Origin of the sequence: Streptomyces silvisoli, from assembly GCF_029269905.1 — a bacterium.
GTDB lineage: Bacteria > Actinomycetota > Actinomycetes > Streptomycetales > Streptomycetaceae > Streptantibioticus_A > Streptantibioticus_A silvisoli_A.
Genome location: NZ_JARJBC010000011.1, coordinates 57,672 through 173,014, shown reverse-complemented (window position 1 = coordinate 173,014; position 115,343 = coordinate 57,672). Strand labels below are relative to the sequence as shown.

Here is a 115,343-nt window from a genome sequence, read left to right as displayed (position 1 = left end):
CGGGTTGGGTGGCATGGTCTCGGTTGCCCTGCCGGTGGGGGATGTTCGGGAGCGGTTGGCGGTTTGGGGTGAGGACCGGGTTTCGGTGGCGGCGGTCAACGGTCCGTCCTCGGTCGTGGTCTCTGGTGAGCCGGTCGCGTTGGATGAGTTGTTGGCTTCGTGTGAGGCCGATGGGGTGCGGGCGCGTCGCATTCCGGTGGATTACGCCTCGCATTCGGCGCAGGTGGAGCTTTTGCGGGACGAGCTGCTGGAGATTTTGGCTCCGATCGTCCCGGGGTCTGCGCGGGTGCCGTTCCTTTCCACGGTCACGGGTGAGTGGGTGCGGGGTCCGGAGCTGACGGCGGAGTACTGGTTCCGTAATCTGCGGCAGACGGTGGAGTTGGAGAGGGCGGTCCGTGCGCTGCTGGAGCAGGGCTTCGGGGTCTTTATCGAGTCCAGTGCGCATCCGGTGCTCACTGTTGGTGTTCAGGAGACGATCGAGGACTGCGGCCGTCAGGCGGCGGCCCTGGGGTCGTTGCGGCGTGATGAGGGTGGGCTGGAGCGTTTCTACGCTTCGCTGGGCGAGGCCTACGTACATGGTGTGACCGTTGACTGGGACGCGGTCTTCGCGGGAACCGGCGCCCACCGGGTCGACCTGCCCACCTACGCCTTCCAGCGCCAGCACTACTGGCTGGAGTCCGGCGCTGCCAACCCCGCTGAAGACAGTGGCACGGACTCCGTGGAGGCCCGCTTCTGGGAGGCCGTCGAGCGCGAGGACTTCGAGGCGCTGTCCGCCGAGTTGGCGGTGGACGGCGACCAGCCGTGGAGTGAGGCGCTGTCCGCGCTGTCCGCCTGGCGCAGGCAGGGGCGTGAGAACTCGACGGTGGACGGCTGGCGTTACCGGGTCACCTGGAAGCCGGTGACCGAGGAGACGGCGGCACGGCTCTCCGGCACCTGGCTGCTCGTGGCGTCCGACCAGGAGAGCCCATGGGCGGTTGAGGCGGTCCGCGTACTCACTGAACGAGGGGCGTCCGTACGGCTGTTGACTGCGGCCGATACCGGCCGGAAGTCGCTGGCCGATGCGCTCGCCGCCGAGGACGGGCCGTTCAGCGGTGTGCTGTCGCTGCTGGCGTTGGACGGCCAGCCGCAGCCGCTGCACGCGTCCATGGCGTTGGTGCAGGCGCTCGGCGATGCCGGGATCGACGCGCCGCTGTGGCTGGCCACCCGTGGTGCGGTTGCCGTCAACCGCGCGGAGCCGCTGGACGACCCCGCGCAGGCGCTGGTGTGGGGCCTTGGCCGGGTCGTGGCGCTGGAGCACGGTGAGCGCTGGGGCGGTCTGGTCGACCTGCCCGAAGCCGTCGACGACCGCGCGCTGGCCCGGGTCGTGGCGGCCCTCGCCGGGACCGAAAGCGAGGACCAGGTCGCGGTGCGGCCCTCCGGGCTGTACGTCCGCAGGCTGGTACGCGCCCCCCTGGCGCAGACGCCCGCCGTGCGTGACTGGCGGCCGGACGGCACCGTCCTGGTCACCGGTGGCACCGGGGCGCTCGGCGCGCACGTCGCCCGCTACCTCGCCCGCACCGGCGCCCGGCACCTCGTGCTGACCAGCCGCCGCGGCCTCGACGCACCCGGCGCCACCGAACTACGTGCCGAACTGTCCGAGTTGGGCGCCGAGGCCACGATCGCGGCCTGTGATGTGGCCGACCGGGACGCGCTGGCCGCACTGCTCGCCGAGATACCCGCCGACCGGCCGCTCACGGCCGTCGTGCACACCGCCGCCGTACTGGACGACGCGGTCATCGAGGCGCTGACCCCGGAGCAGCTCGACCGGGTGCTGCGGGTCAAGGTCGACGCCACGCGCAACCTGCACGAGCTGACCCGTGACCTCGACCTGTCCGCGTTCGTGCTGTTCTCGTCCTTCGCCGCCACCTTCGGCGCCCCGGGGCAGGGCAACTACGCGCCGGGGAACGCGTTCCTGGACGCCTTCGCCGAGTACCGGCGCGCCGCCGGGCTGCCCGCGACCTCGGTGGCGTGGGGGCCATGGGGTGACGGTGGTATGGCGGAGGGCGCGGTCGGTGACCGGATGCGCCGCCACGGTGTGCTGGAGATGGCACCGGAACTCGCGGTCACCGCGCTCCAGCACGCCCTGGACCGGGACGAGACCACGCTGACCGTGGCCGACATGGAATGGAAGCGCTTCGTCCTGGCCTTCACCTCCGGCCGCCCGCGCCCGCTGCTGCACGACCTGCCCGAGGCCAGGGCGGTCATGGAGTCGCTACGCGCCGACGCCGAAGAGGAGGCGGCAGGCGGCGCGGCCCTCGTACAGCGGATGTCGGGCCTTTCCGAGGCCGAACAGGAGCGGCTGCTACTGGAGTTGGTGCGCGGCGCCGTCGCTTCCGTGCTGGGTTACCAGGGCGCGGACGCGGTGGAGGCGAACCGGGCGTTCAAGGAGTTGGGCTTCGACTCGCTGACCGCCGTGGAGCTGCGGAACAGGTTGAACGGGGCGACGGCGCTGCGGCTGCCGCCGACCCTGATCTTCGACTACCCGACGCCGACCGCCCTCTCCAGGTATCTGCGCACCGAACTCTCCGGTGAGCAGGGCGCGCTGGCGGCTCCGCTGCCGACCGCTGCCGCCACCGCCAGTGACGAGCCGATCGCGATCGTGGCGATGAGCTGCCGCTTCCCCGGGGACGTGCGATCGCCGGAGGAACTGTGGGGGCTGCTGAACTCCGGCGGTGACGCGCTGAGCGGGTTCCCGCTGGACCGCGGCTGGGACGTCGAGGCGCTGTACAACCCGGATCCGGACGCGCAGGGCACCTCGTACACCCGTGAGGGCGGGTTCCTCAGCGATGCGGCGCGGTTCGACTCCGGGTTCTTCGGGATCAGCCCGCGTGAGGCGCTGGCGATGGACCCGCAGCAGCGGCTGCTGCTGGAAGCCTCCTGGGAGGCGTTCGAGCGGGCCGGGATCGATCCGGCGACGCTGCGCGGCAGCCAGTCCGGTGTCTTCGTGGGCACCAACGGTTCCGACTACTCGATGCTGATGCAGGGCAGCGGCGAGGGCTTCGAAGGCCACCTGGCGACCGGCACCGCCGGAAGCGTTGTCTCCGGCCGGTTGTCGTACACGTTCGGGCTTGAGGGGCCGGCCGTCACGGTGGACACCGCGTGCTCGGCGTCGCTGGTCGCGCTGCACCTGGCCGTTCAGGCGCTGCGCAACGGCGAGTGCTCGCTGGCGCTCGCGGGCGGTGTGACGGTGATGTCGACCCCGGGCACCTTCATCGAGTTCAGCCGTCAGCGTGGGCTTTCCACGGACGGCCGCTGCAAGGCGTTCTCGTCGGACGCCGACGGGTTCTCCCCGGCCGAGGGCGTGGGCATGCTGCTCGTCGAGCGGCTGTCGGACGCCCAGCGCAACGGCCACCCGGTGCTGGCCGTGGTGCGGGGCACCGCGGTCAACCAGGACGGTGCCAGCAACGGCCTCACCGCGCCCAACGGCCCCTCGCAGCAGCGGGTGATCCGCCAGGCGCTGGCGAACGCCCGACTCACCGCCGCCGAGGTGGACGTCGTCGAGGCGCACGGCACCGGCACCTCGCTCGGTGACCCCATCGAGGCGCAGGCGCTGCTGGCCACCTACGGCCAGGGGCGGCCGGAGGACCAACCCCTGCTGCTGGGGTCGATCAAGTCCAACATCGGCCACGCACAGGCCGCGGCCGGTGTCGCCGGTGTGATGAAGATGGTGCTGGCGATGCGACACGGTGTGCTGCCGAAGTCACTGCACATCGCCGAGCCGACGCCGCACGTGGACTGGTCGGCGGGCGCGGTCTCACTGCTGACCGAGGCGCGCGAGTGGCCCGAAACCGGTCATCCGCGCCGTGCGGGCGTGTCCTCGTTCGGCTTCAGCGGTACGAACGCGCACGCCGTACTCGAACAGGCCCCTACCGTTGAGGAGGAGACCCCGGTACAGTCCGCCGACACCTCGCCCGTCGTGCCGTGGGTGCTCTCCGGCAAGAGCGAGGCGGCGCTGCGCGGACAGGCCGAGCGGTTGCTTGCCCACCTCGGCACCCACGGTGACCTGCGGCCCGCTGACGTCGGCTACTCGCTGGCCACCACCCGGGCCGGACTGGACCACCGCGCGGTGGTGGTCGGCCGTGACCGGGAAGACTTCGTGCGCGGACTGGACGCACTGGCCCAGGGGCTCAGCCTGCCGAACCTCGTTGAGGGGGCAGGAGTCGGGGGCCAAGGGGTCTTCCTGTTCCCCGGACAGGGGTCGCAATGGGTAGGCATGGCTGTCGGGTTGTTGGACGCTTCACCCGTGTTCGCTGCCCGGATCGATGAGTGTGCGGCGGCTTTGGAACCGTTCACTGATTGGTCGTTGGTCGATGTGCTGCGGGGGAATGAGGGTGCGCCGTCGTTGGACCGGGTTGATGTGGTTCAGCCGGTGTTGTTCGCGGTGATGGTGTCGTTGGCCGAGCTGTGGCGGTCGGTGGGTGTTGTGCCCGCTGCCGTGGTGGGGCATTCGCAGGGTGAGATCGCTGCCGCGTGTGTGGCGGGGATCCTCAGCCTTGGCGATGCGGCGCGGGTGGTTGCGTTGCGTAGTCAGGCGATTGGGCGGGTGCTGGCCGGGTTGGGTGGCATGGTCTCGGTTGCCCTGCCGGTGGGGGATGTCCGGGAGCGGTTGGCGGTTTGGGGTGAGGATCGGGTTTCGGTGGCGGCGGTCAACGGTCCGTCCTCGGTCGTGGTCTCTGGTGAGCCGGTCGCGTTGGATGAGTTGTTGGCTTCGTGTGAGGCCGATGGGGTGCGGGCGCGTCGCATTCCGGTGGATTACGCCTCGCATTCGGCGCAGGTGGAGCTTTTGCGGGACGAGCTGTTGGAGATTTTGGCTCCGATCGTCCCGGGGCCTGCGCGGGTGCCGTTCCTTTCCACGGTCACGGGTGAGTGGGTGCAGGGTCCGGAGCTGACGGCGGAGTACTGGTTCCGTAATCTGCGGCAGACGGTGGAGTTGGAGAGGGCGGTCCGTGCGCTGCTGGAGCAGGGCTTCGGGGTCTTCATCGAGTCCAGTGCGCATCCGGTGCTCACTGTTGGTGTTCAGGAGACGATCGAGGACTGCGGCCGTCAGGCGGCGGCCCTGGGGTCGTTGCGGCGTGATGAGGGTGGGCTGGAGCGTTTCTACGCTTCGCTGGGCGAGGCCTACGTACATGGTGTGACCGTTGACTGGGACGCGGTCTTCGCGGGAACCGGCGCCCACCGGGTCGACCTGCCCACCTACGCCTTCCAGCGCCAACGCTACTGGCCGGAGGCCTCCGCGTTGGAGACGGTCGAGTCTTCGCCGTCCGACCCGACCGACGCCCTGTTCTGGGAGGCCGTCGAGCGTGAGGACCTGGAATCCCTCGCCGACACCCTGGAGATAGACGGCGAGCCGCTGGGCGCCGTACTGCCCACACTGTCCTCGTGGCGCCGCCAGAGCCGTGAGAAGTCGACGGTGGACGGCTGGCGTTACCGTGTGACGTGGCAGCCGCTGGCCGAGGAGCGGACGGCCCGGCTCTCCGGAACATGGCTGCTGGTAGTGCCCGAGACCGGGGCCGCCCAGACGGCGGACGTCGCCCGAGTGCTCGCCGAACGCGGAGCTTCCGTAAGGCAGTTGCCGCTGGCGGCCGCCGACACCGACCGGAAGGTGCTGGCCGACCGGCTGCGCGACGAGCTGCCGGTCGGCGAACGGATCGGCGGAGTGCTCTCGCTGCTCGCGTTCGACGCCCATCCGCAGGCGCTGCACGGCTCGCTCGCCCTCGTCCAGGCGTTGGGCGATGCCGGGATCGACGCCCCGCTGTGGTGCGCCACGCGGGGAGCGGTGTCGGTGGCGGCGACGGACCCGGTACGTGATCCGGCGCAGGCGCTGCTGTGGGGCTTCGGCCGGACGGTGGCGTTGGAGTACCCGCAGCGTTGGGGTGGTCTGGTCGATCTGCCGGAGGCCGCCGATGAGCGTGCGCTGTCCCGGCTGGTCGCGGTACTGGCCGGGCTGGACGGCGAGGACCAGGTGGCGGTGCGCCCCGCGGGGCTGTTCGCCCGCAGGCTGACCCGTGCCTCGCTCGCCGACGCGGTCGCGGTGCGCGGCTGGCGACCGGACGGCACGGTGCTGGTCACCGGCGGTACGGGGGCGCTTGGCGGGCACGTCGCCCGCTGGCTGGCGGACAACGGTGCCCAGCACCTCGTGCTGACCAGCCGCCGCGGCCTCGAAGCACCCGGCGCCGCCGAACTGCGTGACGAGCTGGCCGAGTCGGGTGCCGACGTCACCATCGCGGCCTGCGACGCCGCAGACCGGGACGCGCTGGCCGCACTGCTCGCCGACATTCCCGCCGACCGGCCGCTCACCGCGGTCGTGCACACCGCGGGAGTGCTGGACGACGGTGTGCTGGACGCGCTCACCCCGGAACGGTTCGCCACCGTACTGGGGCCGAAGGCGGATGCCGCGCGCAACCTGCACGAGCTGACCGCGGAGTTGGACCTGTCGGCGTTCGTGCTGTTCTCGGGTGTCGCGGGCACGCTCGGTGACGCCGGTCAGGCCAACTACGCCGCCGCCAACGCCTACCTGGACGCACTCGCGGAGCACCGCCGGGCCAACGGCCTGACGGCCACCTCCGTGGCCTGGGGGCGCTGGGGCGACAGCGGCCTGGCCGCGGGCGGCGCCATCGGCGACCGCCTCGATCGGGGCGGTGTCCCGGCGATGGCACCGCGGTTGGCGATCAGCGCGCTACAGCAGGCGCTGGACCACGACGAGACGACGGTGGCCATCGCGGACATCCGCTGGGAGCGGTTCGCCCCCGGGTTCACCGCGGTGCGCCGCAGCCCGTTCATCGGCGAACTGCCGGAGGTGCGGCGGCTGGCGCAGACCGGTGCCGCGGGCGACGAGTCCGCTGCGGCCGGGTCGTCGGCGGAGGCGCTGCGGCAGCGGCTGGCCGGGATGTCGCAGGCCGAACAGTCGCTGGTGGTGGTGGAGTTGGTCCGCTCGCACGCGGCCAGCGCGCTCGGCCACCCGTCGACCGCGGAGGTCGGAGCGGGCCGAGCGTTCAAGGAGCTCGGCTTCGACTCCCTGATCGCCCTGGAACTGCGCAACCGGCTGACCGCGGCCACCGGGCTGCGGTTGCCCGCGACGCTGGTCTTCGACTACCCGACGCCCGCCGCGCTGGCCGACTTCCTGCGTGCCGAGATCACCCAGGACGGCGGGGCCACGGCGGCCCCGGGCATCGCGGAGCTGGAGAAGCTGGAGTCGGCGCTGTCCGTGCTCGACCCGGACAGCGAGACCCGGGCGGACATAGCGCTGCGCCTCCAGGCCCTGCTGGCGAAGTGGGGCGAACCAGAGCCCACTTCGAACGGCGCGACCGTGACGGAACAACTGCAAGAGGCAACACCCGATGAGGTATTCGCCTTCATCGAAAACGAGCTCGGGTTCGGGGACGGCCCCCGGCCATAGCGGTAGCACGACAGAGCGCGGGCATTCCCGGCGCAAGCGTTTGTGACGAGAAGCATGGGTGAGGTTCCAATGGCGGATGCGGATCAGGACAAGATCCTCGACTACCTCAAGCGGGTAACGGCCGATCTGCACCAGACGCGGCAACGCCTTCGCGAGGTCGAGTCGGCGGAACCGGAGCCGATCGCTATCGTCGGTATGAGCTGCAGGTTCCCCGGAGGCGTGGAGTCTCCGGAGGACCTGTGGGAGCTTGTCGCCGGGGGCCGCGACGCGATATCCGAATTCCCCACGGACCGCGGTTGGGACATCGAGTCGCTGTATGACGACGACCCCGACCAGGAGGGCACGAGTTACACCCGCGAGGGTGGATTCCTCAAGGACGCGGGGAAGTTCGACGCGGCGTTCTTCGGAATCAGCCCGCGGGAAACCCTCGGCATGGACCCGCAGCAGCGTTTGCTGCTGGAAACCGCGTGGGAGGTGTTCGAGCGGGCCGGAATCGACCCGGCCACGCTGCGCGGCAGCCAGGCCGGGGTGTTCATCGGTACCAACGGCCAGACGTATCCGGAAATCCTCCAGCAGGTACCCAAGGGCGTTGAGGGATACCTGATGACCGGCAACGCGGCAAGCGTTGTCTCCGGCCGGCTGTCGTACACCTTCGGGCTTGAGGGTCCGGCCGTCACGGTGGACACCGCGTGCTCGGCGTCGCTGGTCGCGCTGCACCTGGCCGTTCAGGCGCTGCGCAACGACGAGTGCTCGCTGGCGCTCACCGGTGGTGTGACGGTGATGGCCAGCCCGCGCTCGTTCGTCCAGTTCAGCCGGCAGCGCGGGCTGGCCCCCGACGGCCGGTGCAAGCCGTTCGCCGAGGCCGCCGACGGCACCGGCTGGGGCGAGGGCGTCGGCATGCTGCTCGTCGAGCGGCTGTCCGACGCGCGCAGGAACGGCCACCCGGTGCTGGCGATCGTCCGTGGCTCCGCCGTCAACCAGGACGGTGCGAGCAACGGCCTCACGGCGCCCAACGGCCCGTCGCAGCAGCGGGTGATCCGGCAGGCGCTGACGAACGCAGGGCTGACCCCCGCCCAGGTCGACGTGGTCGAGGCGCACGGCACCGGCACCACGCTCGGCGACCCCATCGAGGCCCAGGCGCTGCTCGCGACCTACGGGCAGAACCGGCCCGAGGGACGCCCGCTGTTCCTGGGCTCGATCAAGTCCAACTTCGGCCACACCCAGGCCGCCGCCGGTGTCGCCGGTGTCATCAAGATGGTCAAGGCCATCGAGCACGGCGTACTGCCGAAGTCCCTGCACGTCGACCAGCCGTCCGGCAACGTGGACTGGTCGGCCGGCGCCGTCGAACTGCTCACCGAAGCACGTGAGTGGCCGCGGACCGGCCAGCCGCGGCGCGCGGGCGTCTCCTCGTTCGGTGTCAGCGGCACCAACGCGCACACCGTGATCGAGCAGGCCCCCGCACAGGACGAGGCGGCCAGCCCCGAGCCCGCCCCCGGCACCGACCAACAGCCGCTGCCCGTACTGGTGTCCGCGCAGAGCGAGCAGGCGCTGCGCGCGCAGGCCCAGCGGCTGCTCGACCGGGTGACCGGCGACCCCGCGCTCGGCCTGCTGGACCTCGGCCACTCGCTGGCCACCACCCGCTCCGCCCTGGAGCACCGCGCCGTACTCTTCCCCGCTGACCGCGACGAACTGCTGCGGGACCTGGGGGCGTTGGCCCGTGGCGAGGAGACCGCCGACACCGTGCGGGGCGCGGTCGGCGAGGGCAAGACCGCGTTCCTGTTCACCGGCCAGGGCAGTCAGCGGCTGGGCATGGGCAAGGAGCTGTACTCGACGTATCCGGTGTTCGCCGAGGCGCTGGACGTCGTCTGCGCGGAGCTGGACCAGCACCTGGAACGGCCGTTGAAGGACGTGCTGTTCGGGGCCGACACGACACTGCTCGACCAGACCGCCTACACCCAGCCGGCCCTGTTCGCGGTCGAGGTCGCGCTCTACCGGCACCTCGAACGCTGGGGCATCACGCCCGACTTCCTCGTCGGCCACTCGATCGGTGAGCTGACCGCCGCACATGTGGCCGGGGTGCTCTCGCTCGCGGACGCCTGCGCGCTGGTGGCGGCTCGTGGCCGCCTGATGCAGGAACTGCCCGGCGGTGGCGCCATGGTGGCGATCCAGGCGTCCGAGGACGAGGTCGCCCCCCTGCTGACCGAGCGCGTCAACCTCGCCACGGTCAACGGCCCGACATCGGTCGTGATCGCCGGAGACGAGGACGCGGCGCTGGAGATCGCCGCGCGCTTCGAGGAGCAGGGCCGCAAGACCAAGCGGCTCACCGTCAGCCACGCGTTCCACTCCGCGCACATGGACGGCATGCTGGACGCGTTCCGCACCGTCGCCCAGGGCGTCACCTACCACCCGCCGGTCATCCCGATCGTCTCCAACCTCACCGGCGCATCGGTCACCGCCGCCGAGATCCAGAGCCCCGACTACTGGGTGCGGCACGTCCGTGAAGCCGTCCGCTTCCTGGACGGCATCCGCTACCTGGAATCCCAGAACGTCACCACGTACCTCGAACTCGGCCCGGACGGCACCCTCACCGCCCTCGCCCAGGAGTGCGTCAGCGACCCGGACGCCGTCTTCGTCCCCGTACTGCGCGCGGGCCGCGCCGAGCCCCACACACTTGCCACCGCCGTCGCCCGGGCGCACGCCCACGGCGTGCCCGTGGACTGGGCGGCGGTGTTCGCGGGCCGCGGCGGGCGGCGCGTGGAGCTGCCGACGTACGCGTTCCAGCGCGAGCTGTACTGGCCGGAGCAGCCCACCCCGTGGGTGGGGGACGTCACCTCGGCCGGGCTGGGCTCCGCCGACCATCCGCTGCTGGGCGCCACCGTCGCCCTCGCCGACGCCGACGGCTACCTGTTCACCGGCCGCCTGTCGCTGGCCACCCACCCGTGGCTCGCCGACCACGCGGTGATGGACACCGTCCTGCTGCCCGGCACCGCCTTCGTGGAGCTGGCGATCCGTGCCGGTGACCACGTCGGCTGCGAGCTGCTGGACGAACTCACCCTCCAGGCACCGCTGGTGATCCCCCCGCACGGCGGCGTGCAACTGCAACTCGCCGTCGGCGCGCCGGACGACACCGGCCGCCGGGCACTGACCCTGCACTCCAGGCTGGAGGACGAGGCCTGGCCCGACGGCACCTGGACCCGGCACGCCACCGGTGTGCTCGCCCCCGCCGCCCCGGCCGCACCGTTCGACCTGTCCGAGTGGCCGCCGCGCGGCGCCACCGAGGTCGAGGTCGACGGACTCTACGACTACCTCACCACCACCGGCTTCGCCTACGGCCCGGTGTTCCAGGGACTGAAGGCCGCCTGGCAACGCGGCGACGAGGTGTTCGCCGAAGTCCGGCTGCCCGAACAGGCCCGCTCGGACGCCGACTTGTTCGGGCTGCACCCGGCGCTGCTGGACGCCGCCCTGCACGCCGTCGGCATCGGCTCGCTGCTTGAGGAGACCGAACACGGCCGCCTGCCGTTCTCCTGGAGCGGCGTCGCCCTGCGCGCCGTGGGCGCCGCGGCGCTGCGGGTGCGCCTGTCGCCCGCCGGGCGGGACACCGTGGCCGTGGCGCTCGCCGACGAGTCCGGCGCGCCGGTCGCCTCGGTGGACGCGCTGCTGCTGCGGCCGGTCTCACCGGACCAGGTGCGCTCGCACGCCGTACGCGGCGCGTTCTACGACTCGCTGTTCCGCGTCGAGTGGACCGGCACCCCGCTGCCCGCCGCGACCACCGTGGCCGCCGGACAGTGGGCGCTGCTGGGCGACGCCGACAGCGCCGCCATCGCCGACCTCGCCGCCGCCCTGCCCACCGCCGCCGCCTACGCCGACCTGACCGCACTGGGCGACGCCCTGGCCGCCGGGGCACCCACCCCGCAGGCTGTCGTGGTGCCGTTCGCGGCGGCCGACGGCGACGAGACACTGCCGGACACCGTGCGCGCCGCACTGCACCGCGCGCTGGAGCTGGCCCAGAACTGGCTGGCCGACGACCGGTTCGCCGACTCCCGGCTGGTGTTCGCCACCCGGGGCGCGCTCGCCACCCAACCCGACGCCGACGTCCACGACCTGACCCACGCCCCGCTGTGGGGCCTGGTGCGCTCCGCCCAGTCGGAGAACCCCGACCGGTTCGTCCTGGTCGACCTCGACGGACAGCAGGCCTCGCACCGCGCCCTGCCCGCCGCCCTGGCCACCGGCGAGCCCCAACTCGCCCTGCGCGACGGCGCGCTGGCCGTGCCCCGGCTGGCCCGGATCCTCACCGACGACGCCCACCAGGCCCCGGCGCTCGACCCGGACGGCACCGCACTGGTCACCGGCGCCACCGGCACCCTCGGCGGCCTGGTCGCCCGCCACCTGGTGGCCGAGCACGGCATACGGCACCTGCTGCTGACCAGCCGCCGTGGCGCCCACGCCGCAGGCGCCGCGGAACTCGCCGCGGAACTGGAGGAGTTGGGCGCCCAGGTCACCCTGGCCGCCTGCGACGCGGCCGACCGGGACGCGCTCGCCGCGCTGCTGGCGGACATCCCGGCCGAGCACCCGCTGACCGCCGTGGTGCACACCGCGGGCGTGCTGGACGACGGGGTCATCGACTCGCTCACCCCGCAGCGCATCGACCGCGTACTGCCCGCCAAGGTCGACGCGGCGCTCAACCTGCACGAGCTCACCCAGGACAACGAGCTTGCGGCGTTCGTGATGTTCTCCGCCGCCGCGGGCACCCTCGGCGGCCCCGGTCAGGCCAACTACGCCGCCGCCAACGCCTTCCTCGACGCCCTCGCCCAGCGCCGCCGGGTGAACGGCCTGCCCGCCACCGCGCTCGCATGGGGCCTGTGGGCCGAACGCAGCGGCATGACCGGCGAGTTGGCCGACGCCGACCTCCAGCGCATCAACCGCGCGGGCGTGGCCGCCCTCTCCTCCGACGAGGGCCTGGCCCTGCTGGACACCGCACGCGCGGTCGGCGACGCCGCCCTCGTGCCCATGCACCTGGACCTGGCCTCGCTACGGCACGCCGACCCGGCCGCGGTGCCCGCACTGCTGCGCGGACTGGTGCGCACCCCGGCCCGCCGCGTCGTGGAATCCGGCGGCGCCGCACCCGTCGGCGCGCTCGCCGAACGGCTCCTTCGGGTCGACGCCGCCGAACGCGACCGGATCCTCGTGGAGTTGGTGTGCGCCCAGGTGGCCGTGGTACTCGGCTACCCGGGCCCCGAGGCCGTCGACTCGGGCCGGGCCTTCAAGGAGCTGGGCTTCGACTCGCTCACCGCGGTCGAGCTGCGCAACCGGCTCGGCTCGGCCACCGGCGTACGGCTGCCCGCCACCCTGGTCTTCGACTACCCGACCCCCGTCGCGCTCGCCGCCTTCCTGCGCACCGAGGTCCTCGGCAGCGACGCGGACGCCGCCGCCCCGGTCGTCACCGCGACCGCCGCGGATGACGAGCCGATCGCGATCGTGGGCATGAGCTGCCGCTACCCGGGTGGCGTCACCAGCCCCGAGGAACTGTGGCGGCTGGTCGCCGGATCCGTCGACGCGATCTCCGAGTTCCCCACCGACCGCGGCTGGAACCTGGACGCCCTCTACGACTCGGACCCGGAGCGGGCCGGTACCAGCTACACCCAGCAGGGCGGCTTCCTGCACGACGCCGCCCAGTTCGACCCGGCGTTCTTCGGCATCAACCCGCGCGAAGCCCTCGCCATGGACCCCCACCAGCGACTGCTGCTGGAAACCTCCTGGGAGGCCTTCGAACGCGCGGGCATCGACCCGACCTCGGTACGCGGCAGCCGTACCGGTGTGTTCGCGGGCGTCATGTACCACGACTACCTGACCCGGCTGCCCGCCGTCCCCGAAGGACTGGAGGGCTACCTGGGCACCGGCAGCGCGGGCAGCGTCGCCTCCGGCCGCGTCTCCTACGTCTTCGGCCTGGAGGGCCCCGCGGTCACCATCGACACCGCGTGCTCCTCGTCGCTGGTCGCCCTGCACCTCGCCGCGCAGGCACTGCGCAACGGCGAGTGCGAAATGGCGCTGGCCGGCGGCGTCACCGTGATGTCCACCCCGGACACCTTCATCGACTTCAGCCGCCAGCGCGGCCTCTCCACCGACGGCCGCTGCAAGTCGTTCTCCGCCGACGCCGACGGCACCGGCTGGTCGGAGGGCGCGGGCATGCTGCTCGTCGAGCGACTGTCCGACGCGCGCAGGAACGGCCACCCGGTGCTGGCGATCGTGCGCGGTACGGCGGTCAACCAGGACGGTGCGAGCAACGGCCTGACCGCGCCGAACGGTCCTTCGCAGCAGCGGGTGATCCGGCAGGCACTGGCCAACGCCAGGCTGACCACGGCCGACGTCGATGTGGTCGAGGCGCACGGTACGGGCACCACGCTCGGCGACCCGATCGAGGCGCAGGCGCTGCTGGCCACCTACGGCAGGGAGCGGCCGGAGGACCAGCCGCTGTGGCTGGGCTCCATCAAGTCCAACATCGGCCACTCCCAGGCCGCCGCCGGTGTCGCCGGGATCATCAAGATGGTGATGGCGATGCGGCACGGTGTGCTGCCGCAGACCCTGCACGTCGGTCAGCCCTCGCCGCACATCGACTGGTCGGCGGGCGCGGTCGAGCTGCTGACCGAGGCGCGGGAGTGGCCGCAGACCGGCCGGGTGCGCAGGGCCGGTGTGTCCTCGTTCGGCGTGAGCGGCACCAACGCCCACACCATCATCGAACAGGCCCCGGAACCCGAACCCGCCGCGGCCGGAACCGTTGACCTGCCGGTACTGCCGCTGGTGCTCTCCGGCCGTACCGATGACGCGCTTCGGCAGCAGGCCGGGCGACTGCTGGCCCGTGTCGAGTCCGACCCGGACCTTGAACTCACCGACCTCGCCTACTCGTTGGCCCTGACCCGCTCCGCCCTGGAGCACCGGGCCGCGGTGGTCGCGGGCGACCGGGACGGCTTCCTGCGGGAGCTGGCGGAGCTTGCCGAGGGACGCGGCGCGGTACGAGGTGCCGTGGCCGAGGGCAAGGTGGCGTTCCTGTTCACCGGTCAGGGCAGCCAGCGGATCGGGATGGGCCGGGAGCTGTACGAGTCCTATCCCGTTTTCGCGGCAGCGCTGGACGAGGTGTTTGAGCGGTTCGAACTGCCGCTCAAGGACGTGGTGTTCGGCGCTGACGGCGGTCTGCTGGATCAGACCGCTTACACGCAGCCCGCGTTGTTCGCCATCGAGGTGGCGCTGTTCCGGCTCGTCGAGTCGTGGGGTCTGAAGCCTGACTTCCTGGCCGGGCACTCGATCGGCGAGCTGGCCGCCGCGCATGTCGCTGGTGTGCTGTCGCTGGAGGACGCCTGCACATTGGTGGCGGCCCGTGGTCGTCTGATGCAGCAACTCCCGGGCGGCGGCGTGATGGTGGCGGTCCAGGCGGCGGAGGACGAGGTCGTCCCGCTGCTGGTCGAGGGCGTGAGCATCGCCGCGATCAACGGGCCGACGTCGGTCGTCATCGCCGGTGACGAGGCTGCGGCCCTGGAGATCGCCGCTGGTTTCGAGGCGCGGGGCCGTAAGACCAAGCGCCTGACCGTCAGCCACGCGTTCCACTCGCCACACATGGACGGCATGTTGGAGGCCTTCCGCGAGGTGGCGTCGGGCCTGACCTACGAGGCCCCCCGTATCCCCATCGTCTCCACCCTCACCGGCACGTTGGCCACCGCCGAGGAGATCGCCGACCCCGACTACTGGGTTCGCCACGTGCGCCAGGCCGTCCGCTTCCTCGACGGCGTCCAGGCACTGGAAGCCCAGAACGTCAGCACGTTCGTCGAACTCGGCCCGGACGGTACCCTCACCGCCCTCGCCCAGGACTGCGTCGCCGACCTCGACGGCAAGGCGTTCTTCGCCGTACTGCGCGACGGCCGACCGGAGGCCGAGACCCTCACCGCCGCAATCGCCCGCGCCCACACGCGTGGTGTGACCGTCGACTGGCAGGCCTACTTCGCCGGAACCGGCGCCCGTCGGGTCGATCTGCCGACGTACGCCTTCCAGCGGGAGCGCTACTGGCTTGAGGCGCCCGCCGGTTGGGTGGGCGACGTTGAGTCGGCGGGACTCGGTGAGGCGCGGCACCCGCTGCTCGGCGCCGCCGTCGCGCTGGCCGACTCCGACGGTGTGCTGTTCACCGGCCGCCTGTCGCTCGACACGCACCCGTGGCTGGCCGACCACGCCGTCATGGGCACGGTCCTGCTGCCCGGCACCGCCTTCGTGGAGTTGGCGATCCGCGCCGGCGACCAGGTCGACTGCGACCACCTGGAGGAACTCACCCTGGAGGCGCCGCTGGTGCTCACCGAGCACCAGGCGATCCAGCTGCAGATCGTGGTGGGCTCGCCGGACGAAGCCGGCCGCCGCCCGCTCGACCTGTACTCGCGCGCCCAGGACGCCCCCGCCGACGAGCCGTGGACCCGGCACGCCAGCGGCCTGCTCGCCCCCGGGGCGCAGCGGCCGTCCTTCGCCCTGACCGAGTGGCCGCCGTCCGGCGCCGAAGCCGTCGAGACCGAGGGCCTGTACGAGCACCTGGCCTCCGGCGGCTTCGCCTACGGCCCGGTCTTCCAGGGGCTGAAGGCCGCCTGGCGGCGAGGCGACGAGGTGTACGCCGAGGTCCGGCTCCCCGACGACCGGCAGTCCGAGGCCGGTCTTTACGGACTGCACCCGGCGCTGCTGGACTCCGCGCTGCACGGCACGTTCGTCCAGGACGGCGCGGACGAACAGGGCCGACTGCCGTTCTCCTGGCGGGGCGTGACCCTGCACGCCGTGGGTGCCGGTGCGCTTCGGGTTCGGCTCGCCCCGGCCGGTACCGACGGCGTGTCGCTGCAACTGGCCGACGGCAACGGCGAGCCCGTGGCGTCGGTGCAGAACCTGATGCTGCGTCCGGTCTCCGCCGACCAACTCGCCACCGCCCGTACCGCGTACCACGAGTCGCTGTTCCGGCTGGACTGGGCCACCGTGCCGGTGACGCCCGCCCCCGCCGACGGCTGGGCGGTGCTGGACGGCGCCGAACCCGCCCTGCCCGGCGTCCGGTTCGCCGACCTCGCCGCGCTGCGGGACGCCGTCGACGCGGGCACGCCCGCCCCCGAGTACGTCTTCGCGCCGCGCGCCGCGTCCACCGTCGAGGACCTGGCCGAGGCGGCCCGTACCGCCACCCATGAGGCGCTGGACCTGGTCAAGGCGTGGCTGGGGGACGAGCGGTTCGCCGGTTCCCGGCTGGTGTTCGTCACCCAGGGTGCGGTCGCCACGCACACCGACGCCGACGTCCAGGACGCGGCGCACGCGCCCTTGTGGGGTCTGGTGCGCTCGGCGCAGTCCGAGAACCCGGACCGCTTCGTGCTCGCCGACCTCGACGGTGACGACAGCTCGTACCGGGCCCTGCCCGGCGCACTGGCCTGCGGCGAACCGCAGTTCGCGGTGCGCCGCGGCACCGTGCACGCCCCCCGGCTGGCCCGGGTCGCCGCGACCGGCGCCCTGGTCCCCCCGGTCGGGGAGCGGGCGTGGCGGATGGACATCCAGGACAAGGGCACGCTGGAGAACCTGACGTTCATCCCCTGCCCGCAGGCGGCCGAGCCGCTGGCGCCGGGCGAGGTCCGCGTCGCGGTCCGGGCGGCGGGCCTGAACTTCCGCGATGTGCTCAACGCGCTGGGCATGTACCCGGGCGACGCGGGCCTGATGGGCAGCGAGGGCGCCGGTGTCGTCGTGGAGACCGGTCCCGGCGTGACCGACCTGGCCCCCGGCGACCGCGTCATGGGCATGCTGCCCGGCGGATTCGGACCACTGGTGGTGGCCGACCGGCGGATGATCGCGCCGATGCCGGACGGGTGGACGTTCGCCCAGGCCGCGTCCGTGCCGATCGTCTTCATGACCGCCTACTACGCCCTGCGCGACCTCGCCGGCCTCAAGTCCGGTGAGTCGCTGCTGGTGCACGCCGCCGCGGGCGGTGTGGGCATGGCCGCCGTGCAGCTGGCCCGGCACTGGGGCGTGGAGGTGTTCGCCACCGCCAGCCCCGGTAAGTGGGACACCCTGCGCGGCCTCGGGCTGACCGACGACCGGATCGCCTCGTCCCGCACCCTCGACTTCGAGGAGACGTTCCGGGCGGCCAGCGACGGCCGCGGTGTGGACGTCGTACTGGACTCGCTGGCACGGGAGTTCGTCGACGCCTCCCTGCGACTGCTGCCGCGCGGCGGCCGGTTCGTGGAGATGGGCAAGACCGACGTCCGCGACCCCGAGCAGGTCGCCGCCGAGCACCCGGGCGTGTCGTACCAGGCGTTCGACCTGGTCGAGGCGGGACTGGACCGCATCCAGGAAATGCTCACCGAGCTGCTGGAACTCTTCCGGCGCGGCGCGCTGCGCCCGCTGCCGATCAGTGCCTGGGACCTGCGCAGGGCCCCCGACGCGTTCCGCTACCTCAGCCAGGCGCGGCACGTCGGCAAGGTGGTGCTCACCGTCCCCGCCGACTGGAACCCGGACGGCACCGTACTGATCACCGGTGGCACCGGCACCCTGGGCGGCCTGATCGCCCGGCACGCCGTCACCGAGCGCGGCGCCCGTCACCTGCTGCTGACCAGCCGCCGCGGCGCCCAGGCCGACGGCGCCGCGGAACTCGCCGCGGAACTGGAGGAGTTGGGCGCCAAGGTCACCGTCGCCGCGTGTGACGCGGCCGACCGGGACGCGCTCGCCGCGCTGCTGGCGGACATCCCGGCCGAGCACCCGCTGACCGCCGTGGTGCACACCGCGGGCGTACTGGACGACGGTGTCGTCGGCTCGCTGACCCCCGAGCGGGTCGACCGCGTGCTGCGCCCCAAGGTGGACGCGGCCTGGAACCTGCACCAGCTCACCCGCGACCTCGATCTGGCCGCGTTCGTGCTGTACTCCTCGGCCGCCGGTACGTTCGGCGGCGCGGGCCAGGCCAACTACGCGGCCGCCAACACCTTCCTGGACACCCTCGCCCAGCACCGGCAGGCCCAGGGCCTGCCCGGTACCTCGCTCGCCTGGGGCCTGTGGGCCGAAGCCAGCGGCATGACCGGCGAGTTGGACGAGACCGACAAGTCCCGGATGACCCGTTCCGGAGTGCTCGGCCTGTCCTCGGCCGAAGCACTGGAGCTGTTCGACGCCGCCCACCAGGTGGGCGACGCGCACCTGGTGCCCATGCGGCTCGACCTGGCGCCGCTGCGGCACGCCGACGCCAGCATGGTCCCCGCGCTGCTGCGCGGCCTGGTGCGCGCACCGGCCCGCCGTGCCGTTGAGGCCGGTACCGGCACATCGGGGTCGTCGCTGGTGGACCAGCTGGTCCGGCTGCCCGAGGCGGAACGCGACCAGGTCCTGCTCGACCTGGTACGTACCCAGGTGGCCGCCGTGCTCGGCCACGCCTCGCCCGACGCGGTCGAGGCCACCCGGGCCTTCAAGGACCTGGGCTTCGACTCGCTGACCGGCGTCGAGTTCCGCAACCGCCTTGGCGCGGCGGCGGGCCTGCGCCTGCCCGCGACCCTGGTCTTCGACTACCCGACGCCCACCGCGCTCGCCGCCTACCTGCGTGCCGAACTCCTCGGCGCCGATGCCGCGGCGGCGGTGACCCAGCAGACGGCCACCGCGGTGGACGACGACCCGATCGCGATCGTCGCCATGAGCTGCCGCTTCCCCGGTGACGTACGCACCCCGGAAGACCTGTGGGAGCTGCTGCGCGAAGGCCGGGACGGCATCTCGCACCTGCCGTCCGATCGCGGCTGGGACATCGAGGCGCTCTACGACCCGGACCCGGACAGCCCGGGCACCTCGTACGCACGCGAGGGAGGCTTCTTCTACGACGCCAACCACTTCGACCCGGCGTTCTTCGGCATCAACCCGCGCGAGGCGCTGGCCATGGACCCGCAGCAGCGGCTGCTGCTGGAAACCTCCTGGGAGGCGTTCGAGCGGGCCGGAGTCGACCCGACCGCCCTGCACGGAAAGCAGGTCGGCGTCTTCGTCGGCCAGATGCACAACGACTACGTCTCGCGCCTCAACGTGGTACCCGAGGGCGTCGAGGGCTACCTGGGCACAGGCGGCTCCAGCAGCATCGCCTCCGGCCGCGTCTCGTACACCTTCGGCTTCGAGGGACCCGCGGTCACCGTCGACACCGCGTGTTCCTCGTCGCTGGTCGCCCTGCACCTGGCCGCGCAGGCACTGCGCAACGGCGAGTGCACGCTGGCCCTGGCGGGCGGCGTCACCATCATCACCACGCCCGAGGTGTTCACCGAGTTCAGCCGCCAGCGCGGGCTGGCCGCCGACGGCCGCTGCAAGCCGTTCGCGGCTGCCGCGGACGGCACGGCATGGGGCGAGGGTGTCGGCATGCTGCTTGTCGAGCGGCTGTCCGACGCCCAGCGCAACGGCCACCCGGTGCTGGCGATCGTGCGCGGTACGGCGGTCAACCAGGACGGTGCGAGCAACGGCCTGACCGCGCCGAACGGTCCGTCGCAGCAGCGGGTGATCCGCCAGGCGCTGGCCAACGCCGGGCTGACCACGGCCGACGTGGACGCGGTCGAGGCGCACGGTACGGGCACCACGCTCGGCGACCCGATCGAGGCGCAGGCGCTGCTGGCCACGTACGGGCAGGGGCGGCCGGAGGACCAGCCGCTGTGGCTGGGCTCCATCAAGTCCAACTTCGGTCACACCCAGGCCGCCGCCGGTGTCGCCGGGATCATCAAGATGGTGATGGCGATGCGGCACGGTGTGCTGCCGCAGACCCTGCATGTTGACCAGCCGTCGCCGCACGTTGACTGGACGGCCGGAGCGGTCGAGCTGCTGACCGAGGCGCGGCCGTGGCCGCAGACCGGCCGGGCGCGCAGGGCCGGTGTGTCCTCGTTCGGCATGAGCGGCACCAACGCCCACGCCATCATCGAACAGGCACCGCTGGCACAGGACGAACGCCCGGAAGCGACCCGGCCGGGCACGGTCGTGCCGTGGACCCTGTCGGCGAAGACCGCCGACGCGCTGAGCGGCCAGGCCGAACTCCTGCGGTCCCGTCTCACGGCCGAGCCCGACCTCCAACTCGCCGACGTCGGATACTCGTTGGCCACCGGCCGCGCGCTCTTCGAGCACCGCGCGGTAGTCGTCGCGGGCGACCGGGACGGCTTCCTGCGGGAGCTGGCCGAGCTTGCCGAGGGACGCGGCGCGGTACGGGGTGCCGTCGGGGACGGCAAGGTGGCGTTCCTGTTCACCGGTCAGGGCAGCCAGCGGATCGGTATGGGTCGGGAGCTGTACGCGACCTACCCGGTCTTCGCCGAGGCCTTGGACGCGGTGTGTGAACGGTTCGAAGTACCGCTGCGGGATGTGATCTTCGGAGCCGACGGCGGCCTGCTGGACCAGACGGCTTACACGCAGCCCGCGTTGTTCGCCGTCGAGGTGGCGCTGTTCCGGCTCGTTGAGTCGTGGGGGCTGCGGCCTGACTTCGTGGCCGGGCACTCGATTGGTGAGTTGGCTGCGGCGCATGTGGCTGGTGTGTTGTCGCTGGAGGACGCCTGCACGTTGGTGGCGGCTCGTGGCCGTCTGATGCAGGAGTTGCCTGGCGGTGGGGCGATGGTGGCGGTCCAGGCGGCGGAGGACGAGGTTGTTCCGCTGTTGGTCGAGGGCGTGAGTATCGCCGCGATCAACGGGCCGACGTCGGTGGTGATCGCCGGTGATGAGGCTGCGGTCGTGGAGGTCGCGGCTGGGTTTGAGGCGCGGGGTCGTAAGACGAAGCGGCTGTCGGTCAGCCATGCGTTCCACTCGTCGCATATGGACGGGATGTTGGAGGCGTTCCGTGAGGTGGCGGCGGGCCTGACCTATGAGGCTCCGCGTATCCCGATCGTCTCCAATCTGACCGGTGCGGTGGTGTCGGCCGAGGAGATCGGGGCTGCGGACTTCTGGGTTCGGCACGTGCGCGTGGCCGTCCGCTTCTGCGACGGGATCCGGGCCCTGGAAGCGCAGGGTGTGGCGACGTTCGTGGAGCTGGGTCCGGACGGTGTGCTGTCTGCGATGGCGCAGGAGTGCGTCGAGCGACCCGAGGACGCGGTGTTCGTCCCCGCTCTCCGCAACGGCCGTCCCGAGGCCGAGACGCTGGTCCTCGCCCTGGGCCAGGCCCACGTACGCGGCGCGGCTGTGGACTGGGCCGCCTACTTCGCCGGCACCGGCGCCCGCCGCGTGGACCTGCCGACGTACGCGTTCCAGCGCCAACTGTTCTGGCTGGACGCAGGATCGGCGGGCGGCGACGTGTCCTCCGCCGGACTTGGCGCGGCGGACCACCCGCTGCTCGGCGCGGCGGTCGAACTGCCGGACTCCGACGGCCTGGTGCTCACGGGTCGGCTGTCCCTGCAATCGCACCCGTGGCTGGCCGACCACGCGGTTATGGACACCGTTCTGCTGCCCGGCACCGCCTTCGTGGAACTGGCCCTGCGGGCGGGCGACCAGGTTGGCTGTGACCACCTGGACGAGCTGACCCTGGAGGCGCCGCTGGCGCTTCCGGAGCGCGGCGGTGTGCAGTTGCGGCTGACGCTCGGCGCGGCCGACCAGGCGGGGCGCCGTGCGCTGACCCTGCACTCCCGGCCGGAGCACGCCCAGGCCGACGAGCCGTGGCAGCGGCACGCCACCGGTGTACTCGCCGAGGGAGCGCCGCAGGCCGCCTTCGAACTGGCCGAGTGGCCGCCGCAGGGCGCCCAGCCCATCGAGGTCGACGGGCTGTACGACGGCCTTGCCGCGTCCGGCTTCGGTTACGGGCCGGTGTTCCAGGGCCTGAAGGCCGCTTGGCGGCGCGGTGACGAGGTGTTCGCCGAGGTGTCCCTGGCGGACGAGGCCGAGGCGGAGGCCGCACGGTTCGTGCTGCACCCCGCACTGCTGGACTCCGCGCTGCACGCCTTGGGGCTGCGTGCCGGAGAAGCTTCCGAGCAGGGCCGGTTGCCGTTCTCCTGGAGCGGTGTGACGGTGCACGCGGTGGGCGCCACCGCGCTGCGGGTCCAACTCCGGCCCGCCGCGACCGGCGACGTCTCGCTGGCGCTCGCCGACACGACCGGCGCCGCCGTCGCCTCCGTGGAGAGCCTTGCGCTGCGCTCGGTCTCGCCGGAGCAACTGGGCGGCGCACCCGGCGCCGGGCACGGGGACTCGCTGTTCCACGTGGACTGGACGGCGCTGACTGTCGGTGCCGAGCCGGTGCCGTATGACGACCGTTGGGCGCTGCTCGGCGATGCGGGTGCTGGTCTGCCCGTCACCGGGTACCCGGATCTGTCCGCGTTGGTCGCGGCGTTGGAGCCGGGCGCGGCGGTGCCGCAGACGGTCTTCGCCAGCCTGCCGAGCGGCGGTCCGACCGGTGCCGCTGCCGTGCACGAGGCCGCCAACGCGGCGCTGGAGTTGCTGCGGACCTGGCTGGACGACGAGCGGTTCGCCGACTCCCGGCTGGTGTTCGTCACCCGGGGCGCGGTGGCCACCCGGGCCGACGCGGATGTGTCGGACCTGACGCACGCCCCGGTGTGGGGTCTGGTGCGCTCGGCGCAGTCGGAGAACCCGGACCGCTTCGTCCTGGTCGACCTCGATGGCACCGAGGAGTCGCGCCGGGTCCTGCCCGCCGCGCTGTCCACCGGCGAACCGCAACTCGCGCTGCGTGAAGGCGAGGTACGGGTGCCGAGGCTGGCTCGCGCCACCGCCGAGGCCACCGGGACCGAGTGGGATCCGCAGGGCACGGTATTGATCACCGGCGCCAGCGGTACCCTCGGCGGCCTGTTCGCCCGCCACCTCGTCAGCGAGCGCGGCGTACGCCACCTGCTGCTGGTCAGCCGCGGTGGCGCCCAGGCCGAACTCGTCGCGCGGCTGGAAGAACTGGGGGCCCAGGTCACCAGTGCCGCGTGTGATGTGGCCGACCGGGACGCGCTGGCCGAGGTGTTGGCCGCCGTTCCGGCCGAGCACCCGCTGGCCGCCGTGATCCACACCGCCGGTGTGCTGGACGATGGCGTGATCGGTTCGCTCACCGAGGAGCGGGTCTCCAACGTCCTGCGCCCGAAGGTGGACGCCGCCTGGAACCTGCACGAACTCACCCAGGACCTGGACCTGTCGGCGTTCGTGCTGTTCTCCTCGGCCGCCGGTACGTTCGGCGGCGCGGGCCAGGGCAACTACGCGGCGGCCAACACCTTCCTGGACGCGCTCGCCCAGCACCGCAGGGCGAACGGAGTTCCGGCGCTGTCGCTGGCCTGGGGCCTGTGGGGCGAAGCGGGCGGCATGGCGGGCGAGTTGGCCGAGGCCGACCGTGGCCGCATCAGCAGGGGTGGTATCAACGCCATCTCCGCCGAGCAGGGCCTCGCCCTGTTCGACCTGGCGGAGTCGGCGGGCCACGCCCAACTGGTGTCGCTGCCACTGGACATGACCGCGCTGCGGGCGCAGGCGGGCAGCGGCATGCTGCCCTCGCTGCTGCGCGGCCTGGTCCGCACCCGGCGCACCGCGTCGGCCGCCGCGGCCGCACCGTCCGGTGCGCTGGCGCGGCGGCTGGCCGGGTTGGCGGACGCCGAACGGGACGCGGCGCTCCTGGAGTTGGTGCGCGAGCAGGTCGCCTCGGTGCTGGGTCACGACTCGACGGACGCGGTGCAGGCCGGCCGGGCGTTCAAGGAACTGGGCTTCGACTCGCTCACCTCCGTCGAACTCCGCAACCGGCTGGGCGCCGCCACCGGCGTCCGGCTCCCGGCCACCCTGGTCTTCGACTACCCGACCGCAGCGGCGGTCGCCGAATACCTGCGCACCGAGGTGCTGGGCATCGAGGCCGCCGTGGCCGAGGCCACGCCGAAGGTCACGGTCTCGGCCGACGACCCGATCGCGATCATCGGGATGAGCTGCCGCTACCCCGGTGGTGTGGAGACCCCCGAGGACCTGTGGCGGCTGGTGCTCTCCGGCGGAGACGCCATCTCCGAGTTCCCGCAGGGCCGCGGATGGGACCTGGACGCGCTGTACGACCCGGACCCGGACGGCAAGGGCACCAGCTACACCCGCGAAGGTGGATTCCTGCACGACGCGGGCCAGTTCGACCCGGCGTTCTTCGGGATCAGCCCGCGCGAGGCCGTGGCGATGGACCCGCAGCAGCGACTGCTGCTGGAGACCACCTGGGAGGCGTTCGAGCGGGCCGGTATCGATCCGACCACCATGCGCGGCAGCCGTACCGGTGTCTTCGCGGGCATCATGTACCACGACTACGCGACCCGTATCACCTCCGTGCCCGACGGTGTGGAGGGCTACCTGGGCACCGGAAACTCCGGAAGCATCGCGTCCGGGCGCGTCTCCTACGCGTTCGGTCTGGAAGGCCCGGCGGTCACCGTGGACACCGCTTGCTCGTCGTCGCTGGTCGCGCTGCACTGGGCGATCCAGGCGCTGCGCAACGGCGAGTGCTCCATGGCACTGGCCGGTGGTGTGACGGTGATGTCGACTCCGGGCACCTTCACCGAGTTCAGCCGCCAGCGCGGGCTGGCCGCGGACGGCCGCATCAAGTCGTTCGCCGCCGCCGCCGACGGCACGAGCTGGTCGGAGGGCGCGGGCATGCTGCTCGTCGAGCGGCTGTCGGACGCGCGGAAGAACGGCCACCCCGTACTGGCCGTGGTCCGTGGCAGCGCCATCAACCAGGACGGCGCCAGCAACGGCCTCACCGCGCCGAACGGCCCGTCTCAGCAGCGGGTGATCCGGCAGGCGCTGGCCAGCGCCGGTCTGGCCAGCAGCCAGATCGACGTGGTCGAGGCGCACGGCACCGGTACCACGCTGGGCGACCCGATCGAGGCGCAGGCACTGCTTGCCACCTATGGGCGGGAGCGTGACGAGGACCAGCCGTTGTGGCTGGGTTCCATCAAGTCGAACATGGGCCACACCCAGGCCGCCGCCGGTGTCGCCGGGATCATCAAGATGGTCATGGCGATGCGGCACGGTGTGCTGCCGAAGACGCTGCACGTGGACGAGCCCACGCCGCATGTCGACTGGGCGGCGGGCGCGGTCGAGCTGTTGACCGAGGCACGGGAGTGGCCGCAGACCGGCCAGCCCCGGCGGGCCGCGGTCTCCTCCTTCGGCATCAGCGGCACCAACGCGCACACCATCCTTGAGCAGCCTCCCGTCGACGAGCGCCGACGCACCCCCACGGTGACGCCGCCGGTGCACGCCTGGCCGCTGTCGGCGAAGACGCCCGAGGCGCTGCGCGCCCAGGCCGAGCGCCTGCGGGACCGCCTCCAGGCCGAGCCCGGCCTCGAACTGGCCGACGTCGGCTACTCGTTGGCGACCAGCCGGGCGGTCTTCGACCACCGCGCGGTGGTCACCGCCACTGACCGCGACGGCCTGCTACGGGCTCTGGCGGCACTCGCCGAGGACGGCGTCACCGCGGGCCTGACCCAGGGCACGGTGACCGACGGCAAGGTCGCGTTCCTGTTCACCGGGCAGGGCAGCCAGCGGCTCGGCATGGGACGGGAGCTGTACGAGGCGTATGCCGTCTTCGCCCAAGCGCTGGACGAGGTGTGTGAACGGTTCGAACTACCGCTGAAGGACGCGCTGTTCGGTGCCGAAGGCGATGTGCTGGACCAGACCGCCTACACGCAGCCCGCGTTGTTCGCGGTCGAGGTGGCGCTGTTCCGGCTGGTGGAGTCGTGGGGCCTCAAGCCCGACTTCCTGGCCGGGCACTCGATCGGTGAGCTGGTCGCCGCGCACGTGGCTGGTGTCCTGTCGCTGGACGACGCGTGCACGCTGGTGGCGGCTCGTGGCCGTCTGATGCAGGAACTACCTGGCGGCGGTGCGATGGTGGCGATCCATGCCTCGGAGGACGAGGTCTCGCCGCTGCTGGGCGAACGGGTCGACATAGCCGCGATCAACGGTCCCACGTCAGTGGTGATCGCCGGTGACGAGGACGCGGTACTGGAGATCGCCTCCGGCTTCGAGGCGCAGGGCCGTAAGACCAAGCGCCTGACCGTCAGCCACGCCTTCCACTCCGTCCACATGGACGGCATGCTGGCGGACTTCCGCAAGGTCGCCGAGGGCCTGACGTACGAGGCACCGCGCATCCCGATCGTCTCCAACCTCACCGGTGCGCTGGTGTCGGACGAGGTGCGCACGGCGGACTTCTGGGTGCGGCACGTCCGCGAGGGCGTCCGCTTCCTCGACGGGGTACGCGCGCTCGAAGCCGCGGGTGTGCGGACGTACGTGGAGCTGGGGCCGGACGGAGTGCTGTCGGCGATGGCGCAGGAGTGCGTCACGTCCGAGGGCGCCGCGTTCCTACCGGTGCTGCGCGGTGCCCGTCCCGAGGCGGAGACGCTGGCCGCGGCGGTGGCCGGAGCGTACGTGCGCGGCGTACCGCTGGACTGGCAGGCGCACTTCGCCGGAACAGGCGCGCGCCGGGTGGAGCTGCCCACGTATCCGTTCCAGCGCGAGTGGTACTGGCTCAACTCCGGTACCGCGCCGACGGGTCCGGGCGACGCGGCCGGGTTCGGCCTCGGCGCCACCGACCACCCGCTGCTCGGCGCCGCGGTCGAACTACCGGACGGCGACGGCTTCCTGTTCACCGGCCGTCTCTCCCTCGACACCCACCCGTGGCTTGCCGACCACGCCGTGATGGACGCGGTACTGCTGCCCGGCACGGCGTTCGTGGAGATGGCCCTGCGCGCCGCGGAGCAGGCCGGCTGCGAGCGGATCGAGGAACTGACCCTGGAGGCGCCGCTGATCCTGCCCGAACAGGGCGGGGTCCAACTGCGGCTCTCCCTCGGGGCGGCCGACGAGTCCGGGCGGCGTTCGCTGACCCTGCACTCCCGGCCCGAGCAGGGCACCGAGTGGCTGCGGCATGCGACCGGTGTGCTGGCCGAGGGTGCCTCGAAGGCGTCGTTCGACTTCGGCGCGTGGCCTCCGGCCGATGCGCAGTCGGTGACCGTCGACGGGTTGTACGAGGGCCTGGCGGCTGCCGGGTTCGCCTACGGGCCGGTGTTCCAGGGCCTGCGGGCCGCCTGGCGGCGTGGCGATGAGGTCTTCGCCGAGGTCGGGCTTCCGGAGGATGTCGAGGACGACGGCTTCGGCCTGCATCCGGCACTGCTGGACGCGGTGTTGCACGGCATCGGGCTCGGCGAACTGGTCGAGGAGACCGGGCAGGGACGGCTGCCGTTCTCCTGGTCGGGCGTCTCGCTGTACGCGGTGGGCGCGTCCACGGTCCGGGTTCGGCTGGCTTCGGCCGGGCGGGACGCGGTGTCGCTGGAGATCGCCGATGCGGCGGGTGCGCCGGTGGCGTCGGTGGACGCGCTGGCCCTGCGGTCGGTCTCGCCGGAGCAACTGGGCGGCGGCCGTGATGGCGTGGCGGAGTCGCTGTTCCGGGTGGAGTGGTCGCCGGTCAACGTGACCGACGGCGCGCAGCCGGACGGCGGTTGGACGGCGCTCGACGCCGCGGAACTGGCGTCGACGGACTCCGTACCCGGCACCGTGGTGATCGACGGCCTGACCTCCGCCGCCACGGCCTCCCCGGAGGACGTGCACGGCGCCGTGCACAGGGCACTGGAGCTGGTGCGGTCGTGGCTGACCGACGAGCGGTTCGCGGACGCACGGCTGGTGTTCGTCACGCGCGGTCCGGAGGACCTTGCGGGTGCGGCGGTACGGGGTCTGGTGCGTTCGGCGCAGTCGGAGAACCCGGGCCGGTTCGGACTGGTCGACGGCCTGGAGGTCTCCCGGGAACTGCTCGTGGCCGCGCTGGCGTCCGGTGAGCCGGAGGTCGCGGTACGCGACGGCCGGATCGAGGCGCCCAGGCTGGTGCGGGCCACGGCTGAGGGCGATGAGGTTGGGTTCGCTGCCGGTGGCACGGTGTTGATCACGGGTGCCAGTGGTGAGTTGGGTGGTGTGTTCGCTCGGCATCTGGTGGGCGAGCGTGGGGTGCGGCATCTGTTGTTGGTGTCGCGTCGGGGGGCTGAGGCTCCGGGCGCTGCCGAACTTGCTGCTGAGTTGTCGGAGTTGGGTGCCGAGGTTTCCTGGGCGGCGTGTGATGTGGCCGATCGGGAGGCGTTGGCGGGGGTGCTGGCGGCGGTTCCGGTCGAGCATCCGTTGACGGCCGTTGTGCATACCGCTGGTGTGCTGGATGACGGTGTGATCGGTTCGCTTACCGGGGAGCGTGTCTCCAAGGTGCTGCGTCCGAAGGTGGATGCGGCGTGGAACCTGCATGAGTTGACGCAGGGCTTGGATCTGTCGGCGTTTGTGTTGTTCTCGTCGGCTGCTGGTGTGTTCGGTGGTGCGGGTCAGGGCAACTACGCGGCGGCGAACAGCTTCCTGGACGCGTTGGCGGAGCACCGCAGGTCCCTGGGTCTGGTGGGGAGTTCGTTGGCGTGGGGGCTGTGGTCCATGGGCATGGCGGACTCGGCTGATGTCGAGCGGTTGAACCGTGGGGGTGTCGCCTCGCTGTCGGTGGCTGACGGCACCGCGTTGTTCGATGTGGCCGGGCGTGCCGGGGACGCGTTGCTGGTGCCGATGCGGTTGGACCTGGCCGGGCTGCGGGCTCAGGCGGCTGGTGGCATGCTGCCCCCGTTGCTGCGCGCTCTGGTGCGTACTCCCGCCCGCCGCGCCACCGCCAACACGGCGGCGGCCGGAGGCGAGTCCGCGCTACTGGCACGGCTGGCCGGGCTGTCGGCCGCCGAACAGGAGACCGTACTCCTGGAGCTGGTCTGCACGCACGTCGCGGCCGTGCTCGGCTACGCGGGACCCGAAGTCGTGGACCCGGCACGGTCGTTCAGCGAGGTCGGCTTCGACTCGCTGACCGCCGTTGAACTCCGCAACCGACTGAACGCGGCAACCGGGGTCCGGCTACCGGCCACGCTGATCTTCGACTACCCGACACCCACGGCACTGGTTCAGTTCCTGCGGGAAGAGATTCTCCAGGACGGTCTGGCAGCGGTGACACCGCTGCTCGCAGAGTTGGACAAGTTGGAAGCCTCTCTCGCGGTGGCGCTGCCCGACGATGACGGTCGGACCCGGATCACCGCCCGCCTACAGGCCATGCTGGCCAAGTTGAGCGAGGCCCGGGGGCCGGAGGCCGACGAGGTCGATGTCGCCGAGGAACTGGAGACGGCGACGGACGACGACCTCTTCGACTTCATCGGCAAAGAGTTCGGGATTTCCTGACGTGAACGGCTCTGCCTTTCTGGCTTCCGCGAGAGGGATGCACGTATGAACGAGGAAAAGCTCCGTTACTTTCTCAAGCGGGTGACGGCCGATCTCCATGAGACGCGGCGCCGCTTGCAGGAAGTCGAGTCGGGCGAGCAGGAGCCGATCGCGATCGTCGGGATGAGCTGCCGCTACCCGGGCGGAGTCCAGTCGCCCGAGGATCTGTGGCGGCTGGTCGCCGAAGGTGGGGACGCCGTTTCCGGCTTCCCCACCGACCGCGGCTGGGACATCGAGCGGCTCTTTGACGACGACCCCGACCAGCAGGGCACCAGCTACGTCAGCGAGGGCGGATTCCTCCACGAGGCCAACCAGTTCGACCCGGCCTTCTTCGGCATCAGCCCGCGCGAGGCACTGGCGATGGACCCGCAGCAGCGGCTGCTGCTGGAGACCACCTGGGAGGTGTTCGAGCGGGCCGGGATCGACCCGGCCTCGGTGCGCGGCAGCCGTACCGGTGTCTTCGCGGGCGTGATGTACCACGACTACACCTCGCGGCTGCGCGCCGTCCCCGAGGGCGTCGAGGGCTACCTGGGCACCGGAGGATCCAGCAGCATCGCCTCCGGCCGGGTGTCGTACACGTTCGGCCTTGAGGGTCCGGCGGTGACGGTCGACACCGCGTGCTCGTCGTCGCTGGTCACCCTGCATCTCGCGGTACAGGCGCTGCGCAACGGGGAGTGCTCGCTGGCGTTGGCGGGTGGTGTCACCGTGATGCCCACTCCCGGTACGTTCACCGAGTTCAGCCGCCAGCGTGGCTTGTCGTTCGACGGCCGCTGCAAGTCCTTTGCCGCCGCGGCCGACGGTACGGGCTGGGGCGAGGGCGTTGGCATGCTGCTCGTTGAGCGGTTGTCGGACGCGCGGAAGCACGGGCATCCGGTGCTTGCGGTCGTGCGCGGTAGTGCGGTCAACCAGGATGGTGCGAGCAACGGTCTTACGGCGCCGAACGGTCCGTCGCAGCAGCGGGTGATCCGGCAGGCGTTGGCGAATGCCCGGTTGACGGCTGCCGATGTGGATGTGGTGGAGGCGCACGGTACGGGTACCACGCTGGGTGATCCGATCGAGGCGCAGGCGCTGCTTGCCACCTATGGGCGGGAGCGTGACGAGGACCAGCCGTTGTGGTTGGGTTCCATCAAGTCGAACATGGGTCATACGCAGGCCGCCGCCGGTGTCGCCGGGATCATCAAGATGGTGATGGCGATGCGGCATGGTGTGCTGCCGAAGACGTTGCACGTGGACGAGCCGACGCCGCATGTGGACTGGGCGGCGGGTGCGGTCGAGCTGTTGACGGAGGCGCGGGAGTGGCCGCGGACCGATCGTCCGCGGCGGGCCGCGGTCTCCTCGTTCGGCATCAGCGGCACCAACGCACACCTGATCATCGAACAGGCACCGCAGCTGGAAGCGGAGGAAGCGGCCGAGCAGCCGCGTCCGCTTCCGGTACTGCCATGGGTGCTGTCGGCGAAGTCAGTTGAGGCACTGAGCTCACAGGCCGAGCGCCTGCTGGCCCACCTGACCGCACGGCCGGAACTCGGCGCGGCAGACATCGCTTACTCGCTGGCGGTCACCCGATCCGCGCTGGAACACCGGGCGGCAGTCATCGCGGCCGACCGCCAATCCCTCCTCGACCGGCTCACCAAGCTGGCGGCCGGTGAGTCTCCCGCCGGAGTGGTCCGGGGTACGGCGGACGGCCGAGGCAAGCTCGCGTTCCTGCTCACCGGGCAGGGCAGCCAGCGGATCGGGATGGGCCGGGAGCTGTACGAGGCCTATCCCGTCTTCGCGGCGGCGCTGGACGAGGTGTTTGAGCGGTTCGAACTGCCGCTCAAGGACGTGGTGTTCGGCGCTGACGGCGGTCTGCTGGATCAGACCGCTTACACGCAGCCCGCGTTGTTCGCCGTTGAGGTGGCGCTGTTCCGGTTGGTGGAGTCGTGGGGTCTGAAGCCTGACTTCCTGGCCGGGCACTCGATCGGCGAGCTGGCCGCCGCGCATGTTGCCGGTGTGCTGTCGCTGGAGGACGCCTGCACGTTGGTGGCGGCCCGTGGTCGTCTGATGCAGGAACTCCCCGGCGGCGGCGTGATGGTGGCGGTCCAGGCGGCGGAGGACGAGGTCGTTCCGCTGCTGGTCGAGGGCGTGAGCATCGCCGCGATCAACGGGCCGACGTCGGTCGTCATCGCCGGTGACGAGGCTGCGGCCCTGGAGATCGCCACTGGTTTCGAGGCGCGGGGCCGTAAGACCAAGCGCCTCACCGTCAGCCACGCGTTCCACTCGTCGCACATGGACGGCATGCTGGCCGCGTTCCGCAAGGTCGCCGAGGGCCTGACGTACGAGGCCCCCCGTATCCCCATCGTCTCCACCCTCACCGGCACGTTGGCCACCGCCGAGGACATCTGCCTGCCCGACTACTGGGTCCGGCACGTCCGCGAGGCCGTCCGCTTCCTCGACGGCATCCAGGCGCTGGAAGCCCAGAACGTCAGCACGTTCATCGAGCTGGGCCCGAACGGCGTGTTGTCCGCCATGGCACAGGACTGCGTCGCGGACATCGACGGCAAGGCGTTCCTCGCCGTACTGCGCGACGGCCGCCCGGAGCCGGAATCGCTGACCGTTGCCCTGACCGAAGCCCATGTGCGTGGGGTGGCCGTTGACTGGGCCGGGTACTTCGACGGCTCGGGCGCGGTCCGGGTGGATCTCCCCACCTATGCCTTCCAGCACCAGCACTACTGGCTGGACGCGGGTACCGCCGTTGGCGATGTGACCTCGGCCGGTCTGCGTTCGGCGGAGCATCCGTTGCTGGGCGCCGCGGTGTCGCTGGCGGACGCTGAAGGGTTCCTGTTCACCGGCCGTCTGTCGCTTGACACACATCCGTGGCTTGCCGATCACGCCGTGATGGGCGCGGTACTGCTGCCCGGCACCGCGTTCGTCGAACTCGCCGTGCGCGCCGGGGACCAGGTGGGCTGTGACCTGGTGGAGGAACTCACCCTGGAGTCACCGCTGGTGCTGCCCGAGCGGGGTGGGGTGCAACTCCAGATCGTGATGGGTTCCCCGGACAACGCCGGTCGCCGGTCCATCACCTTCCACTCCCGTGCCGACCACGCCTCGGAAGAGGAACCGTGGCTGCGGCATGCGACGGGTGTGCTGGCCGAGGGCGCGTCGAAGGCGTCGTTCGACTTCGGCGCGTGGCCTCCGGCCGATGCGCAGTCGGTGACCGTCGACGGGTTGTACGAGGGCCTGGCGGCTTCCGGTTTCGCCTACGGGCCGGTGTTCCAGGGCCTGCGGGCCGCCTGGCGGCGCGGCGATGAGGTCTTCGCCGAGGTCGCCCTGCCGGAGGGCGCCGGGGACGCGGGCTTCGGCCTGCATCCGGCGCTACTGGATGCGGCGTTGCACGGCATCGGACTCGGTGGACTGGTCGAGGAGACCGGGCAGGGGCGGTTGCCGTTCTCCTGGTCGGGGGTGGCCCTGCACGCGGTCGGCGCGTCGGCGCTGCGGGTGCGGTTGGCTTCGGCCGGGCGGGACGCGGTGTCGCTGGAGATCGCCGACGCGGCGGGTGCGCCGGTGGCGTCGGTGGACGCGCTGGCCCTGCGGTCGGTCTCGCCGGAGCAACTGGGCGGCGGTCGTGGTGGCGTGGCGGAGTCGCTGTTCCGGGTGGAGTGGGCCGAGCTGACGGTGCCGGAGGCGGCCGAGCGGCCGGCGTGTGTGTCGCTTGGGGCCGAGGGGCTGGCTGCGCTGGCGACTCCGGTGCCGGCCAACGTGGTTGTCGACGGTCTGACGTCGGCCGCGGCGGCTTCGGTCGCGGATGTGCATGCGGCGACGCGGCTGGCTTTGGTGTTGCTGCAGGAGTGGCTGGCGGACGAGCGGTTCGCGGACGCACGGCTGGTGTTCGTCACGCGCGGTCCGGAGGATCTGGCGGGTGCGGCGGTACGGGGTCTGGTGCGTTCGGCGCAGTCGGAGAACCCGGGCCGGTTCGTCCTGGTGGACCTCGACCCGTCCGTGTCGAAGCTGGATCCCGCGCTGCTGGGCCTGCCGGAGCAGGAGTTGGCCGTTCGCGACGGTCGCGTACTGACCCCGAGGCTGGTGCGGGCCACGGCTGAGGGCGATGAGGTTGGGTTCGGTGCCGGTGGCACGGTGTTGATCACGGGTGCCAGTGGTGAGTTGGGTGGTGTGTTCGCTCGGCATCTGGTGGGCGAGCGTGGGGTGCGGCATCTGTTGTTGGTGTCGCGTCGGGGGGCTGATGCTCCGGGCGCTGCCGAACTCGCCGCTGAGTTGTCGGAGTTGGGTGCCGAGGTTTCCTGGGCGGCGTGTGATGTGGCGGATCGGGAGGCGTTGGCGGGGGTGCTGGCGGCGGTTCCGGTCGAGCATCCGTTGACGGCCGTTGTGCATACGGCTGGTGTGCTGGATGACGGTGTGATCGGTTCGCTTACCGGGGAGCGTGTCTCCAAGGTGCTGCGGCCGAAGGTGGATGCGGCGTGGAACCTGCATGAGTTGACGCAGGGCTTGGATCTGTCGGCGTTTGTGTTGTTCTCGTCGGCTGCTGGTGTGTTCGGTGGTGCGGGTCAGGGCAACTACGCGGCGGCGAACAGCTTCCTGGACGCGTTGGCGGAGCACCGCAGGTCCCTGGGCCTGGCGGGGAGTTCGTTGGCGTGGGGTCTGTGGTCCACGGGCATGGCGGACTCGGCTGATGTCGAGCGGTTGAACCGTGGTGGTGTCGCCTCGCTGTCGGTGGCTGACGGCACCGCGTTGTTCGATGCGGCCGGGCGTGCCGGGGACGCGTTGCTGGTGCCGATGCGGTTGGACCTGGCCGGGCTGCAGGCTCAGGCGGCTGGTGGCATGCTGCCCCCGCTGCTGCGCGCTCTGGTGCGTACCCCTGCCCGCCGCGCCACCGCCAACACGGCGGCCCCCACCGGAGCGCTGGCACAGCGTCTCGCCGGGCTCCCGGAGGCGGAACGCGGCCGTGCGGTACTGGAGTTGGTCTGCACCCAGGTGGCCGCGGTCCTCGGTCTGACCGGGCCGGAGGAGGTCGAACCGCTGCGTGCCTTCAACGAGGTCGGCTTCGACTCCCTGACCGCCCTCGAACTGCGCAACCGCATGAACGCGGCCACCGGGGTCCGGCTCCCGGCCACCTTGATCTTCGACTACCCGACCCCGACCGCTCTGGCCGACTACCTGGCCGCGGAGTTCCTCGGTGCCCACGCCGACGCCGCCACACCGGTCGTCGCGGCGGCTGTGGCGGCGGATGACGAGCCCATCGCGATCGTGGCGATGAGCTGCCGATTCCCCGGTGGGGTCAAGTCACCGGAAGACCTGTGGCAACTGGTCACCGAGGGCAGGGACGCGATATCCGGCCTGCCGACCGACCGGGGCTGGGACGTGGAGGGGCTGTTCGATCCGGATCCCGACCAGCCGGGGACCAGCTACACCCGCGACGGTGGATTCCTGCACGACGCACACCACTTCGACCCGGTCTTCTTCGGCATCAGCCCCCGCGAGGCGCTGGCCACCGACCCGCAGCAGCGGCTGCTGCTGGAGACCACCTGGGAGGTGTTCGAGCGGGCCGGGATCGACCCGTCGTCGGTGCGCGGCAGTCGTACCGGTGTCTTCGCGGGCGTGATGTACAACGACTACGGCACCCTGCTGCACCGCGCGCCCGACGGGCTTGAGGGCTACATGGGCACCGCCAGTTCCGGCAGCGTGGTGTCGGGCCGGGTGTCGTACACGTTCGGTCTTGAGGGTCCGGCGGTCACGGTCGACACCGCGTGCTCGTCGTCGCTGGTCACCCTGCATCTCGCGGTACAGGCGCTGCGCAACGGCGAGTGCGAACTGGCGCTGGCGGGTGGTGTCACGGTGATGGCCACCCCGGGTACGTTCGTCGCGTTCAGCCGCCAGCGCGGTCTTGCGGCGGACGGCCGCTGCAAGCCGTTCGCCGCTGGTGCGGACGGTACGGCGTGGGGCGAGGGCGTTGGCATGCTGCTCGTTGAGCGGCTGTCGGACGCCCAGCGCAACGGTCACCCCGTGCTGGCCGTGGTCCGTGGCAGTGCGGTCAACCAGGATGGTGCGAGCAACGGTCTTACGGCGCCGAACGGTCCGTCGCAGCAGCGGGTGATCCGGCAGGCGTTGGCGAATGCCCGGTTGACGGCTGCCGATGTGGATGTGGTGGAGGCGCACGGTACGGGTACCACGCTGGGTGATCCGATCGAGGCGCAGGCGCTGCTTGCCACCTATGGGCGGGAGCGTGACGAGGACCAGCCGTTGTGGTTGGGTTCCATCAAGTCGAACATGGGTCATACGCAGGCCGCCGCCGGTGTCGCCGGGATCATCAAGATGGTGATGGCGATGCGGCATGGTGTGCTGCCGAAGACGTTGCACGTGGACGAGCCGACGCCGCATGTGGACTGGGCGGCGGGTGCGGTCGAGCTGTTGACGGAGGCGCGGGAGTGGCCGCGGACCGATCGTCCGCGGCGGGCCGCGGTCTCCTCGTTCGGCATCAGCGGCACCAACGCACACACGATCATCGAACAGGCACCGTCCGTTGCCGATGACCACCAGCCTCCGGTCACGCCGAAGGCGTTGCCCTGGGTGCTTTCGGCCAGGACCGCCGATGCGCTGCGCGCGCAGGCCGACCGGCTACGTGCGCATGTGGCCGCCGATCCGGACCTTGGCCTGGCGGACGTGGGCCTTTCGCTGGCCACCGGGCGCGCGGCGTTCGAGCACCGCGCGGCCGTGGTGGCGGGGGAGCGGGACGGCTTCCTCACCGGTCTGACGGCGCTTGCCGAGGGGCACGGCACGGCGGGCGTCCTCGAAGGCGCGCCCGACTCCGGGAAGTTGGCGTTCCTGTTCACCGGGCAGGGCAGTCAGCGGATCGGGATGGGCCGGGAGCTGTATGAGGCCTATCCCGTCTTCGCCGGGGCGTTGGACGAGGTGTGTGGCCGGTTCGAACTGCCTCTCAAGGAGGTGCTGTTCGGCACCGATGCCGATGCGCTGGACCAGACCGTCCACACGCAGCCCGCGTTGTTCGCGGTCGAGGTGGCGTTGTTCCGGCTCGTTGAGTCGTGGGGTCTGAAGCCTGACTTCCTGGCCGGGCACTCGATCGGTGAGCTGGCCGCCGCGCATGTTGCCGGTGTGTTGTCGCTGGAGGACGCCTGCACGTTGGTGGCCGCTCGCGGCCGTCTGATGCAGGAACTGCCGGGCGGCGGCGTGATGGTGGCGGTTCAGGCGGCGGAGGACGAGGTTGTCCCGCTGCTGGTCGAGGGCGTGAGCATCGCCGCGATCAACGGGCCGACGTCGGTCGTCATCGCCGGTGACGAGGACGCGGCCCTGGAGATCGCCGCGGGCTTCGAGGCGCGGGGCCGTAAGACCAAGCGCCTCACCGTCAGCCACGCCTTCCACTCATCGCACATGGACGGCATGCTGGAGGCGTTCCGCGAGGTAGCTGCGGGCCTGGCGTTCAACGCCCCCCGTATCCCCATCGTCTCCACCCTCACCGGAAAGCTGGTCGCCGCCGACGAGATCGCCGACCCCGACTACTGGACCCGCCACGCCCGCGAGGCGGTCCGCTTCCTCGACGCCGTCCAGGCGCTGGAAGCCCAGAACGTCACGACCTACCTCGAACTCGGGCCGGACGGCGTCCTGTCGGCGATGGCCCAGGACTGCGTGACGCACCCGGAGAAGGCGGCCTTCACACCCACCATCCGCAACGCCCGCCCCGAGCCGGAAGCGATCGCCACCGCCGTCGCCCAGGCCCACATCAAGGGCACCCCAGTCGACTGGCAAGCGTACTTCGCGGGAGCCCGTCGCGTGGACCTTCCCACGTACGCGTTCCAGCACCAGCGCTACTGGATCGACGTCCCTCCCGTAGTGGTGGGCGACGTCACCTCCATCGGCCTGGGGGACGCCGATCACCCGCTGTTGGGCGCGGCTGTGGAGTTGCCGGAGTCCGACGGCATCGTCTTCACCGGCCGACTGGGGCTGCGCACCCACCCATGGCTGGCCGATCACGCGGTGGCCGGAACGGTGTTGCTGCCCGGGACGGCGTTCGTGGAGATGGCGATCCGGGCCGGGGACCAGGTCGGTTGCGACGTACTGGAGGAACTCACCCTCCAAACTCCGCTGATCCTGCCTGAGGACGGCGCGGTGCAACTGCGGCTGTCCGTCGCGGAGCCCGACGGCACCGGCAGGCGCCAGCTGGCCCTGCACTCGCGCCAGCAGGACGCCCCGGCCGACGCGCCGTGGCTCCGGCACGCCAGCGGTGTGCTGGCTGCCGGCTCGGCCCGTCCGGCGCACGACCTCACGGTGTGGCCCCCGGCCGACGCACGGCCGTTGGGCGTCGAGGGCCTCTACGAGCGGTTCGCCGAGGGCGGCTTCGGGTACGGCCCGGCGTTCCAGGGGCTGCGGGCGGCGTGGCGGCGCGGCGACGAGGTCTTCGCCGAACTGCGGCTGCCGCAGGAGCAGCACGCCGACGCCGCCCGGTTCGGGCTGCACCCGGCGCTGCTCGACTCGGCGCTGCACGGCCTGGCCCTGGGTACCTTCACCGGCGAAGCCGAGGGCGCACCGGCGATCCGGCTGCCGTTCTCCTGGACCGGTGTCACCCTGCACGCCAGCGGTGCCGACACGCTGCGGGTGCGGATCGCGCCGGACGCTGACGGTTCGGTGTCGCTGACGGCGGCGGACGAGACGGGCGACCTGGTCGCATCGGTCGAGTCGTTGGCGCTGCGGCAGGTCGATCCGGCCCAACTCGGCGCATCGCAGCCGCAGTTCCATGACTCGCTGTTCCGGGTCGAGTGGACGGCCGTCCAGGCCCAGGAGACGGCCGCGGCCCGGCGTTGGGCCGTGGTCGGCGTCGATCACCTCAAGCTGGCGGCCGTGCTGGAGACCGCAGGCGCCGTGGTCGACGGCTACGCCGATCTGGCCGCCCTGGCCGGTGTCGTACGGGCGGGCAAGCCGATGCCGGACGTGGTCCTGGCGCCCTGCGCTCCGGCCGAGTCCGCCCGGCAGGCGACTCACGGCGCCCTGGCCCTCGTTCAGGGCTGGCTGGCGGAGGAGTCCTTCGAGGGCTCCCGGCTGGTGTTCGTCACCTGTGGCGCGGTTGCCGCGCACGGCGACGCGGGTGTGCCGGATCTGGCGCACGCACCGGTGTGGGGTCTGCTGCGCTCGGCCCAGACGGAGAACCCGGGCGCCTTCACCCTGCTGGATGTCGACGGTCAGGGCGTCTCGTACGCCCTGCTGTCGGCCGCGGTGGCGAACGGCGAGAGCCAACTGGCCGCACGTGAAGGCGGTTTGTACGCGCCGCGCCTGGCCAGGGTTCCCGTCGCCGCCGAGCCGCAGGACCGGCCGTCGTTCGGCCCGGACGGCACCGTGCTGATCACCGGTGCCAGCGGCGCGCTCGGTGGACTGGTCGCCCGGCACCTGGTGGTCGAGCACGGCGTACGGCACCTGCTGCTCACCAGCCGTCGCGGCGCGGCGGCCGAGGGCGCCGCCCAACTGGGCGACGAGCTGGCCGGGTTGGGCGCGGACGTCACCTGGGCGGCCTGTGACGCGGCCGACCGCGAGGCGCTGGCCGAGCTGCTCGCCGACGTGCCCGGGGAACATCCGCTCACCGCGGTCGTGCACACCGCCGGTGTGCTGGACGACGGGCTGATCCCGTCGCTCACCGGGGACCGGATCGACACGGTGTTCCGGCCGAAGGTCGATGCGGCGGTGAACCTGCACGAGCTGACCCGGGACCTGGACCTGACCGCGTTCGTGCTGTTCTCGTCCGCGGCCGGCACCTTCGGCACCCCCGGTCAGGGCAACTACGCGGCGGCCAACGCCTTCCTGGACGCCCTCGCACAGCGGCGTCGCGCCGACGGGCTGCCCGCGGTCTCGCTGGCCTGGGGCCTGTGGGCACAACGCAGCGCGATGACGGGCGAGTTGGCCGACACGGATGTGCGGCGGATGGCCAGGGGCGGTCTGCTGCCGCTGTCCACCGAGCGAGGACTGGCGCTGTTCGACACCGCCTGCGGGCACGCCGACGACGCCGCACTTATCCCGGTGGACCTGGACACCGCGCCGCTGCGCGCCCAGGCGGCGGCCGGTGCGCTGCCCGGTCTCTTCCGCGGGCTGGTACGGGGCGTCGCACGCCGCACCGCACACGCCGGTGGGGCCGTTCAGCCGGAGGCGGGCACGCTGCTGCGGGGTCTGGCCGGGCTGGACGAGGCCGAGCAGGAGGCTGTGCTGCTGGAACTGGTGCGTGAGCAGGTCGCCGTCGTCCTCGGCTACGCGTCGCCGGACGAGGTGAGCGCGGGCCGGGAGTTCCTGGAACTGGGCGTGGACTCGCTGACCGCCGTCGAACTGCGCAACCGGCTGAACGCGGCCACCGGGCTGCGGCTGCCACCGACGCTGCTGTTCGATCAGCCGACGCCGATGCTGACCGCCCAGCGGCTGCGCGCCGAACTGGCCGGTGCCACTCCCGAGGCAGCGGTGGACGGCCCGGCCGAGACCCCTGACGGAGTGTTCGGGGCGATGCTGCGGCAGGCCGGGGAACTGGGTAAGTCCGGTGAGTTCATGGGGCTGTTGATGGAGGCCTCGCGGTTCCGTCCGTCGTTCGGGTCCGCGGCCGAGCTGCGCAAGGCGCCGAGCCTGGTGCGGCTGTCCTCCGGTGAGCGGCAGCCGGGACTGGTCTGCTTCTCCTCGATCCTGTCGATCTCCGGACCGCACCAGTACGCCCGGTTCGCCGCGGGCTTCCGGGGTCGCCGGGACGTGTGGGCGCTGGGCGCGCCCGGCTTCCTCGCCGGGGAGCAGTTGCCGGCCAGCAAGGAGGCGGTGATCGAGGCGCAGGCGCAGGCGGTGGTACGGCACGCTGACGGCAGGCCGTTCGTGCTGCTCGGCCACTCCTCGGGCGGAATGCTGGCGCACGCGGTGGCCGCACGGCTGGAGTCCGAGGGGTCGGCGCCGGAGGCGGTGGTGCTGATCGACATCTACTCGCACGACGATGACGCGATCGTGGGCATCCAGCCGGGCCTGGCGGAGGGGATGAACGAGCGGCAGGAGAGCTACGTGCCGGTCGACGACACCCGGCTGCTGGCGATGGGCGGCTACTTCCGGTTGTTCGGCGACTGGAAGCCGCGGCCGATCAGCACTCCGACGCTGCTGGTGCGGGCGGGGGAGCGGCTGTTCGACTGGTCGAAGGACGGTGACTGGAGGTCCTACTGGGACCTGGAGCACACCGCCGTGGACGTACCGGGCAACCACTTCACGATGATGGAGCGGCACGCCGACACCACCGCGCGGGCGGTGGACGACTGGCTCGGTCGCTGACCGCGGACACCGAAAGGGCCGGGCTCCTCGGAGCCCGGCCCTTTCGGCGTTGGTTGGACGCGTTACCTGGTGCGACCGCGGTCGCGCTCCCGCTCGCGGGAGCGCTTGGTCAGGCCGACCGCCACCACCTCGAAGTTGTCCTTGGTGCAGTCCAGCCGGTGGAAGAGGTTGTCCGGGCCGGTGACGCACACCTTGGTCACCCCGGCGCCCTTCAACGTGGCGACGACAGCACGCCAGTTGATCGGCCGGTCGAAGGTGTCCAGCATCATCGTCCGCATCGCGGCGGCCGAGTTGATGACGGTGCCGTCCTGGTCGGTGACCACCGGCAGCTTCGGGTCGGCCAGTTCGTACGAGGCGAACACCTGCTGCTCGGCCTCACGGCGCAGTGCGGAGAACGCCGGGGCGTGCACCGGGGGCCGCATGGAGTACATGGAGTACCCGCCGGCCTTGCTGATGGCCTGCTTGAGGCCGTCGAGTTCCTTCTCCCGCACCGAGAGCATGTAGAAGCCGTCGTCGAGGTAGCCGGAGAAGTCGTACCACTCGTCGCGCTCGTCGAAGTCGGCCAGGATCTCCTTCAGCCGCTCCTCGGGGGTACGGACGAAGGAGTGGGTGACCACGTCGGTGTACTCGCGACGGAAGAAGTCCTCCTCCAGCCGGGCCAGTTCGACGGTGAGCCGGACCACCTCGGCGAAGGACAGGCTGCCGACGTAGGCCGCCGCCGCCTTCTGCCCGAAGCTCGGGCCGACACAGAAGTCGGGCCTGATGCCCAGGGTCTCCTCGGCCTTGTCGGCCAGGGCCATCGAGTTGACCAGAAAGGCGACCTGGCTGAATTCCGAGTAGTCCTCGGTGGCTTCCCGGAAGTTGTCGAAGACGGAGGTGCCCAGCGCCTCGTCGGCCTCCGCCAGACGGCGCCGGGCGTACGGGTCCAGCATCAGGAACTTGCCCACCTCGGAGAAGCGGGAGGGCCCCATGCCGGGGAACACTATGGCGGTACGCGCCTGCTCGGATGCGGTCATTTCGTGGTGCACGCCCTTACTGTTCTCGGTTGCTCTCCACCACGGCAGGGGCCTTGGGACAAGCCCCAAGGCCCCTGCCAGGGTTCTGCCCGACGGGCATCAGTCCTGCGCCCTCTTGTGGAAGCCGCGGATGCCGATGAAGCCGTAGATCAGCGTGGTCGCCGCGATCGCGCCGACGCAGATCCCCAGCGGAATCGAGTGGGGTCCGCCCTTCGGCAGCAGCAGCCCGCGCATCGCCTCACTGACGTACGTCAGCGGGTTGAAGGCGCACAGGATCTGGAACCACCGGATGTGGGACAGGCTGGCCCACGGGAACTGGGTGGCGCCGGTGAACATGATGGGGGTCAGCGTCATCGCGAAGACGATGCTGATGTGGCGTGCGGGCGCCAGGGTGCCCAGCGTCAGGCCGACCGCGCCGCCCACGATGCCGCCGAGCGTGATGATGCCCAGGGTCGCCGGCATGGTGTGCAGCGGCCAGGAGACATGGTCGAGCAGCCCCAGACCGATCGGGATCATCACCAGCGAGCCGATCACTCCGCGCATCGCGCCGAAGATGATCTTCTCGACGGCCACCAGCGTCACCGGGATCGGCGCCAGCAGCCGGTCCTCGATCTCCTTGGTGTACGAGAAGTCGATGGCCAGCGGAAGCGCGGTGTTCTGCAGCGAGACCAGGAAGCTGTTGAGCGCCACCACACCGGGCAGCAGCACCTGTTGGAACCCCGGGTTGGTGTATCCGAGGTTGCTCAGCACCTTGCCGAAGACGAACAGGATGAAGAACGGCTCGACCAGCACCTGGCCGAGGAACGGCGCCAGCTCCCGGCCGGTGACGAAGACATCCCGCCACAGGATGAAGTAGAACGTCCGCCAGCGGGTCGCCCGGCGCCGGTGCCGTCCGGCACGGGACTGCTGGACGGCGACGACGGTGGCCTCCGACTCCTCGGCGGGCAGCGTCGGCGCGGCCGTGGAATCGGACGTGGAGGTGGGTGCGGTGGTCATCGCATCTCCCTACCGGTCAACTCGACGAAAACGTCTTCCAGGGTCGAATTGCCGACGCTCATGTCCTTGATTTCACAGTTCGCTTCGGCCAGTGCCTTGATGACGGTGGGCAGGATCACCGAGGAGGCGGCGTCGGAGTAGACCTTCAACCGCACGTCCGCCGGCTTGGTTTCGTGGTGGAACTCGAATCCGTTCTCGCCGAACTCGGCGCCTGCGAGCGGATCCTCTTCTTCTTGGCGGACGATCTCGACATTGGCTACCGAATCGATCCGCTTCAGCTTCTGGATAACGCCGTCCGCACCGGACTCCGGTGGTGCGATGGTGACGCTGACCGAGGTGTTGGAGAGCTTCTCCATCAGCGCCTGCGGCGTGTCCAGGGCCAGCAGCCGGCCGTGGTCGATGATTCCGACCCGGTCACAGAGTTTCTCGGCTTCGTCCATGTCGTGGGTGGTGATGACCACCGTCACGCCGCGTTTGCTGAGTTCGGCCACCCGCTCGCGGACGAAGAGCTGGGACTGCGGGTCGAGACCGGTGGCCGGTTCGTCCAGGAACAGCACCCGGGGCCGGTGCATCAGCGCCCGGGCGATCATCACGCGCTGCGCCTGACCACCGGAGACCTCGTCGGAACGGGCGTTGCCGTGATCGGTGAGGCCGACGAACTCCAGGCTCTCGTCGGCCAGTCGGTTGCGCTCGGCGCGCGGCAGACCGTGGTATCCCGCGTGGAACACCAGATTCTGACGAATCGTCAGAGAACGGTCGAGGTTGTTGCGCTGCGGTACGACGGCGAACGACTGGCGGGCCACCGCGGGTTTGGCGACCACGTCGACGCCCTGCACGAACGCCAGCCCACCGGTCGGCGCCACGCGGGTGGTGAGAATGCCGATCGTGGTGGTTTTTCCGGCTCCGTTCGGGCCCAGGAACCCGAAGACCTCACCATGGTTCACGGTGAAGCTGAGGTTGTCCACGGCGGGGTGTTCACGGTCGGGATATTTTTTGACCAGCCCGTCGACTAGGACGGCATAATCCAGCGGACGTATTGTGTTCATTGACCCTGCGAATCAAGCTGGACGCTATAACGGCAGCACCGGCGTTCTGCCGCGAGGGTCGCACGTGCGGCGGGCTGCGTCGTTGTGCGCCGACGGATTGGGGAGCAATATGGTGCGTGCCATGTCTAGCACGACTGCCCGCACCATGGACCTACCGGACCGTTAAGTTAGGGGTTCGTGCCGCTCACTAGGGGTGCTTAGGGGGAAATTCCGGGTGTTGCGACTCCCCGGAATAACCCCATAGCATCGCCGCGTGACCGCGTCGAAGGATTCTGCGCAACAAATGACGGCGGGACATCCGCCGCACGACGCGCCTCGCGATTTCGCGTCCGCCATATCCGTGCCGCCGTCTTCCGCCACCGAGTGCCGCTGGCTGGTGGTGGGCGCGGGCGGCACGCTGGGGCGCGAGGTGACCGCCCGGCTGACCGTTCGAGGCGCCGACACCGTGGCGTTGGGCCGTGCCGAGCTGGACATCAGCGATACCCGCGCGGTCGAGCGAGCCGTCGCCGAACACCGCCCCCGGGTGGTGGTCAACTGCGCCGCGTGGACCGCCGTCGACGACGCGGAGTCCCAGGAGGCCGCCGCCGCGCGGATCAACGCCGACGGTCCGCGCCACCTGGCCCGCGCCTGTGCCGCCTCCGGTGCCCGACTGCTGCACGTCTCCACCGACTACGTGTTCGGCGGCGCCCCCCAGGACTTGGGCACTCCCTACGGTGAACTGGCCTCGCCGGCACCGCACACCGCGTACGGCCGCACCAAACTCGCCGGCGAGCAGGCCGCGTTGGCCGAGCTGCCGCACGCCTCCACCGTGGTGCGCACCGCCTGGCTGTACGGCAGGGCCGCCACCGGCACCGCGACCACCGGCTTCGTCGGCACCATGGCCCGGATCGCGCTTCAGGAGGACCGCACCGTCGACGTGGTGGACGACCAGCACGGCCAGCCCACCTGGGCGGGCGACCTCGCCGAGCGGCTGATCGAACTCGGCGGGCTGCCGCTGGAGCGGTCCACCGGAATCTTCCACGGCACCGGTGGCGGTCACACCACCTGGTACGCGCTGGCCCGTGAGGTGTTCCAACTGGTGGGCGCCGATCCCGAGCGGGTGCGGCGGATCGGCAGCGACCAACTGGTGCGCGCGGCGCGCCGCCCGGCATGGAGCGTGCTGGGCCATGACGGGTGGGCGAAGGCCGGCCTGCCCCCCTTGCGGCACTGGCGCGCGGCGCTCACCGAGGCGCTCACGGACGCGACCGGCCGGGCCGCCGACCCCAAAACCCCGGTAGCGGAGGCGCGTTGAGCCATGAAACCCCTGTCCATCGACGGCGCCTGGGTGCACCAGCCGCGGCAGTTCGACGATGACCGCGGCACCTTCCTGGAAGTCTTCCAGGGCGAGCGGCTCCTGGAGGCGACCGGCCGCCGGCTGAACCTCGCGCAGGCCAACTGCTCGGTGTCCCGCCGTGGTGTGCTGCGCGGTGTGCACTTCGCCGACGTACCGCCCAGCCAGGCCAAGTACGTCACCTGTGTGCGCGGCGCGGTCCGCGACGTGGTGGTGGACCTGCGCACCGGCTCGCCGACGTTCGGCGAGTGGGAGGCGGTGGAGCTCAACGACGTCGAACGCAACGCGGTGTTCCTGTCCGAGGGGCTCGGCCACGCCTTCCAGGCGCTGACCGACGAGGCGACCGTCGTCTACCTGTGCTCGACCGGATACGACCCGGGCCGCGAGCACGGCGTCAACCCGCTCGACCCGGACCTGGGCATCGACTGGCTGGACGGCACGGCACCCATCCTGTCCGCCAAGGACGCCACCGCCCCGAGCCTGTCGCAGGCCCAGGCGGCCGGTCTGCTGCCGTCCTACCAGGAGTGCCGGGCCTTCCTGCACTCCCTCGCCTCCGCTACCAGCGAGAGCACCGAGCCGATCGAGGAGACCCCGTGAAGGCGCTCGTCCTGTCCGGGGGGTCCGGCACCCGCCTGCGTCCCCTGACCCACACATCGGCGAAGCAACTCGTCCCGGTGGCCAACAAGCCCATCCTTTTCTACGTACTCGAAGGCATCGCCGAGGCGGGCGTCACCGAGGTGGGGATCATCGTGGGCGACACCGCTCCGGAGATCCGGGCCGCCGTGGGAGACGGTTCGGCCTTCGGCCTTAAGGTCACCTACATTCCGCAGGAACGGCCGCTGGGCCTGGCACACGCGGTGCGCATCGCGCGGGACTGGCTCGGCGACGACGACTTCGTCATGTACCTGGGTGACAACTTCCTGGTCGGCGGGATCGCCGACCAGTTGGCGGACTTCCGGGACACCACACCGGACGCCCAGATCATGCTCACCCGGGTCAGCAACCCCTCCGCCTTCGGCGTCGCCGAACTGGACGACGAGGGGCGGGTCGTCGCGCTTGAGGAGAAGCCGGCGTTCCCCAAGAGCGACCTCGCACTGGTCGGGGTCTACTTCTTCACGCCCGCCATCCACGACGCGGTCAACGCCATCGCCCCGTCCGCACGCGGCGAGTTGGAGATCACCGACGCCATCCAGTGGCTGATCGACCACGACGCCAAGGTGCGCTCCTCGGTCGTCACCGGTTACTGGAAGGACACCGGCAACGCCACCGACATGCTGGAGGTCAACCGGACGGTGCTCGACCGGCTCGACCCGCGCTGCGAGGGCACCGTGGACGAGGAGAGCGAACTCGTCGGCCGGGTCGTCATAGAGCCGGGCGCCACGGTGTCCCGCTCCCGGATCGTCGGACCGGCGATCATCGGTCGCGGCACCCGCATAGAGGGCTCCTACATCGGGCCGTTCACCTCGGTCGCCGACCACTGCACCATCGCGGACAGCGAGATCGAGTACTCGATCGTGCTCACCGGCGCCACGATCGACGGCGTCCGCCGCATCGAGGCGTCCATGATCGGCCGTGATGTGGCGGTCACGCCCGCCCCCCGTACCCCGCAAGCCCACCGCCTGATCCTCGGTGACCACAGCAAGGTGCAGATCCGCTCATGAAGCTCCTGATCACCGGCGCCGCCGGTTTCATCGGCTCCCATCTCGTGCGCACCGTCCTCGGCCCCGACCGGCCGCTCGGTGACGACGTGCGGGTCACCGTCCTGGACAAGCTCACCTACGCGGGCTGCCTGGAGAACCTCGCACCGGTCCAGGACGCGCCCGGCTACGCGTTCGTCCGCGGTGACATCACCGACGTCGCCCTGGTCGACCGGCTGGTCGCCGAGCACGACGCGGTGATCCACCTGGCCGCCGAGTCGCATGTGGACCGTTCCATCGCGGCGGCACAGGACTTCGTGCACACCAACGTCCTGGGCACCAGCACCCTGTTGGACGCCGCGCTGCGGCACGGCACCGCGCCGTTCGTGCACGTCTCGACCGACGAGGTGTACGGCTCGGTGCCGTTCGGCTCGTCCACCGAGGACGACGTGCTGCTGCCCAACTCGCCGTACTCCGCGTCGAAGGCCGCCAGCGACCTGATAGCGCTGTCCTACCACCGCACCCACGGCCTGGACGTGCGGGTGACCCGCTGCTCCAACAACTACGGCCCGTACCAGTACCCGGAGAAGGTCATCCCGCTGTTCGTCAGCCGTCTGCTGAGCGGCCAGAACGTACCGCTGTACGGCGACGGCGGCAACGTACGGGACTGGCTGCACGTGGACGACCACTGCAGAGGTCTGCTCGCGGTGCTCACCGGCGGTAGACCCGGCGAGATATACAACATCGGCGGCGGCACCGAGCTGACCAACAAGCAGCTCACCGAAGTGCTGTTGGAGGCGTGCGGGGCGGACTGGGACCGGGTGGACCTGGTCGCCGACCGCAAGGGGCACGACCGCCGGTACAGCGTCGACTGGACCAAGATCCGCGACGAGCTGGGGTACCGGCCGGTCCATGACTTCACGCTGGGCATAGCCGAGACCGTGGACTGGTACCGCAAGAACCACAAGGTGTGGACCCCCCTCAGGCAGGGGCCGCCGACCACATGACGGAAGAGACCACGCCCGACGACATCGGCCTGATCAGGATCCTGCAACCGGCCACCCCGAGCAGCTTCCGCCTGGTCTGCTTTCCGGGCTTCGTGAACTCCACCGCCTACTACCTGGCGTTGGCGGAACTGCTGCTGCCCACCGTGGAGGTACTGGTCATCCAGTACCCGGGAGACGCGGGGGATCCCGACGACCTGTGCCACGGCGAGGGTGAACCCGTCCAGGACGACGAGGAGTTGGCCGACCAGATCTTCGAGGCGCTTGGTGACTGGACCGACCGCCGACTGGCGTTCTTCGGCCACCGCGACGGCGCCTACCTCGCCTACCGGGTGGCCCAACGGCTGGAGCGGGAGACCACCGCACTGCTGATGACGCTGTTCGTCTCGGGCCGTAACGCCCCCGGTGTGCACGCCCCGCTCGGCCCGCCGACGCTGAGCTGCCGCATCGTCGCGCTCACCGGCAACCACGACCCCCGCACCACACCAGCCGGGGTACGGGCCTGGCGACGGTGCACCGGCGGGCGGTTCGACCTCGAAGTCCTGCCCGGCGCGCAGCGCTTCCTCGACAACAGCAAGCGCGAGGTGGTCAACCTCGTGCATGACCAGCTCATGTCGATATCGATCGAGAACATCGCAAACACCATGAACATCGCCAATGTCAAAGCCATTCAAGCCGAGTAGGACAAGGAAGCCTACGTATGACCGCGAGAATATTTGCAGTCGACTCGGTACAGACACTCGATGACTTCGAGCGCGACGCGCTGCGCATCGCCGCCGTCATCCGCGACGGCGGAGTCGGCACGGGCGACCGCGTCATGCTCAAGGCCGGGAACTCCGCCGCCTATGTCTGCGTGCTGTTCGCACTGATGCACGTCGGTGCCTCCATCGTGCTGGTCGACCAGCAGGAGCATGTCGAGGAGACCCGGCGGATCGCGCTGCGCACCGGCGTCAAGAAGACCTTCGTGGACGACGACGCGCCCATCGACGCCGAGGCCGACCCCGTCCACCTCTACGAGCTGCTGGTCGCCGCGACCGACCGTCCGGCGGGCACCGAGCGGCTGTCGTTCGACGCCTGGGGCGAACTGCCGGACGGCCTGATCATGTGGACCTCGGGCTCGACCGGCACCCCCAAGGGTGTCGTCAAGTCCGGTGCCAAGTTCCTGCGCAACCTGGAGCGCAACGCCGCGCAGGTCGGCCATCGGCCCGATGACGTGCTGCTGCCGCTGCTTCCCTTCGCCCACCAGTACGGCCTGTCGATGGTGCTGATCGCCTGGCTCACCCGGTGCTCGCTGGTGGTCGCCCCCTACCGTCGGCTCGACCACGCGCTGCGCATGGCCGGACAGACCGGTACCACGGTGATCGACGCCACACCCTCCAGCTACCGCAGCATCCTCAACCTGGTGACCCGCAAGGCCGCGCTGCGCGCCCACCTGGAGTCCACCCGGATGTTCTGCGTCGGCGCCGCACCGCTGGACGCACCACTGGTCGCCGCCTACGCCGAGGAGTTCGGCCTGCCGCTGCTGGACAGCTACGGCAGCACCGAACTGGGCAACATCGCCTTCGCCACCCTGGACAATCCGGTCGCCACCGGCCGCCCCATGGAGGGCATCCAGGTCAGGATCGTGGACGAGGACGGCCGACCGATGCCCGCCGGAGAGGCGGGCGAGATCCAGGTCGACACCCCCGACGCGCTGGAAGGCCACCTCGCCGAGGACGGCACGCTCATCCGCACACCGACCGGCTGGCAGCCCACCGGCGACCTCGGCCATCTGGACGAGCACGGCAACCTGTTCGTCCTCGGTCGCAAGCTCGCCGTGCACCGCATGGGCTACACGCTCTACCCGGAACTCATCGAGCGCAAGGTCGAGGCCGCGCGGTGCCCGGTACGGGTGGTACCGCTGCCGGACGAACGGCGCGGCGCGCAGCTGGTGTTCTTCGTGGAGGACGAGCAGCGGCGGGACGCCGCGCACTGGCGCGAGGTGCTCAACGAGTTGCTGCCCGCCTACGAGCAGCCCAACCGGGTCATCGTGCTGGACGCCTTTCCGCTCAACCGCAACGGCAAGCCGGACAAGCGCCGACTGGAGGCCCTCGCCCAGGAATAGCTGGACGGAAAAAAAGGGGGGTTGGCGGATGTGACTCCGTCAACCCCCCTTTTTTTTCTTGTGCGGTTGTTCAGACGTACGGAAGTTCAACGGGCGCCAGGTCAGGGAAGAGATCCCCCGGCCCCGGATTATGCGGATGCGTACCGCCGCCGAGGTGGTTGACGACCCCCCACACCGCGTTCAGCGCCGTGGTCACCGCGCCCTCGGCGAAACCGGCCGTCCAGGAGACGTCGTCGCCGCACAGGAAGAGACCGCGGTGCGCCGGATCCATCTCCTCCTGCATGAACTGGGTGAAAAGCCGCCGCTGATAACGGTATTGACCCGGCAGGTTCGACTTGAACGCGCCCATGAAACGCGGTTCCGTCTCCCACGTGATGGTGATCGGGTCACCGATGATGTGCGAACGGATGTCGACGTTCGGATGGATCGCCGCCAAACTGCTCAGCAGCGCCTCAAGCCGCTCGTCCGCGGAAAGGGTGGCGTACTTCAGTGAATCGTCGTTCCAGGTGTACGACAGGCACATGACCGCGGGCCGGTCAGGACCGTCCTCGAAAAGATAAACACCGCGCGGCATCCGGTCGGTGAGCGTCATGCCCATCACGTCGTGTCCGGTTTCCGGATCGGTGTCCCGCCAGAACGGCCGGTCGACCAGCACGAAAACCTTTGACGATCCCATGTAGTGGGTGCGCTCCACGGCTGTCCAGTGCTCGGTGGACAGAATCCGCGGATCGCAGTCGATCCGGTGCAGCAGCGTCCACAGATGGGGAGTGAAGACGACCGCCGGGTACTCCCGCACGGTGTTCTCCTCGTCCGTCACCGAAAATCCGGCGGAGTCCGGGGTCCGGGCGATCCGGGTGACGGCGGGCCGGGGAGCGCCCCCGTGCAGCCCGGCCAGTGACGTCCCGACGGGCCAGTGCGCCAGGTCGGCGGGAGCGTGCCGCCACAGTCCGCGCGGCACCTGCTGGCAGCCGCCCGCTATGCCGACCTGGTTTTCGTCCGCCTCGGTGAACACCACTCGCAGGATCTCAAGGAACGAATTGGGGAAATCCGTGTCCCACCCGCCGGTGCCGAATCCCACCTGCCCGAAGATCTCCCGGTGCCGGAACGACTGGAACGAGGGGGAGGTGGCCAGGAACCCGTAGAACGACTGGTCGTCGAACTCCGTGACCAGCCGGTTCCACACCACCTTCAGCGTCTCCACATCACCGCGCCGCATCGCGTCACGCACCGTGGACAGCTCGGCCCGCTCCTGGAGCGCCTTGTCCCAGGCGTCGGACACCTCCTGGTAGATCCCCGGCAGTTCCTCCACCGAACGTGCGTGATGGCGGTGGCCGTTGAGGTCTATCACGGTGCTCGGGGTGCTCGGCGCCAGCGGATTGGGAAACGGAAAAGTGCGCAGGCCCAGCAGGTCGATGTAGTGGAACAGCGAACGGCCGGACAGCGGAAACCGCATGGCGCCCATCTCGGCGATGCGTTCCGGTTCCCCGGGAAACGGCACGGAACGCATTCGGCCGCCCAACTGCTCGGCCTCGTAAAGCACGGGACGCAGCCCGAGCCGCATCAGTTCGTAGGCGGCGGTGATTCCCGCCATACCGCCGCCCACAACGGCGATCTCGGTTCCGGCCCTATCCGGCGGCAGGCTGCCGAGCCCGGCCGGATGACGTAGCCAGCTGTCGTACGAGAACGGAAAATCCGGCACGAGCATGAACCCACGCTATTTTCGCCCCGGTTACCCCGCCAACCCCTACCGACCCTGGTTTCCGGCGCTGGTCCGGATTGGTTTCAGCGTTCCACGGCGGGCAGTGCGATGGTGGTGACGATCAGCCCGCGGCTGGCCGCCCAGCGGCCGCGGAACGCGTCCATCCACCGACCCGAAGCGTGCCGCGCCGGACGCAGCACCTGTGCGGTGAACGTGCCGGAGCTGCCCGCCGGGTCGACGGTCTGGGTGGCGAAGGCGATCTCCGCGTCCTCGAAGTCGAGTTCGCTGCGCATCATGGGATACCACGCCTTGTAGACGCACTCCTTGGCGCTGAACAGCAGCCGGTCCCGGTGCACGGCGCCGGGCACCGCCGCCCGCACCCAGGACAGTTCGCTGGGCAGGGCGATCGACTCCACCACCCCGGGCCGCAGCGGAAGATCGGGTTCGGCGTCGATGCCGACGGTCACCATCTCCGCCGCCCTGGCCAGCGCCGCCGCCCGATAGCCGTCACAGTGCGTCATGCTGCCCACGATCCCGTCCGGCCACCGTGGCGCGTTGCGCACCCCTGGCAGCACCGGCGTGGGTGGCAGACCCAGGTCCGCCAACGCCCGCCGGGCACAGGCCCGTACGGTGGTGAACTCCCTGCGTCTGCGCTCCACCGAGTTGCCGAGCAACTTCCGCTCCTGCGGGAACAACTCGTCCTCGGAGCAGTCCTCGAACGCCTCGGCGCTGGCCACCGCAGCGGGAAGCAGTTCGCCTATCACTCGCCGTTCCCCTCCTTCTCGCCGTCCTCGGGGTAGGGCAGGATCTGCCGCAGCAGCCCCCGCGGATGGCCGCGGCGGCGCCACTCGCGGGGGTAGCCGATCGAGACCTCCTCGAACCGGATCCCGTCGTGCCAGGTGGTCCTGGGGATGTGCAGGTGCCCGTAGACCACCGCCGCGGTATTGAACCGGCGGTGCCAGTCGGCGGTCAGCTCGGTGCCGCACCACTGCGCGAACTCCGGGTGCCACAGCACGTCGGTCGGCTCGCGCACCAGCGGATAGTGGTTGACCAGCACGAGCGGCACCGAAGGGTCGTGCGCCGCCAGCCGCCGCTCGGTCTCCCGCACCCGCTCCCGGCACCAGGCGTCCCGGCTCGGATACGGGTCCGGGTGCAGCAGGTACTCGTCGGTGCACACCACGCCCGCCTCGTGCGCCCGGGCCAGCGACTCCTCCTTCGTCGTGGTGCCGGGCGCCCGGAAGGTGTAGTCGTACAGCAGGAACAGCGGCGCCACCGCCACCGGCCCCTGCGCTCCCCGCCACACCGGATACGGGTCCTCCGGCGTGACCACGCCCAGGCCGCGGCACATCTCCACCAGATGCCGGTAGCGCTGCTCGCCGCGCAGTTGCAGCGGCTCCTCGCGCGGCGTCCACAGCTCGTGGTTGCCGGGCGCCCACACCACCTTGGCGAAACGGCTGGTAAGCAGCCGTAGCGCCCACTCGATGTCATGCGTCAGCTCACCGACGTCCCCGGCGACGATCAGCCAGTCACCGTCGCTCGTCGGCCGCAGCGACTCGGTGATCGGCCGGTTGTCCGGCATGCCGATGTGCAGGTCGCTGACGGCGAGCAGCCGTCCGTCGGATCTGCCGGGGGTCGGGCTCGGCGCCGAGCCGTCAGGCGCTGTGTGCGACATCGCTGTCCAAACTGACCGGAAGGTCCTGGCGGTGACTTATGTTGATCTTGCGGTAGACGCGGGTGAGGTGCTGTTCCACCGTACTGATCGTGATGAACAGCTTGGCCGCGATCTCGCGGTTCGTATAGCCGTACACGGCCAGTGAGGCGACGCGTCGCTCCGCGTCGGTGAGCGAGGCGACCGCGGCGGTGTCCGCCCGGCCGTTGCCCGAGGGCTCCCCGCCCGTCTCCGACGAGCCGCCGCGCACCGGGGTGGGCTGCAGCGAACGGTACAACTCCTCGGCGCCGCAACCCTCCGCCATCCGCCAGGCCCGTCGGACCAGCAACCGGCCCTTGGCCACCTCACCGAGCTGCTTGTGCGCCTGGCCCAGATCGGCCAGTGCGCGCGCCATCTCGTAGCAGTCACCGCCCGACTGGAGCGCGCTGATCGCCTGGCCGAGCAGCTTGGGCCGCTCGGCAGGCGGCAGCGTGGCGGCCAGCACCCGCCGTGCGGCGCCCCGGACACGGGGCTGCGACTCGGCGGCGCGGGCCAGTTGGTCCTTGGCCCACTCGGCGGCCTTCTCGTGGTTGTCCAACGCCAGCCAGGTCTCCGCCATGCCCAGCCGCCACGGCACCAGGGTGGCCGAATCCATGCCCCAGGCGCGCATCCGCTCGCCGCAGGCCGCGAAGTCGGTCATCGCGGCATGGTGGCGGCCGGTGGCCAACTGGTGGCGGCCACGCGCGTAGAGGTAGTGCGCGCCGTACCTGGTGGCGTACATCGCGTCCGGAACCGGGGACTCCAGCAGTTCGGCCGCCGTGTCGTGGTGGCCCATCGCGGTCCTGGCCTTGACCAGCGTGGCCAGCGGCATGCCGATGCCAACGCCCCATCCGTGCGCCGGAAGTTGTTCCAGCGCCTGCTCGGCGCACTCGACCGCCTTGACCAGGTGTCCGCGGCGGTAGGCGATCTCCGCCCGTACCGCGTTGAACGCGGCCAGCCAGCTCGGTGCGTTACGGGCCTCCGCCTCCGCCAGCAGCCGGTCGCACCACAGCGTCGCCGGGCCCAGCCGCTCCGCGTAAACCAGCGCCAGCAGCGCCGTCTTGAGCACCTGCCGGGACATGTCGGTCAACCGCGTGCCGCGCAGCACCTGTTCGGCCTGCTCGGCCACGGCATCCCCGGACTCCTGGCGCAACGCGGCCTGCAGTGCGCTGAGCGCCCTGATCGGCATCACCGCCGCCGTGGCGCCACGGCCCCCGTGCTCCTGCCCGGGCCAGTGCTGGACCTTGCCCAGTGTCCCAGGGTACGTGGAGGCCATCAGCAGCCGGGCGGCCTGGAGTTCGCAGCCCAGCCGGGAGTCGGGCTCCTTGGACATCACGTCGTTGACCTGTCGGATCGCCGCGGTGGCGTCGTCCATCTGACCGTTCCACAGCATGCCCAGCGCCAACTGCAGCGTCTGGTTCGGCGGCAGCAGCCCGGCCCGGACGGGCGCGGCCAGCGACTGCAACTGCTGTGCGGACGCGGACGGCTTGACCCGCCAGAGGATCTCGGCCAGCTCCGCCCTGATCGCCAGCCGCTCCTGGTCGTCGGCGCAGCGCCGCTCGGCGGTCTGCAGGCAGCGGGTGGCGAACGCGACCTCGTCGTCGGCGAGTGCCCAGCGCGCGGCCTCCCGCAGCACCTGCGGTACCCACTCCTCGTGCGACGCGGGCTGCTCGTGGTCGATCAGCTGGTGCGCCACGGCGGTCGGGCTCGCGCCGTCCTCGTAGAGCAACCGTGCGGCAAGCGAGCGCAGTTGGGCGGCCGACTCGGCGGGCAGGTCCTCCAGCACGGCCTCGCGTACCGCCTCATGGCGGAACGCGGTGCCCGGCTCGTCGAGGATGCCTGCCTCGGCGAGCGCGGAGACGGCCTGCCGGACGGTCCGCTCCTCCAGCCCGACCAGCGCGCACAGCAGCGGTACCGCCTCGGCACCGCCCAGCACCGCGATGCCCCGGGCGGTCAGCAGGTTGTTCTCGCCGCCACGGTGTACGCAGCCCAGGGCGGCCTGCCGGAACATTTCTCCGGCCTTGGGGGTCAGCGCCACCCGGCCACCACTGCCCGGGGCCGGGCGCGGGGTGTCGTCCAGGAAACCGTGCAGCAGCAGCGGATTGCCGCCGGTGGCCGCGTGGAGGGCCGGTGCGATCCGGTCCGCGTCCACCGCGCCGAACGTGTCGGCGAGCAGCCCGTTGACACCCCGCTCGGACAGCGGGCCAAGCCGTACGTTGCACAGGTCGAGTTGGTGGCCCAGCTCCCTGACGGAGGCCGGCGTGCTGCAGGCGCGGTCGCCGCAGGCGACCAGCAGCGAGGGCCGGTTGCCGGGCAGCCGGCGGACGGCGTACGCCAGGCAGGTCAGCGACTGCGGGTCGGCGAACTGCACGTCGTCGATGGCGATCAGCAGCGGCCGCTCCACGGTGAGTTCGGCGAGGGTGCGGTGGAAGCAGCGCAGGATGGTGAGCGGTACCTGCGGGTCCGAATCGTCCGGTCGTGGGTCGTGCTCGGACGGCAGCGGGAACAACAGCGGTGGCAGGCCGTCGCCTTGCGACGGCAGGCCCTGTAGGAGCTGTTCCAACACCGCGTAGGGGAAGGCCTGTTCCGAGGGCGCGGCAACCGCGCTGAGCAGTTGGACGCCGGAGGCCATGACGCCTTCCGACACCTGGTTCAGCAGTGCGGTCTTACCCGAGCCGACACCCCCGCTTATGACACCGACACGGCCCCGGCCGTCGGATCTTCCGGCGAAAAACCGGATGAGCCGAGCCTTCTCCTCATCCCGCTCGATCAACAAACTCGTCATTTCCTTCCCCGTTAAGACGCGCAGAAATCCGGGGGCCATCAAGGAGGCCGGTCAGGTGGCGTTCCGCTACCGGCGGCTGTGTTACCGAACGGTAGTTCTGGAGGGTTCCGGAATGCCTCTCACGCCTCGCGCGTGCGAAATCCCGCTAAGTGGGCCACGATCTCGTGCTCCTTCCCCCGTACGCTTCCGGGACGACGTCAACGACCCGCGCGGCTCAGGTCAGTTCGCGCGCAGGCCTGGTCACGGACGTCGGCCGGGGCCTCTGGCCGAAGGCTCTTCGGGAACTCTAGCAACCACCCGGACGGGTGAAGAAAAGCATGGGCGAGGTGCACGCCACGTGAAAGTAACGTGCAAATCACCAGCGGGTGAACGGGCCGTTGAATCGAATGGGGCCCGGTGTGCCGACCACCGCTCCGGCGGGTGTGGCGAGTTGGCGATGACTGCTGGTCACGTCGGGTTAGGGGGTGGTCGATGGGTGGTAGGGGGCGATGGTGGTGGAAGTCTCACTGCTGTACGGGTTTGAATCGCCGAACGTGGGTGCGGAAGGCCCACGGTTGACCGAACGTCGGACCACGACTTCGGACCACTTTGTCGCCCGGCACACCGGGCTCGGGGGTGGAGCGACCATGACCACGATCACCCAGGCGACGCCTCACGGGCGGGCAACGCCTCCCGACGGTGAGGCTTACGGGCGTGTGGCGGAGCTGCATGCGATTCGTGAGCAGGTGCGGCGGGGGCCGAGTGAGCGGGCGACCGAGGCGCAGCATGCCAAGGGCAAGTTGACCGCGCGTGAGCGGATCGAGCTGTTGCTGGATGAGGGGTCGTTCCACGAGGTGGAGCCGTTGCGGCGGCATCGTGCTTCGGGGTTCGGCCTGGAGGCGAAGCGGCCGTACACCGATGGTGTGATCACCGGGTGGGGGACCGTGCATGGGCGCACGGTGTTCGTGTACGCGCATGATTTCCGGATCTTCGGTGGTGCGCTGGGTGAGGCGCACGCGCAGAAGATTCACAAGATCATGGACAAGGCGATCGCGGCGGGTGCGCCGTTGGTGTCGTTGAACGACGGTGCGGGTGCCCGGATCCAGGAGGGTGTCTCGGCGCTGGCCGGGTATGGCGGGATCTTCCAGCGCAACACGAGGGCGTCGGGTGTGATTCCGCAGATCTCGGTGATGCTGGGTCCGTGTGCGGGTGGTGCCGCTTACAGTCCGGCGTTGACGGACTTCGTGTTCATGGTGCGGGAGACCTCGCAGATGTTCATCACCGGCCCGGATGTGGTGCAGGCGGTGACGGGTGAGAAGGTCTCGCAGAACGGTCTGGGTGGTGCGGATGTGCACGCCGAGACCTCCGGGGTGGCGCACTTCGCCTACGACGACGAGCAGAGCTGCATCGAGGAAGTCCGGTATCTGCTCTCCCTGCTGCCGTCCAACAACCGGCAGATGCCGCCGGTTGCGGACTGCCAGGACCCCGCCGACCGGCGTGCCGAGGCGTTGTTGAGCCTGGTGCCCGTGGACGGCAGCCGCCCGTACGACATGCGCAAGGTGATCGAGGAGATCGTCGACGACGGTGACTTCCTCGAGGTGCACGAGCGCTGGGCGAAGAACGTGCTGTGCGCGCTGGCCCGCCTCGACGGGCAGGTGGTCGGTCTGGTGGCCAACCAACCGCAGGTGCTCGCCGGTGTGCTGGACATCGAGGCGTCGGAGAAGGCCGCGCGCTTCGTGCAGATGTGTGATGCGTTCAACATTCCGTTGGTCACGCTGCTGGATGTGCCGGGCTTCCTGCCGGGTGTGGACCAGGAGCACGGCGGGATCATCCGGCATGGCGCGAAGTTGCTGTACGCGTACTGCAACGCCACGGTGCCGCGGATCTCGTTGATCCTGCGCAAGGCGTACGGCGGTGCGTACATCGTGATGGACTCGCAGTCCATCGGTGCTGACCTGACGTACGCGTGGCCGACGAACGAGATCGCGGTGATGGGTGCCGAGGGCGCGGCGAACGTGATCTTCCGTCGGCAGATCGCCGAGGCCGACGATCCGGACGAGATGCGGGCCGCGATGGTCAAGGAGTACAAGTCGGAGCTGATGCACCCGTACTACGCGGCCGAGCGCGGTCTGGTCGACGACGTGATCGACCCGGCCGAGACCCGCGAGGTGCTCATCCGCTCCCTGGCGATGCTGCGCACCAAGCACGCAGACCTCCCGTCCCGCAAGCACGGCAACCCACCCACGTAAACCGCCCCCTCCTCCCGAAGAAAGGCACCGCTACGACCATGGCCCCGCTCAACAACGGCGTGATCCCACCCCGTGGACCGGAAGTGACCGAACGGACCCTGACCTACGCGGGGTTGGCGACGTTCGGCCGGGTGCCCCGGCTGGACGAGGTGGGGGAGACGGACATCGCGGTGGTCGGGGTGCCCTTCGACTCCGGCGTCTCCTACCGGCCCGGCGCACGGTTCGGCGGCAACGCGATACGTGAGGCGTCGCGCCAGCTGCGCCCGTACAACCCGGCGCAGCAGGTCTACCCCTTCCACTTCGCCCAGGTCGCGGACGCGGGGGACATCACCGCCAACCCCCACAACCTCAACGAGGCGGTGGAGACTATCGAGTCGGCTGCCGGTGAACTCATCGACACCGGGGCCCGGTTGATGACCCTCGGCGGTGACCACACCATCGCGCTGCCGCTGCTGCGCGCGGTGGCCCGCAAGCACGGCCCCGTGGCGCTGCTGCACTTCGACGCCCATCTCGACACCTGGGACACGCACTTCGGTGAGAAGTACACCCACGGTACGCCGTTCCGGCGGGCGGTCGAGGAGGGCATCCTGGACACCTCCGCCCTGTCCCACGTGGGTACCCGAGGCCCGATCTACCACCAGGACGACCTGGACGAGGACGCCAAGCTGGGCTTCGGCATCGTGACGTCCGCCGATGTGATGCGGCGCGGTGTGGACGAGGTGGTGCAGCAGCTGCGCGAACGCATCGGTGAGCGCCCGCTCTACATCTCCGTCGACATCGACGTCCTGGACCCATCCCACGCCCCCGGCACCGGAACCCCCGAGGCGGGCGGCCTGACCTCCCGTGAACTGCTGGAAATCATCCGGGGCCTGTCCTCCTGCCACCTGGTCTCCGCCGACCTGGTGGAGGTGGCCCCCGCCTACGACCACGCCGAGATCACCGCGGTAGCCGCCTCCCACACGGCGTACGAACTCATCACCATCATGTCCCGCCAGATGGGCCCGGCCCGCTGGTCGGGCGAGCGCGGCGGCAAGTAGCCCACCGCTACGGGCAGCCCGGGGCACCGCCGTGCCCCGGGCTGTTCGGTCTTGGCCAGCGTGGACGACTGACGGGGTTCGGTCCGGCTGCTCCGGCTTATCCCCACACCCCGAAAACCGCCCCCGCCACCGTCGCGCCCAGAGCCGTGCCCGCGATGACCTGGGCGAGGGTGTGGTCGCGCAGGGCCACCCGGGACCAGCCGATGACGGCGACCAGGGGGAACAGGGCGAGCAGCCAGGGGCCGTAGGCGAGCGCGAGCATGACCACCGAGCCGGCGGACACCGCGGTGTGGACGGAGATCTTCCACACCGTGGTGATGGCCAGGATCGCCAGCAGTGTGGAAAGCATCGACGCGACGAGGGCGAGCATTTCCCGGGGCGAGCCCAGAAACGCCATCAGCACGATGCCGAGCACAACGGAGACCACCACGCCCGGAATCAGGATCAGCCGGTCCTGACGGCGGCGGGCGTGGCGGTCTCCCCAATATCCCATTCGCTGCCCGAACTTGATCCACAGCGTGGGAATGCCGCCCGCGAACACCGCGGCGAACACGCCCCAACCGACCCCGGCGAGGCGGTCCGCGTGCCAGCCGATGAGCAGCGACACCGCGATGATCCAGTTCTTGGGCTCAAGGCCGTCGGTTATCAGGCGAGCCGGTCGGGATTCCGTCTCGGTCAGGAGGGTCACGCTTGTTCCTTCGCATGGGTGCGGGCCGCGGGGGAGTGGTAGGCCTCGCTGAGGATGAGCAGCCGGGCCACTTCCGCGTCGAAGTCGAGGGCCATGGTGGCCGACGCGGTCGCCTGACGTTCCGACTCGCTGACGATGTCGGCGCCGTCGAGCTTCGCCGCGCACGCGGTGCGCAGCCAGATCGCCTCGGACAGGGCGGTGCGCCGGTCCCCCTGGACACCGGAGAGACCCGCGGTGTGCTCCGCCTGCCTGCGCACGTGTTCCGGTACGTACGACGAGAGCACCAGCACCGCGTCGCGGATCTCGATGACCGTACGGTGCAGTCGCACCCGGGGGGTCAGGCGGGAGCGGGCGTCCAGCACGATGTCAGGTACCGCGCTGGTCAGTTCGGCCCACAGCGGCTGGATGCGGCGCAGCGCCCACCAGTCGCGCACGGAGCGCCACAGCACTCCGACGGCGGGCAGCGAACTGCCCACGATGATCAGGGAGATGGCGGCGTTCTCCACCGCGTCCGCCACCGTGGTGGCCGGGGCGTTGATGACGCCCGGATGCAGGAAGCCCAGCAGCATCAGGGCGGCGCGCAGCAGGCTGTACAGGGCGCCGAAGGCGGTTCCGGCGCCCAGCAGACGTAGTCCGGTACGCAGCCAGGCGGCCCCGGCGTGCCGGCTGTACGCCCAGAACAGCCAGGTGGCGACGGTCATGGCGATGCCGAGGCAGCCGGTGAAGACCATGCAGTAGGCGGTGCCCGCCAGGGAGCCGACGTTGGCCTGGTAGAAGTCGCTGACCTCGGACGGCCGCGGGGTGAGCGCGAACAGCACGCTCATCGCGGTCATGGACACCGTCGCCAGCACGGTCAGCGCGCGGCGGGCCCTGGGCAGCGCCATCGGCCGGGCGATGGCGACGACGAAGTCCAGGATGGCCGCGGAGCCGACGATGCCCAGCAGGTTCTTGCCGAGGGTGGAGAGGTTGTGGACCCCGGCCAGTTGGTCGACGTGGTCGACCACGCCGGGCTCACCCAGCGTCGAGGCGGCGGCGATGGACGCGAACGCGGTCCACAGCGCGCGTTGCCGCGGTACGCGCACCGCGGCGGGCAGTCGCCAGAGGGTGACCGCCCACAACAGGGCTAGGACGATTTCCTTGACGGTGTTCATAGCCCCCGTGCCGGGTGTCCGAAGGCGTCGTTGAGGCGGGAGAGCACATCCGCGGCCTCGTCCGACGTGGAGCCTGTCTCGTTGCGGCTGGCGCGTTCGAGGATCAGCGTGGCCAGCGTCTCCGCGTCCTTTTCCTGGCGGTTTGCGAACTTGGTGCGGCCGAGGAGATGGACGATGCGGTCGGCCGACAGGCCCAGTTCGCTGTCCCGCTCGGTGGCCGTCGCGGCGCTGGTCCGGATCCGCGCGGCTTCCGCCCGGATGATGTCCGCGATGGGCAGCGACGGGCTGCTGGCATCATGCACCGCCTGGCTGGTACGGGACAGCAGGTTCTCGAAGTGCTCGGTGGCCGTGTGGAGTTCGGCCTCGGTGGTGTCATCGGTGATGTTCAGCTCGGGGGCGACATGGCCGAGCAGCATGTGCGCGATCTCGTGCAGCACGATGTGCACCTTGAGGATGTCGGCCGCGCTCGCCTCGTAGAACACGATGTCCGCGGAGTCCAGGCCGAGCCAGATGCCGCAGGGCAGGTTCGGGTCCATCGGGCCGTCGAGCGGCAGCAGGTGCAGCGGACGGCCGCGCTGCTCCGCGATGCTCGCGCAGAAATCCTCCAGGCTGAACGGCTGGGGGATGGCGAGCCGTTCGGTGAGATCGGCGAACGGCTGTCTATGTGGACGTCTCCACCACTTCATCCGCTCCCGCCTCATTTCAGCCACCCGACACCAGAACCGGCCGGGCGGACCGCAGAACGTTTCGGAGCGCACCCAAACCACTCGCGACCAGTACTGTAAGCGGAATGTGCCGGTCGGCACGAGGCGGGGCTCGGTGGGTCAGCCTCTGCGGCGTCGGGTCCGCTGCGGCTTCACCTCCGGCAACCCCTCCGCCTGCCGGAAGCCCTCCACGATGCCCTTGATGCCACGCAGCGACTTGGCCGACAGGCCGCTCAACCGGAACGCGACGGCGCGGACCTCCCGGTCCTGTAGCGCGTCGGCCAGTTCGTCGCCGGCGTCGGCCTGCTCCGCGCTCTGCTTGATCTCCCGGATCCGGGCCTCCACCGCGCCGGAGACGGTGTCGTCCAGGAAGTAGGCGGTGGGCACCCCGAAGAAGGCGGCCAGCGCCCGCAGCGAGTCCACGCCGGGGTTGGTGACCTTGCCGGTGCGGATGGCCTGAACCGTGCCGTGCGACACCGTCGGGTCGCCCTCGTTGGCCCGCTGCCGGATCTGGTCGGCGATCTCCTGGTACGTGAACGGGCCGCGCCCCTTGGGATGGATCTCCCGGATCAGGTAGTCGAGCTTCTGCGCGATCGTACGCGGCCCGGTAGCCGGAGCCTGGTCACCCATCGCCTTGATCACTACTCCCCACCCCGCGCCCGTGCTGTCCGTGCCGTCTGTCTACAGGCTCTCATTATCCCCATCCTTTCAACTAGAGAGAATCTGTCACCTGACAGGCCATCACCCAGGCCGTTTCATCTAGTTGACTTGACAGAGGCGTTGGTGTCGAAGGTATGTTCCTGGCACCGCATCTAGTTCGCTAGACGCACCGGGGGGAGTCAGTGACGGGGGAACATCTAACTGGCTTGCGCGTCGACGTGGACTGGAACGCGGTGCACGGAAAGCGGTCCGAGGCCGTGGCCTCGGACCGCGAACCGCGCGTCAGCGGCCCACGAGGCGGCTCATCAGGCCGGTGAGTCACCCGGCGTACCCCACGGCGAAGGCGCGCAACTCCCGTGTCGTGTCCCGGCGTCGGCCATCCAGACGGTTGTCCACCGGACCAGGGCGCTGCCCGCGAGGGGCGCGCCGTGGGCTCACGTACCCGCGTGCACGTAGGCCGCCCAGATGTGGGGGCGGTCGGGGATCCGACGGCGGAGGCCTCGGACGGTGTGGTGCAGGGCGTGGGCGGAGGTGTCGGTGCCGTCGCCCGTCATACGGCGGTAGAAGGCGCGGGTCACCTGGTCCGCGTGGGTGCTGTCGATCTCCCAGAGGGTTCCGACCGCGGTGGGGAAGCCGGCGAGAAGGAACGCGCTGGTGATGTGGATGGCCTCGTCGGACAGCCGCTCGGAGGTGCGCGCGGTGCCGCAGGCCGCGAGGAAGGCGAGCCGTGCCGACCGCGGCCGGGCCCGGCAGATCTCCAGGACGGACAGCGGCTCACCGCTGGGCAGATGGAGCAGCGCGCCGGACGGTTCCATCGGGTCGCCGGCCGCGTGACAGCCGAAGTGCGCCCAGGGGGTGCTGCCGAGCGCGGCCAGGACGGCCGCGCGGGTGGCGGCGGCGCCGACCAGTGGCTCGGGCGCGCCGAGCAGTCCGGCCGCGTAGTCGGCCGCCGCCGCGACACCGGGCAGCTCGTCCTCCGGCGCCGCGACCAGCAGGGCGCTGCCGCTGCGGGCGGTGTCGCGGTGCTCGGCCCGGGCGCGCGCGTACGCCAGGATCTGGAAACCGGGCACGTACGAGGACACCACGGTGTCCAACGCGGCGCCGCAGCCGTCGAGTTCGCAGTCGGGCAGAGTGCACTGCGCCGCGTGGAGCGGAAGGGCGTTGAACGGTCCCGTGGGCACCCACCAGATCCGCGGCCACCGGCCTTCGTCGGGTACGCGCTCGCACGCCCCGACGAGACCGAGGACCGGACGCACGATCTTGTGCCAGCTCCACGCCAACGTCTCGCGGACCGTGGCACCGGCGGCGATGAGTTCCGCCGGGGACGGCCGCACCGGACCATGGGCGTTGACGGCGTCGACGGCGTCACACAGCCGCCGGGCCGCGCCGGCGATCTCGTCCGCCTCGGCATCGAGACGAAGCGCCGTGATCTCGTCGGCGGTCACGACGAGGGCATGGCAGTGGCGTCGCGAGTGGTTGAGCACCACGATCGGGCCCTCGGCCGCGAGGGAGCGCAACTGATCGGCGGAGAGCGGACGCAGGAAGCCGTGGAACCCGGGGTGGGAGCGGATCCGCTCCACCAGTTCGTCGAGCTCCCGCGACGCGCGGAACTTGGCCAGCCGCGACCACTCGGCGTGCCCGGCAGGTGCCGTGACGGGCGCATCGGGCTCGGCACCGAGCTGGTCGGCCAGCCGCTCGAAGTCATCCGCCAGCGCGGGGTGTGCCGACCGCAGTTCGCTGAGATCCGCGCGGGCCTCGATCCGCCGGGACAGCAGCAGCCCGCGCCCACGTTCGAGCAGTTCGGTGGCGCGGTCGACGTGGGGCCCCGCCACCACCCGCGACAGGGGCTCCAACTCGGGCAAGGCATCCGGCGGACGCCGTTCCTCAAGGGCCGCCCTGAGGTTCCGCACGAGGTCGTGCGCCACGGTGGCGGCCTGCTGGCCGAGGGCCCGCAACAGGACCAGCTCGATGATCGAGCGGATGTCCCCCTCGAACGTCGTCAGACCATGCTCCGCGGACCGCTGGTCGCTACCCCGGTCGGTGACGTCGGCCATGGCCTCGACGGCCGCTTCGAGGTGGTCCAGGCCCACACCGATGCTCGGCGCCCTCGCCAACGCACCGGCCGCGGCCCCGAGTTCATCGTGTGCCCGGAACCACGCCGGAATCCTGGGGTCGCGCCGCGCGGTGGGGTCGTCGATGCCGGACAGGCGGTTACGCAGACTCGTCAGCATGGCCTCCACAGCGTTCGCGGGGGCATGCCGCGGGGTCTCGGGTGACCGGTTCGTCGCCGGGAGCGGAGACGGGCTGCCTTGGCCGACGCCACCGATGTACGCCCGCATCACGTCGGTCCAGCCGCCGGTTGCCCGCTCCTCCACGGTGCCGCTCAGTTCCTCGGCCTCGGCCGCGAGGCGCGCCGCACGATCCGGATCGGCGGCGCGCACCGCGAGGGCACGCTGGACGAGCGCCCGCATGAGCGTGGACGCGGCCACTATCCGCGTCGGGTGACCGGGAGGACACGCCGCGAACGTCCGTCTGCACCGGTCGACATGGTCGTCGGTGATGTCCGGGTTCGGACCGCCGCCGGGCCCGACGGTTTCGACCAGGTTGAGCAGGGCGTCGCCCGCCACATCGAGCCCTGGACAGCGGTCCCCGTGCTGGCGCGCCGCTTCGCCGACAAGCTCCTTGAACCGTCCCGCGAGCTCCCGGGCACGTGCGAGCTGGCCGGGTTCATGGCCGACCAGATAGATCTGCAGGGCGTTGAAGAACTCGGTACGGGCCGACAACAACGCCAGATCTCCGCCGGTGGCGGTCCCGTTCGCCGCCGCGGTGGCGAGCAGTGCCGACGCCTCTCGCGCCGCTTCCGCGTCGAAGAGCCCGACGGGCGAGATGGTGAGCGCGTAAGCGAGTATCGAATCGAGCTCCGCGGGGTAGTCGGACGCGTGCGAGCGCGCGTGGCGCAGCAGCGTGACGGCCTCGTCGAGAGGGGTGGGATCGCCGTCTGCGGTGGCGTGGGCGGAGAGCGCGATGCCGAGCACCCCGGACAACGACGCGCGCAAGGGGTCCTCCTCGCCGATGTCCGCGAGCATTCCCCGTATCACCGCGATGTCGGATTCGAGGTGTTCGCTCCCGTCGAACTGGACGTCGGACAGGCGGGACATCAAGGAGACCGTCCTGGCCAACTCACCGCTCACCGTGCCGTCCTCCGGTCCGCCCAAGGGGACCGTTGACAGGGCGACGGGCAGCGCGGCGTCGAACACGCCGCGGCGCAGCAGGCCGAGCGGCAGGAAGTCGGCCGGGGCGACGGCCGCCACCTCCTCCATCAACGCACTTGCCTCGGCGGCGAGTTGGGCGGCTCTGTCCGGTTCTGTCCCGCTCACTTCCTGCCCGCGCGCCCCGATGAGGGCGGCCAGGACGGCGACATAGGCGTAACGCCTCGGCTGTTCGGCGGGAAGCGCGGCCAGGGCGGCGCGATACCGGACGATCCGCTCGTCGGACACCGCGCCCGAGGTGATCGCGGTGGCCATGTCGAGGACTTCGAGGTCGATGTCCGCAAAGGACTCACCGTCCGGCGTGGAACTCTCCCTGAGCCGTTCGATGATCCGGCCGATCGCCGGGCGGGCGTCCTCGAAGGGACGCGGATCGTCGCCGTCCGCCAGTTTCGTCAATGTCCGCAGATCGGTGAGGAGTTCGCTGTCCACGTCGCTCATCGCGCCCGTCGCGCCGACGATGGCCAGCAGTTCGAGCGCCTCATATGCCGCCGCGTTGTCGCCGCGCTCCCGTGCGAAGGCCCCGAGCGCCTGGCCCAGGGCGGCGGCGACGAGGGGATGGGCCGGATGGTCCGTGGGGGTGTGCGCGAGTGCGGCGCGCAGTCGTCGTACGCCGCAGGCGACCCGGCCCGCGTCGTGCTCTCGCGCGCCCGCCTCGGCGATGGCCGAGCCGACGCGCAGGTCCCGTTCACCTGGCCAGCCGGTGGGTGCGGCGTAGAGCTCGCGCAGGAAGCGCAGCCCTTCGGCGGCCTTCGGGGTGAGCGCGTCCTCGGAGGCCGCCGCGACCAGCCGCTCGACCTCGGCGAGTGACGGTTCACCGAGTAATCGCGCGGCGTCCAGCAGGGTCCCGATGGCGATGTCGGCAGCCTCGGCCGCCGCCGGGCCGAGGGACGGCAACCGCTCGCACACCGCTCCCGCGTGCCGGGCCGCGGAGGCGAGGGCATCCGGGTCCGCCGCGAGCTGGAAGCGCGTCACATCGAGCCCGAGGGCGTGGAACGCCAACTCGGCGTAACCCTCGTGGCCTTCCGGCAGTGACTGGCGTGCCGTCTCGGACCAGGCAAGGGCACGGCCCAGCGCGGCCAGCCGGTCGGGTTCCGTGAGGTCCGGCGCGTTGCCGACGGCATCGCCGTACGCCGAGCTGACGAGGTACGCGAACCGTGCGTCATGCGCCGGATCCGCTGGATCGAAGGCGTCCCGCAGCGGCTGCGGAAGCTGTGCGTCCGCGGGTACCCGTGGACACAGGAACCCGAAGGCACTCAACGTGATCGTCATGTTCTGCTGCGCGTCCGGGTCCTCGGGGCCAAGGTGGCGGAGCCAGAAGGTCCAGCAGACGGCGGCGACCGCGGCGAGATCAATCGTTTCCTCGGGCGATGGCGCCGCCTCGCGCAGCAGGGCCAACGCATCGCCGACCGCGTCCGGTTCGCGCAACGCCGTGGCGTCCCCGGCGTTCTGAGCTGCTAAGAGGCGTGCGACAACCCGGTCCTGAAGCTCAGTCACCGCCCGTACACTAGTCTGATCCGCGCATCAGGGGGCAGTGTTTCTCCGGACTTTCAGGGAGTCTGCGGTGGGGGACGGGGCGAAGGCGCACAGGGTGTACGAGGACGCCGTCGAGTACCTCTGCCGCAACATCGACGCGTTACGCGAACTGATCGGCCCGGAACTGTGGGAGCCGTCCTTCGCGGTCGTCCGGGACGGTGACCCCTGCGCCGGTGAATGGCGGGACGCCGTCCGCGAGTTGCACGACGCGGCCGAGGCGGCCGGGATCCCCGGCGGGATCGGTCTGCGTACCACGATGGGCGCGGGCGGCTGGCCGTCCGGCCCACCGCCGCGGTCCGTCGGCTGGATCTGTCCCACGGGCCGCTGCGCCCGGGTTGACCTGCGCGAGGGAGCGGAGGCGCAGACGCCGGTGTGCGCTCTGGCCAGTCAGCCGATGCGACTGGTGGACGGCTGAGGCCGTGGGACTGCTCGTCGAACTCCAAAAGCGCATACCCGACGGATGGTTCCTGCGACGGTTGCTGCCCGCCGCTTTGTTCGTCGTGGTCGCGGCCGTGGGCGGCGGGCAGCTCGGCCAGCGCCACTGGGACGACCTCGGTCTCGCCCGCGAACGGATCGCCGGTGCGCTGCGGGTGAGCGGTGGCACCTCCACCCGTGCCGTCGCGTCGCTCGTGCTCTACGCGGTGGCGGTGGTGGCGGCCGCGTTCGCGGTACCGGTCGTCGCGCGGGCGATCGGTGCGCTGACATCGGGGGCCTGGCCCTGGTGGCTGATGCCACTGGGGCGGCGACTGACCGGGTGGCGCGAACGGTGCTGGACACATCCCGAGGACATCGGGAAGGAGGCGGTCCGGGCACGAGCCGCGGGGAGGACACTCCGCGCCGATCGGCTCGACGCTCGCCGCGCCCGTACCGCGTCGACCAGGCCCAGCTCCCCCACCTGGTCGGGAGACCGGCTCCGCGCCACCGAGGCACACGTCAAAGCGGGGACGGGACTCGACGTCGCGAGCGAGTGGCCCAAGCTGCTGCTGGTGGTGCCGGACACGTCCCGCACCGCCCTGAGCGACGCCCGCGACGCCTACGACGCGGCCTGCGAGGCGCTGGCGTGGAGCACCGCCCTCACCCTCCTCGGCACCTGCTGGTGGCCGGCGGCCCCGGCCGGGGTGCTGGTCGGGCTGCATTCCTGGCAGTCACTGCGGGGGGCGGTAGGGCGGTTGTGCAGGACCACAGAGGCGGTTTTCATGACGCAACACGGCGAGGGGTGAGGGCCGGGGAGTCGCTGTTCGCGTCAACCGGCCGGGGTCGGAAGGATGACGTCGGGCTGCGCGCCGCCTCCGTCCAGGTCACGCGGCATGTTCGCACTTGTGACGCCGGGTGGCGGTGCGGCCGCACCGCTGCGGACCACACCATCTGGCGGCGCCGGTTCCGGCGGCCTCAGGTGTCAACTGCCCGCGGGTTCCTGGCGTTTCTCCCAGGCCGCGGCGAGGGCAGCGACCGGGTCCGGGTCGGCTGCGGCGCACGGCCACCACTCGGTGTCCTCACGCTCGTACGGATGCCAGCGCATGTCCGGGCCGAGACGGAGTTGCAGTCCGGCTCCTTCCAGGGTGAGGCGGTTGCGCCACGCGCGCAGTCGCGGCTGGGCCTTGTTGTCATCCACGTCCTGTAGGGCCCGGGTCAGCGCGGTCCGGGCCGCGGCCATCGTTGCGGGGTCCGGGGTGAACGGCTTCTCGGCCGCGGTCACACCGGCGGGACCGCCGTTCCGCCAGGCCCTTGTGAGGCGGGCGAGTTCGGTTGGGCGGATGCCCGTCCCGGTCTGGATGTTGTGGAACCACTCGGCGTCCCTGTGGGCGGCGGCCAGGCGCAACGCGTCCTGGTGCTGGGTGAGTTCCAGGGATGTGGTGTCGCCGGCCAGCAGCCGGGCGGCGCGGGCGGCGGCGTCGGCGGCGAGGCGCCGCAGTCCGGTGGCGGTCAGGCCGGAGGCCCGGGGCGGCTCTGGCGGAAGGGCTGGTGTCCGGGTGGCGGTGAGGGCGGGCGGTTCGGGTAGTTCGGGTCGGTCCGCGGCCCAGCGGGCGTACGCGGCGGCCGCGGGCAGACCGGGCGGGGTGGACTGCGGGGCGGGTGGACCCGCGCCCGTGGTACGGCCCCTTCGGCGGCGGAGTTCCTCGAAAATTCTCTCCTTCGTACGGCCGCGCAGGGCGAACAGGACGAAGGGGTCGGCGTCGATGCTTGCGGCGATGGCGTAGCAGAGGGCGGCGGCGTGTTTGCAGGGGTAGCCCCAGTCCGGGCAGGAGCAGTGGGGATCGAGCTCGGTCGGCAGCGGCAGGAGGGGGACGCCGGCACTTCGGGCGTCGTCGACGAGGTCCTGCGGCATCTCGCCGTCGAGTAGTGCCGCGGTGTGCCCGGCGCGGGTGGCGATCACCTGAAGCAGGGTGTCCCACTGGCGATCGGTCAGCGTCGGTATGCGGACTGATGTGCGGTACGGGCGTGGCCTGCTGCCCTGGACGGGGGCTGTGACGATGCCGGGCGAGACGGTGACCTCGCCGACCATGCCCTGGCGGGCGTAGGTGCGACCGCGGGAAAGCCGCCCGGAGTCGAGGGAGGAGTCCTCCAGCGCGGTGACCCAGGCGTGGCCCCACCATGTGGCCGCGAAGGCCCGCTTGCCGCGGGTGGGGGAGCGGCGGGCGGGGCTCATGAGTGCCTGCGCAGGGCGACGAGTTCGGCGAGTTCGTCGTCGCCGAGTTCGGTGAGCGCGGCTTCACCGGAGCCGACCACGGCCTCCGCGAGCGCTCGTTTTCCTTCGACGAGCCGTGCCACCCTGTCCTCCACGGTGCCCTCGGTGACGAGCCGGTGGACCTGTACGGGGCGGTCCTGGCCGATGCGGTAGGCGCGGTCGGTGGCCTGGTCCTCGACGGCCGGGTTCCACCAGCGGTCGTAGTGCACGACATGAGTGGCGCGGGTGAGGTTGAGGCCCGTGCCCGCGGCTTTGAGTGAAAGCAGGAAGACCGGGGCCGTGCCTGCCTGGAAGGCGGCGACCATCTCCTCGCGGCGGGCGACTGGCGTGCCGCCGTGCAGCAGGAGCGGCGCCATGCCCTGGTCGGCCAGGTGGCGTTCGATGAGCCGGGCCATGCTGACGTACTGGGTGAACACCAGGACGGACTCGCCTTCCGCGGTGATGGTCTCCAGGAGTTCGTCGAGCAGTTCGAGCTTGCCGGAGCGGCCGGTCAGCGGGCTGGACTGGCGCAGGTACTGGGCGGGGTGGTTGCAGATCTGCTTGAGGCCGGTGAGGAGTTTGAGTACGAGCCCGCGCCGGGCGATGCCTTCACTGTCGCGGATACGGTCCATGGTCTCGCGGACCACGGCCTGGTACAGGGTGGCCTGTTCGGTCGTCAGGGGCACGACCCGGTCGGTCTCGGTCTTCGGCGGCAGTTCGGGCGCGATACCGGGATCGGACTTCTTGCGGCGCAGCAGGAAGGGGCGTACCAGGCGGTTGAGGCGTATCGCGGCCGCGGCGCCCTCGCCGTCGGCTGCGCCGGATTCGACGGCGCGGGCGTGGCGTTCACGGAAGGCGGCGAGTGTGCCGAGCAGCCCTGGGGTGGTCCAGTCGAGGATGGCCCACAGCTCGGAGAGGTTGTTCTCGACGGGAGTGCCGGTCAGCGCCACGCGTGCTCTGCCGCGCAGGGCGCGCAGCGCGCGGGCGGTGGCGCTGTACGGGTTCTTGGCGTGCTGGGCCTCGTCGGCGGCGACCAGGCCCCAGACGACCTCGGCGAGACGTTCCCGGTCGCGGCGCAGCACACCGTAGGTCACGAGGACGATCTCGTCGGCGGCAAGGTCGTCGAGGTGCCGCTCGCCGCCGTGGAAGCGGCGTACCGGAGTGCCGGGCGCGAACTTCTGTGCTTCGCGCTCCCAGTTGCCGAGCAGCGAGGTGGGGCAGACCACCAACGTAGGCCCGACGGTGCCGGGGTCGCCCTGGCGGTGCAGGTGGAGGGCGATCAGGGTGATGGTCTTGCCCAGGCCCATGTCGTCAGCGAGGCAACCGCCGAGGCCCAGTTCGCACATGTCGGCCAGCCAGGCCAGTCCACGGCGCTGGTAGTCGCGCAGAGTGGCCCTGAGAGCGGCGGGCTGCTCCATCTTCTCGCGGGCTTGCGGGTCGCGGATACGGTCGGTGAGTTCGGCCAGTGCGCCGACGGCCTGGCACGCGACGAACTCGCCGTCGACCAGGGCCTCGCCGGTGAGGGCTGCGGTGAGGGCCTCCGTGGGACTGAGCGGTTCCATACGGCGGCGCTTGGCACGGGCGACGAGCTTGGGGTCGGCGATCACCCACCGGTCGCGCAACCGGATCAGCGGCCGGCGTGAGTCGGCGAGGGCGTCCAACTCGGCCTCGGTGAGCGGTTCACCGCCGAGCGAGATCTGCCAGCGGAACTCGAGCAGGCTGTCGGTGTCGAGCAGAGCGGGGGCGGCAGAGCGCGGGGCACTGGCCTGTCCGACCTCGGCGCGGGAGGTGAGGGCCTTGACGAGTTCTCGAGGCCAGTGGACACCGATGCCCGCGCTGCTCAGCGTGCCGGTGGCGTCGCCGAACAGCTCAAGTGCTTCGTCGTCGGTGAGCAGCAGCTGGTCAGGCGCGGCCTCCCGCAGCAGCCGCCCGAGCGGTTCCCAGGCGCGGGAGCCGCGGCGCAGTGCCAGAAGCGTCTCGGCCTCGGCGCGCGCCCCGAGTAGACGCTGTACGGATTCCGGGTCGGCCCACAGGTCCGCGGCCTCGACCACCAGGGACGGGTCGTCGGCGGTGTGCAGTTGGACGACGGCGCGGAACTGTGTGCGCCCGCCTTCCGGGGGCTCCACCCGCAGGCTCACGGCGACCTTGGCGGACAGCCCGGCGTCGGTCTCCTCGGCCCATTCGCGCAGGGCGGGCACCGGCCGCACGGCTCGCCAGGCGTACGGGAGATCGCCGAAGGCGAGCGGGGCTGCCGGGGGGCGCACCAGAGTGTCGGCGACGGCGTCGATGAAGTCGCGGATGAGCGGCCCGGGTTCGGCGATCCGGACCGGTGACGTACCAGGCAGTGGCAGGCAGTGGGCGTACGGCGGGAACGCCGCGGCCAGCGCGCTGACGGCCTGCCGATTCTCCGTGTCGTACGGTCCCACCCGCCACGCGTCGTAACTCTGCTCGCTGAGCGCCGGATACAGCCTGCCCTGGGCGATCAGACGCAGGGCGAGGCGGGCGGCGGCGGCCCAGGCGACCGCGGAAGGATGTGTCGGCCCACCGCGAACCAGCGCGGCCAGGGCCTGGGCGGGCGGTACGGCATACCCGGTGACGGCGCGGCGGCGCACTCCGCGCCCGTGCGGAAGGACCAGTTCCAGCTCTGTCGTCTCTGTACCGGCCGGGGGCGCTGAAGGCGCTTGGTACGTGGCGTCCTTGGGCTGCCACAGCACCATCCGCCCGGTACGGTCCGGTTCCCCCGGCACGAACACCGCGGCCCAGCCGCCGCGCAGCAGGCCGCTGACCCAGGCCGTGGACTCCCGGGAGGCGAGTGGGTCGGCCCCATGCCCTTTCGGGCCCGGAACGCTGACGGTGACCCGAGCCATCCCGTCACCTCCTCCCGCACGCCGGTGATCCCCGTCCCGACGACCGCTACGACTCACGGCAAGCACATCACAGCGTGTGAACCGGCCACAAACCCCTCCCCTGGGGCTCACCCGGCAGCGGTACGCTGCCGACAGACACCGCAGCCGCGGGCGCGGGCGCGGGCAGGTCGGCCCTGGATCTCGCGGTGGCGCGAGGGGACGGCGGCTCTCCGCCCGGCGCGTACTGGACCGTGCACGGCGCGACCACCAGCGTGTAGACCACCGCGCCGTGATCCGCGTCGGAAGGCTGTCGGGAAACGGCGCTTCCTCCGCGCCGTCGCACTCATGGGGCCCGGGCTACCCACCACACCTTGGCCGAGGTTCTCGCCCTCCGCGCGAATCGACTTGTGGCTTGAGCGGCCCGGCTGACGACATCCACGTAATCGCAGGGCAAGGGGCTTCGTGGGAGGACCAGTGGGGGATGCTGTGAGTGCCCCCGGCGGGACTACACGCAGAAGGATGCAGGGCTGACCAGCAGTTTCCTCCTGGACAACTCATCGTGGAGGGACAGTTCCGCCCCACGACGAAGGACGGGGCCCTGTGATGGCGGGTGTGAGGAGGCCGCCGACTACTGCTTGTGACGTTGGCGCTGACGTCGAGCAGGTGACCACTCTCCGCGTGGTCACGGCGATCATGGGTGCGGTTGTCGGGCTCACGTTTTTGTTCGGGTTCGGGAACGTGTGGCTGTTGGCGCTGCGGTTGGGGGTGCCCACTGTGGTCGCTCCGTTGGTGGCCCCAGCCGTGGACCTGTCGGTTCTGGGACTGTTGCTGGGAACGCGATACTTGGCGCTGCACGGAGCGAGTCGCGAGCAACTGCGCCCTGCGCGGCGACTCCTGGTCTTCTCCAGCGTGATGACGCTGGCGCTGAACGTGGCGGATCCGGTGATCACCGACCAGGTGGGTAAGGCCGCGTTCGATGCGGTTGGGCCGCTGCTGCTGATCGGATGGGCTGAGGTAGGCCCCGGCTTGCTGCAAGCCATCAATGGAGTCCACGCGGCGGCGCCGATTCCGCTCACCTCTCCAGCCGTTGAGCAGGACCGGGCCAACAAGGCGCCGAGCCCGGCCGAAGCGAGCGACCCGAACGCCGAGGACTCCAACTCGCCTCCTCAACAAGCCTGTGAGCCGCTCGACGGGGAACGTTCCCTGGAAGATGATCTCCTTGACTCGGCCCGTCGAGAAGACGCATGGCACTGGGAGACGCACAAGCGCCCCATCTCGGCCGAGACGCTGCGCAAGCGACTCCACGTCGGGGCTGCCAGATCCCGGATGTTGGTGGCCATGATGCGCGCGGACAGCAGTTCTCGCCGATCGAACTCAGGTGGAGCATGAGCTTCCCAAGCTCAGAGCGCGAGTTCGATTCTCGTCGCCCGCTCTTGATGAAAGGCCCAGGTCAGCGACCTGGGCCTTTTTCGTTACCCAGACCAGTTTGGGGCACCGCACCACTCGCGCACCACAAGAGGCGTTCGGCGGGCCGAAGTTGAGCAGTGCGGGCCCCGCAGTCCGGGAACAGCGTCGCGGCGGTCTCGAACACCGAGATCGCATTGCGTGACCTGCGCCACGCCGTAAGCGGCGTCCTCCTCGACTCGGCGACGTCGCCCATCCCGCCTGGCGGGACCGCACGGTCGGCGTCTACCAGCTGTGGCGCGACGGCGGCTTCGCAGTGGGAGCCGCCCTGCTCGTCGAAGCCTTCGCCGACGCCTACGGCCTGACGACCGCGATCTGGGCCGTCACTGCCCTCATCGCCGCCTCCGGTCTCGTCGTCGCTCTGCGCATGTACGAGAACCGCCTGCGGGAGTGAGCCGAGTTCGGAACGGCTGCGGGCCGGCCTTGGGGGGGCCGGACGACGAAACGTAGTCGGCGCTCGTGGTGCCCGCCGGCGAGGTCGACCGCGCCGCAGTGGTGCACAGCGGGCGGTTCCATGGCCTCCAATCCGAACCGCTCACCGCCCCACAGAGATACCCCGGGGGGTATTTGACGGCAGCGGCTCTGAGGCGTTACGTTCGAAAACAAGATACCCGGGGGGGGTATATGGAAGGAGGAATGGCGTGACCCGTGAAATCGACCTCGACACCTTCGCCGGGTCCTGGGCCGAGGGCGGCTTCGTCCTCCTGGACGTGCACGAGCCGGATGAGTACCGCGCGGGACACGTGCCCGGCGCACTGCTCGTGCCGCTCGCGAAGCTGCCCGCCTGGGGCGACGCCCCCACGGATCGGCCGGCATATGCGATCTGCGCGAGCGGTATCCCCAGCCTGGGGGCCGCCGACTGGATGTGCGCCCGCGGCATCGACGAGCGCTCAGTCAACGGCGGCGCCCGCGGCTGGGCCCAGGCCGGACACCCCCTCGCCACCGTCCCGCATCCGCGCTGACCTACCCGAAGCCGCGGCCTGTCACCGACCGGCCATGGCCCCACCCTGCCCGTTTTAATACCCCACCGGGTATATCGAGCCCGGTGTAGATCCTGGATCGGAAAGGTTGTTCCCCGTGTTCTTCGCCCAGTACTACCTCGACTGCCTCTCCCAGGCGTCGTACATGATCGCCGACGAGTCCACCGGCAAGGCGGTGGTCGTCGACCCGCGCCGGGACATCTCCGAGTACCTGTCCGACGCCCAGGCACACGGCTTCACCGTCGAGGCCGTCATCAACACCCACTTCCACGCCGACTTCATCGCAGGCCACCTGGAGATGGCCGCCCGCACCGGCGCTTGGATCGGCTACGGGCAGCGCGCCGAGACCGAGTACCCGATCCGCAAGCTCGCCGACGGCGAGCGGATCAGCCTCGGCGACGTCACCCTGCAGATCATGGAGACCCCCGGCCACACCCCGGAGTCGATCAGCGTCCTGGTCTACGAACACGCCGTCGACGAGGTCCCCTACGGAGTGCTGACCGGAGACGCGCTGTTCATCGGCGATGTCGGCCGTCCCGACCTGCTCGCCTCGGTGGGCGTCACCGCCGAGGAACTCGGCCGGATGCTCCACCACAGCGTGCAGCACAAGCTGATGGGCCTGCCCGACGAGGTGCGGGTCTTCCCCGCCCACGGCGCCGGCTCGGCCTGCGGCAAGAACCTCTCCACCGAGAAGCAGTCCACCATCGGCGCCCAGCGCGCCACCAACTACGCCTGCCGGCCGATGAGCGAGGACGAGTTCGCCGCCGTCGTCACCGCCGGACAGTCCGCCGCACCCGGCTACTTCGCCTACGACGCCACCCTCAACCGCCAGGAGCGCGACCTGTTCGACCCGGCTGCCGCGCCCCGGCCGCTGTCGGTGGAAGAGTTCCGCACCGAGCGCGCGGCCGGAGCGGTGGTGGTCGATGCCCGCAACCCGCAGGAGTTCGGCACCGGCCATGTGCGCGGCGCGATCAACATCCCCGCCGACGGTCGCTTCGCCGAGCAGGCCGGCACCGTCCTGACCCCCGACAGCCGCATCCTGGTCATCGCGCCGCAGAACCGCGAGGGAGAGATCACCACCCGCCTCGCCCGCATCGGCTTCGACCACGTGGCCGGCTACCTGCGCAGCCCCGACGACGCCCTCGCGGCGATGCCCGACGAGGTCGCCCCGGCCAGCCGCCTGACCGCCGACCAGCTGCGCACCGCCCTCGCCGGTGACCAGCCGCCGGTGGTCCTGGACGTCCGCAACTGCTCCGAGCGCACGGGCGGCTCCATCGACGGCTCACTGCACATCGCACTGGGCGAACTGCCCCACCGCCTGGACGAGATCCCTGCCGGCCGCCCCCTGGTACTGCACTGCGCCGGCGGACACCGCTCCTCCATCGCCGCCAGCCTGCTGCGCCACCACGGCTTCGAGGACGTCTCCGACGTACTCGGCGGCTACGGCGCCTGGGCGCTGCTCACCGAACCCGCCGCCACCTGACCGCACCCCTCGGGCGCCGGGATCCGGCGCGGAGGCCGACCGTCATCAGCCCTCCGCACCACCGGACACCCATCCCCCGCCACATCCTGGTCCATACCCGGGCGGGTATCCCGCCCGGCCCTTGCAGAACCGACAACGGAGTCCCCATGACCACCCCCACCCGCACCCCCGCCAGACTCGACGTCGCCGCCCTGAGGGAACTCACCAAGGACGGCAGCGGCCCGCGCCTGCTGGACGTGCGTACTCCCGGCGAGTTCCACACCGTCCACATCCCCGGCGCCTACAACGTGCCCCTGGACACGCTGCGCGAGCACCGCGCAGAGCTGCGCCACCACCTCGACGAGGACACCGTCCTGATATGCCGCTCCGGCGCCCGCGCCGCCCAGGCCGAGCAGGCACTCGCCGACGCCGGACTGCCCAACCTGCGCGTCCTGGACGGCGGCATGGTTGCCTGGGAGGCGACCGGCGGCCCGGTGACCCGCGGGTCGGCCCGCTGGGAACTGGAACGCCAGGTCCGGCTGATCGCCGGTTCGATCGTGCTCGTCTCCGGGCTGATCGGCCTCGCGGTGCCCGGCGTTGGTCTGGTCGCCACTGCGGTCGGAGCCGGCCTCACCTTCGCCGCGGTCACCAACACCTGCGCCATGGGCATGCTGCTCGCCAAGCTGCCCTACAACCGCGGCCCGCGCACCGACATCGGCTCGGTGATCGCCGCCCTCAGGAGCCGGCCGTGACCGCTCTCGCCATCGCAGCCTCGCTGCTGATCGGGGTCCTCCTCGGGATCCTGGGCGGTGGCGGGTCCATGCTCACCGTCCCGATCCTGGTCTACCTGGCCGGCCAGGACACCAAGCAGGCGATCACCACCTCGCTGTTCGTCGTCGGCGTCACCAGTCTCGCGGGCCTGGTCTCCCATGCCCGCGCGGGCCGGGTGCGCTGGCGCACCGGGACGCTCTTCGGCCTGGCGGGCATGGCCGGCGCCTACGCGGGCGGACGGCTGGCCGCCTACATCCCGGACACCGTGCTGCTGGTCGCGTTCGCGCTGATGATGCTCGCCACGGCGGCCGCGATGCTCCGCGGCCCACGCAAGCCTCCCCGGCAGGCACACCGCGAACTCCCGCTCCACCGCCTGCTGTTGCAGGGCCTTGTCGTGGGCGTGGTCACCGGCGTCCTCGGCGCCGGTGGCGGCTTCCTCATCGTGCCCGCGCTGGCGCTGCTGGCCGGCCTGCCGATGGGCATCGCGGTCGGCACCTCGCTGCTGGTCATCGCCATGAACTCGTTCGCCGGACTGGCCGGACACTTCTCCGGCGCGCACCTCGACTGGAGCCTGGCCCTGGCCGTCACCGCGGCCGCCGTCCTCGGCAGCCTCATCGGCGGGCGCTTCGCCGGACGCATCCCCCAGCACACCCTGCGCGCCGGCTTCGGCTGGTTCGTCGTCGCCATGGGCCTCTTCGTCCTCAGCCGGCAGACCGGCCCCTTTGTCCTGGCCGCGGTCCCCGCGATCGGGGCAGGGCTGCTGCTCCGGCGCAGGCGCGCCCACCGCGCCGAAAACCCGCCCGGGGCGGCGGCGCCCGCTCCGGAACCCGCCGGTCGCCACTGACCCGGCATATACCCACCGGGGTACCCTGAACAGCGCAGTCGACACCAGCCAGGAGGAGTCCAGTGAAGGTCGAAGAAGAAGCGATGAGCGCGGTCCTCAACCGGCTGCGCCGCGCCCAGGGACAGCTCAACGGCGTCATCGCCATGATCGAAGCCGGCCGCGACTGCAAGGACGTCGTCACCCAGCTCGCCGCCGTCTCCCGGGCCCTCGACCGGGCCGGCTTCAAGATCGTGGCCAGCGGAATGCGCCAGTGCCTCACCGCCGAGCAACAGGCCGACGCCGCCCCGATGACCGAGGAGGAACTCGAAAAGCTCTTCCTCGCCCTCGCCTGACACATATCCCCAGGATGAGGCGAGGCAGCCGTTCGCGCACAGCGAGGCAGTTTCCGATGTTTGCACCTGCGGAGTCGTCCTCAGGGCGCAGCAAACGGTATGGCTGCTGACCTTGCGGGTGGCAGGAGGCAAACAAGCTCCTGACACCCGCCCGTCGCCGTGCCCCATCCGTGCCCTTCAAGGCGGTCAACAAAGGTCAGGAAGGGTCACAGGCGGCTCGCGAAATCGGGACTGAACCTTGGCGTAATCGCAGGTCAGACCCCATAAGCACCCCCGGGCGCCAGTGATTCCCAAGCTCAGAGCGCGGGTTCGATTCCCGTCACCCGCTCCATAAAGACACCCCAGGCCAGCTGGCCTGGGGCTTTTTGTCTAGACCAGCTGAGGGCACCGTGCCTCCCCGCGCTCCAACCGCAGAGCGGCTCTGGCGAGAAGGAGATGGGGACACAGTTTGGCGCGCCCACGAAGAGGGCAGCCCTGTCCTTTGCGGTTCACGGGCTGCCCATCGACCGCAATGCTTGAGTGATTACCGCCAAGTGGTGAGACGTCGCCCACGCGCGCCATTCACTGGGGCCACCGCCCTTCGGGCGTTCACGCCGGGCGCACCTCGCTATCTGCTCGTCGCCCCACGACACCGTCTCACCATGAGCGGGCCATCGGTCGGAGCACACCAACTCGCGACAGATCGCAAAGAAGCCGTCATTGCCGGGGTGCCGTCGAGATGCAACGTAGACGTCCCAGACTTCGCCGTTGGTGTAGCGAAGGTTGGGGATGCTCCCTCGACCACCCATCGGCATCGCCGGATGACTGACGCCATAGTCACCGAAGTGCGGTGGCTTCCCCTCAGTACTTCGCGCGACCTTGTGCCACAGCGAGGCATCCCAGCGGTGCACGCGGTTGAGGCGCCCTCGTACCATGCGCGCCAAGGAACGAGGAAAGGCGCCGGACGCCACCACGATGTTGCGCCAGGGCACCGACTGAGCCCAGTTCAGCGCGTGCAGCATCGCGGGCAGCGCTTCGGCCACGGCCGCGTCTCCCGAGAGATAGCCGGCGTCGAGCAATAGATCCACTTGTTCCGGGACGAGCTTCACCGCCCGCAGGGCGTCGCGGCACGTACGAGAGATTGCTGATGCGTCGCTGGACAGTTCGAGGACGAGGAGCCGAAGGGTGGCTCCACGATGATGCGCACGATGCACATCACGCGTTTCCGCCAGCGCTCCAAGCGGATCGTGTGGGCGGAAGACAGGAATGAGCGGAAGCAGCCATGCCCCGAAGGCTTCGCTGAGCCAGTTCATCGGGTGGCCGGACCAAACCCCTCCGACCGGGCCAGTCCGCCAGAGGTCACTGCAGTCAACGGCGACATCCAACCCCGGTGGCAGTTGGTTCCAGGCGTGTTCGCGGAAGGTCTCCATGACGTCCCGTAGCAGTTGATCGTTCACGACTTCCAGGACCGGATGAACATCAGCCTGGACAGCGGGCGCCATCTCCCCTAACGCTCTGAACTCACCACGCTTGCCCTTCAAGATCGGCACATACGCCATCGCCGCCCCCAACGAGCCCTGCACGCCCCCGCCCGAGGAGGGCTCCCATGACCAGAATGACGCTCCACATTGGTGCCGAAAACCTTGAAATTCGGACGTGTAGCCAGAATGGAAGCGAGCCATTGCGAGGCTGCCCGGGGCGCGTCTCAACGCGTCCCGCTGAGCCGGATGTCACGGTTCCAGGCGTCGCTCCTGCCTGAGGGCCCCGCCTTGCAGACGGCGTCGTAGCAGCGCCAGAACCAGTTGCCGTTCTTGCGGCGCCGGACCTCGATGCTCGTGCCTCCGCATCTGCCGCACTTGGGCGGTCGGGAGAACACCTCGGCGTTCAGGTGCGCCATCAGCTTGCGAGCGAAATACGCACCGCGCATGGTCAGCATCACCTCCCGGGTCCAGCTCTGGGAGAGCGTGTTGAGGCTCCCGAGCATCACCGTTCGCTCGTCGATCACCACGACCTTCTGGTGCATGACGTTGATGGGAACGACCGTGTGCACCACGGCTCTCAGGTCCGCGATGAGGTCCTGATTCGCGGGCTTGCCCTGGATCTGGTCGGTGTCGTCACGGATGAAGACCGTGACCCGCACTCCGCTCCGCACCGCATCCCGCAACAGGGGAAGGATGCCGCGGACCCTGTTCGCCACCCACGGCGCCCACAGCCACAAGGATGCCCTGGCCGCACGGATCTGGTCCTCGAAGGTGCTGTAGAAGGCCAACTCGTCTTGGACGTCAGTGACTTCCACGTGCCGACTGAGCACCTCCGCGAGGGCGGAGCCGAACTCGCCGAGGTGGGGGCCGTGCGCCTGAGGCGGAGTGATCAGCTGTTTGGCCTGGAGGCGTCGTACCCCAGGTGTACCGACCATCGCGGCCAGATGGGCGAGCGCCGTACCGCGCTTCGCCCCTTCGATGCGCTGCCAGCTGCCGATGACGTACAGACGCGTCTGAACTCGGGTGACCGCGACGTTGAAAAGCCGGACTCCGTTGCGCTCCCACTCGTTGGCGTTCGGCTGACGGTGGGCGCGGGCCATCCACAGCTCGCGGCTGTCCGCTCCCTCCACCGTGTCGAAGATGACGACGGGGAACTCACGTCCCTGGAACCGGTGCGCCGTGCCGACCTCGGCCAGTGGCCTGCCTTCGGGCTCAACGTCCCGGAGGGCTTCAAGGGTGGCTTCGGTCTGCACCCCGTACGGCGTGACGATTCCAGCCTCCTCACCGCCCTCGCGGTGCAGTTCGACCAGTGCCCTGGAGATCAGCGAACCCGCCGCCCACCAGCCTTTGCGGCTGCCGGTCAGATGGGCTCGCGCCAGTTCGTGCAGCCCGTCGGTGTCGACGAGGACGATCTCGGGGTCGTTAGGCGGTCTCGGCGCCAGAACCTGGCTGCTGCCCTGCAGCACGCCTCCGTAGGCCAGTTCGTTGGCCAGCCGCATGACCGCTGGGCCGAACCGGTGCTGCTCGACCAGTGTGACGCAGGCCGGATGCCGCCCCGCGTCCTCCGGGTCCGTGATCCCGCAGTGCTGGAAGACATCGGGGAGTAGCCAGCGCTTGACGTCCGGCCGGTCGAGGTCCTTGAGCGCCTGCGGGATCACGGCCCCGAGCTGCATGAAGTCCCCAAGCAGCACGGCGGCGCGAGCTGCCTTCCCGGTGGCGAGGATCACCTCGGGCAGCGTTGCCGCCCCTGCCTCGTCGACCAGGACGACGTCGTAGGGGCCTTCGAAGACCGCCTTGTTCGTACGGAACCTGGCCAGTGTGGTGGCAACCAGCCTGGCGCTCTTGATGATCTCACCCTGAGCGTTGCGAGCGAGCCGCTCGTACTCCTCCTGGACCTGCTGGAACTGCTTCTCCAGGTCGCTGCGCCGTTTGCTGTCGGCCGTCGCGAGTGGCCGTAGCCGCTCCGCCTTCGCGTGAAGGGCTGGCCAGCCCCTCTGCTCCGCGTGCGCTGCAACGGCGTGCGCCTCCCGGGCACGCCGTGCCGCCTGTTCACGGCTCTCGGCCTCACGTCGTACCGCGGACACCTGGCGCTCGGCGGCTTCCTTGGCGGCTCGTGCCGATGCGAGCGCCGAATCGAGTTCGCTGATCTGCTCGCGTGTATAGGGGATGTCCGCGATCAGGTCCACCAACCGCGTTTCGAGCGTGGTGTAGTGGGCGTCGGCCGTGGAGCGAGCGCTTCTTGCTTCACCGCGTTCGAGGATTGCCTGTTGTTCAGCTTCGTACAGCCGCTGGCGGAGCCCTTCGATGCCCCCTCGCGCGCGCCATCTGGCCAGGGCGCCCTTGCCTTCCAACTCCTGTAACTGCTCTCGCAGCTCCAGGCATTGGCCTTCGCTGAGCAGAGCCGCTGCGTCCTTGCCCTCTGCCGCTTTGAGGACCTGGGTCTGTTGCTTCCGGATCCCGTCGGCCTCGTCCCACCGACGACGTGCAGGATCGGCGGCTGTGACACGCGAGCGCGCCTCGTGCACGGCTGTCTCCGCCTGCTGCAGGGCCTGTATTGCACCTGCCAACAGGGCGCTCCCGTCAGCCGCCCGCGCGGTGGTGGATTCCAGGTCTTGGCCGGGAATCCGCAGGAGCTTCAGCGCCGCGAAGTATGCATCGGGGTCGAAGCCGACGAGTTCCGTGCCCAGCGCTGCTAGTTCCGCGGTGCGGGCGCGGATCGCCACCAGTTCGCCCTCGATCCCGCGGCGCCGCGCTTCGACCTCCATGAGGCGTTCACGCACCATGGCCGGGAGGGACACCTCGGGGTTGTCGGCTACCTCCCTCAGTTGTGGGGGACCGACGCGGACGATGTCACCGGGGCGGTGCCGCTTCTCCTTGACTACTCCCAGCAGTGCGTTGTCGACGGCGATGTTGGTGGCAGAGACCAGCAGCACACGGTCACCAGCTGCGATGAGGTCGCCGATGGCGCGTTTGAGGACAGTGGTCTTGCCGGTGCCCGGCGGCCCCCACACCAACTGGACGCCCTTGCCGAGACATGCCCGGTAGGCATCGCCCTGAGCAGGGTGAAAGCCGGGCGGTACGGGCATCGCCGACGACTCGCCGCCAATCATCCCCGCGGCCAGCGCACTGGCCAGTGGGGCTTCGCCCAGCCCTGCGACACCGTCACGAAGCGCCTCGATCAGGAAGGTCGGCGGCTGCTTCAGCAGCCACAGATACGGGTCCGGGATGTCGGCGAACTCGGGGACCTTCATCGTGAGCAGTGAGCCGTTCTGAACGATCTCAGAAACGGAGAACCCGCTCGCCTGGATGCTGTCCGACTCCGGCCCCGCGAGTTTCAGGCCATCGAGCTGGTCAGGACCGATGTCGAAGCCGCGCAGGTCGACCGCGTAGCTACCAGGTCCACCCGAGCGGACCGCTCTCCCCAAGCGCTGCCAGCGCGCCGGCTTTCCCGCGCCCCCCTCGTTCGCGATCCATTCACCCAGCCCCGCAACGATCTCCTCACGCCATCCCAACTGCCCCCGCCCCCTGCCCGCAAACTGGTCGCTGGCTCGCACCCTACCCATCGGGCACCGTCTGGCATCCGCAGAGCGCTGTTCGGTACTGCGACCCCAGCCGCAGTTCACCGATTCCTGCCCAAGGCTCTTGGTACGAGCGCTAAAGTCCCCACCCGGGGACACCCAACAGACGGACAAGATCAGCCTGTAACGGCACTGGCATCGCTGCGGGCACGTCGTAGGTCGGCACGCCGTGAGAACGCGGGAGGGCGCGGGGGATGCAGGAGCGGCAGTGGATCACCGCCCGCCGGAGCGAACTGGATGCCCTCGCCGAGGAGTTGGCCAAGAAACTCCTGGAGGTCCAGGCCGAGCGGGATGAACTGGCGATCGCGGAGCGGGTGTTGAACCGCCTGGCCGAGCAGGCCCGGGCCGACGCCGGGGCTGTCGCTCCGGTAATCGAGAGCCTGCAGACCGAGCGCGGCCGGGCCGATACCGAGTAGCGGCCGAGAGGATACTCAGAACACCTAGCGGGGGCCTCAGTCGCTATGGGTGACCGGCTCGGGATCGGCGTCGATCGCATCGAGCACTGCGTCGCCGTTCGCCCTCGCCCACTCGGTCAGCATGTGGATCGGATCGATCAGCGTCGCCCCGAGCGGGGTGAGCTCGTACTCGACGCGGGGCGGCACCTCGGCGTAGGCGTGGCGGCGGACGAGTCCGTGTGCGTCGAGCCGTCGGAGCGTCTGGGTGAGCATCTTGCGGGAGATGCCGCCGATCAGCTCGATCAGCTCGCCATGGCGCACCGGGCCCTTGCTGAGGCCGTAGAGCACGACCACCGTCCACTTGTCGGCGATGAGCTCGACCGCCAGACGCGCCGGACAGTCCGCGAGAAAGGGATCACCGGGACCGAAACCGCTCATGGCGCCAAAGGTACCTGCTGGTTCCTATCGGAAACCTAGCCTGGGTTCTCTCCCCCCTTCAAAGCCAGGAGAGTCATGCGAGTCATCACCCAGCAGACGCTCGGCGGTCCCGAGGTGCTCACCATCGTGGACGCGCCCGAGCCCCGGCCCCGCCCGACCGAGGTTCTCGTCCGCGTCAAGGCGATCGGGCTGAACCCGCTGGAGGCGCGCCTGCGCGCCGGCGAGTTCCCGCTGATCGGCCGGCCGCCGTTCACCCTCGGCTGGGACATCAGCGGCGTGGTCGAAGAGGCGCCGGGGACGTGGCGGTTCAGGCCCGGCGACGAGGTGTTCGGGATGCCGCTGTTCCCGCGGGCGGCGAGCGCGTACGCCGAGGTCGTGTCGGCGCCGGCTTTGCACCTGGCACGCAAGCCGGCGTCGCTCTCGCACGTCGAGGCGTCGGCGCTGCCGATCGTCGGGCTGACGGCGTGGCAGGGCCTCGTCGACCTCGGCGGCGTGACCGAGGGCGACCGCGTCCTGGTCCACGGCGGTGGTGGCGGGGTCGGCCACGTCGCGATCCAGATCGCGAAATCGCTCGGCGCGCACGTGATCGCGACCGCCAGCGGGAGCAAGCGGAATTTCGTCGAGGGGTTCGGCGCCGACGAGGTGATCGACTACACGGCGGCCGACTTCACCGAGGCAGTCCGCGACATCGACGTCGTGCTCGACACCATCGGCGGCGACACCGTCGAGCGGTCGCTCGAAGTGCTCCGCCCAGGCGGTCACCTGGTGACGGCGGTCGCCGAGGAGGATGCGGAGCTCACCGCCAAGTACGAGGCGGCCGGCATGCGCTTCAGCGGCATCGCGGTCGACCCCGATCCAGTCGCACTGCGAGGTCTCGTCGAACTTGTCGAACAGGGCAGGCTCCGGGTCCACGTGCAGGAGACGTTCCCGTTCGAGCGCGTCGCCGACGCGCACCGGCTGCTCGACGCCGGTCACCTCCAGGGCAAGCTCGTCCTCACCGTCTGATCCCGTCGTGGGACCTCGCGTGAGCGAGGCCCCAATGAGACCCGTGCGTAATGAAAACTGCACGTCAGACGGCCTGGTGTGGGTAGGCATCAGGAAGCTCGGGCAGGTCCGGAGCGGTAGTCCACCGACTAGATCATTCGTCAGCGGGCCACCTCCCGGTTCGTAAGCACCAGCAGGGCCCGCACCAGCGTGGTCGCCCACCTCGGATCCGTGCGGACCTCGCCGAGAACTCTCCAGTTCTTCAGATAGGCGAATTCTTCAGATAGGCGAAGCCGTGCTCAACCGGGGCCCGCACCGCGGCCAGTGCCTTGTTGGACAGCTTCTGGCCGCGGGTCAGGGGTCGGTTCCGGGCCGCCTTGTAGCCGGTGATCACCGCTGGGTCGGCGTCAGGAGGACCGTCGTCGAGGCCGATGAACCCCAGGTCGGCGATGGCGCCGAGCCCGGCGGCCCGCAGGTGGGCGGTGAGCTTGTCGTGTCGGCAGGCGGTGACCTCGGATGTGCGTCCGGGCCGAACCGCGGAGATCCGTACCAGTCGACCGCGGTCGTCGGTGAGCGCGATCACGAGCAGGCCATGGCATTTGTGTTTGCCCGAGTAGTTCGGCCGGTTGTCCGCTCCGGTGCGACGGCGGGTGTGTATGAGGGAGCCGTCCAGCAGGATCATGCCGCCGCCCTTTCGGGCGATCTTCCTCAACGCGCGGTCCAGGCGCGGGGCTCGGGTGGCCAGCAGGCCGACGACTTCGCGCACCCACCGGCTCACGGTGGTGCGGTGCACTCCGTTCCCGTCGGCCAGATCGCCGGGCCGATGGTCACAGCGCAGCACCGCCAGCACGATGCCGGCGATCTTCCCCGCGGGCAGCGCCCGCCACCGCGAGCGGATCTTCTTCAGGCGACCGCGCATCAGGTCGGCGATATAGTTCAAGGTCGCGCTCGACAGCGGCAAGCGGGCGGTGTAAACAAGGCCGTCAGGGCCCTCGGCGAGACCGTTGTTTTCCTTCACACCAAACTCAACTGTCGTCGGGGGACCGTCAGTTACGGGCACAGCCCGCGCGACTACGGACGTGTCGTGAACCGCCCGTCGCCCCGCTTGTGCAGCCAGCCGCGGTCGGCGAGCTTGGTCATCTTCGCCCGCAAAGGTTCCAGCTTGCCGCGCACCGAGGCGTCCAGACCCGGCCGCTCGCCGACCGCCCTGACCCGCACCGGGCCCTCGGCCTCCCGCACGATCGCCTGGATCTTGCGGTAGTCGCCGGGCAGCGCGCCCTCGTCATCCGCGTCGCTGCGGTGGAAGTTCCTTCGGCGTCGCCTCGCAGCGGTTCAGCTGCGGCGCGCGGCGCCAGTGACCAAGCGAGAAGGCTGCCTTTGGCAAGAGGTCCTCACCTTCAGTTGACTGGTCGGGGGGTATCAGCTCCGTGGGGGGATGATGTCTCTCTCGCCGGGGCCAGATCTTTACGCAGGCATCAACCGGGATGACCTTACAAGCCCAGCCAGTTCCTCACCTTCAGGCTGGGCCACCCAGATGGTCAGATCGCCCGCTGCTGCTCACTGTTGGCGCGCCTACGGCAGGCGAACTTTGGAAGGGCGTCGCCACGCCCTGGAGTGGCTGACCGACGAGAAGCTCCCGGCTGGCCATCACCGTCGGTCACGTCACCCGGTGTACCAGCGTGACCGATGACCTCACCGATGGGTTCTGGGTCATCCGTATGTGTCGCCTGCGCCTTGATTTCCAGTAGGGGGGTGGCTCTTGCGAGAGCCTGTGGTACGTGGGTACTGAACACGTCGCCAGCGAATCCGAGGACGTTGCGGCCGATGCTTCCGGAAGGCGTCCGCTGGCCTTCAGATTTGAGATCTGCGTGATCGAGGCTCAGAAAGATAGGGCAGAAGCGGAGGCGTTGGCTCTGCAGCAGGCCGCTGCGATGCGCGATGTGCTGACCTGGGTCGCCGAGCATTCGGGGCGGGCGGCTGTGCCAGAGCCGAGCGCCGGGAACGAGGCCAGTCCGGCATCCGGAGAAGCTGACTCACACGGGTCGGACCCCCATCCGCGGGACGACGAACCCGTATGAGCAGGGTTGACCGCAGAGCGTGACGAGGCGCTAGCTCCAGTTACCCCCTATGACTCGAACCTGCGGCGGTGGCAGAAGGGCGGATCCACCGTTGCTGCGCGCGCTCACCTGCGGTAATGCACCCCAAGGCGGATTGATCTTCAAATCGCACCATGCGGTTCATCGCACCTGTCGGTAAGGGCACCGGTAGGGCAGATGGCCGCCCTGACCTGCGAAAACACGGTCAGTGATCGGAGTGCCCCCGGCAGGACTCGAACCTGCGGCCAAGCGCTTAGAAGGCGCCTGCTCTATCCACTGAGCTACGGGGGCCGGGCTGCGGCCGCGGCTGTGTCCGTCCCCGGTGTGCCTGCGGTTCCGACCGTGCGGGCCGTGGTACTGGCGGGCTCGGTGGTTCCGTGACCTTGCCGGGGACAAGGATAGAGGGCTGCGGACCTCATGCCGGTTGCTTCACGTCCACGACACGTTGTGTAGGTTCAGTGAAGCGATCTGATAATCGCAGGCTAGTCCGAATTTCGCAGCGTTTTTGACGTCTCCCGTGGCGGGTGTTGTGCACTCGTTATGCCGGCGCCCCAGGAGCCACCGGTGTGTCAGGGCTCGGCTGGGCGGGTCGAAGGGGGCGGACAGGGGCAAGACACGCTTCAAAAAGAGGACAAAATTGGGCATTCTTCACGTGTGGCGATCCTCGACGTACGGCCTGGACTGATCGAAGCGCTGTCGGTGATGCGCGACCACGTCGACGCCGCGCGATTTCCGTTGCCGCTGCCGGGCGCGCCGCGGGCTCGGCGGGACCGGCAGGAGCTGCTGGCGCAGCTGGACGACTACCTGATGCCGCGGTTGCGCGCGCCGCAGGCGCCGCTGCTCGCGGTGATCGGGGGATCGACCGGGGCCGGAAAGTCAACGCTGGTCAATTCGCTGGTGGGGCGGCGGGTGAGCGAGGCGGGGGTGCTGCGGCCTACCACCCGCACACCGGTACTCGTATGCCATCCGCGGGACCGCGAATGGTTCGCCGAACCGCGGATTCTGCCGGGATTCACGCGGGAGTGCGTCGCGGGCCTGCCCCGGCAGGACTGTTGGGAGCCGGATCCCCGGCGCCGTGAGGCGCTACGCGAGGGGCGGCGCGCCGCCGGGCAGCCGTGCCTGCGGCTGGAGACCGCCGACGCACTGCCGCCGGGGCTGGCGCTCCTCGACGCGCCCGACGTCGACTCCCTCGTCACCGGCAACCGCGAACTCGCCGGCCAACTCATCTGCGCGGCCGACATCTGGGTCCTCGTCACCACCGCCGCCCGTTACGCGGACGCGCTGCCCTGGCACCTGCTGCGCTCCGCCAAGGAGTACGACGTGGCACTGGTCACCGTGCTCGACCGGGTGCCGCACCAGATCGCGGACGAGGTCTCACGGCACTACGCGGCGCTGCTGACGAAGGCCGGGCTCGGCGACGTGCCCCGGTTCACGGTCCCCGAACTCCCCGAATCGGCCGACGGCGGCGGGCTGTTGCCGCGCACGGCCGTGCACGAGTTGCGGGAGTGGCTGCGGTACTGCGCGGAGGACTCCCTCGCCCGTGACGCGGCGGCCCGCCGTACCGCCAGGGGAGTGCTGAACTCGCTGCGCCGCCGGATGCCCGCGCTGGCCGGGGCGTCGGCGGCGCAGCACGCGGCCGTCGTACGGCTCACCGGCCATGTGGCCGCGGCGTACCGTGGCGCCGCCGAACGGGTCACCGAGTCCGTGGCGCGCGGCGACGTGCTGTGCGGTGCGGCGCTCGCCCGCTGGCGCGGGTACCCGGCCTGCGGCCCCGAGGAGTTGCGGTACGCGTTGGCCGACGGGTGTGCCGCGTTGCTGCGTACCGCGGTTGACCAGGCCGACGAGGCCGCGGCGCGACGGTGGCGGCTGGACCCGGCCGAGGTGGTCTACCCCGTGTCGTGTGACGACGGGGAGGACGGCTTGGCGGAACGTATCTCCGGGGCGGTGGAGCGGTGGTGCACCGCGCTCACCGATCTCGCGTACGAGGAGGCGCGGTTCGCCCGGGACGGCGAGCGGGCGCCGTTCGACCCCGAGGACATCGCCGCGCTGCTCGGTGTGGCGTTGCTGGGCGGACGGCGTGGCCGCAGTGCCGGAGAGCGGCTTGCCGAACGGCTGGGCGCACTGGCCGCGTTGCGGCTGCGCGACCGCGCGGCGGACGAACTCGACGCCATGGTGGACGGGTTGCTGCGGTCAGAACGCGAAAGGCGGCTCGCTCCGCTCGACGACCTGGAGGTGTCGGCGCGCCAGCAGTCCGCCCTGATCGCCACGTTCTCGGTACTGCGGAAGGTGAGTTGAGCACTGTGCGAGCGGCCGTGGGGAACTCCGGCGACCTGTTGCAGCAGCGGGTCGACGCGCTGGGTGAGCTGCTGGGACTGTCCCGCAGCCGGGTCGAGGCGGAGGCGCTGGCCGACGCGGGGGTGCTGCTCGACCGGGTGGCCGAGCGGCGCAGGCTCTCCCTCAGCCATACCGTCGTAGCCCTCGCCGGAGCCACCGGAAGCGGCAAGTCCTCACTGTTCAACGCCCTGACCGGGCTGGAACTGGCCGAGGTCGGGGTGCGTCGGCCGACCACAGCTTCACCCCTTGCCTATGTTTGGGACGCACACGGCGCAGAACCGCTGCTCGACCGTCTGGGCATCCCGCACGAAACCCGCTTCGCGCGCCGCAGCCTGCTGGATGGAGTGCACACCCGGCTGGGGATGGACGGCGCGGGCAGCGACGCCATGGAGGGCCTGGTACTTCTCGACCTCCCTGATCACGACTCGGCCGCGTTCGGCCACCGGCACCAGGTGGACCGGCTGTTGGAGCTGGTGGACGTGGTGGTGTGGGTGCTGGACCCGGAGAAGTACGCGGACGCCGTGCTGCACGAGCGCTATCTGCGGCCGATGGCCGGACACGCCGACGTCACCCTTGTGGTGCTTAACCAGGTGGACCGGCTCCCGGCGTACGCCGCCGAGCAGGTGCTGGACGACCTGCGCAGGCTGCTGGACGAGGACGGCATCGCGGTGGGCGAGCACGGCGAGGCGGGCGCGGTCGTGCTGGCCGCCTCGGCGCTCACCGGGGAGGGCATCGCGGAGGTACGGGCCGCGATCGGGCAGCTCGTCGCCGAACGCGGCGCCGCCAACCGGCGGTTGGCGGCGGACGTCGACCGTGCGGCGGCGCGGCTGCGGCCGGTGTACGTCGGTGACCGTGCCGTGGGGTTGACGGACGCGGCGTGGGAGGCGTTCGCCGACCGACTGGCGGACGCGGTCGGCGCGTCGGCGCTTGGGCAGGCGGCCGAACAGGAGTGGCACACGGCCGCGGCAAGGATCTGCGGAGTGCCGTGGTCGCGGCTGTTGGCACGGCACCGCGGCCCGGTTGCCGACACCGCCGGCCCGCTGGACGAGCCGCTGCTGGCGGCACGCCCGGTGGTGGCGGAGGCGGTACGGGAGGTGGCCGACGCGGCGGCGGACGGGCTGCCGGAGCCATGGGCGCTGGCGGTGTGCGAGGCCGCGCAACGGGGGGCCCGGGACCTGCCCGAAGCGCTGGACGAGGCGGTGGCTCGGGCGGAGGAAGCGGAATTGGAGCGTCCGTGGTGGTGGTCCATGGCCGCCTTGGCGCAGCGGACGCTACTGGTGCTGGCGGTGGCCGGGACGCTGGGGCTCGTGGCGTGCGCGGTATGGGCGGCCGGGATTCCGCCGTGGATTCCGTTGCTGGCGCTGGCGGTTGGCGCGTTGGGCGGGCCGGTACTGGCTTGGCTGTGCCGGGTCGGTGGACGGGGAGCCGCACGGCGCTTCGGGCGGTGCACGGAAGCGCGGTTGCGGGCCGCGGCGGCCGAGTGCGGCCAGGCGCTGGTGCTGGAGGCGATGTCCGCCGAACTGCTGCGGTACCGCGAGGTCCGGGAGCGGTACGGGGTGGTGGCGGGGCGCTGACCGGATTTCCGCCTGGCGGGAGAGGGGGCTTGCCGTTTGGCGGAACGGGGTGCTTGACGCTCGGCGGGGGGCGGTGAACGACCCGTTCGGGTGGGCGAGTTATCCACAATCAGCCGGTACTCCACAGATTTCGGCTCGCTCGCCGCAGGCCCCTTCCGCCGGGTGCACGCTGTTCCCAACCACTCGGAAGAGGAAGCGGACAACGGGGAGGACTCGGCCATGAGCATGGGCGAGACGCTGGTGACGGTGGTCGGAAACGTGGCCACCCGGCCGGAGTTGAAGATGACGGCGACGGGCGCGGCGGTGACGCGGTTCCGGCTGGCGGCGACGGAGCGGCGCTATGACCGCGCGGGGGAGCGGTGGACCGACGGGCACACCAACTTCTACACGGTCTGGGCCTGGCGGTCGTTGGGCGAGAACGTGGCGGCGTCGGTGGGGGTCGGCGAACCCCTGGTCGTCCAAGGGCGGCTACGGGTGCGGGAGCGGGAGGACAGGGGGCAGAGCTATGTGTCGGCGGACATCGACGCGGTGACGGTCGGCCACGACCTCTCCAGGGGAACGTCGGCGTTCCGACGCGTGGTCAAGTCCCGCCAGTCGTCAGCGGAACGAGGAGCGGATCCGGCCACGGAACCCGAGGCGGCGGAAGCGAAGCGATCGGAGCCCCAGCAGTCAGGAGCTGAACAGGCCCATCTCGAAAGGGCCGAGACATCCAAGGGCGGGGCGCAACCGAGGGAAGCGTCGCAAACCGACGCCGCGCAGCTGGAGTTGGCGCCGTTCTGATCGTCCAGATCGTCATCGTAGATCCGCTTCCGCGCCGTTCGTCAGCAGATAAAGCATTGAAGGTGGTCACGTGGAATTTGTGAGCTATTCTCCGTAATTCGCGGTAAATAGCTGAGGTGAAGTTATCCGGCGGATTTATCGATAATTCCAGGATCATGCGTGATTCGCATAACGATTCAGATTCGGATCGGTTATCGGCTGGGATTAGCGGTGGTGCTGGTGCGGTTGCTTCCTAGGATCCGTCGGGTAGCCACGGGGGATCGGATCTGGCTGGCGAGACGGCCCCGTCAACACCTCTGTCTCGCCCGGAGGGGAAATCCATGTTCACTGTAGGGAGGCGGCGTACCGCCCGCCTTGCCGCCGCCGTGCTGGCATCCGGCCTGGTAGCCGCTGGTTCGATCATCGGCGCCGGGTCGGCGGTCGCCGACGGTTCCGCCCCGGCTGCCGGCGGTGCCACCGCCACGCTCGGCAATCTGAAGACCTACGACTCGGCCACCATTCACGAGAACGGCCACGACCAGCGGGTCGGTGCCGGTCTGTTCGAGATGTCGGTCGACGGTGGCGGCTCGCTCCAGACGTACTGCATCGACATCCACAACCCCACGCAGGACAGCGCCAAATACCAGGAAGTCGCCTGGAGCGCCTCCTCGCTCGGTGAGAACCCGGACGCGGGCAAGATCAAGTGGATCCTGCAGAACTCCTACCCGCAGGTGAACGACCTCAACGCGCTGGCGAAGGAGGCGGGCGTCCAGTCGCTTTCGCCGCAGCTCGCCGCCGCCGGTACCCAGGTCGCCATCTGGCGGTACTCGGACCACATGAACACCGATTCCTCGTCGGTCACCGCGAACAACCCCGACGCCGAGAAGCTGGCCGACTACCTCTACAAGAACGCCCAGAGCAGCCCGGAGCCGCAGGCGTCGCTGTCCCTCACGCCGCCCGCCGTCTCCGGTAAGTCCGGCAGCCGCATCGGCCCGGTCACCGTGCACACCGACGCCAAGACCGCGCAGGTGAGCCTGAACCCGCAGGGCGCGCCCAGCGGCGTGAAGGTGGTCGACAAGAACGGCAAGCCGGTCACCACCGCGACCGACGGTTCCCAGCTGTACTTCAACGTTCCGGCCGGTACGTCGGACGGCAGCGCCTCGCTCACGGTGCAGGCGACCACCCAGGTCCCGGTCGGCCGGGTGTTCACCGGTGTGGGCCAGTACAAGGTGAGCCAGGTGCAGATCCTGGCCGGTTCCAGCGACAGCACGGTCAGCGCGCAGGCCGGCGCCACGTGGGCCAAGCAGGGTGCGATCCCGGCGCTGTCCGCCATGGTCGACTGCGCCAAGGGCGGCGTGGACGTCACCGCCAGCAACAAGGGCGACGAGGCCTTCACCTTCCAGCTCGCGGGCAAGCAGTACACCGTGGCCGCGGGCAAGGAGCAGACCATCACCGTGCCGGTGAAGGAAGGCCAGAGCTACAAGATCACCATCACCGGCCCGAAGGGCTTCTCGAAGACCTTCAGCGGAATCCTCAACTGCAAGACCGCAGGTGGCGGCAGTGGCACCCCGTCCCCGGCTCCGAGCTCGTCCTCGACCGGCGGTGCCAGCACCGGAGGCGGCAACCTCGCCGAGACCGGTAGCAGCAACGCCACCCCGTACATCGCGGGTGCGGCCGTCGCCCTCGTGGTGATCGGCGGCGGCACGGTCTTCTTCCTCCGCAAGCGGAAGTCGACCCCGGCCGGTCAGTGATCACTGACCGGTAATCCGGACCGACAGGCGAAGGCCCCGGCACACCCCAGGTGTGCCGGGGCCTTCGTCGCCCGCCCCGCAATCCGCGACCCCGCCGCTCAACCACCCGGATCGGGTTCCGTAGCAGGCCAGCGGCCCTGGGGTGCCAGTGCCCGCCCTGGCGAGCTTCTCGGCGTCGGGCCGCCTGTGGGCCGTCCGAGGGGCGCCGACGACAACCCAGGGCCGCCGATGATGCCCATGCCCCGCAGCGCCACTCCTGGGGGCCTGCGTGACAGGCCCTGGGAAACGGGTTTTCGCCCCGCCCCGCCGGTACGGCAAGATGGGGTGTATCTGCCCACTCCCAGATCTGCCGGACGGTTTTAAGTTGGCTGAGTACATCTACACCATGCGCAAGGCGCGTAAGGCGCACGGCGACAAGGTGATCCTCGACGATGTGACCCTGAGCTTCCTGCCCGGAGCGAAGATCGGCGTCGTGGGCCCGAACGGAGCCGGTAAGTCGACAGTGCTCAAGATCATGGCCGGTCTTGAGCAGCCCTCCAACGGTGATGCCTTCCTCTCGCCCGGTTACTCGGTCGGCATGCTGCTCCAGGAGCCGCCGCTGGACGAGACCAAGACCGTGCTGGAGAACGTCCAGGACGGCGTGGCCGAGACCAAGGCCAAGCTCGACCGGTTCAACGAGATCGCCGAGCAGATGGCCACCGACTACTCCGACGAGTTGCTGGAGGAGATGGGCAAGCTCCAGGAGCAGCTCGACCACTCGAACGCCTGGGACCTCGACGCCCAGCTCGAACAGGCCATGGACGCCCTGGGCTGCCCGCCGGGCGACTGGGCGGTCACCAACCTCTCCGGTGGTGAGAAGCGCCGGGTAGCGCTCTGCAAGCTGCTGCTCGAAGCGCCCGACCTGCTGCTGCTCGACGAGCCCACCAACCACCTGGACGCCGAGTCCGTGCAGTGGCTGGAGCAGCACCTGGCCAAGTACGCCGGTACCGTCGTCGCCGTCACCCACGACCGGTACTTCCTGGACAACGTCGCCGAGTGGATCCTTGAGCTCGACCGCGGCCGCGCCCACCCGTACGAGGGCAACTACTCCACGTACCTGGAGAAGAAGGCGTCCCGCCTCAAGGTCGAGGGCCAGAAGGACGCCAAGCGGCAGAAGCGCCTCAAGGAGGAGCTGGACTGGGTGCGCTCCAACGCCAAGGGGCGGCAGGCCAAGTCCAAGGCGCGACTGGCCCGTTACGAGGAGATGGCCGCCGAGGCCGACAAGATGCGGAAGCTGGACTTCGAGGAGATCCAGATCCCGCCGGGCCCGCGGCTGGGCAACGTCGTGGTCGAGGTGAACAGCCTCTCCAAGGCGTTCGGCGAGAAGGTGCTCATCGACGACCTGTCGTTCACGCTGCCGCGCAACGGCATCGTCGGCGTCATCGGTCCGAACGGCGCGGGCAAGACCACGCTGTTCAAGATGATCCAGGGCCTGGAGAACCCGGACTCCGGCGAGATCAAGGTCGGCGAGACGGTCAAGATCTCGTACGTCGACCAGACCCGCGCCAACATCGACCCGAAGAAGACGCTGTGGGCCGTCGTCTCCGACGAGCTGGACTACATCAACGTCGGCCAGGTCGAGATGCCGTCCCGCGCCTATGTGTCGGCGTTCGGTTTCAAGGGCCCGGACCAGCAGAAGCCCGCGGGCGTGCTGTCCGGCGGTGAGCGCAACCGGCTGAACCTGGCGCTCACCCTCAAGCAGGGCGGCAACCTGCTGCTGCTTGACGAGCCGACCAACGACCTGGACGTCGAGACGCTCTCCTCGCTGGAGAACGCGCTGCTGGACTTCCCCGGCTGCGCCGTGGTCGTCTCCCACGACCGCTGGTTCCTGGACCGGATCGCCACCCACATCCTCGCCTACGAGGGCAACTCCAAGTGGTTCTGGTTCGAGGGCAACTTCGAGTCGTACGAGAAGAACAAGATCGAGCGGCTTGGCGCGGAGGCGGCGCGTCCGCACCGTGCCACCTACAAGAAGCTCACCCGGGGCTGAGGGGCGGAGAAGGGAGATGGCCCGTCACATCTACCGTTGCCCGCTGCGCTGGTCGGACATGGACGCCTTCGGCCATGTCAACAACGCGGTCTTCATCCGCTACTTGGAGGAGGCGCGGATCGATCTCACGTTCCGCGTGGCGCCCGGCGAGGGGAGTGACTCCTTCGCCGGGGGGTCCGTGGTGGCCCGGCATGAGATCGACTACCTGCGTCCGCTGGTCCACCGGTACGAGCCGGTGACCGTGGAGACCTGGGTGACGAAGATCAGCGCGGCCTCGGTGCACTACTCGTATGAGGTCAAGGACGAGAACCACGTGTACGTACGGGCGACGACGGTCGTCGTCCCGTACAACCTCGCCGAGGGGCGGCCGCGCCGCGTCACGGCCGAGGAGCGTGCGTTTCTTGAGGCCTTCCGTGAGGGCGAGCGGACGGAGGAGGCCGTCGCGGTATGACGGCGCTGCCCAACCATGTGCGACTGGCCGACACCGGGGAGGCGGCGGACCTCGCCGCCTTCCTGGTCCGGCTGGTGCGCTGGGACAAGTCCGCGGTGGTGCGGCTCCAGGCGGCGGGCCTGGCGCTCGCGGTCTTCGGCCAGCCGCCGTTCGGCGGTGTACTGGCGGTGCGGACCGGGGCGCTTGCCGAGCCGTGTGACTTCGACGTGACGGTTTCGGCGGGCCAACTGCTGGACGGAATCGACGAGTCGGCCGCCGTGGCGGCCGTGCCGCCGGGAGTGACCGGTCCGTCCTGGGCCGGTGTGCTGCCGCCGCGCGGTGGTTGGCGACGGGTCGCCGAACTCGACGCGGAGCAGTTGCGGCAGGCCGCGGCCCGGGTCATCGCCGAATTCCGGGCGCGCACCGAGGCGTTGGAGTCCGACAAGCGGACTCGCGGCGAGCTCGATGCGCTCGCCGCGGAGATCTGGGCCCGGCCCCTCGGGGATACGGCGTTGCCGCTGCGGGCGGTGCACGCCGCGCATGCGCTGGGCTTTCTGCGGCCGGTACGGGTCTCCGCCGGCGTCGCGGGAGGTGCGCCCGCCGAGGGCCCGGCGCTTTTCGCCTCCGGCCCTTGGCTGCGGCTCGGTACGGCCTACGGCTCGGCCGTGGTCCGGCGCGCCTCCGGCCTGGGGCTGACGGTCAGCCCGGTTTAGCGGAATTTGCGGCTCCGGCGCAGGGGCCGCCGACGCGGTCCCCGGCCACCCGCGACCTGCACCGCGCCGCGCTGCTGGGCACCGCGCGTGGGGACATCTGCCCCCAGTCAAAAAGAAGCGATCCAGACTCCGGCGTCAGCCGGGGGTGTTGATCATGGATGCCGCGGCGTAGACCAGGTAGTCCCACAGCTGGCGCTCATACTCGTCGGCGAGCCCCAGCTCGTCCACGGCCGTCCGCATGTGGGCGAGCCAGGCGTCATGCGCGGCGCGATTGACCTGGAACGGGACGTGCCGCATCCGCAGCCGGGGGTGGCCGCGGTTCTCGCTGTAGGTGCGGGGGCCGCCCCAGTACTGCATGAGGAACAGCGCGAGGCGCTCCTCCGCCGGGCCGAGGTCCTCCTCGGGGTACATCGGGCGCAGGATCGGGTCCTCCGCCACCCCCTGGTAGAAGCGGTGCACCAAGCGGCGGAAGGTCGGCTCACCGCCGACGGCCTCGAAGAACGTCTGTTGCTGTACCGTTCCGCGCGGGATCTCGGTCACTGAAACCTTCCTTGCCATCGCTTTCCGAATCGCGGCGTCCCTCCATGGTCGCAGATGGCGCGGCGGACGACTTGGGTCGTAGGTCCACCGGTACCACAGTGGAAGCGTGGACTCGGACCGTTGGGCGCGTACCGCCGGCCTGCTGCGGGCGCGGCTGGTACGGCGGATCATGGACGCCGGTACGCTGCGTGACCCGGCATGGCGCGCCGCGTTCGAGCGGGTGCCGCGGCACGTCTTCGTGCCGTACTACTACCGCCCGTACCCCGGCGGGCGGGGCTGGGACCGGCTGGCCGCGGACGATCCCGATCCGCGCCGCAGGGCACGCTGGCTCGCCGGGGCGTACGAGGACATACCGCTGGTCACCAGGGTCCGCGAGGGCGCACTGGTCTCCTCCAGCAGCCAACCGTCGCTGATGGCCGCGATGCTGGAGGCACTGGAGATGCGGGAGGGGCAGACGGTACTGGAGATCGGTACCGGGACCGGCTACAACGCGGCGCTGCTCGCACACCGTCTCGGCGGCTCCGCCGTCACCACCGTCGACCTCGACGAGGAGATCACCGCCGCCGCCCGCGACCACCTGGCCGCCGTCGGATTCGCGCCGGGGCCTGACGGACGCGGCAGGGTCACGGTGCTCACCGGGGACGGCGCGCTGGGCTGCCACGAGCGGGCACCTTTCGACCGGATCATGGCAACCTGCGAACTGGCCTCGGTGCCCGAGGCCTGGCTGCGGCAGTGCCGACCGGGCGGCATGGTGCTGGCACCGATCGCGGACGGGCTGGCCGCGCTGCGGGTCACCGACGCCACGCACGCCGAGGGGCGCTTCCTGAGCACTCCCGCGTACTTCGTCGCGCTGCGCGGCCCCGGCGCCCCGCCGCACCCGGCGCCCGCGCCGGTGCGGGGGGACGAGCGGGCGCGTGCCACCCATGTGCCGCCCGCGGTGCTGGACGACGACGCGTTCCGGTTCGTACTGGCGCTGGCGGCGGGGGAGTTGGAGATCAGCTGGGCCTTCGGCGGTCGCGGCGCGGCGATCACCGCACCGGACGGCTCCACGGTTCGCGCCCAGCGGGACGGCACCGTGCTGGTCGCCGGACCGCGCGATCTGTGGGCGGTGGTCGAGGACAGCTACCGCCTCTGGCGGCGGGAGCGGTTCGCCCGGCGGGAGCGGTTCGGGGTGACGGTTTCCGGCTCGCGCCAGTGGGCGTGGCTTGACGCCCCCGACGGGCCGAACGTCTGGCCGCTGAGGTAGGGGGCGGGGGTGCGGCCCCTCAGGTGTCACCCCCTGCGCAGCGTGATCGTCGTCCAGGCTCCCACGTGCACCCGGTCGCCGTCCGTCAGGTCAACCGGCTGGTACGGGGTGATCGGGTCGGCGCCGCCGTTCAGCGTGGTGCCGTTGGTGGAGTTCTGGTCGACAACCGACCAGCCGCCGTCCGGTTTGCGGACCAGTACGGCGTGCTTGTGGGAGACGCCGGGGTCCTCCGGGGGACGGGACAGGTCGATGTCCGGCGCCTCGCCGGTGCTGTGCCTGCGGCGGCCTATGGTGACCTGGGAGCTGGTCAGCGGAACGTACTGCTCCGGCGAGTAGGTGGGGAAGTACAGTCCCGTGCCGTCGGCCTCGCTGCGCGCCATCATCGCCGTGAAGTACTCGCGGTCAGCGGCCACGATCGCCGTCCAGGTGGCGGTCGTCGGATCCGCCGGCACGCCCTGTTGCCCCGGCAGCGCGGACTGCTCCTGCCGCACCGGCGGTTCGGGCGCCGCGGCGGCGGAACCACTGCCACCGCTCGGCGGCGACAGCAGGAAGTCGCCGTCGTCAGTGCCCTGTTCGACCTCGCCGGAGATCGTGGCGTGCGGCGACAGCGGTTCCGCTGGCCGGTTCATCTGCGAGGGGCGCGAGCTGGTCCGCTCGTACGGCGGCGGGTAGTTGGGCTGGACGTACGACGGCGGGGGTGGCGGCGGGAACGAGGAGGCGGTGTGGCTGAGGAAGTTGTAACGGCACTCCTCGCAGAACGCCGCCTGCCCCTCGCGCAGCGTGCCGCAGCTCGGGCAGTGCTCGGCGGCCATCGTCGCGTCCGGGTCGGCCGGGGCGGCGCCGGCGGGGACGGGCGTGGGCACACCGGGACCGGCCGCAGGCGCGGACATGCGCAGCCCGCACACCTCGCACCAGTCGTCGCTCGGCGACTGGTGCCCGTTAGGACAGGTCGGCATGTGGTCGAGTCCCCCTCCCATCGCACCCAAGTGTGCCCAGGTGCCTACTTCTTCACTCGAACGGTCTTTGTGGAACGCGTCTCCAACGTCATCTCGTCGGCGTCCGCGACCTTCTGCTTCAGCCGCACAGTACCCGTCGCCACGTCGACCACGTCCACCACCTTGGCCAGCAGCTTCGCGGTGTCCTCATTGCCGGATTCCGCGGCGAGTTGCACCGCACGCCCGAGTTTGGAGGTGGCCGTGTCGAGATCGCCCGCCTTGCGTGCTTCCAGGCCCTGTTGGATCACCTGGGCCAGTTCGGCCTGGCCGGTGTAGTGCGCCACCTGCGCGTTGATCTTGGTGGAGGCGGCCATGTCGTCGGTCCACACCGCGCGCACCAGGCCCTGGCTCAGCACCTCCGGGGCGCCGCCGTCCGCGGACGGCAGGACCAGGGACACTCGCGCCGCCAGCATCTCCTGGCCGACCCCGGCGGCCGGCACCTCCACGCAGACGTGGTAGTCGCGCGACTCGTCCCCCCAGGAACCGGTCGGATAGTCCCCGGCCCGCGGCCCCGCCTCGACCCGGCGGTCGGTCAACTCCTCCACCGTGGGCGCTACCTGCTTCACGTACTTGATCCGGGTGCCCTGCGGAGTCCACAGGCGCAGGCTGACGTCCGCGACCTCCTTGCCCATCGCGGTCTCCATCATCTGACGGAAGTCCGCTTCGAGACCGGACGGATCGGCCACGATGTCGGCGGTGCCGAGCAGCGCCGAGGCGATCCCGGTGACCTCCTTGACCTCCCAGTCGGTGCCGACACCACGGCAGTCACAGGTGAAGCGCCCGGCGCAGCCGTCCAGTGCGGCCCGCAACTCCTCCGGCGTCTCGTGCTCGTTGCGGCCGTCGGTCAGCAGGATGCCGTGGCGTATCGCCACATCGGCCGAGGACAGCAACCGGTCGGCGAGCCGTAGCCAGGTGCCGATCGCGGTGCCGCCGCTGGGCTTGAGCTTGCGCAGCGCCTGCTTGGCCTGCTCGCGGGTGGCCGGATCGGCGATCGCCGTGCGCCCGTTGCCGGGGTAGACCTCCTCGGCCTTGTGGGTGCCCGCGACCACCGCGAACGCCACACCGTCGCGGATCGTGTCGATCGCGGCGGCCGTGGCCTCCCGGGCGTTGCGCATCTTGGTCGGCGGGTAGTCCATCGACCCCGAGCAGTCCACCATGATCACCACGGCGGCGCTGGAAGCACCGGCTCCCGGGCGGCCGCCGGTGGTGCCGCCGCCGGTGGACGTCACCGTCACGATCGCGTTGACCTCACCGGCGCCTTCCGGCAGGTATTCGTTCTGGTAGACCTCGGCGGTGAACTGCGGGACATGCGACTTCGAAAAGTTGGCCATCGACGGGCTCCTTGACCCTTTTTGTCAGCAAGTGGCGCCTCGGAGTGCGGCGTTGTGCGGAAGTGGGGCTCACCCCGCGGTCAGCCGGGTTGCGGCGTGGGGAACGGCAGTACCGCGACCGTGATGTTGTCGTGGCCGCCGCCGTCGAGCGCCACCCCGACCAGGGTCTGCGCGCAGCGCAGCGGATGGTCGCGTGCGTCGACCGGTACGACGGCGGCCAACTCGGCGGCGGACTCCGCGTAGTTCCACAGCCCGTCGGTGCACACCACCACCACGCCCGGCCGGTCGGGCTGGAACGAGGCGGTGTGCGGGTCGAGTTCCACCGCGTCCGCGCCGAGCCAGCCGGTGATCGCGTGCGCCCTGACATCCGCGTACGCCTCGGCCTCGGACATCAGACCGGCCTCGACCATCCGGGCCGCCCAGGAGTCGTCCTCGGTGAGCCGGGCGGGCCGCTCGCCCATGCGGTCGTCCGGGATCCAGTACGCCCGGCTGTCGCCGATCCAGCCGACGGTGAGCAGATCACCGGTGGTCACGGCGCTCACGCAGGTACACGCGGGGGCGTTCGCCGCCGGGTCCGGATCATGGTCGTTGGCGAGGGCGTTGACCGACTCGGCCGCGGTGAGCAGCGCCTCGTGCATCGCCTCCCGTGGCGCCGCACCGCCCGTCAGCGAGACACGCAGCGAGGCGTTGGCCGCCCGGGCCGCGGCGGCCGACGCCTCGTCCGGGCGGGCCGCGGACGACACCCCGTCGCAGACCACCGCGACCACCGCGGAGCCGCCGTCCGGCAGGGCGACCGCGGAGAGCGCGAAGGCGTCCTCGTTGCGGTGGTGCCGCAGCCCGCGGTCGGTCACCGCCGCGACCCCGGGCAACTCCTGCTCCATGTGGTCGCGTTCGCGCGGCTGCGCGTGCCCGCAGTGCTCGCAGTAGCCGTCGGGGTCAACGCTGCCGGTGCCGCAGGCCACGCACATCCGTGCCGGGGATCCCCCCTCGGCCAGCAGCACCTCGCGCGGATCGGTGGCTCCCGCCCGCGGCACCACGCCCGGTGCCGAGTGGTCCGGTCGCGGCGCCCGGTCCGGGGCGGCGGGCGCGGACCGCTCGGGCGGCGCGAGTCCGTAGTCACCGGGCGCCGCGTCCGACTCCTGGCGGGGCGGCGGCGGGCCGTACCCCGTCGCCGGGCCGTGCGGGCCGCGGGCGGCCGTCTCGGCGGCCGGTTCCCCGCTACGGGGTGCGACGAGGCCGCCGTCGGTGTCGGAGGGCGGCTCCCAGGGCTTGCGGGCGACCGCCGCGGCGGCGAGGTTCGTACCGCAGTTGCCGCAGAACTTGTCCTCGGGCTCAAGCCGTTCGGCACAGGACGGGCAGACGGTCAGTTGCGGCATTGGCTACACCCACGTCCGGGGGCGGAAGCGGTTGGCCCGCTCCACCAGTTCGATCCTTTCCTCGCCGCGCTGGGCGAGCCGGGCCAGGACGCGGTACGAGCGCTCAAGTCCGAAGCGCAGCTCCCGTTCCTCAACGGCGTTGCCCAGCAGGGCGACCTGCACCGTACCGCTCGGGGTGCCGTGTCGGCCCGCCAACACCCAGTCGAGGGCGCTGCCCAGCACCTCGGTTGCCAGCTCCTCGCGGCGGACCGCGTCCAGCCCCAACGCGCCCAGTTTCTCCACCTGCCCGGAGGCCGCGGTCAGGTCGTCGAACAGCGGGTCCTGGGCGGGACGGGCGCGCAGCCGGGCGCGCACGGCGGCCACCTGGGCCGCGGTGTAGTGGATCGAGGACTCCGGGATCGACTCCAGGGCGCGCACCGCGGCGGTCCGGTCGCCGGACGCCAAGCGCACCCGGGCAAGGCCGAACGCGGCGCTGACGTAAGCCTGGTCGGTGGACCACACCAGCCCGTAGTACTCGGCGGCGTTGTCCAACTGGCCCAGCACCTCGGCGCAGATGCCGAGCGCCAGCTTGGGCGCGCACTCGCCGGGGAACGCGTCGTAGATCGCGTCGAAGGCGAGCGCCGCGGTCTCGTGGTCGCTCTCGGTGAGCGCCCACAGCCCGCGGTACCAGACCACCCGCCAGTCATCGGGGTGCTGCTCCTCCAACGCGGTGAGGGCGCGGGCGGCGTTCTCCCGGTCGCCCATCTCCAGCCGGGCGCGCAGTTCGCGCAGCCGCTTCTCCACCGAGTCGGTGGGCGCCGCGGCCAGTGCCGCGATCAGCTCGGCGGGCGCCGCCGCCAGCAGCCCGGCCAGGAAACCGGCGTTGGGGTCGCCCGGATCCACCAGCGGCACCGGCAGCGCGAGGGCCGCGGCGTGCCCGTCCAGCGGCGCGGTGACGGCGCGGGTGGAGGTGACGCTTCCGCCGCCCGCGTTGATCATGTGCGGGCCGTCGGGCCCGAAGGCCTCCGGCGTGGCCGGCCCCGTCAGTTGGCCGGCCGGCTGTGCGGCGGTGCCGGTTCCGGCGGGTAGGGAGGCAGCGGCCGGGTAAGCCGCCGCCCGCTGCCCCGGCACGGCCAGCGGCTGCCCGCCGCCCGCCGGTGCCGTACCCCGGCGGACCTGGCGGGGCAGCCGCAGCAGGCCGGGTCCTGCGGTGGGCAGCGTCCGCGCGCCCAGCGTCGACACCTCGCCCTCGCGCGGAGCCACCAACACGGTGTCCACCACCCGTAGTTCGGTCCCGAACAGGGTGGACAGCGCCGGGCGCGGCCGACCCGTGCGCAGCGCCACGACCTCCCGCAGCACACCGGTGAGCTGCTCGCCCATCTCGTCCGCCGAGGCGAACCGCCGCCCGGGATCGGGGTCGGTGGCGCGTACCAGCAACCGGTAGAAGGACTCGTACTTGGAGAAGACCTCGATGTGCTCGGGATCGGGCAGGCTGTCCGCGAAGACGTTGGTGTAGCCCTGGAAGTCGAAGGTGAGCACGGCGAGGGTACGGGCGACGGTGTAGAGGTCGGAGGCGACGGACGGGCCGACCTCGGCGACCTCCGGCGCCTGGTAGCCGATGGTGCCGTAGATCGGGCTGTCCGCGTCGTCCATCCGGCGGACCGCGCCCATGTCGATCAGCTTGAGCCGGTCCTCCTGCTGGATGGCGTTGTCCACCTTGAAGTCGCAGTACAGCAGGTTGCGGCTGTGCAGATGGCCGAGCGCCTCAAGTGCCTCGATGCCGTAGGCGATCGCCTGCTCCACCGGCAGCGGCTCACGCCGGCCGTCCGCGGTCCGGCGGTCGTTGGCGATCTCCTTCAGCGACTTGCCGCCGACGTACTCCATGACGATGTAGCCGTCGAGGGTGCCGGTGCGCTGGTCGAGGTGTTCCACGAAGTTGTAGATGCGCACGATGTTGGGGTGCTCGATCTCGGCCAGGAACCGCCGTTCGGAGACCGCCGCCGCCAGCGCGTCCTCGTCCCCGGTGTCCAACAGGCCCTTGAGCACCACCCAGCGGTCGCTCACCGCCCGGTCGACCGCCAGATAGATCCAGCCCAGTCCGCCGTGCGCGAGGCAGCCGACCACCTCGTACTGCCCGTGCACCACATCACCGGCGCGCAGCTTGGGGGTGAACGAGTACGGGTTGCCGCACTTGGTGCAGAACCCCTCGGTGCGGCCCGGCCGGTCGCCGCGCGAACGGCCCACCTGCGCCTCGCACTTGCTGCAGTACCGCTTGCGCTCCGGAACCTCCGGGTTGGTCAGCACCGCGGTACGCGGGTCGGGCCGCGGGATCGTCGGTACCGACACCAGCCCCGCGCCCAGCTTGCCGCGCGCCGAACCGCTGCTTCCGGACCGCGAACTGCGCACCGACACCGAACGCCCCGAGGTGGCGCCGGACAACCGCCCGGACACCGAACGCCGGGAGGAACGCGACGAGGTGGAACCCGAGGTGCGCGAGGAGGACGCTGAGGAACCGCTTCCGCTACTGCTCCGGGCGGACGGCACGGAAGGCGCGGAGCCTCCGGTTCCGCCGTTGCCCGCGGTGGCCGCCGGGGCCAGTCCGCAGGTGTCGCAGTACAGCTCGCCGCCGCCGACGTCCTCCAACGTCCCGGCGCAGCCCGGCCGTCCACACTTCATCGGGTCTCTCCTCCACGGTCCGACGGACCGCCTTGTCCTCCGGGCACCAGCACTTCCGTGACCGCCTGTTGGTAGCGCCGCACCGCGTGCTCCGCCGCCCGCAGATCGCACGGCGCGCTCCACAGCAGCCGCCGTGCCTGGTCGTACCGCTCCACGAGCAGCGGATCCTCCGCCACTCGATGCCGCGCCGCCTTCGCCTTGTACGCGTCCAACCGGCCGCGCAGCTCGGCCCGGACCGCCAGTGGCGCGGTCACCGCGGTCAACGAGGCGCGAGCCCGGTCGAGTTCTTCGTCCGCCCGCTGTTCCAGGTCGTCCAGCAGGGGTGACAGCAGATGCCAGCGGGCCGCCCGGTGGTGCTCGGCGGCGGCGGCCAACTGCTCGCGCAGAACGGCGGCCGGCCCGTTGACCGCCGGGACCTCGGACGCGGCGATCTTCGCCAGCACCTCGCCACGCGCGGCGCGCGCCTCGGCGAGGGTACGGTCGGCGCGCGAGAGCACGTCCCGCAGCCGCAGCAGCCGGTCCTCCGCGTCGTCCCGAACGTGCAGCACCGCCTCGACCTCGCGGCGGATGTCCTCCAGCTCGCGCTCGGCACGTTCATAACGGCTCGTGTCCGGGCGGCCGTTGGCCGGACGGCCCCTGGGCGGCAGCCAGAAGGCGAGCGGATCGGCCACCACCTCGGCGCGCAGCGCGGCCAGATCGGTGAGCAGCCGCTCCAGGTCGTCCCCGGCCGGGTGCTCGCCGGGCGTCACACCGACCGAGCGGGCCAGCGACCGTACCCGCTGGGCCTCGGCGGAGAGCAGGTCGATACGGGCGGGCAGCGCCGACCAGACCGCGTCGGACGCCGAGACCACCTCGATGACCTGCTGGTACCAGCCGTTCATCCGCTCCACGAGCTGTTCCAGGCTGATCTGCTCGCTCAGCCGGGCCGGGCCGGTCAGCGGGCGGGCCAGATCCGGCAGCGCGCCGCCGGACACCGTGACCCCGGAGCCGCGCAGCAGATCGGTCAGTTCGGCCAGATCGCCGGGGGACGGCCAGCGGCGTCTGCCGCGCAGCTCACGGGCGGTGTCGAGCGCGGTGCCGTACGCGTCGAAGTGCGCCCACAGCAGCGGGATGGCGGGTTCGGCCGTGGCCCACCGTTCCTTCGTCTCCCCGGTCAGCTCGGCCCCCTCAAGCAGCCTGCGGCCCGCATGGTCCTGGAGCGCGAGCAGCGAGGACTCGATGGCCTCGTACTCCGAGCTGAGCCGCGCGAGCGCGCGGTCCACCTCCTCCCGGCTCATCACCGGACCACTAGGACCCGCTGCGGCCATCGAACTCCCCTCTTGTCCTCGTCATCCGTACCGCTGTCATGATCGCCTCAGTCCTTGTAGAGCGGTGCCGGAGGGCCGGTCACGCCCGGCAGGTTGTGCGCCAGCCACTTGTCGTACGCCTGCATCCAGGGGCTGTTGGCGCCGCCCGAGCGGTAGTCGTCCAGCACCTTGTTCACCCGGCGTACCAGGTCCGTGTCCGCAAGGTTCATCGCCACGCCGTAGGTCTCCTGGGTGAGCGGCTGGCCGATCAGGTGTACGGCGGGGTCCTGGGCGGCCTGGCCCGCGGCGAGCGCGTTGTCCGTCAACACCGCGTCGGCCTGGCCCAGTTGCAGTCGCACCAGGCAGTCCAGCTGGTTGGGCACCCGCAGCAGGTGCGAGCCGTGCGGCTGGGCCTCCAGCAGCGCCTCGGCGGTGGAACCCGAGGCGGCGCAGACCGTCCTGCCGTTCAGGCTGTCGTCGAAGCCCGTGACCGCGGTGCCGGTCTTGGGCACCAGCAACTGCTGACCCACCTCGAAGTACGCGGTGGAGAAGGCCACTTGCCTGATCCGGTCGCAGGTGATGGACATGGTGCGCACCACCATGTCCACCGAGTGGTCCTGGACGGCGGTGATGCGCTGGTCGGTCGGGATCGTCTTGTAGACGATCCTCGCGTCGCTGCCGAGGATCTCCTTGGCGATGGCCTTGACCAGGTCGATGTCGAAGCCGACGAGCTGGCCGGTCTCCGGGTCCCGGTACCCCCACAGATAGCTGTTCTGGTCCACGCCGACGGTCAGGTAGCCGTGCTGCTGTATCCGCTTCACCGCGTCGCCCGAGGCCGACGACGGGCGCAGGCTCGCCTCCGGGTGGGTGCACGAGTCGTCCACCGAGACCTGTCTGGCCTGGGCCACACCGGGGCCGCGGGACGGCTCGGCGCCCTGGGTCGCCGCATCGCACGGCAGCAGCGGGAGCAGCGTCGCGGTGAGCGCCACGGCGCACGCGCCCGCCATGGCGGCCACGCCTCCCCAGCCGCGCAGCCGCGGACGCCGGGGCGGAAGGCGCCGCCAGGACCTCCGGGTACCGCTCGATCCGTTCATCGGCTCGCTCCCCTCGCCACTTCGCCGCACTGGCCTGCTCACCTGTACTCCGAGAGCCGTCGGCCGATGCCGAGCACCGCGCCCGCCGCGCCCAGCACCGCGAGCACCGCGACGCCCTCCGGCAGCCCGGTCAGCGAGTCCCGGGCGTCGCCCGCCGCCTGCTGGAACTCTCCCGTCTCATGGTCGACCGCCTGCTGCAGGCTGTGGTCCACCGTGTCGAACGACTGCCCGGTGGTCTGGGTGATCTCCTTGCCGGAGGAGTCCTTGCCGCCGATGACGTACGCCAGCGCGGAGTCGTAGTCGCCGTTGGTGTCGTCGCCGTTGGCCACCGCGTGCCGGGACCGCCACTGGGCCACCCCGTCGGCCGCCTGCTGGACGGGGGCACGGCCGCGGGGGTCGTCGGCGAGCGAGAGCGCCCGGGTCAGCAGGCCGCCCGGCCCGTCCAGTGCGGCCATGCCCTTCTTGTACGCGCCCTCGTACGCGGCGCCCGCGCCACGCGCCACCAGCGTCAGGTTCTCGTTGCCGCGGGCCTGTAGGGCGCCGATCCGGGCCTGGTTGAGGACCTGGAGCGATCTGCCGCCGTGGTCCCAGGAGTCGCCGAGGTCGGTGCGGGCCACCGTGTGGCCTGCCACCAGCCACACCAGCGCCAGTCCAGCCGCCACCGTGCCCGCCAGCAGGCCCGGGTTGAGCACCCGGTTGGTGCGCAGGTACGTGCGCCGCTGCGCCCACACCAGGCAGCCCAGGGCGAGCAGGCCGAGTATCCAGGCGGCCCAGGGCAGCGACTTGGCCGCCGCGTAGTCGCCGTTGAGCCGGCCGGTCTCGGTCTGGTACAGCTTCTGGGCGGCGGGCAGCAGGCTGCCGGCCATCTGGTCGTTGGCGTACCGCAGGTAGGCGCCGCCCAGCGGCAGGCCCTGCCGGTTGTTGGCGCGCGCGGTCTCCACCAGTCCCGTGTACACCGGGAGTTGTTCGTTGAGCAGGGTGACCTGGGTCTGGGCGTCGGCCGAACCCTGGCTGTTGGCCGCGGCGTTGGCGATCAGCTGGGCCGCGGTGTGCACGTCGTTCTCGTAGCGCTGCCGCACCGCCGCGGGCTCCTGGCCGCTGACCAGGAAGCCGCCCGCCGCCGTGGTGTTGGCGTCGGCCAGTGACCGGTAGATCTCGGCGGCGTCGGCGCTCAGCGGCTCGCTGCGCGTGGCCACGTCCCGGGCGGCCGAGGACCGCTCGGTGATCTGCCAGGCGGTCACCGCGCCGAACGCCACGATCAGCAGCGCCAGTACCGCGCCGATGATCCGCAGTCGTCCCGGTTCGGTGGTGGCCGCGTCCCGGAGCCGGTCGACGCCCTCGGCCCAGGCGGCCCGCCGTGGCCCGGGCAGCCACGCGGACATGGCACCACCGCTGGTCTGCGTGTGTGTCAACCTGACCCTCCCCCATGGGCGCTGACCGCGCATCGCCCCCTCTCCGCCCCGAGGGAACAACTCTCCTCAGCCAGCCAGTATGGACACCAGGACTGACATCCACCTAGTGATTCTTACGATCTTGCCCTGACCGCAACACCTACGCGTCTCCTCCGTGCTATCACGCCGGGTCGCCGCCCGCTGGTTCCCGGGGCGGTACGGCCAGCAAAAGGGCAGCATTTAGCGGGTTTCTGTCAGATTTAAGGGCAACTTGCATCAATTTCCGGCCTGTTACGTCTCCGCCCGTTGTGGGGCATCCGCTTCGTAGTGCCGCCGCAGCCGGGCGCGGACCCCGTCGCTCGCCGCCAACCGGTCCAGGCCCAGCAGCGCCGCGCCCAGTACCGGGGGTGCGGTGACCACGCGCGGTACGGCCTTCGGCGCGGCGGCGGCGAGGCGGTCGGCGATGCTGTCCATCAGCAGCGGATGGCGCGCCGCCAGCACTCCGCCGCCCAGCACCACCGCCGCCTCCTCGGCCAGCAGCCCCAACCGGTCAAGCGCCACCGACGCCAGGGCGACCACCTCGTCGGCCTGCCGCCGCACGATCCGCACCGCCACCGGATCGCCCTCGGCCGCGACCCGGAACAGCGGCGGCACCATCTCGTGCTTGCGGGTCGCGGCGATCTCCTGTAGGTGCAGCGCCTCGATCAGCGCGTACATCGACCCGAGGCCGAAGTGCGCGGGCAGCACGGCGGCCAGCGCGGTCGGCTCGCCGCGCCCGTCCTCGGCCCGCGCCGCCCACCACAGCGCCTCCTCCGCCAGCTCCGCGCCGCCGCCCCAGTCACCGGAGATCCGGCCGACCGCCGGGAAGCGGGCGGTCCGCCCGTCCGGCAGCATCCCCACACAGTTGATGCCCGCACCGCACACCACCGCGACCCCGCGCGGCTCGGCCACCCCGGCGCGCAGTATCGCGAAGGTGTCGTTGGCCACCTGGGTGCGCCGACCCCAGCCGTAGCCGTGCAGCGCCAGTTCGAGCCGCTGCTCCTCCACCGGGAAGTCGGCGTTGGCCAGACACGCGGAGACCTGCTCGACCAACGGGCCGCCGTCCGGCGCCAGTCCGGCCCCGTGGGCGGCCAGGGCGACGAGCGGGGCGAGCCCCGCGACCGCCTTGGCCGCGCCGATCCGATGCGGGTGGAAACCGCCGCCGCGTGCGGTGCCGAGCACCGAGCCGTCGGCGGCGACGATCACCACATCGGTCTTGCTGTTGCCCGCGTCGATGGCGAGCACGCCGCCCGGCACGGACGGCTCGGAGGTGGTCAGGCCCACGCCAGGTGCTCCCGGTTGTGTGCGATCAGGCGGTCGGTCAGCCGCTCCGCGTACTCGTACTGGCCGATCAGGGGGTGTGCCAGCAGCGCCTTGAACACCCGGTCCCGGCCGCCGTGCAAGGCCGCGGCCAGCGCCAGGTCCTCGTACGCGGTGACGCCCGAGATCAGCCCGGCGTAAAGCGGATCGAGGTCCGGCACCGGCAGCGGGCGCACACCGGTGGCGCCGACCACGGCCGGGACCTCGATCACCGCGTCGTCGGGCAGGAACGGCAGCGTGCCGTTGTTGTACGCGTTGACCACCTGGACGTCCCCGCCCTCCTGAACGGACGCCGTCCGGAGCAGCGCGGCGGCAAGGGCCACCGCGGCCTCCGAGTAGAAGGCGCCGCCGCGCCGGGCGAGCAGTCCGGGCTTCTCGTCCAGCGCCGGATCAGCGTAAAGGGCCAGCAACTGCCCTTCCATCGCGGCTACTTCGGCGGCCCGGGACGGCTTGTTGTCCAGTTCCCGTACCACCTCGTCGTGGGCGTAGTAGTAGCGCAGGTAGTACGAGGGGACCACGCCGAGCCGGTCCAGGACGGCGCGCGGCAGCCGCAGGTCGTCGGCGATGGCGGCGGTGTGCTCGGCGAGCAGTTCGGGCAGCACGTCCTTGCCGTCCGGGCCGCCGAGGCGTACGCCCAGCTCCCAGGTGAGGTGGTTGAGGCCGACGTGGTCCAGGTGCAGCCGCTCGGGGGGTACGTCCAGCAGCGCGGCGAACTTCCGTTGCAGCCCGATGGCCACGTTGCACAGTCCGACCGCCTTGTGGCCCGCCTGGAGCAGGGCGCGGGTGACGATGCCGACCGGGTTGGTGAAGTCGATGATCCAGGCGTCGGGGGCGGCCCGGCGGACCCGTTCCGCGATGTCCAGCACCACGGGCACGGTGCGCAGCGCCTTGGCGAGACCGCCCGCGCCGGTGGTCTCCTGGCCGACGCAGCCGCACTCCAGCGGCCAGGTCTCGTCCTGTTGGCGGGCCGCCTGGCCGCCGACGCGCAGTTGCAGCAGTACGGCGTCGGCGTCCTCGACCCCGGCGTTCAGGTCCGCGGTGGTGCTGACCCTGGCCGGATGGCCCTGTCTGGCGAGGATCCGGCGGGCGAGGCCGCCGACGAGTTCCAGGCGCTCGGCCGCCGGGTCGATCAGCACCAGTTCCCTTACCGGCAGGGTGTCGCGCAACCTGGCGAATCCATCGATGAGTTCGGGGGTGTAGGTGGAACCGCCCCCCACGACCGCGAGTTTCATTTCCGTGGTCAGCCCTTCACTCCTGTCAGTGTGACGCCTTCGACGAACGCCTTCTGGGCGAAGAAGAAGACGATGATCACCGGGGCCATCACCAGCATGGTGGCCGCCATGGTGAGGTTCCAACTGGTTTGGTGGGCGCCTTTGAAGGACTCCAGGCCGTAGCTGAGCGTCCAGGCGGCCGGATTCTCGCTGGCGTAGATCTGCGGGCCGAAGTAGTCGTTCCAGCAGTAGAAGAACTGGAACAACGCGACCGCGGCAACGGCCGGTTTGGCCATCGGCAGCACCACTCTCAGCAGCGTGCGCAGTTCACCGCAGCCGTCCACGCGTGCCGCGTCCACGTACTCGTTGGGAATGGTCACCAGGAACTGCCGCAGAAGGAAGATGGTGAACGCGTCACCGAAGGCCATCGGAATGATCAGCGGCCACAGGGTGCCGGTCAGATGGAGTTGGTTGGCCCAGAACAGGTACATCGGCACGACGATGACCTGCGGCGGCAGCATCATGGTCGCCACCACGAGCATCAGCGACAGGTTCCGGCCGCGGAAGCGGAACTTGGCGAGCGCGTACGCCACCGGAATGCTGGAGCACACCGTGAGTACGGTGCCGGCGCCCGCGTAGATCAGGCTGTTCTTCCACCAGGTCAGGAATCCCGGGGTGCGGAACACGGTGACGTAGTTGTGCCAGACGAACGGGTGCGGCCACAGCGCCCTGGTCAGTGCCTGGTTGTCGCTCATCAACGAGGTGAGCGCCACGAACACGAACGGCAGCACGAAGAACAACGCGGCCGCGATGCCGAGGGCGTGTACCGCGATCCAGCGCAGCACCGCCTTGCGGCGTACCGCTCGGGCCGGATCGGTAACCGGCCGGGAAACCGTTCTGGGCGGGGTGAGGACATCGGTCATCGCGGGTCAGTCTCCCGCCTGGATCAGGCCGCCGCGGCGCCGCATCAGCAGTGCGGTGAAGGCCATGGCGAGGGCGAACAGAATCAGGGCGATCACACACGCCGATCCGGTGTCGAATCGCTGGAAGCCCAGGTTGTAGACGAGTTGCGGCAGGGTGAGCGTGGACTGCTGGGGATAGCCGGGTTCGAATTGCTGCCCGGAGTTTCCGATGATTCCGCTGGCCACTTTCCCGGCGACGATGGGCTGGGTGTAGTACTGCATGGTCTGGATGACCCCGGTGACCACCGCGAACATCACGATCGGCGAGATGTTCGGCAGGGTGACGTAGCGGAACCGCTGCCAGGGGCCCGCGCCGTCCAACTCGGCCGCCTCGTACTGGTCCTTGGGCACGTCGAGCAGCGCGGCCATGAAGATGACCATCAGGTCGCCGATGCCCCACAGCGCGAGCAGCGTGAGCGCGGGCTTGGACCAGGAAGGATCGCTGAACCAGCCGGGTTGCGGCAGTCCGATGCTGCCCAGCAGATGGTTGACCGGACCGGTGCCCGGGTTGAGCAGGAAGGCGAAGGCCATGGTCGCGGCGACCGGCGGGGCGAGATACGGCAGGTAGAAGGCGGTGCGGAAGAACCCGGTACCGGTCCTGATCCTGGTGATCAGCAGTCCGACGCCCAGCCCGAAGACCACCCGGGTGCTGACCATCACCAGGACCAGCCACAGGGTGTTGCGCAGCGCGGGCCAGAACAGCGGGTACTGAGTGAAGACGTAACTCCAGTTCCGGCCGCCGTTCCAGGTCGGCGGCCGGAATCCGTCGTAGTGCATGAACGAGAAATAGACGGTGGAGATCAGCGGATACGCGAAGAACACGCTGAAACCGATGATCCAGGGGGCGAGGAATCCCAAAGTCACCAGCGCCGACCGGCGGCGTTTGGCCCGTAGCGTCATGGTGTTCATGGCCGCTACTTCGTCTGGGCGATGTCGCGGTCCACCTGCTGGTCGACGCCGCGCAGCCCGGCCTGGAGGTCGGTGGCCCTTCCGGATTCGTAGGAGTACGCGAAGTCCTGGAGGGTGACCTGGTACTGGCCGCCGTTGGGGCTGGCGGGGGTGGTGTTGCTGTGCGGGTTCTGGGCGATGTCCAGGAACGTCCGGAAGTTCGGATCGACGGTCAGGTTCGGCGACCTGAGCGCGGCGAACGTGGACGGCACGTTGTGGATGGCGTTGGCGAAGTCGACCACCGCGCTGGTGTCGGTGGTCAGGAACCTCACCAGTTCCCAGGCCGCGTTCTGTTTCGCGCTGTGCGCGGCGACGCCGACGATGGTTCCGGTGATGTAGCCCTTTCCGTAGGTGTTCGCCTGGTCGTCGGGTACGGGCAGCGGCGCCACGCCGATCGGGAACTTCACCCCCGCGTCCTTGGCCATGCCCAGACGCCATTCGCCGTCCACCGCCATGGCCACCTGACCGGTGTGGAACGGGTTCTTGGCGCCGAACTCGTCGCCGAAGGTGCTGCGGTACCGTTCCAACTTCGCGTAGCCGCCGAGGGAGTTCACCAGGTCCTTCTGGAAGGTGAACATGTTGGCGAAGGCCGGGTCCTTGGCCGTCTGCGACCTGCCCTGGGCGTCGAAGTACGTGGGGCTCCACTGGGCGACGTAGTGCGCGGGCGTGGACTCGTATCCGTGGAAGTCCGGCATGAAGCCGAGCTGGGTGTACGAATCGCCCTGCGGCCTGGTCAACTTGACGGCGTCCGCCTTGAACTCCGACATGGTCCTCGGCGGGGCGGTGATTCCGGCGGCCTTGAAGGCGTCCTTGTTGTAGTACAGCCCGTAGGCGTCACCGAGCAGCGGCAGTGTGCAGCGGGTGCCCTGATAGGCGGTGTAGTCGAGCATCGGTTTGGGGAAGGTCTTCTGCGGGTCGATTCCGGACTTCTTCAGGAAGGGCCCGAGGTCGACCAGAGCTCCGGAGGAGCAGAACTTCCCCACGTTGTCGGTGGTGAACGAGGAGATGACGTCGGGGGAGTCCGAACCGCCAGTGCGCAGCGCCTGGTTGATCTTGTCGTCGTTGACGTTGGGTACGACATGTACGTGGATGTTGGGGTGCGCCTTCTCGAACGCGGCGATGTCACCGTTGATCGCCTTGAGTTCGTTCGGCTGGCTCCACCCATGCCAGAAGTTGATGGTGACGTCCTTGTTGGGATCGTCCCCGGCCTGCCCACCACTCTGGCCGGTGCACGCTCCGGCCAGCAGGGCGGTCGCGGCTATGACCGCGGCGGCGGAACAAATCCTATGTAGTCTGGACATATTGCCCTCCAGAAGGCATGCGGGGACGAAGGGGGCCGGGGCTGGCCCCCGGTGGGGGTTCGGGGCCTGTCCCCGGGTGCTTGCAGGAGCCCGGGGCAGGGCCTAGTTACGTACGGCTGGGCGTCGTGGTGTCGAACAACTCGTCGCGGGCGTCCGAAAGCGCCCGCGACACCGCTCCGGAGAGCACCGGATTCCCCTCCACCGCACTGAGCAGCAACCGCGGCCGCGGAATGGCCAGTTGGTGGAGCTGTTCCTCGATACGGGACCGCAACTCCTCACCCCCCGCGGTGAAC

General features: G+C 70.7%; 63 protein-coding genes and 2 tRNA genes (2 of these 65 cut by a window edge). 31 read left to right on the top strand and 34 right to left on the bottom strand.

Going from position 1 to position 115,343, the window contains the following annotated elements:
* The 3 genes from P3G67_RS19140 to P3G67_RS19130 form a co-directional block, all read left to right on the top strand.
* Nucleotides 1-7,435: the 3' portion of a type I polyketide synthase gene (locus P3G67_RS19140; RefSeq protein WP_391858294.1), read on the top strand. Its footprint begins 2,072 nt before the window's first position; the window shows 7,435 of its 9,507 coding nt (coding positions 2,073-9,507); its start codon lies beyond the left edge, outside the window; its stop codon occupies nt 7,433-7,435.
* Between the two features lie 69 nt (nt 7,436-7,504).
* Entirely contained in the window at nt 7,505-29,563 is a 22,059-nt protein-coding gene (locus tag P3G67_RS19135) for a type I polyketide synthase (protein WP_276094521.1), read from the top strand.
* Nucleotides 29,564-29,608: 45 nt separating this feature from the next.
* Nucleotides 29,609-40,876, top strand: coding sequence for a type I polyketide synthase (locus P3G67_RS19130; RefSeq protein ID WP_276094520.1), 11,268 nt, complete (start codon nt 29,609-29,611; stop codon nt 40,874-40,876).
* A gap of 62 nt (nt 40,877-40,938) precedes the next feature.
* Here the strand turns inward: P3G67_RS19130 and P3G67_RS19125 are convergent, their stop codons facing one another.
* From P3G67_RS19125 to P3G67_RS19115, 3 genes are all read right to left on the bottom strand, one after another.
* A complete protein-coding gene (locus tag P3G67_RS19125; protein ID WP_276094519.1) occupies nt 40,939-41,892 on the bottom strand; it encodes an ACP S-malonyltransferase in 954 nt (317 codons plus the stop codon).
* Nucleotides 41,893-41,991: 99 nt separating this feature from the next.
* The gene (locus P3G67_RS19120) at nt 41,992-42,888 is read right to left on the bottom strand and encodes an ABC transporter permease (RefSeq protein WP_269859609.1); all 897 of its coding nucleotides are present in this window, start codon (nt 42,886-42,888) and stop codon (nt 41,992-41,994) included.
* Nucleotides 42,885-43,934, bottom strand: a complete 1,050-nt coding sequence (locus P3G67_RS19115) for an ABC transporter ATP-binding protein (RefSeq protein WP_276094518.1) — start codon at nt 43,932-43,934, stop codon at nt 42,885-42,887. The genes P3G67_RS19120 and P3G67_RS19115 overlap by 4 nt, the downstream gene beginning before the upstream one ends.
* A gap of 283 nt (nt 43,935-44,217) precedes the next feature.
* On the opposite strand from P3G67_RS19115, the gene rfbD reads away from it, so the two are divergent.
* From rfbD to P3G67_RS19085, 6 genes are read left to right on the top strand one after another with little or no spacing between them, the layout of a single operon-like run.
* Nucleotides 44,218-45,225 carry a dTDP-4-dehydrorhamnose reductase gene (gene rfbD, locus P3G67_RS19110; RefSeq protein ID WP_276094517.1) on the top strand — a complete coding sequence of 336 codons (1,008 nt, stop codon included), beginning with the start codon at nt 44,218-44,220 and terminating at the stop codon, nt 45,223-45,225.
* 3 nt (nt 45,226-45,228) lie between these two features.
* On the top strand, nt 45,229-45,861 hold the full coding sequence (gene rfbC / locus P3G67_RS19105) for a dTDP-4-dehydrorhamnose 3,5-epimerase (protein WP_269859612.1): 633 nt from the start codon (nt 45,229-45,231) through the stop codon (nt 45,859-45,861).
* Entirely contained in the window at nt 45,858-46,925 is a 1,068-nt protein-coding gene (locus P3G67_RS19100) for a glucose-1-phosphate thymidylyltransferase (protein ID WP_276094516.1), read from the top strand. Before rfbC ends, P3G67_RS19100 begins: the two co-directional genes overlap by 4 nt.
* The gene (gene rfbB, locus P3G67_RS19095; RefSeq protein ID WP_276094515.1) at nt 46,922-47,908 is read left to right on the top strand and encodes a dTDP-glucose 4,6-dehydratase; all 987 of its coding nucleotides are present in this window, start codon (nt 46,922-46,924) and stop codon (nt 47,906-47,908) included. Before P3G67_RS19100 ends, rfbB begins: the two co-directional genes overlap by 4 nt.
* Nucleotides 47,905-48,588: a thioesterase II family protein gene (locus P3G67_RS19090; RefSeq protein ID WP_269859615.1), complete on the top strand. Its 684-nt coding sequence runs from the start codon at nt 47,905-47,907 to the stop codon at nt 48,586-48,588. Before rfbB ends, P3G67_RS19090 begins: the two co-directional genes overlap by 4 nt.
* A gap of 17 nt (nt 48,589-48,605) precedes the next feature.
* Entirely contained in the window at nt 48,606-50,009 is a 1,404-nt protein-coding gene (locus P3G67_RS19085; protein WP_269859616.1) for a class I adenylate-forming enzyme family protein, read from the top strand.
* Between the two features lie 70 nt (nt 50,010-50,079).
* Here P3G67_RS19085 and P3G67_RS19080 read toward each other — a convergent pair whose 3' ends face one another.
* The 4 genes from P3G67_RS19080 to P3G67_RS19065 form a co-directional block, all read right to left on the bottom strand.
* A complete protein-coding gene (locus P3G67_RS19080; protein ID WP_276094514.1) occupies nt 50,080-51,714 on the bottom strand; it encodes a flavin monoamine oxidase family protein in 1,635 nt (544 codons plus the stop codon).
* A gap of 77 nt (nt 51,715-51,791) precedes the next feature.
* Nucleotides 51,792-52,472, bottom strand: a complete 681-nt coding sequence (locus P3G67_RS19075; RefSeq protein ID WP_276094513.1) for a 4'-phosphopantetheinyl transferase family protein — start codon at nt 52,470-52,472, stop codon at nt 51,792-51,794.
* Nucleotides 52,469-53,380: a metallophosphoesterase family protein gene (locus tag P3G67_RS19070; RefSeq protein ID WP_269859619.1), complete on the bottom strand. Its 912-nt coding sequence runs from the start codon at nt 53,378-53,380 to the stop codon at nt 52,469-52,471. The genes P3G67_RS19075 and P3G67_RS19070 overlap by 4 nt, the downstream gene beginning before the upstream one ends.
* Entirely contained in the window at nt 53,361-56,180 is a 2,820-nt protein-coding gene (locus P3G67_RS19065; protein ID WP_276094512.1) for a helix-turn-helix transcriptional regulator, read from the bottom strand. Before P3G67_RS19065 ends, P3G67_RS19070 begins: the two co-directional genes overlap by 20 nt.
* A gap of 626 nt (nt 56,181-56,806) precedes the next feature.
* On the opposite strand from P3G67_RS19065, the gene P3G67_RS19060 reads away from it, so the two are divergent.
* On the top strand, nt 56,807-58,408 hold the full coding sequence (locus P3G67_RS19060) for an acyl-CoA carboxylase subunit beta (RefSeq protein ID WP_276094511.1): 1,602 nt from the start codon (nt 56,807-56,809) through the stop codon (nt 58,406-58,408).
* A 38-nt stretch (nt 58,409-58,446) separates the two neighbouring features.
* Nucleotides 58,447-59,445: an agmatinase gene (speB, locus tag P3G67_RS19055; RefSeq protein ID WP_269859358.1), complete on the top strand. Its 999-nt coding sequence runs from the start codon at nt 58,447-58,449 to the stop codon at nt 59,443-59,445.
* Between the two features lie 97 nt (nt 59,446-59,542).
* On the opposite strand, the gene P3G67_RS19050 is transcribed toward speB, so the two are convergent.
* The 5 genes from P3G67_RS19050 to P3G67_RS19030 form a co-directional block, all read right to left on the bottom strand.
* On the bottom strand, nt 59,543-60,133 hold the full coding sequence (locus P3G67_RS19050) for a phosphatase PAP2 family protein (protein ID WP_269859359.1): 591 nt from the start codon (nt 60,131-60,133) through the stop codon (nt 59,543-59,545).
* Nucleotides 60,130-61,284 (bottom strand): MAB_1171c family putative transporter, encoded by a 1,155-nt coding sequence (locus P3G67_RS19045; RefSeq protein WP_276094510.1) that lies wholly within the window; start codon nt 61,282-61,284, stop codon nt 60,130-60,132. Before P3G67_RS19045 ends, P3G67_RS19050 begins: the two co-directional genes overlap by 4 nt.
* Nucleotides 61,281-61,970, bottom strand: coding sequence for a hypothetical protein (locus tag P3G67_RS19040; protein ID WP_276094509.1), 690 nt, complete (start codon nt 61,968-61,970; stop codon nt 61,281-61,283). Before P3G67_RS19040 ends, P3G67_RS19045 begins: the two co-directional genes overlap by 4 nt.
* A gap of 138 nt (nt 61,971-62,108) precedes the next feature.
* On the bottom strand, nt 62,109-62,630 hold the full coding sequence (locus P3G67_RS19035) for an XRE family transcriptional regulator (protein WP_276094508.1): 522 nt from the start codon (nt 62,628-62,630) through the stop codon (nt 62,109-62,111).
* A 452-nt stretch (nt 62,631-63,082) separates the two neighbouring features.
* Complete coding sequence (locus tag P3G67_RS19030) at nt 63,083-67,411, bottom strand: CHAT domain-containing protein (RefSeq protein WP_276094507.1); 4,329 nt, start codon at nt 67,409-67,411, stop codon at nt 63,083-63,085.
* A gap of 67 nt (nt 67,412-67,478) precedes the next feature.
* Between P3G67_RS19030 and P3G67_RS19025 the strand changes: the two genes are divergently transcribed.
* Nucleotides 67,479-67,865, top strand: a complete 387-nt coding sequence (locus P3G67_RS19025; RefSeq protein WP_276094506.1) for a hypothetical protein — start codon at nt 67,479-67,481, stop codon at nt 67,863-67,865.
* Nucleotides 67,866-67,869: 4 nt separating this feature from the next.
* Nucleotides 67,870-68,670, top strand: a complete 801-nt coding sequence (locus P3G67_RS19020; protein ID WP_276094505.1) for a hypothetical protein — start codon at nt 67,870-67,872, stop codon at nt 68,668-68,670.
* A gap of 176 nt (nt 68,671-68,846) precedes the next feature.
* Here the strand turns inward: P3G67_RS19020 and P3G67_RS19015 are convergent, their stop codons facing one another.
* Both P3G67_RS19015 and P3G67_RS19010 read right to left on the bottom strand, forming a co-directional pair.
* Complete coding sequence (locus P3G67_RS19015; protein WP_276094504.1) at nt 68,847-70,097, bottom strand: SWIM zinc finger family protein; 1,251 nt, start codon at nt 70,095-70,097, stop codon at nt 68,847-68,849.
* Nucleotides 70,094-72,982, bottom strand: coding sequence for a DEAD/DEAH box helicase (locus P3G67_RS19010; RefSeq protein WP_276094503.1), 2,889 nt, complete (start codon nt 72,980-72,982; stop codon nt 70,094-70,096). The genes P3G67_RS19015 and P3G67_RS19010 overlap by 4 nt, the downstream gene beginning before the upstream one ends.
* Before the next feature lie 642 nt (nt 72,983-73,624).
* On the opposite strand from P3G67_RS19010, the gene P3G67_RS19005 reads away from it, so the two are divergent.
* The 8 genes from P3G67_RS19005 (at nt 73,625) to P3G67_RS18970 (ending at nt 78,814) form a co-directional block, all read left to right on the top strand.
* Nucleotides 73,625-74,350: a SpdA protein gene (locus P3G67_RS19005; protein ID WP_275817468.1), complete on the top strand. Its 726-nt coding sequence runs from the start codon at nt 73,625-73,627 to the stop codon at nt 74,348-74,350.
* Nucleotides 74,309-74,393, top strand: a tRNA-Gly gene (locus P3G67_RS19000). The genes P3G67_RS19005 and P3G67_RS19000 overlap by 42 nt, the downstream gene beginning before the upstream one ends.
* Before the next feature lie 288 nt (nt 74,394-74,681).
* On the top strand, nt 74,682-74,819 hold the full coding sequence (locus P3G67_RS18995; RefSeq protein ID WP_276094502.1) for a hypothetical protein: 138 nt from the start codon (nt 74,682-74,684) through the stop codon (nt 74,817-74,819).
* A 247-nt stretch (nt 74,820-75,066) separates the two neighbouring features.
* Entirely contained in the window at nt 75,067-75,387 is a 321-nt protein-coding gene (locus P3G67_RS18990) for a rhodanese-like domain-containing protein (protein WP_275817466.1), read from the top strand.
* Nucleotides 75,388-75,502: 115 nt separating this feature from the next.
* On the top strand, nt 75,503-76,888 hold the full coding sequence (locus P3G67_RS18985; RefSeq protein ID WP_276094501.1) for an MBL fold metallo-hydrolase: 1,386 nt from the start codon (nt 75,503-75,505) through the stop codon (nt 76,886-76,888).
* A gap of 146 nt (nt 76,889-77,034) precedes the next feature.
* The gene (locus tag P3G67_RS18980) at nt 77,035-77,619 is read left to right on the top strand and encodes a rhodanese-like domain-containing protein (protein ID WP_276094500.1); all 585 of its coding nucleotides are present in this window, start codon (nt 77,035-77,037) and stop codon (nt 77,617-77,619) included.
* The gene (locus P3G67_RS18975) at nt 77,616-78,482 is read left to right on the top strand and encodes a sulfite exporter TauE/SafE family protein (RefSeq protein WP_276094499.1); all 867 of its coding nucleotides are present in this window, start codon (nt 77,616-77,618) and stop codon (nt 78,480-78,482) included. Before P3G67_RS18980 ends, P3G67_RS18975 begins: the two co-directional genes overlap by 4 nt.
* 83 nt (nt 78,483-78,565) lie before the next feature.
* Nucleotides 78,566-78,814 (top strand): metal-sensitive transcriptional regulator, encoded by a 249-nt coding sequence (locus P3G67_RS18970; protein WP_275817510.1) that lies wholly within the window; start codon nt 78,566-78,568, stop codon nt 78,812-78,814.
* A gap of 488 nt (nt 78,815-79,302) precedes the next feature.
* On the opposite strand, the gene P3G67_RS18965 is transcribed toward P3G67_RS18970, so the two are convergent.
* On the bottom strand, nt 79,303-80,352 hold the full coding sequence (locus tag P3G67_RS18965) for a beta family protein (protein ID WP_276094498.1): 1,050 nt from the start codon (nt 80,350-80,352) through the stop codon (nt 79,303-79,305).
* Nucleotides 80,353-80,498: 146 nt separating this feature from the next.
* Nucleotides 80,499-83,699 (bottom strand): AAA domain-containing protein, encoded by a 3,201-nt coding sequence (locus P3G67_RS18960; protein ID WP_276094497.1) that lies wholly within the window; start codon nt 83,697-83,699, stop codon nt 80,499-80,501.
* 347 nt (nt 83,700-84,046) lie between these two features.
* On the opposite strand from P3G67_RS18960, the gene P3G67_RS18955 reads away from it, so the two are divergent.
* Nucleotides 84,047-84,268 carry a hypothetical protein gene (locus tag P3G67_RS18955; protein WP_276094496.1) on the top strand — a complete coding sequence of 74 codons (222 nt, stop codon included), beginning with the start codon at nt 84,047-84,049 and terminating at the stop codon, nt 84,266-84,268.
* Between the two features lie 36 nt (nt 84,269-84,304).
* Here P3G67_RS18955 and P3G67_RS18950 read toward each other — a convergent pair whose 3' ends face one another.
* Nucleotides 84,305-84,685 (bottom strand): winged helix-turn-helix transcriptional regulator, encoded by a 381-nt coding sequence (locus tag P3G67_RS18950; RefSeq protein ID WP_276094495.1) that lies wholly within the window; start codon nt 84,683-84,685, stop codon nt 84,305-84,307.
* 75 nt (nt 84,686-84,760) lie between these two features.
* On the opposite strand from P3G67_RS18950, the gene P3G67_RS18945 reads away from it, so the two are divergent.
* Nucleotides 84,761-85,690, top strand: a complete 930-nt coding sequence (locus P3G67_RS18945; RefSeq protein WP_276094494.1) for an NADP-dependent oxidoreductase — start codon at nt 84,761-84,763, stop codon at nt 85,688-85,690.
* 241 nt (nt 85,691-85,931) lie between these two features.
* On the opposite strand, the gene P3G67_RS18940 is transcribed toward P3G67_RS18945, so the two are convergent.
* From P3G67_RS18940 to P3G67_RS18930, 3 genes are all read right to left on the bottom strand, one after another.
* Nucleotides 85,932-86,687: a transposase family protein gene (locus P3G67_RS18940; RefSeq protein WP_276094493.1), complete on the bottom strand. Its 756-nt coding sequence runs from the start codon at nt 86,685-86,687 to the stop codon at nt 85,932-85,934.
* A 53-nt stretch (nt 86,688-86,740) separates the two neighbouring features.
* Complete coding sequence (locus tag P3G67_RS18935) at nt 86,741-86,908, bottom strand: hypothetical protein (RefSeq protein ID WP_276094492.1); 168 nt, start codon at nt 86,906-86,908, stop codon at nt 86,741-86,743.
* Between the two features lie 1,075 nt (nt 86,909-87,983).
* A tRNA-Arg gene (locus P3G67_RS18930) sits at nt 87,984-88,056 on the bottom strand.
* Between the two features lie 363 nt (nt 88,057-88,419).
* On the opposite strand from P3G67_RS18930, the gene P3G67_RS18925 reads away from it, so the two are divergent.
* From P3G67_RS18925 to P3G67_RS18895, 7 genes are all read left to right on the top strand, one after another.
* Nucleotides 88,420-90,060 carry a dynamin family protein gene (locus P3G67_RS18925; RefSeq protein WP_276094491.1) on the top strand — a complete coding sequence of 547 codons (1,641 nt, stop codon included), beginning with the start codon at nt 88,420-88,422 and terminating at the stop codon, nt 90,058-90,060.
* Between the two features lie 5 nt (nt 90,061-90,065).
* Nucleotides 90,066-91,673, top strand: a complete 1,608-nt coding sequence (locus P3G67_RS18920) for a GTPase (RefSeq protein WP_276094537.1) — start codon at nt 90,066-90,068, stop codon at nt 91,671-91,673.
* 219 nt (nt 91,674-91,892) lie between these two features.
* Entirely contained in the window at nt 91,893-92,453 is a 561-nt protein-coding gene (gene ssb / locus P3G67_RS18915) for a single-stranded DNA-binding protein (RefSeq protein ID WP_391858292.1), read from the top strand.
* A 320-nt stretch (nt 92,454-92,773) separates the two neighbouring features.
* The gene (locus tag P3G67_RS18910) at nt 92,774-94,183 is read left to right on the top strand and encodes a Cys-Gln thioester bond-forming surface protein (protein ID WP_276094490.1); all 1,410 of its coding nucleotides are present in this window, start codon (nt 92,774-92,776) and stop codon (nt 94,181-94,183) included.
* A 364-nt stretch (nt 94,184-94,547) separates the two neighbouring features.
* Nucleotides 94,548-96,212: an energy-dependent translational throttle protein EttA gene (gene ettA, locus P3G67_RS18905; protein ID WP_276094489.1), complete on the top strand. Its 1,665-nt coding sequence runs from the start codon at nt 94,548-94,550 to the stop codon at nt 96,210-96,212.
* 16 nt (nt 96,213-96,228) lie between these two features.
* Entirely contained in the window at nt 96,229-96,663 is a 435-nt protein-coding gene (locus P3G67_RS18900; RefSeq protein WP_276094488.1) for an acyl-CoA thioesterase, read from the top strand.
* Nucleotides 96,660-97,355: a hypothetical protein gene (locus P3G67_RS18895; protein WP_276094487.1), complete on the top strand. Its 696-nt coding sequence runs from the start codon at nt 96,660-96,662 to the stop codon at nt 97,353-97,355. Before P3G67_RS18900 ends, P3G67_RS18895 begins: the two co-directional genes overlap by 4 nt.
* Nucleotides 97,356-97,490: 135 nt before the next feature.
* On the opposite strand, the gene P3G67_RS18890 is transcribed toward P3G67_RS18895, so the two are convergent.
* On the bottom strand, nt 97,491-97,895 hold the full coding sequence (locus tag P3G67_RS18890; RefSeq protein WP_276094486.1) for a globin: 405 nt from the start codon (nt 97,893-97,895) through the stop codon (nt 97,491-97,493).
* Nucleotides 97,896-98,001: 106 nt separating this feature from the next.
* On the opposite strand from P3G67_RS18890, the gene P3G67_RS18885 reads away from it, so the two are divergent.
* A complete protein-coding gene (locus tag P3G67_RS18885; protein WP_276094485.1) occupies nt 98,002-99,141 on the top strand; it encodes a methyltransferase domain-containing protein in 1,140 nt (379 codons plus the stop codon).
* A gap of 26 nt (nt 99,142-99,167) precedes the next feature.
* On the opposite strand, the gene P3G67_RS18880 is transcribed toward P3G67_RS18885, so the two are convergent.
* The 13 genes from P3G67_RS18880 to P3G67_RS18820 all read right to left on the bottom strand — a co-directional run.
* Nucleotides 99,168-100,118, bottom strand: a complete 951-nt coding sequence (locus P3G67_RS18880; protein WP_449343254.1) for an FHA domain-containing protein — start codon at nt 100,116-100,118, stop codon at nt 99,168-99,170.
* A gap of 23 nt (nt 100,119-100,141) precedes the next feature.
* A complete protein-coding gene (locus P3G67_RS18875) occupies nt 100,142-101,467 on the bottom strand; it encodes a vWA domain-containing protein (RefSeq protein ID WP_276094484.1) in 1,326 nt (441 codons plus the stop codon).
* Between the two features lie 80 nt (nt 101,468-101,547).
* Entirely contained in the window at nt 101,548-102,843 is a 1,296-nt protein-coding gene (locus P3G67_RS18870; RefSeq protein WP_276094483.1) for a protein phosphatase 2C domain-containing protein, read from the bottom strand.
* Between the two features lie 3 nt (nt 102,844-102,846).
* On the bottom strand, nt 102,847-105,498 hold the full coding sequence (locus P3G67_RS18865; protein ID WP_276094482.1) for a serine/threonine-protein kinase: 2,652 nt from the start codon (nt 105,496-105,498) through the stop codon (nt 102,847-102,849).
* Entirely contained in the window at nt 105,495-106,805 is a 1,311-nt protein-coding gene (locus P3G67_RS18860) for a hypothetical protein (protein ID WP_276094481.1), read from the bottom strand. Before P3G67_RS18860 ends, P3G67_RS18865 begins: the two co-directional genes overlap by 4 nt.
* A 47-nt stretch (nt 106,806-106,852) precedes the next feature.
* Nucleotides 106,853-107,878, bottom strand: a complete 1,026-nt coding sequence (locus P3G67_RS18855; RefSeq protein WP_276094480.1) for a glutamate ABC transporter substrate-binding protein — start codon at nt 107,876-107,878, stop codon at nt 106,853-106,855.
* 38 nt (nt 107,879-107,916) lie between these two features.
* Complete coding sequence (locus tag P3G67_RS18850) at nt 107,917-109,260, bottom strand: hypothetical protein (RefSeq protein ID WP_276094534.1); 1,344 nt, start codon at nt 109,258-109,260, stop codon at nt 107,917-107,919.
* Nucleotides 109,261-109,560: 300 nt separating this feature from the next.
* Nucleotides 109,561-110,592 (bottom strand): N-acetylglucosamine kinase, encoded by a 1,032-nt coding sequence (locus P3G67_RS18845; protein WP_276094479.1) that lies wholly within the window; start codon nt 110,590-110,592, stop codon nt 109,561-109,563.
* Nucleotides 110,583-111,860, bottom strand: a complete 1,278-nt coding sequence (locus P3G67_RS18840) for a 6-phospho-beta-glucosidase (protein ID WP_276094478.1) — start codon at nt 111,858-111,860, stop codon at nt 110,583-110,585. Before P3G67_RS18840 ends, P3G67_RS18845 begins: the two co-directional genes overlap by 10 nt.
* 8 nt (nt 111,861-111,868) lie before the next feature.
* The gene (locus P3G67_RS18835; protein WP_276094477.1) at nt 111,869-112,762 is read right to left on the bottom strand and encodes a carbohydrate ABC transporter permease; all 894 of its coding nucleotides are present in this window, start codon (nt 112,760-112,762) and stop codon (nt 111,869-111,871) included.
* Nucleotides 112,763-112,768: 6 nt separating this feature from the next.
* Nucleotides 112,769-113,710, bottom strand: a complete 942-nt coding sequence (locus P3G67_RS18830) for a carbohydrate ABC transporter permease (RefSeq protein WP_276094476.1) — start codon at nt 113,708-113,710, stop codon at nt 112,769-112,771.
* 5 nt (nt 113,711-113,715) lie between these two features.
* Entirely contained in the window at nt 113,716-115,050 is a 1,335-nt protein-coding gene (locus P3G67_RS18825; protein ID WP_276094475.1) for an ABC transporter substrate-binding protein, read from the bottom strand.
* Nucleotides 115,051-115,156: 106 nt separating this feature from the next.
* Nucleotides 115,157-115,343 carry the final stretch of an ROK family transcriptional regulator gene (locus tag P3G67_RS18820; RefSeq protein ID WP_276094533.1) on the bottom strand. It continues 980 nt past the right edge of the window, so only the last 187 of its 1,167 coding nucleotides appear in the window; its start codon lies off the right edge, out of view; the stop codon is at nt 115,157-115,159.

Coding starts and splice junctions, on each gene's coding strand:
- P3G67_RS19135 (WP_276094521.1), top strand. CDS start 7,505: ATGGCGGATGCGGATCAGGACAAGATCCTCGACTACCTCAAGCGGGTA.
- P3G67_RS19130 (WP_276094520.1), top strand. CDS start 29,609: ATGAACGAGGAAAAGCTCCGTTACTTTCTCAAGCGGGTGACGGCCGAT.
- P3G67_RS19125 (WP_276094519.1), bottom strand. CDS start 41,892: ATGACCGCATCCGAGCAGGCGCGTACCGCCATAGTGTTCCCCGGCATG.
- P3G67_RS19120 (WP_269859609.1), bottom strand. CDS start 42,888: ATGACCACCGCACCCACCTCCACGTCCGATTCCACGGCCGCGCCGACG.
- P3G67_RS19115 (WP_276094518.1), bottom strand. CDS start 43,934: ATGAACACAATACGTCCGCTGGATTATGCCGTCCTAGTCGACGGGCTG.
- rfbD (WP_276094517.1), top strand. CDS start 44,218: ATGACGGCGGGACATCCGCCGCACGACGCGCCTCGCGATTTCGCGTCC.
- rfbC (WP_269859612.1), top strand. CDS start 45,229: ATGAAACCCCTGTCCATCGACGGCGCCTGGGTGCACCAGCCGCGGCAG.
- rfbB (WP_276094515.1), top strand. CDS start 46,922: ATGAAGCTCCTGATCACCGGCGCCGCCGGTTTCATCGGCTCCCATCTC.
- P3G67_RS19090 (WP_269859615.1), top strand. CDS start 47,905: ATGACGGAAGAGACCACGCCCGACGACATCGGCCTGATCAGGATCCTG.
- P3G67_RS19085 (WP_269859616.1), top strand. CDS start 48,606: ATGACCGCGAGAATATTTGCAGTCGACTCGGTACAGACACTCGATGAC.
- P3G67_RS19080 (WP_276094514.1), bottom strand. CDS start 51,714: ATGCTCGTGCCGGATTTTCCGTTCTCGTACGACAGCTGGCTACGTCAT.
- P3G67_RS19070 (WP_269859619.1), bottom strand. CDS start 53,380: ATGTCGCACACAGCGCCTGACGGCTCGGCGCCGAGCCCGACCCCCGGC.
- P3G67_RS19065 (WP_276094512.1), bottom strand. CDS start 56,180: ATGACGAGTTTGTTGATCGAGCGGGATGAGGAGAAGGCTCGGCTCATC.
- P3G67_RS19060 (WP_276094511.1), top strand. CDS start 56,807: ATGACCACGATCACCCAGGCGACGCCTCACGGGCGGGCAACGCCTCCC.
- speB (WP_269859358.1), top strand. CDS start 58,447: ATGGCCCCGCTCAACAACGGCGTGATCCCACCCCGTGGACCGGAAGTG.
- P3G67_RS19045 (WP_276094510.1), bottom strand. CDS start 61,284: ATGAACACCGTCAAGGAAATCGTCCTAGCCCTGTTGTGGGCGGTCACC.
- P3G67_RS19040 (WP_276094509.1), bottom strand. CDS start 61,970: ATGAAGTGGTGGAGACGTCCACATAGACAGCCGTTCGCCGATCTCACC.
- P3G67_RS19015 (WP_276094504.1), bottom strand. CDS start 70,097: ATGAGCCCCGCCCGCCGCTCCCCCACCCGCGGCAAGCGGGCCTTCGCG.
- P3G67_RS19010 (WP_276094503.1), bottom strand. CDS start 72,982: ATGGCTCGGGTCACCGTCAGCGTTCCGGGCCCGAAAGGGCATGGGGCC.
- P3G67_RS18980 (WP_276094500.1), top strand. CDS start 77,035: ATGACCACCCCCACCCGCACCCCCGCCAGACTCGACGTCGCCGCCCTG.
- P3G67_RS18970 (WP_275817510.1), top strand. CDS start 78,566: ATGAGCGCGGTCCTCAACCGGCTGCGCCGCGCCCAGGGACAGCTCAAC.
- P3G67_RS18965 (WP_276094498.1), bottom strand. CDS start 80,352: ATGGCGTATGTGCCGATCTTGAAGGGCAAGCGTGGTGAGTTCAGAGCG.
- P3G67_RS18955 (WP_276094496.1), top strand. CDS start 84,047: ATGCAGGAGCGGCAGTGGATCACCGCCCGCCGGAGCGAACTGGATGCC.
- P3G67_RS18950 (WP_276094495.1), bottom strand. CDS start 84,685: ATGAGCGGTTTCGGTCCCGGTGATCCCTTTCTCGCGGACTGTCCGGCG.
- P3G67_RS18945 (WP_276094494.1), top strand. CDS start 84,761: ATGCGAGTCATCACCCAGCAGACGCTCGGCGGTCCCGAGGTGCTCACC.
- ssb (WP_391858292.1), top strand. CDS start 91,893: ATGAGCATGGGCGAGACGCTGGTGACGGTGGTCGGAAACGTGGCCACC.
- P3G67_RS18910 (WP_276094490.1), top strand. CDS start 92,774: ATGTTCACTGTAGGGAGGCGGCGTACCGCCCGCCTTGCCGCCGCCGTG.
- P3G67_RS18900 (WP_276094488.1), top strand. CDS start 96,229: ATGGCCCGTCACATCTACCGTTGCCCGCTGCGCTGGTCGGACATGGAC.
- P3G67_RS18895 (WP_276094487.1), top strand. CDS start 96,660: ATGACGGCGCTGCCCAACCATGTGCGACTGGCCGACACCGGGGAGGCG.
- P3G67_RS18880 (WP_449343254.1), bottom strand. CDS start 100,118: ATGGGAGGGGGACTCGACCACATGCCGACCTGTCCTAACGGGCACCAG.
- P3G67_RS18875 (WP_276094484.1), bottom strand. CDS start 101,467: ATGGCCAACTTTTCGAAGTCGCATGTCCCGCAGTTCACCGCCGAGGTC.
- P3G67_RS18870 (WP_276094483.1), bottom strand. CDS start 102,843: ATGCCGCAACTGACCGTCTGCCCGTCCTGTGCCGAACGGCTTGAGCCC.
- P3G67_RS18865 (WP_276094482.1), bottom strand. CDS start 105,498: ATGAAGTGTGGACGGCCGGGCTGCGCCGGGACGTTGGAGGACGTCGGC.
- P3G67_RS18860 (WP_276094481.1), bottom strand. CDS start 106,805: ATGGCCGCAGCGGGTCCTAGTGGTCCGGTGATGAGCCGGGAGGAGGTG.
- P3G67_RS18855 (WP_276094480.1), bottom strand. CDS start 107,878: ATGAACGGATCGAGCGGTACCCGGAGGTCCTGGCGGCGCCTTCCGCCC.
- P3G67_RS18850 (WP_276094534.1), bottom strand. CDS start 109,260: ATGTCCGCGTGGCTGCCCGGGCCACGGCGGGCCGCCTGGGCCGAGGGC.
- P3G67_RS18840 (WP_276094478.1), bottom strand. CDS start 111,860: ATGAAACTCGCGGTCGTGGGGGGCGGTTCCACCTACACCCCCGAACTC.
- P3G67_RS18835 (WP_276094477.1), bottom strand. CDS start 112,762: ATGACCGATGTCCTCACCCCGCCCAGAACGGTTTCCCGGCCGGTTACC.
- P3G67_RS18830 (WP_276094476.1), bottom strand. CDS start 113,710: ATGAACACCATGACGCTACGGGCCAAACGCCGCCGGTCGGCGCTGGTG.
- P3G67_RS18825 (WP_276094475.1), bottom strand. CDS start 115,050: ATGTCCAGACTACATAGGATTTGTTCCGCCGCCGCGGTCATAGCCGCG.